Origin of the sequence: Capnocytophaga sp. oral taxon 338 str. F0234, assembly GCF_000192225.1 — a bacterium.
Lineage (GTDB): Bacteria > Bacteroidota > Bacteroidia > Flavobacteriales > Flavobacteriaceae > Capnocytophaga.
This window is the reverse complement of the sequence record NZ_GL872413.1, coordinates 919,485-1,027,401: the sequence shown is the minus strand read 5'-3', so window position 1 is coordinate 1,027,401 and position 107,917 is coordinate 919,485. Positions and strand designations below refer to the sequence as shown.

Genomic DNA, 107,917 nt, shown 5'->3' with positions numbered 1-107,917 from the left:
GAGAAAGTTAGTATGGGAATACGAACTTATCACTCAAGAAGAACGAAATACCTCTCGCAATCAGTTAGTACCTTCTCAACCCTTATATATAAGTGGTAATAAATTGTATATCAAAGATGTAAAAGATAATTTGTACATTTTTGAAAGAGAGGAATAGAAATGAATACCTATGTACAGAAAACATCTAAAACTATTGTCTATTTAAAGAAAAAACACTATCTCTATTCCTAAAATCATTACACAAACAATATACTAAAAATAAGTTCTTTAACATATTGAACAAGTACAAGCTACGATCAAACAAGGCAAAAAGTACCAAATCGCAGGCGTGTTCAACTTGATACACCTCTCCCCTAAAACAGCTAAGGTAACCCTTATCCCTACTGCCGAGAACCTTACTATAGATGTAGAGAAAGTCAAAGCAATTTACAGCAAGGTAGGAGTAACCTTGGATATCACTTTGGCAGTACCTTTTGACATCGTTCATTATACAGTTTTTATAAAATCTTCTTCTATTCTGAGTCAAGATAGGCCTTGTGATAAAAATCTATCAATGATTCAGAGATAATGTTTATTTTTTGCTGAGAAGAAATTTTTTCAGCAAGGACTTTATAAATATTTTCTTTATGCTGTTTGGCAAATTCACTTAGAAGTCCTTCTTCGTTTATAAGTTTCTCCATGGTCATATCTTTTAATTCGTTAAGTATCCAAAGATGAGCCAAATAAGCATTTTTTGATTTTTCTAAAAGTTCTTTATTTTTATCAGTAGGGTTAGTATCGTAAGTTTCTTTATAGAAAAAGACATTTTCTTTCATTCTCGTATCACTTTCCATGGCTTGATGATACATATTCTTCAGGCAGCGGAATACAAAAGTTCGATAATCTTGTTGACGCTTTTTAGCTTTTTCTATAAGTAGTTTCTGTTCTTCTTGTAGTCGCTTTATTTCTTTCTTAGTTCCGCTGACCTGTAGCTGATGTTGTATATCTGTAATCTGAGTATTTAGTTCTCCCATAAAATGCAAATCTTGAATATTTGACAATTCAGGGCTGTTTTCTATTGGCTTTTCTGTTGTTGACGTAGTTTTTTCAATAGTTGTAGAAACTTCAGGCTTTATCTTTTCTTCCGAAGGATTGGAGACCTTCGTTTTTTCAATCTTTTGTTTTTCCTCCTTATGGGGTCTTTTCTCTTTAGGAGTTTTGCTCTTCTTCTTGAATTTAAATGAAGGGAATGGCAATTCTATTTTTTCAAAATTATAAGTATAACCTAAACTCACATTAGTACTTTGTCCAGCAATACTTTGCGTATTGCTCTCAGTATAGCGAAAAGATTGTATAGCGCTTAAGGAAAACTGATGGTTTTTCCAAGGGAGGAAGTTTACATTTAATTGTATATTAGCAGTATTGCCTTTGGAGGTAGGTGATTGTGAAATGCTATAGTTTCCTAAGAGGGTTGTGTTGAGTTTGTCCTCAAAAAACACTTTACCTATGGTAAATGAAGGTCCTATCATCTGCGTTTTCTCTCTTGAAACAATGCTATATGTGTAATTGAACGAAGGAGATAGGCTGAGTTTACTCTCGGGAAATTGCAATACATAAGCAGCTCCGGCATTATGAAAGCGCGAAATTCCTCCTCTGCGCACTATATTATTTTGTTTGTTCACCACATCATTGAAGGAATAGGAGAGGGTAAGGTTTTGATTTTCATTTATAGCATAGCTTATATTAGCAGTAGTATTCTGTGATACTTGTCGGTAGTTAATAGAATCTTGTGGTTGTTCATAGAGTTGAGGGTTGTTGATCCTATCAAAAGGATTAATTAGTTTGTTAGTGAACATTGTAAAATTACTATAACTTCCAGAAAGAGATAGTTTGGGAGTTATTTTAGCATTTAGGTTTGCAGATCCTACCCATTGATTGGATTGTTTAGGTTTCTGTTGGTTTAAATTGTCGTGTTGTCGTCCTATACTTGCAGCTACAGACACATTGTCATTAAATAAATTTAGAGAACCATTAAGAGTAATATTCTCCATATCATTTACAAAGTAGTATGCTCCCAAGGTTTTGTAATCAGGGTCTACCTTTTCATAGCGTACCCCTACACTTGCTTTAGTAAAAATAAAGTTAATACCAGCATTGTAAGCTGTAAAATCTTGCTTTTGGCTTTGAACATTCCCCAGAAGACTTATAGCATATTCTCCAAATACTTCCACAAAATGTAAAGGTTTATATTTGGCAAATCCAGAATATACTTGGTTTGATAGTGGATATATTTTCTTTTCATCAGGGATCAATACCGATAGAGAATTGGGCTTATCATTAGCAAAAAAGAGAATCCCTCCTATTTCTAAATCATCTTTTTTATAGGTTAGTTTTGTCCCATAGCCCCAACGTTCGTAAGTAGGAGTAGTTTGAGGACGACCATCATACTCTGTTGCTTTAGCAAGTTGTCCACCCATAAAGGAAGCTTTCAGAGGGTATTTTTCGGGAGTAAGTTCTAATCCTCCACCTGTAAATTGGAGTCCATTAAAAGTATAAGGAGAGAAACTCATACTTACATCGCCTATATGAGCTAATATCCATTTGTATTTAGGGTGTAGACTTAGGCGATTGAACTTAAAAGGAATTTGGTAATCTAAGGCATCTCCTTGATTAGTATATCGATAATTAATAGGCATTGTCCAATCATAAAAACCCAAAGTGATATTACCATTGAAGAAATATAAGAAAGGTTCTTTAGCAGGATTATCGGAAGCTTTGTTATACACACCACTTACAGAGGCATTCCCTGAGATAGAGAAGGGTTTCTTCTTAAGTTTTTCTTTCAGCTGGGTATCTATATTTTCCAAATCTACCTGTTGTGCCAAAAGAGGTAGAGAAAATAATGCAAAGAAAACAAGTAAGTAAATCCTTATCATTGGTTAATGATTTTTTGCATTTTGATATCAACCACTATATAAGATTCTGTACCATTGGTTACATAATCTTTTATTTTAATAGCTCCTTTTCTTCCATTAGTGGTTTCAAAAAGGACGATTCTATTTGTTTTTTCTTTGTTAAAAGGAGCCTTGTTTGAGTTAGTTTTTATAGATAAAGAAGAGAGAGTAGCTCCTGAAGAAAGTGCCTCAAAAGCTACTGATGTGAACACTGGTTGACTTATATTTTCTTGTTTGTTAATAAAATAACTTTTGGTAGCCTGAGGAATTGGATCAAAAACAGCAGTTTGAGCTTCATCAGGTGAAAGAAATACATTGTAAGCAAAAGAAGGACTTTGTCCAAAATATACAAAATCTATAAGCTTTCCATTCTCTGTTGTCACTTCATTGGGTTTTAGCACTTTTCCTAAAAAAGAAGAGAAGTAGCAACCTTTTTCTTTACTAGTATTGATACCTAACTTTATATCTGTAAAAGTAATAAGATTATTGCCTCCTGTTACAGTAAAATTCTTTTTTTCGGATAAGGTTTGTTTGTCATTATTAGCTGTTAGCTTTATTTCATAAACTCCCTCAGTAGGAAGTATAAAAGAAGGATTTTCATCTGTACTCTCTTGTTGAAAAATACCATTACTCACTTGCCAGTGATAAGAGAAGGCATTTATTGACTGGTTCTTCAAGAATAGGCGTACAGGAGCTTGTATGTTATGAGGGTATTCATTATGTATATCAAAAGCAGCAACTAAAGGAGAACGTACTATCACTGTTTTTTCCATTACTTGGCGTTGAGAGTGGTTGCTTGCTTCCAATCGTAACTTAAAAGTCCCCCCTTTTTTAAATGTTACCGTAGGATTTTTCTCAGAACTATAGGAAGGCGAACCTTCTTCAAATGACCATTGATAAGTAATTGCTCCTTCGCTTTGATTATTAAAAGAGAGTGTAAGAGGGGCTATATTACTTCCCTCTTGGGTAAAGCTGAACAAAGCTGATAACTCAGAATAAATTGTAAATGATTTTTCAAAAGTACGAGCCTCACCATCCAAATTAGTGGTATGTGCTCTAATAGTATAAGTTCCTGGTTCAGTATAACGAATATCTTCGGGATAAAAAGCAGTGGAAGAGGAGTAACTCCCATTGGGGAACTCCCATTGGAAGGCATCAGCTCCTGTGATTTTGTTTATAATACGTGCTTGTACAGGGACATTGTAATTATCATCTACCATTGTAATACTAAAATCCCCCTCAATAGGCATATTCTGCTCTTTTTCACAAGCAAAGCAAAACCATAATACAGAATAAATTGCTATCTTCAAAACTATACGCATTGTATTATATTTTAAGCGGTACAAAAGTAGTATTTTTCATTGAATAAGCCTAAAAAATATTTACTTTTTGGTAAGAAATTGTGTAATTCAAATTATTGATGTATTTTTGCAGAAATACTATAGTAATGAAAGGACTTCAATTATTTTGGCTCTTGTGTGTTTCTATATTTGTAAAGGAACCTATTTTTAGTCAAGAAGAAAAACCTATTTCCACTGCCTTCTCATTCTTACTACTCAATTCTGATGCTATTTCAGCAGGGAAAGGTGAAGTTGGGGTGGCCTCTGCTCCAGATGTTTTTTCTCAGAGAGTGAACGCCTCTAAATATATTTTTCTACCCACTTCTTCTGCTGTAGCTATTAATTATATGCCTTTTACCCATAGAGCCGTACGAGATGTGTTCTTAGGGGGGATTACTTTTTACAAAAAGAGAGAACGTGATGCTTTTGGTGTAAATCTTTCATATTTTAGTATTGGTGAGGTAAATTTAACCCAAGATATAGGACAACAATCCTATATGTTAGGCTCTTTCAAACCTACTGAATTTTCATTGGAAGGTTCTTATAGTTTACAATTAAGTCAATCCTTTGCAATGTCGGTTAGTCCTCGTTTTCTTAGCTCACAACTCTCCCTTCCTTCTCAGGGTCAAAGTACTGCTCGAGCATTAGGCTTTGATATAGCGGGGTATTTCTATTCACAAGAACATTTCTTCAATAACTTGTTATACCGATATACTTGGGGATTTCAACTTTCTAATCTGGGAACAAAAGTGAAATATGATGATTTAGGAAGGACTTTTTATCTTCCTACACAACTGAAATTAGGTGCAGGGGTTCTATTACAAACAGATAGCTATAATGAATGGGAACTCTCGATAGAGGCTCAGAAATACCTCGTACCTACTCCTAATGAACAAGGTATGCCTAATAAAGATGTTATAGATGCTTTAGTGAGCTCCTTCTATGACGCTCCTAATGGTTTCTATGAGGAATTTCATGAGATAAATTGGGCATTAGGCTTAGAATATAAGTTTAACCAATCATTTTTTCTACGTTCAGGCTTTTTTTATCAACACAGAAATAAAGGGGATCGAAAGTTTCTCTCTCTGGGGACTGGCTTTGCTTTTAGTAATTGGCAAATAGATGTAGCCTATCCTTTTTCATTCTCCACCTATAACAATCCTTTTCATACCTTTAAAATTGATTTAATTTATCATTTAAGATAATTCTATGTAAGCTATTTTAGATTTTTTTCTCTAATAAAACGTATTAAAAATTTTTTGAATAATTATGATTATAAAAAAATATGATATTTATTGTATATCTCACAAAAACATCATATCTTTGCCTCATGAATAATAAAAATTGTAAAATGAAAAAAATTTTAACTTTGGCTTTTGCAGCCTTAACTCTATTAGCCACTGCTTGTGGAAAAAGCAATGATGAAAATCCTAAGCCCCAAAATGATGCTAAAAAAGCATTAATTGGTACGTGGTACCTTGTATCTACTTCTGAAGTAGGTGATCAACTTACTGAATGTGACAAAAAGGAACATTTTGTTATTACAGAAAGCACTATAACTCATTTTACAACTTCAGAAACAAAAGAAAAAGGTTGTCTTACAGAAGAAGCTAAAAGTAGCTACACTATAAAAAATGATACTCTTATAGTGGGGAAGACTACTTTTTTATTTTCTGTCTTAGGGGATAAATTAACGCTTACCTTCTTTGTTAAGGATGGGAAAGGGAATGACCAAAAAATAGATTTTATATATCAGAAGCACTAATTTGAACATATAAAAAAGCTCAGAGGTTATAAAAACTTTTGAGCTTTTAAAAAGTTAGTTATATTGTTTAAAGTAATGTTTTACTATGGTATCCCTATTTTCAATAGCTGTGATAGTCATAGAATCTCGAAAAACCCTAAAGCCAAAACTAAATTTATTCCCTAAAATAGAAAAGTTTAGTTTTTTATTAGAAATTTCGTAAGGGATATTTTCAATAAACTCTTTTTCACAAGTACCCAATTTATAAGCATAGGAAGAAAATGTTTTCTCTATAAAAACAATCTTTTCTTCTTTCTCACATTCTGACAATATGTGTTGAGCACGATTTATCATTATAGAGTTGAGTTTCCAAGTACCAATAGGTGAATCATCATTGTCTTTTTTTAAACAAGCAATTAAAGACAAAAAGCAAAAAAATAAAGTTATTTTTCTCATATTAGGAAATAAAAATAATGTTATTAAGTTTATAAATGCAAAAGTAAATATATTTTTCTAATTTCTCAAAAAAACATATACAATGTATAAAAAAATACCTATTATATTTTTCTTTATCTTGATTGTTAATCCTACTTTTGGACAAGATTATCCTTTAGGAATAAGAAATATTGATAAACAAAACAATAACTATTATTTGACTACCAATTTAGATTGGAAAGTCAAATATGCTACTGGACATTGTGAAGCTTTTTTTCAAACTTTTATAAATGGAAATTCTATAATAAGTAAAGATTTAGGAGAATATAGAAATAACACTTATAGCTTAGGGGCTTTTCTTTCTAACAAACCATCAACAATTTATTTTAGAGCTATGGCAAAAGATGCTGGGTGGATTATAAAGTGGTTTGAAAAATTTCGTTCTTGTAATAGGAATACTTCTACAGCTGATAAAAATTCTCCTACTCAAAATATTGTTTTATGTTGGGAAAGAGAAGAAAAACTTCACGACACAAAAGACAAAATGAACACTCATTCAGGATATGAAGTTGAATATTGGCTTACAATAAAGTATAAAATAGTTCCCCTTCACACTTTAAAAACCTCTGATAACAATAGTGCTAGATTTCTTCCTATTGATGTCAAAGTACCTCTTATAGCTAAAGAGGGGTTTGATAATAATTTGTACCATTATGAATATGCCACAGAAAAGAATCCTTACAATTGGCGCCCTCTTTCTGCAAGATTTCAACAAAAGCAAAAAATAGAGGTCTCTGCAGAAGATGTCTTAGGAGATAGAGCAAAAGCAGAAGAGATGATAGGTAAGCCTATTTACTTTAGGGTAGTCTCTTATGACAAGGATAATGGTTCTGTATGTTCTTCTTCTGAGGTATTACCTCTTACCGTTACACAAGCAGCTCCTTCTGTTAGTATTAGGATAAATCCTCCTTTGTGTAATGATCAAAGAACTATTACTGCAACCATTACATTAGGACGAAAACTACGTGGTGATCTGAACCAATTTCGCAATAATAGGGCAAATTATATAGGGGAAGTTTTAAATGGCTTTAGTATAGTAAAAAACGAGGATGTCCGCCAAACACGCTCTATAATATCTGATGGTTTCATGCGAGATGAAGAGCTAACAGAGTATTTTCTACAACACGAAAGCATTGAAAATGTAGTGCTTTCTAGCCCCTCTGCAACAACTACTTATAGGGTAGAGATGATGGGGAAATTTTATTATATAAATAGTAATAGTCAATTATCTGATATTCAATTATATACAGATGACGCGCAACACAAAAGTGTTTTTACCATAACTGTTCCTAAGCCTCTTGAAGCTACCGCTACTCTCACGCATAATAAATGTTTTGGAGAAAATAAAGGAGCAATAAAAGTCAGAGTATCTGGAGGGACTCCTCCTTACAAATATGTAATGAATGGAGGAAATCCTACAATCGTTTCTGGTAATATTTTCACCATTCCTAATTTGGCTTCAGGTACTTATACTCTTTCCATTACGGATAAAAATAATTGTCAGATCATAAAAAATGGAGAAGTTGCTCCGTTAGTGGCAACTATTACACAACCTCAAAAACCTATTACTATTGTCAATGAAGGAGATTACATCTCACAGATAAAAGGGTATGGACGAAGAGATGGACGTATATCGCCCATTATAGAAGGAGGCACCCCACGAAATGTAGATGGTGGGTATACTATTTTGTTGCAAACTCCAACCCAAACAATTGTACCTGATAATTCCTATAGAGAACATTCTGGAAGGTTTCATGCTACTTTTGATAACTTAGACAAAGGTACTTATACTCTTATTATTCAAGATTATAATGGTTGTATTCTTAAGAAGGATATAACCATGATTGAACCTCCTCTACTCACCTCTACTATTACAGCCACTCCTATCAGTTGTAATCAGAATAATAATGATCCTAATAATCATTATGAACTTTATAACAATGGGGAGTTAAGAGCTACTGTAGAGGGTGGAGTCCCTCCTTATACAAAATATGAATGGAAAAAAATAGGTAGTTCTCAGCCTCTTCAAGGAAACAATACACCTATTATCAGGGGGCTTGGTAAAGGTACTTATCAATTAGTTGTTACCGATGTCAATGAGAATCAGGCAACAGCTACTTATACACTTACTGAACCACCTGTACTTAGGTTAAGTGTTTCCAAGTCAGAGATGACTTGTAGTGCCCCTAATGATGGAAAAGCAACTGCTATAGCCTCTGGAGGGACACCTCCTTATACATACCTTTGGAATACAGGTCATACAGGTGCCCATATCACAGGACTGACTGCTGGAAAGTATTTTGTAACCGTAAGTGATAGTCGTGGTTGTTCTATACAAGAAAAAGTAGTACTCTCTTATCCTGAAGAAGTGGTAGTAGATAATGCAACAATCACTCCCATAACTTGTCATGGGGGAAATGATGGTAAGATAGTCCTTACACTCTCAGGCGGGAAAGGAGCTGTAACTGTTTCGTGGTATGATGCTGAAGGAAATTCTATTTCAGAACATATCACTAATAATGGTAAAACTATCTATGGGTTAAAGGCTGGACGATACAAAGCTATATTCCATGATCAGAGCGATTGTCCCGCTGTCGAACAACTCTATGAAGTATCACAACCTGAGAAAACTGTTATTAATATTCCTTCTCAGATTACTATTTGTCAAGGAGATACTCGTTCTTTTGACCTAAGTACTGACTTCCCTTCAGCTACTTTCCGATGGACAGATGGTACAGGTAGCCTTCTTAGTACGGAACCTTCCTTTACTATATCTGCACAAGGTGAGTATAAAATAGAAATTACCAATGAGAAAGGTTGTAAAGATACGGCTACTTTTAGGGTACTACAAAGTGATAAGATTTTAAAAGTAGACTTTTTGGCAGCCACCAATACATATTACAACTATACAGTAAAATTGGTGAATTTATCTCACAATATTACCTCTCAATGGATATTGCCTGCGGAAGTAACCCTTATTAAAGAAGAAAAAGGGGATGCTGAAGTGCGTTTTCCTAAGGAAGGCACCTATACCATAGGACTAAAAGGGTTCTTAGATGGTTGTGAAAAAATCTTATACAAGACACTTTGGGTCGAAAAAGACAGGTTAGGCATTGGTCGTGAAAATGCTCCTAAAGAGGTACTTATTGATGATTTTAGAATTGTAGATAATCCGAATAATGGAACTTTCCGTATAGAGGTACAACTTAAGAAGCCTTCTGCTATAAAGATATATGGAATGGATATTTTAGGTAGAGAGGTTATCTCTCCTATTGAACAGCCCGAAGGTACTATCTTCAACATTCCTGTTACAAATGGTAGAATTTCTGCAGGACAATACCTGATTATCTTAGAAGCAGGAAGGGATATAATGGTGCAGAAGATGATTGTTAATCATTAATCATTAAAAATAATGTCCCTCCGTCGTTACATACTCTTTTTCTTAACCTTGCTGAGCTTCACCCTACAAGCCCAGCAGTACCCTGTGGATGTGCAAGTATTCGCCACACCTCCCTATCCACAGAGCTTAAGAGGGTATGCCGACACCTTTGAAGAGAAGCTACAAGTACACTTTCTGCTCAAAGACCTCTCTACCGGCGGACGCCCTTTTGTGCTCCGGTTCTCCCTTGAGAACTTCCAAGGACAAGTCATTGCCCAAACCCCCGATTATATTACTCCCTATTTGGTAAACCTATCCCCTGGCGTACGCCGTACCCTTACCAATATAGATTTTAAAAGCCTATTGCGCTACGAGAATCTCTACGGTATTAATGAGGCGACTTATAACGGACTACTTCCTGAGGGTACTTACTTCCTCTGTTTATCCCTCTATGATTCAGCTACGGGTCGCCCTGTCTCCAACAAAGGAAGGGCAATGATACAAGTGCGTCGCTACTCACCCCCTGTGCTTACGATGCCTCAAAAAGGAGAAGTGCTTACCAAAAAGAACGCTTTTCAGCATATCGTCTTCCAATGGATGCCTCGCGATGTAGCTCCCTTTATGCAGTACGAGTTCACCCTCAAAGAAGTATGGGACTTGGCATTGGTGCCCGAAGAGGCGTTTATGACGGGCCGATTGGTGTACCAAACTAAAACCTTTTCACCAGCCTTGGCATACACTAATATGCTGCCAATCCTATTGGAAAACAAGCGCTACGTATGGCAGGTACGAGCTTTTACCAATAACCCTAACGAACAGTCGTACTTTAAAAACAACGGCAACTCCGAAACTTTTTACTTTGATTTAGTCTCTCATTGTGAAGCGCCGAAGTTTCTCACAGCGATAACCGAGAGTACCTCGGCACAACTGCGCTGGAGTGCTCAGGCGATGATGCCTAACCAAGAGTACCCTTACAAGGTGATGTACCGCGAGAAAGGTAAGACATGGAAATCGCAAAAGGTGAGTATGCCTTATACCAAGCTCACCAGACTCAAGCGAGGACGCACCTACATTTACAAAGTGGGCGTAGCTTGTGGACTAAATACCGCTCATAGTAGTTCGGTATTTGGAGAGGAGAGCTATATGTATAGCACAGAACAGGAGTTTACCACCACCGAGCAGATAGATCAGAAGAGCCAAGTACAGTGTGGAGTAAAACCAGAAGTACGCATCAAGAATACTTCCCCACTACAGGACAACCTGTATCCTAACACCACCTTTACAGCAGGCGATTTCCCCGTAACGGTGCTCAATGCTACAGGTAACAATGGCGTATACTCAGGGGAAGGCTATGTGAAAGTACCTTATTTGCAGGACACTAAGATAAAGGTAGTGTTCAACGGCATCAAGCTCAACACCGAACGGCAACTCATAGAGGGGAAGTTAGTAACGACTTATGATGGGACGGAGGGGAATGTGGTAGAATTCTCTAAGGAAATAGAGAATCTCACCAAGGCACTAAACCCTTATTTGGATAAGGTTATTACAGCCATCAAGGACAGAGCCGATGCTAAAACAATCTCTAACATGCTCAAAGAGGAGATAAAGAAGATAGAAGCAGACATGACTACGGGAGAACTTTCTCTTACCGAAGAAGAAAAAGCTTCTATAGAGAACTTTAAAAAACTTGCTGAAAATAAGAAATTAATAAGACAGGCCATAAAGGCAATCCGAGAACAATTAAAAGAAGGTCTCCCTGAGGAGGAAGCTAAGAAATACTTAGTCTCTAATTTTGCCGCTCCTAACTCCTCTAATAGAGATGTGGCTACTCGTAACAAGAGTGAAAGTGAAGGGGAAAAGGAATTCAAAGAAACTCCAGATTTTGAAAGACTCCAAGAAGCATTACAGAAACTAGAAGGTAGCGCCTTTCTCAAATGCAAAGCTTGCGAAGAAGAAAAAGAGACTTCCCTCACCATTTCTCAAAGCAAGAGCCATCATCACATAGGGCTTGAAGGGAATATCTATGAATTTAGTTTGCCTATAGGTAATACAAAAGGAAATGATACAGATAGCAAAGGCACACTATATAAAAAGTACAAATGCTATTTGACTACTATAGAGGCTCTTGTAGGCTCTTCAGAACGCTTATCTGTTATAAAGGGCGGAAAGACCAAAGATAAAGAAGTAGCGACCTTCCTAAAGGAGTTCAAGGAAGCGCTTAGTCAATCCCCTAAAGAATTTCTCTTTGTAAGATCCGAATTGTTACAGACCCTTTGCAATGTACCTTTGTTCTTTCCTACAGACTTCTGTACGACTACCACTATCAGTGAAGCACTTCGAGAACATACGATAAGGGAGTTAGAGGATTGCACCCAGAATAGAAAAACCACTCAGAACCTTTCTGCAAAGCAGGTACAAATAAAAAATACCCTCGAAAATATCCGTCTGCAACTCAGAGATGGACAGGGCTTTGATTGGCAGGAGGAAGGAAAGGTATACACACTCTCTCAAGAAGGTTTCCTTATAGAGGAACAAACACCCCTATCAGCAGAGGCCATCCGCAAAGGAGATTGGCGAGGAGTAGAAACTCAATATGCCCGTTTTTATCGAACTGATAAAGGCTATATTCAGCTCATAGCCTTTGGATTCCGCAAGGATTTGCCTGTACTCAAAGGTAAAAAAGCCGATCTGGTCGCCCTCTCCGAGCATATCCAACAGCAAACAAATACCTTCTTTAAACCTCTTAAAGAAGTTACTGATAAGCCACAGCTTTCTCCTGACCCAGATACCTTTGCTGATGGTCGAAGGTTTGTCATTAGTGAGCAGGCAAGCTACTTACGACTTTTCTCAGAGGGTACAGGAATTGTAACTACTCTGCTAAAGACGGGAGAAGTAGAAGAAAATGTATATTTAGAGCAGCCTACAAAAGAAACATATATCCAAGCCCCAGGAGTAATTACAGGAAGCACAGAAGTGATTGCTCAGAAGGTAACCGATATTACTTCCTTAGCCACAACGGTATATGGTATAGTGGTAGATACACAAGTTCGTCGTGAGCTTAAAGAACAATTCATAGCCCTTAAAGAACAAATAGGAGAAGACCCTCAAGTTCTTTACCCCCTATTCAAAGAAATTGTTCTTACCACTCTCAGTGGCAATACTTCAGAGGAATGGGCATCCGTCACCAATACAGATACCGATACAGGTAAGCGCTCCCACCTTGCCACACGAGGTACCGGCAATGTGATTGTCAATGCCATAGTAGGGACTCAATTGGTAAAAGAGCTCCCCCAAATGGGAAAAAAACTTGCTCAAAAAGCGAAGGAGATTAAAGTTAGAGAACTGATAAATTCATTAAGAAGATTTGATGTTGCAGGAGAGTTTGCCAAGGGGAAAAAATTAGTAGAGCAAACAATAGAATGGGGTGAGAAGAAGATTAAATTGGTTTGGAAGAGGATAGGAGACAAGATAGATTTTGGAGATAGAAATATCCTTGCTAAGATATTGGGAACTACAGATAATATAGAAACACATCATGTTATTCCTTGGAATATATGTGAAAATAATGAAATTGTGAAATTGGCAGCCTTAGATGGTTTTCATCCAAATATGTTACAGAATGGTATAGGACTGGAAAAGTATACTAAACTTATTGGAGAAGGGTTACATGGAAATCATCCTGCTTATGATAAATATGTAAGATCTAAGTTAGAAAATTTTGTGTTAGAAAATCCAAATATAACACCAGAACAAGCAAATAAATTCTTACAAGAAGAATTAATTCCTGATTTAAAAAGAAAAATCATAGATGCGAAAAACTCAGGAATGAACCTAAACGAATATTTTAAAAAAATTAATAAATGAAATACTTTACTATAGATGAGTCTATTGATTTAGATATTATTGGAGAATATCCGCAAGTATCTCCAACAGAAAATTGTGTATTGGGCTCTCCTTTCTCCGATAAAAGACTTTCTTTTGGAGAGATTCCTAATAAAATACCTTATTTAGAATTAGAGTTTAATAAAAGGGCTAAAAAAACAGATCTATTGAGTTCTTATAATTCACACTGGGGAATTTTGATTAATGAGAAAATAAAAAGGATTATTGTAAACTTTAATATCCCCACTTCTAAATTTTACTCCTTTATCTTATTGGAAAATAGAATAATTATAAAAAATTATTATCTATTCCGTTTTTACGATGATATTTTCCAATATATAGATATGGAGAAATCAAAATTCATACTAAAGTGGAGAGATGTCTCTCAAGAATTCTATTTTACATCAAAGGATTTCTTTAAATCAAAAAAGAAAAAAACTTTTGAAGATTTTGAAACAGAACTCATAATTAAGGAAGTTTACTTATTAAATTCTTTTCCAAAATATGATATATTTCATTTTGAGGGAAGAAATATTATATCCGAAAAACTATTAAACGCCTTTATAGAAAATGATATAACAGGCTATGAAGTATCAGAATATGATATTCTGAAGACGGAATGAAAGATTTAGGAGATATTCAGTGGATATTTGCAAAAAAAGGTAATATAAGTGATCTCCAGACCTTAAAGGCAAAAGTCATAGAAGCTCTTAAAACAGCAGATGGAAAGCCTATTGAGGAGTTAGAAAAGTTGTTTGAAGAAAATAAAGCATTCAAAGAAAAAATAGGCAAATGGATAGACATAAATCATAAACGCAAAAATATTAAAAGTAGTTCCTTTTTAGAATGGTTGGATAAATTAGAAAATTTTAAAAAGTTCTTTGAAATAGTGGATTAGTTATGTATAAAAAAATATCTTCTTTGCAAAAAACAAATGGTCTATATTTATTAGACAATAAGTTATATACTTTCTTAAACAATAAAGAATTATTAGGAGAGTTTTCCCTCCAAGGAGAGATGTTATGGAGTGTAGAGTCATTTCCTATTTATTATAGATACCATATTGACTCTAATAGAATAATATTCTATGAAGATCGTGAGGAAGAGAACTTAGTTATTCTTGATAGAAAAACTAAAGAGGTAATCTATAAAAATAAGATAAAACTAAACATTACAGATGATAAATGTTATATAGATAATATTCTTTATTCTTTTATAGATGATAGATTAATAGTGTATGACTTAGAAAAATTCTCTATAATAGAAAATAGAGAAGATACTGTGGAAGGAATTATTTTTATTCCAATAAATAAATTTATTGTGAGTCGTTATAGTACATCTATATACATCTATATAAAAAATGATCTTTCTCTATTATGGCAACAAGATATTCAAGACTTTTTTCCAGGGGAAGAAGATTTATCTATACTTGAGATCTATTCTTATAAAGATACTTTTATCATCATAGCAAGAGTAGGGATTGTTTGTCTTTCTCAAAAGGATGGTTCTTTGATTTGGAAGTGTGATCATTATGCACGGACTATGGAAATTGTAGGACATTATGGCTATGTATGTACCAGCTTGTCCTTTTATCGTGTTGATTTAGATACGGGAGAGTTCTATAATTATAATAGAAAATATTCTCGTCTACCTGATTTTGAGTATAATGGAGAGAATCATTGGCCATCTGGTCATAGGGTAGTATATCACAAAGGACTATTATGGTATGATGTTCATACTTCTAAACATCCTTTTATCATTGCTATAGACCCTGAAACAGCTAATTATCGGTGGATACATGAGATAACAGATAGTAATGGATATATAGAAAATATAAAATTTTATGACGATAAGATGTTTGTTACAGATACAGATGATAACCTTTTTATCTATGAAGAGGAATAGAGAGCCAATAGGAGTAGCAGGGAGGATAAAGAGTTTGTACTGACCCACAAGTTACAAGAGCGCATGAACTTCATGGCTGCTTTCCAACTCTTAGGAGCTTATGATAGATATTACTATAGTATTAAAGACTTAGAAAAACGGTCATTCTTAGCAGATAATAACTGGTTAGGTGAGATTTCTCGAAGAGAAAAAGCGGGACAGGCTTCTGCTATAGATATACAAGGAGGACACAGCCAATATGTAGCCTATTATGGTACCACCTCAGCTTTCTTTTTAGGTTTCCAATACTTTAAGATGTATGGGGATTTGTTGGACTTAGCAATAACTAATAAAGCAATCAATGAATCACAACGCATTCTAAGCAAGAATTTTAAGAAAGTATGGGGAAAAGGGATTGGAAATGTAGGAAAAACCCTCACAGAAGCTTCTTCTATAGGTAAATATACTAAGGAAGCGATAGCTAAAGAAAAAGGATTTACGGATATACTTCCTAATTTACTGAAGAAAGAAGGACTCACAATGGATGATTTTCATTATATGATGCAAAAACACGCCAATGCCTTGACTCCTAATGAAATTAAGAAACTTACCAGAATAAGAAAAGCTATTCCTAAACCTGATAAAAATACTTTAATGCAGAAAGTTGTAACTAAAGAAACAATGAATAGATATATAGAAGGCAAGTATGCAGGTGAAGTTGGAGGTTCTGTGGCTATAGCTTCTGATACAAAGCATCTTAAAACTTTTGAAGACTATTATTATGGTTTGCGCTTGGACTATAAACTATCTAATGGTAAATATGAGTTTTATTTAGAAGAGGGTAGCTGTGGGGTCATACGTTTTAAATCAACAGAAGTACCAGATAAAATTATTATTCCAAAAGGAGGAACATTTGACGAGTGGAATTATCCTTTTACCTCTACAGGATTTACTTCTGGGAATAATGGTAGATTAGGTGTTCCTGAATGGAATCTTCCTGAAAGAATTAAATTTACAGATGGAGATGAAATTTGGGAAGTTTTTAATGATGGGACTCAAAGATTAAGAGGAGTTTATAATGAAGATTTGGGAAAATTTATATCTAAATAAATATGCTAAAAATTAAAAATGATTTCTATGCAAAGTACTTGGACACTGATGGTCGATTTTGGGAAGTTAAAAAAGGAATATACCGTATTCAAGTAGAGAAAAGAAAAAACTTATTAGGTTTTAAAAACTATGATGAAGTAGAACTCAAAGATAAAATGTTTATAGATGTATCTAAAAATAAAATAAGTTCAGCCTATAGAGTGAGAACATACTGTAATTATAAAGATGGGAAATATGATTTATCTAATATTGCAGATAACACAGTTATTCTATTTCCAGATTTAGAAACAAAACGTAAAATAGGTTTTCATATTTATAACGACAATAGTGTTGATGTTCCCTATGATAAGTTTGTAACTGAAGTTACCGATGTATGGGAAGAAAGAACTCCCATAAAAGGGTTTAAATTTGAGGAAGAACCTATTGTTTATCTTAAGAAAAATGGTGTCTGGTTAGTTGAACATTAGAAAGAGGAGATGCACTACGAGTCTACCTTATCTGTGGAATTATCCTTTTACTTCTGGGAATAATGGTAGATTAGGTGTTCCTGAATATGTTTTAGATAAGCGTGTTTCCCCAAAAATAGGAGCAGAAATTTGGAGGATTAAACCTGATGGAACTGAGGAACTAATAGGAGTGTTTAAAGAAGAAAACAATATTGAAAGATTTTACAAAATAAAATAATTATGGCAACTATAGGAAGAAAAGGAGATTTTGGTTATTTGAATGATAATTTACTAGAACTTCAGAAAGAGAAAGATTGGTTATTTATAACAGAAGATACTTCTTTGATAAATAAATATCATTTTAAGAAATATGACTATTATTATGGATTAGTTATCAAAAATACAAAAATAACAAGTGCTTATAGTATTTACTATTATGCTCTTTATAAAGGATTAAAGTTTTTTGTAGAGAATGTAATAAAAAATGATATTTTTATATTATGTCCTTTAGAGGAAGCTATGATTTTCTTTAATGATTTTCCAAAGCAAGGTTATGACCCTATATACGAAATAAAAGAAAGTGAAGTTACAGATGTATGGGAAGAAAGAACTCCCATAAAAGGGTTTAAATTTGAGGAAGAACCTATTGTTTATCTTAAGAAAAATGGTGTCTGGTTAGTTGAACATTAGAGCAGAAAAAGCGAATAATACAATAGAGAGAACCTTATCTAAAAATCTTAGAATAATATGATTACTAATGTATTATACAAAAAAAGAGAAAATAATAAAGATTATTTTTTCAACTATGAAAATCCTAATGAAAAAGATCAAGCATTACGATTTGGCAATAGAATGGCAATTGATGCTATTGAATGGAATTATAAGAATAAGAAATATGAGATATGTTTTCTAAAAAAAGAATTTGGAGATGTTCTTATAGAAAAAGATAAGATTTTTATTCAATATCAAACGGCAGAAGCATCTTTCCCTGCTCCAAATAACATTGTAATATACACTCCTACAGCAGAAATAGAGAAGGTACTAACAACGCCTATATTACCTAATGGTAAAAAAGGAGGAGGTTTTTTACAAATAAATAAGATAATTTCAAATAAGAATAATTTTATTAGAGAATTTGAGAATCATTTAGAGGTGTGGGTTTGGGAAGATGAACGAAGTCCGTGGATTTATCATTATCTTTTTAATATTAATACATATGAATTCATTTTTAGATTAAGAAGTAGATACTAAAACATTTTATATAAAATGCAAATTTAACTCATTTCAAAAATCACTATAATATAAATGGCTATATGTCAATAAATTATATCAATTTCAGTATAAAATATAAATTCAAATCGCTAAAAGAAAAAACCTTTATAAAAAATTAAATATCAATTACTTACAATAGTTTTAAAAAAATCAACGCACCACTAGTAATCTTATATTATCAATTCTTGGTATAAGCCACTTATTGAACAAGAACTTCCTGGTCTGATGTATCTCCCAGTAGTAATGTCTATAGATGTGCTAATGTTATATTCCCATATTTTCAAGGTACAAGGTTTTCATAATGTTTTTGATAAATACTTCAGAAATGTAGTTCACTATTCTGACAATGATGTTACGTAGACTTTTAATCCACTTGCTGATTTTAATGTGTTTATGTAAGAAAAATATAAATTATCCCCGCAAAAGAAGAAACTGTTATTTGAGAAATCTAGAAAAATTTTAGGTATATAAAGAATACAAAGATAATAACACCCAAGAATATTTCTAATTAAAATCACCTATATTTAGTAATCAAATTTGTACCATAAAATTATAAATTATTGATTTTCAGAATCAGTTATTTTTGAAGAAGTTAAGTAAAAAAGTACTAACAAGCATACTTTAGAATAAATAAGAGGCTGTCTGAAAAAGATCATCTCTTATTTATTTTATCATTTTTCTATTCATAATACTTAATCTCACGATGTTCTTTGAGATAGACGTTTTCAAGATTATTTCTTTTCTCCTGCATTTTAGAGATTTTCTTATTTATATAGTTATGATAAGAATCATATTCATATTGGTAATTGTTCTCTGAAGTATAATTTTCTCCAACGAATCTGTCCTTAGTGATATTATTATATTCATTATATTCCATTTTTTGAGAATATTCTTTACCCTTAGCGCTGTAAGTATCACTCTCATAAAGGTTCCCTGCTGAGTCATAGCAATTCTTGAGAATAGATTCTAATACATTTTTACTATCAAATCTCTTAACTTCAACTAATTGGTTATTATCATTATAAGTAAATTCAAAATGATGTAATTCTTTTTCATTTACATAAAGAGTAGAAAGAATGATGTGGTTGTCATTATCATATTTGTTTTGTGTATATTGCTGAAGCTTATCATCTTCATAATATTCCTCCTGAATACTATTCCCTCTTTTATCATATATGTAAACCAATCTTCCTTCTTTAGGGTGATCTCCATAATAATATATATCTGAGGAAGAAACTCTTCCTTGCTTATCAAAATAATAGATAAACTCACTGATCAGTTTATCTTTTTCATAGACATTATTTCTTTCAATATTTCCTTGACGATTAAAGAAATACTCCTTCACTAATTCCAAAATTCCATCATTATATTCGTATATTTTGAGATATTTTACCTTTCCATTGAGTTTCATTTCTTGCAAATGGTTTTTCTTTTGAGACCATCCTAATAAAGAGCAAAATAATAGTAATAATAAAAGATGTCTTTTCATATTATATTAGTTATTAGTCTTTATACTTGATAATTCTTTCAGTTATTAAGAAAATATCACTATCAATAGTACTTATTTTTTTTATCCAGTTATCATGTGCATCATATATATAAGAGTAATAAAAGAACTCCTTACGCTTGACTTTGGGATGTTCTAAAAAATCGCCTTCTTCTTTGAGTTCAATAGTAAGGTCGCCTTTTTCGTTGTACTCATAGGTATATTTGATAAAAAGCGTATTGTCCCACCAGTATTCCTTTCTTATTATTTTTCCTTGGGCATCATATCTGTAAATATCATTGTATAGCACATCACCAGAGGAGGTCGCCTCCCAACGGACTTTGGTTAGTTGCCGCTGTGGGTTATAGGTATAAGTCAGGCAGGTACCATAGGAAGAAACCTTATCCTTATCATGCTGTACATGTGTGATATTCACCTCGGTGAGCATCCCCGTGTTATCATAAGTATAAGTACGATGTTCGTCTAACAAATCTCCATGATAGATAAGCGAGGAGATGATATTCGCCTTGGGGTCAGGAACATCTTTGGGATAGATATAAACAGCCGACCAATAGTTGTCTCGCTCCTTATAAGAGGGTTCGGCTGTGTCATAAAGCTTGTCATAACCTATGGGACGGGAAAGGCTGTCGTATAGGAATACTTTTTTCATCAGGCAATGCTTGGGTGTATCATATTCCTGATAGATCCACTTGCGACCCTGATCGTCAAAGGTCAGGCTACGCTTCACAACCTCCAAGGTCTTATATTCCTTTTCATAGGTACGATTACGGTAATGCTCCAAGGAGGTATAGTAGTTTTCTTCTACAGAGAGCACTTTCCCTTTAAGGTTCTTAAAATCCTCATAGGAATCTGTTTGTTGTGCTACTACAGAGCAACAAAACAGCCATAACGACCAATGACAAATTATTAATGATAAATTCCAAGACATATCTAAATCTAAATAATGATGAATAACGAAAACTCCATAACAAGTTCCATATCATTAATCATTGACAATTAACCATTAACCATTAACCTTTATATCGTTCTATTCATAAGGTTTTTCCCAAACTCCTTTAGAATTTCTTTTTTCTCATTGGGGACATCAAGTGCATCTAAGATAGTGAATGCTTTTAGGGTGTAGATCTCCACTTGTTCTCTAAGATAAGTATGGCTTTGAGTGATAACAAAAAGTTCAGTTACACGAGTGATTTTTTCAGCTTCATCTTTAGGCTGGGTGGTATAGAGTGTATATAACTCCTGCTTTTGCACTGGCGTACCTTTCTCTAAAGCCTTGAGGTATAGGAGTGTTTTCTTGTTCTGGAGAATATCTCCTCCAATTTTTTTACCAAAGGAAACATCCCCAAAGGTATCTAAGTAATCGTCCTGCAATTGATAAGCAATACCCAAGGCAAGACCAAAGTCATATATTTGCTGCTTATTCTCCTCAGTGGTTTGAGCAATAATAGCTCCCATCTTGAGCGCTGCTCCTATCAACACAGCTGTTTTGTATGCAATCATTTTGAGGTATTGATCAGTGGATACTTGCACCTCTTTTTCAAAATCCACATCATACTGCTGCCCCTCACACACCTCAATAGCAGTCTTACTAAAAATTTTAGCTAACTCTTGAAAAATATTTGGCTCATACTGCTCAAAATACTGGTAAGCAAGGATAAGCATAGTATCTCCAGAAAGAATACCTGTATTGAGGTTCCATTTAGTATGCACTGTGGGCTGACCTCGCCTTAAGGAAGCCTCATCCATAATATCGTCATGTACCAAAGAGAAGTTATGGAAAATCTCCACTGCAAGAGCAGCATAAAGTGCCTTGTGGTAATCCTCTCCGAAGATGTTAGCACTGAGCATCGTAAGAGTGGGGCGCAAACGCTTGCCTCCTACATTAAGAATATAATGAATAGGATCATATAAACTTTTAGGCTCTCGCTCAACAAAATGTTCTTTCATAAAGGCAAGAAACTCGTTTTGGTAATAAGTGATCAGTTGCATATTCTCTTGTTATTTATTATTAGTTTCTTCTCCGTAAAATTTTACACCAATTTGAATACGTTCTTGTCCTTTTGTTAAACGATGCTGATTAGCATCACGCAACGAATAAGCACAACCACAATATTCCTGTTTATAAAAACGTTCGTACTTACAAATTTCCAAATTACAAGCACTTCCTCCCTTCTTGCGCCAATTATAATCCCAATAAGTAATTCCTTCATACTTCTCAGCAGCACGCCTTCCGGAATCATTCACCTGGTCAAGGTTTTTCCATCGTGAGATGCCAAGTGAAGTGGCAATCACATCAAAGCCATGTTCGTATGCATAGAGAGCCGTGCGCTCCAAACGCATATCAAAACACATCGTACAGCGAATACCCCGTTCAGGTTCAAACTCTAAACCTTTAGCACGTGCATACCAATTATCGGTATCATACTCGGCATCAATGATAGGTACATGACATTTTTCAGCAAAGCGAATATTCTCCTCCTTGCGTATCTCGTATTCCTTCTTGGGATGTATATTCGGATTATAGTAAAAGATAGCAAAATCTATATTAGAATCCTGAATGAATTTTATAATACCACCAGAACAAGGAGCACAACAAGAATGCAAAAGGAGTTTCTTACCTCCATTGGGGAGTACTAATTTTTCTCGGTTGGGGTCCATAAATATTTCTTATTCAAAAAAGACTTCCATTTTGTGTGAAAGCCTCTCTAATTTCTATATTCTTGACAAAACTTAGCAAAGATAATTATTCTGAATGTATACATAATTCTCTTTTAAGCAGAGAAAACAGCCACATCCTTATTAATTTTCTTGACCAATCCTTGGAGCACCTTCCCTGGAGCAAGTTCATAGAACTCGGTAGCACCATCGGCAATCATTTGCTGGACACTCTGTGTCCATTTGACAGGAGCGGTAAGCTGAGCGATGAGGTTTTGCTTGATCGCATCAGGATCTGTTACAGCAGTGGTGGTCACATTTTGATAAATAGGACATAGCGGTTTTTGGAAAGTGATTTCCCCGATAGCAGCAGCAAGTTCCTCCTCGGCAGGCTTCATCAGAGAAGAGTGGAAAGCGCCTCCGACGGGCAGGATTAGGGCACGTTTTGCCCCTACTGCTTTAAGTGTTTCGCAGGCCTTCTCTACCGCCTCATAAGCGCCAGAGATAACTAACTGTCCAGGACAGTTATAGTTGGCTGGGGTTACTATCCCCTCGGTATCTTTGCAGGCTTGCTCTACCACGGCATCGTCCAGACCTAAGATGGCGGCCATAGTACCACGCTGGAGTTCACAGGCTTTTTGCATAGCCTCGGCACGCTTGGCCACCAAGTGCAAGCCCTGCTCAAAGGTAAGTACCCCACTGGATACCAAGGCGGAGAACTCGCCCAAAGAGTGTCCTGCTACCATATCGGGAGTAAAGGCATCGCCCAATACTTGGCGCTGAATGACAGAGTGTAGGAAGATAGCAGGCTGGGTAACACACGTTTGCTTGAGTGCTTCTTCGTCACCAGCAAACATGACTTCGGTAATGGCGAAGCCTAAGATATGGTTAGCTTCTTCAAAGAGAGATTTGGCAAGAGGATGGCTCTCATACAAGTCCTTCCCCATTCCCACAAACTGGGAACCCTGCCCAGGAAAAATATAGGCTTTTTTCATGGCGTATCTTAAGTTGGTATATCAGAGGGCAAAGATAGTTCTTTTTCAGAAGATGAGCAAGAAGTATCTTCAGGAGGTAATAAACAAAATAGAAATAAGGGGATACAAATAGGTGAACCCATAATTCCTTCTGTGGTGTTGAATAGGAAAAAAGTAATTAATACATAAACACCTAAAAGAAACTTATGCTTTAATCCAAAGTAGATGACAAAAAGATGAAATAGGAGAATAAAAACAAATCCTACCAACCCTTGTTCTACTAAAGTACTTAAATAATCATTGTGTAAGGTATGAAAATCATATCCTGCCTTTATAATAACATTTTCTTCTGATCCTGCCCCTTTTCCAAAAACAGGAGACTCTTTAAAACTATTCCAAGCAGCAATATTCATTCTATTTCTGATCTCATCATTAAAATAATTATTCTTTTTTATAATGAGAAAAGGAAGGAGAAATAAAATAATTAGAGCAGCAAAACTTGTGTAAATAATCTTCTTTTTTAATTTTATCCTTTTCATCAGTTCAACCCATAAAAACACAAGCATAATAATCCCGATTCCTAAAATAACTACACGTGCTTGTATAATCAAAGATACCATTATCAGGAGTGTAAAATAGAAAATGATATGCCAAGTGGTAATCCATTTTTGTTTGTTCTCTCTCCATAACCAATAACCCATAACAAAAACTAATAAGAATCCCCAACCAATCATACTCTGATGTAGAGTAACACTCCACTTCATAGTCTCAATATAGGAAATATCCCCTAAATATCCCTTCGATAGAGAGAGAAAAGAAAAAAGAGGTTTTTGATATTGTTTTACTAAGAAAATATAGGAGGCTATATTGAGCGTCATTAAGTTGATAAAGACTATAAATGAAATATAGATAAAGGGGTAAAGTTCTTTTTTCTGTACCTTGTAAAAACAACTTACTATAGGTAACATAATAAAGAGACAATAATAATCTATATGATGGAAGGATTTTGAAAAATTGTCAGACCATAAAATGCTTAAGAATTTCACAAAACTCAAGAGAAAGAAAGCAATCATTATAGGATGAGGTCTGTAAAAAGTTCTTTTATAAATTCCATAGAATAGACACAGCAAAAGTAAGACAATTCCTAATCCTAATATCATCTTGTATTTGTAAGGATACAAACAGATTAGAAAGGAAGCAAGAATAGTGATAAAGGTTCTAAAAGGACTAATGTTTTGGACTAATGTTTTCCATCGGAAGAATATATCTATACAAGAGACTATTATAACAATTCCGATAATGATTCTAAAGAATAACTTCAGAGGGAAATCTGTATAATAAATATTAAAGTCTAAAGGAAGAAAATAGAATATTCCTATAGTACTTATAACAAAGATATTTAGAATAAGTATAAAATATTTTTGTAGAAAAGTTATCATCTAATTGTTTTTGTTTTGTTGTTGTTTGAGTGATCTGAAATTTTCATAAACAGAGAGAGCACTTACTTTACTGAGTAAAAATCCCTCCTTACCATCTAAAATACCTAACTTGAGTATATAGGTTTTGAAAAAATGAAAAGCCATTTTGACATACATCTTTAGCGGATTGTAACGCTTCCCCTTAAGGAACATCTCCTCTCCTCTTAACTTACCATAGAGGATAGCTTTCTCTCGGTAGGACTTATAATCGGATACCGAATAATGTAATAGCTTGTGCTTGAGCGTCCCAATGGTCCCCTCTACAGAGAGTGTTTCATGCACTTTTCTTTCAGGCACATAGTGACATTTTGACTTGCGGAACAAACGAAAATTTCGATCTCCTTGGGTGCCTGAAAAGTGAATAGGCTTTCCAGCAAAGAAAAACAATCGGTAGAAATAGTAAGCATCTTTTTTCTCAGGGCTATTGAGCGTAAGGATAATTTCCTCTTTTAGTTCAGGAGTAATACGTTCGTCTCCATCTAAGAAAAGAACCCAATCATTGGAGACGTTTTCAAGTGCTAAATTGCGCTGCTGGGCAAAATCCTCGAACTTATTTTGGATCACCTTCACTTTAGGGAAAGATTCTGCTATAGCCACAGTATGGTCGGTACTAAAGGAATCTACTACAATAATTTCATTACAGAAATCAAGGCATTGTAACACTTCCTTGATATTCTTTTCCTCATTATAAGTAATGATAAGGCCACTTACTTTTTCTGTTAAAGGTTGCATTCATTTTTTAAGGGCAAAGATAATATTTTTTTATGTGTTTTGAAATTTAATTTTTATTTTTTTGTACCTTTGCACCTAATAATAATTTTGTCTTTATGAAAATACCATTTTCACCTCCTTATATTGATGAGGGGGTAATAAATGAAGTAGTAGATACTTTACGTTCAGGCTGGCTTACTACTGGAGCTAAAGTAAAAGCATTGGAAGGAGAGATTAGAAAATTCTCAGGAGCATCACAAGTACTCTGTGTAAATTCATGGACATCAGGAGCTATTTTAATGCTTAGATGGTTAGGAGTGAAGACGGGAGATGAGGTGATTGTGCCAGCATATACCTACAGCGCTACAGCATTGGCAGTACTTCATGCAGGTGCTACGCCTGTAATGGTAGATGTAAATGATGATTTTGATATCAATGTAGCTGCTGTTAGAAAGGCGATCACTTCTAAAACAAAAGCTATTATCCCTGTAGATATAGCAGGGTTTCCTTGTGATTATGATGCTCTAATGGATTTGGTAAAATCTCCAGATATACAAGCTCTTTTCACCCCCACAAGTACTGTACAAAAGCAATTAGGTCGCATACTTGTACTAAATGATGCAGCACATTCCTTAGGAGGTAAATACAGACAAGGAATACGTACAGGAAGCGAGACAGATGTGGCTATTTTTTCATTACATGCTGTAAAAAATATTACTACAGCCGAAGGAGGAGCTATTTGTTTGAACTTACCAACTCCTTTTGATAATGAAGTACTCTACAAGGAATTACGACAAATGAGTCTGAATTGTCAAACAAAAGATGCCTTTACTAAAAGCCAAGCAGGGGTATGGAGATATGATATTACAGGACTGGGAATGAAGATAAATATGGCAGATGTAAATGCTGCTATTGGACTTGCTCAGATACGACAATATGAAAAAATGCTGGAACGACGTAAGCATGTCTTTCAGTTATATGATAGGGCATTTCGTAAGTATGATTGGGCAATTCTTCCTCCGTCTATAAAAAATGGAAAAGAGACCTCCTATCATATCTATGCACTGCGTATTAAGGACTTTACAGAAGAACAACGCGATACTCTTATTAGTGAAATTGCTAAAAAAGAGGTGGTAGTAACGGTACATTTTATTCCAATGCCTATGCTTACGCTCTTTAAGAATTTGGGGTATGATATAAAAGACTATCCGCAAGCCTATGATAATTTCAAATCTGAAGTATCTTTGCCTATTTATCCTCAACTTACCGATGAGGAGGTCCAATTTGTTATTGATACTGTGATAGAAGAAGTTGAAAAAATAAAGAAAAAGTAAACTATAGAAAGGGAGTTCTATGCCTAATATTGGTTTTGTACATGGGAGTTATCCATATGGAGGAGGAGAGAAAGTAACCTCAAATATAGCGCCTTACCTCACTGACTTGGGGTATAAGGTGTTTGTATTCTCTTCACGAATTAATCATCAGAAGATTAGTGAAGAAGATAAGCAGTATATTACTTTTGTAGATATAGGTAAAACACGATTGTTTTCACATCCTAAAGTATCCTTAGCGGACAAAGTAAATGAACTTCATATAGATGCCTTAGTCTTTGTAGGTAAGAGTTTTAGTGCTTTGCGAGAAGGTATCTTTAAGAAAACTCAGTGTAAGTGTGTATTTGCACATTATGGTATCACGTTTTGGCAGGCAGAAAACAAATGGAATGAGCTAAAGGCTAAGGCCTCCAAGAATTTTCTAAATACCTTGTGGTATAAGGGATTTAAAATACCTCTTTTTCATCTTAGTAAATGGATAAAAATAGCTAAGTATAGAGTCATCTATAGGCATTATCATGCTTTTATGGTCTTATGTGAGGCTTACAAGCAAGAACTTGTAGAGGCCTTAAAGCTAAAAAAAGATAATAAAATTATAGCCATTCCTATTGGTATTCAACCTCCACCAAGCACATATTCGTTGGATAAGAAGAAACAAATACTCTATGTGGGACGTATGACTTATATAGATAAACGTATAGAGCGCTTGGTAGAAGTATGGCGAAAAATATATAAAAACTATCCTGATTGGGAATTTCTATTGGTAGGAGAAGGAAAGGAATTACCTAAGCTTAAACAACTTGCCAGTGATTATAACTTAGAACGTATCACTTTCTTAGGAAGACAAGAAAGTACTTTTCCTTATTATAATGAGGCCTCTATCAGTTGTCTGTCTTCCCAAATAGAAGGATTTCCCTTAGTCCTTATTGAGGCACAACAGGCAGGAGTTATACCTGTGGCTTTTGGAAGTTCAGCAGGGATACGAGAAATACTTTCACCCAATGGTGAAAATGGAATGTTGGTTACTCCATTTGATTTAGATGCTTATGCTGAAACACTCTCTCTGTTAATGAGAGATACGGCACTGCGTAGACAAATGCAACAAAAGGTACTGAAAAAAGCACAACTTTATGATATAGTAGCTATTGTGAAGCAATGGGATCGTTTGTTTAAAAAGATATTATGAATGCCACAAGCAAGAAAATACTCATAGACTTAGAACGCCTACATTATCCTAACACAGGTTTGGCAAATGTATTTAGGAATCTTACAAAAGGACTTTTAGATACACCATCTTGTATAGATTTCTCATATTTTGGCACTTTAAAATCAATCAGAGAGATAGGTACAGATCTTAAAGTAATACCTTATAAGCATTATCATCGCTTCTATGAGTCTTTTAGTGAAAGGTTTGATATTATTCATAGTAGCAATCAAAGATCTCTTTATTTTAGAAAAGACTATACTCATACCCAAAAGATACTTACCTTACATGATCTAAATTTTTTGTATGAAGATATCAGCAAACACAAGTTTAAAAAAATGCTTGCACTGGTTAATTCTAATTTGAAAAACACTGATTATCTTGTGTGTATCTCAAATTTTGTAAAGGAAAATGTGCTAAAAAGTACTTCTCTTCTACAATTGGATAAAGTGAAAGAAATAGTAGTGATACACAATGGTATTACTCTCCCAGAAGATAGTGACTATCCACTGAATGGGAAGTTTTCATTCTTAAAAGAGAGAAAATATCTGCTAAATATAGGTGTTTTGTTTTCTAAGAAGAACCAAAAGAGCCTTATAGAGACTTTACCCTATTTAGAAGAAGATTTGGTTTTAGTATGTTCTGAAAAAAAAGAACCTTATGCTACGGAACTGATGGAACATATTTCAAAATTGGGTTTGGAGCAACGAGTGCACATATTCAGCCATATCAGCGAGGAAGAAAAAAATGCTCTTTTGCAACATTGTCAAGCTCTTTGCCAGCCTTCGTTAGCTGAGGGGGTTGGTATTCCTCCCATTGAGGCTATGGCCTTTGGCAGACCAGTTTTTTTGAGTAAATGTACAAGCCTACCTGAGATCGGAGCAGAAGAGGCTTTTTATTTTGATAACTTTCAACCTGAATCTATGGCTTATACTATTAAGGAGGGATTGACAGCTTATAACCAACAGCCAATACTCTATTTCAATAGATTAAAAAATAGAGCTACAGCGTTTGACTACCGTATAATGGCACAGAATTATTTAGATTTATATAACCGTATTTGAACAATGAAACGCATTACAGAATACAAAGCTCTTGCTTATCGTTTGACTTTAGCTTATATATTTTATTTTTTATCACGCCTTTCTTTTTACTGTTTTAATCAAGCACATCTCCGTGTGGAGGGTATAGGTGATTTCTTTCGTCTTGCTTTTTATGGTTTGTTGTTTGATACTACAGCTATTATCTATGTGAATCTGCTGTTTATTTTCCTAAGTGTGCTACCGCTACTTATCAACACTAAGAAAAGTTTTCAAAAAGTACTTTTTTGGGTATATTTTGCTTGTAATATACCTGCATATCTACTTAATTTTATAGATATTGTATATTTTTCGTATAACAAAACACGCCTTACGACCAATGATTGGGCTTTGGTAGAAAACGAACACAATCCACTGACACTCATGGTTGGATTTTTGGTACAATATTGGGCTATTTTTGCTGTTTTCTTAGTGTTAATTGTGTTATGGATATTCCTTTATAGGAAAGTACAAGTCAGAGAAGAAGAGGTAACACATAGAAGGCCTTACTTTATAATCTCAGCAATAGTCTTGGTTCTGTTGGCTCCTACACTTATCTTTGGGATACGAGGGTTTTCATTCAAAGCGGGAGTAATTCCTCTGACAGTAATGGATGCCAGTAAGTATGCACGCGATATTTCTCAGGTAAATATACTACTAAATACACCTTTTACCATCTTTCGTACCATGGGTAAGAACAAGGGCTTTAAGGAATTCAAATTTACTACAGATGCTTATATAGCGGAAAATATTAAGCCTATCAAACGATATGGACGACAGGTTAAAGATCAACCCAATATAGTGGTTATTATTCTTGAAGGTATGGGAGCGGAGTACTTTGGGGTGATGAACCAACATACTCATATTCCTAATTATCGTAGCCATACGCCTTTTTTAGATTCATTGGCTAGGCAAGGATACTATTTTACCAATATATTCTCCAATAGTATTCACTCTATTGAGGGAATTTCAGCAGTAACGGCAGGAATGCCTACTTTTCAAACGGCATGGGTACGTTCGGGCTATGCCCAGCGTAAGGTGTCTTCATTACCTGAAATAGCACGTTCCCTGGGTTATCAAACCCTTTTTGCTCATGGGGCAACTAATGGTTCTATGAACTTTGATGGTTATACTCACCAAATTGGTTATCAGACCTATTTAGGACGTACCGAATTTAATGATGACCGTTATTACAATGGTAGTTGGGGTATAGATGACGAACCTTTCTTACAATATTTTGCCAAGAATATTAATCAAATGAAGCGTCCTTTTTTGGCTACAGTCTTTACCCTATCCTCTCATGGACCTTATACAGTTCCTGATAAGTATAAAAACCAATTCAATACAGGGGATATTCCTATGCACAATGTTACAGAATATACAGACCTATCTCTTTTAAAATTCTTCGATACTATTAAGAAAGAGGATTGGTATGCTAATACTATCTTTGCTATTATTTCTGACCATACTACCGATGATTATTATGATTATTACAAACAGAAAATAGCGCACCATCGCTTACCTATTATCTTGTTTAGCCCGAATAAAGCACTTATTCCTCAAGGGAGTTCAGATACATTAGGCCAACAGATAGATATTTTTCCTACTTTGGTAGATCTTATGGGCTATCAAAAACCTTTTCGCTCTTGGGGACGTAGTCTTCTGAGTGATAAGGCAGATGAGATACCTCGTGCCTTTGTTACACATACTCAGTTTTATCAGCTTATACAAGGTAATTACATCTATGTACTTGATTTGCAAGGAAAAGTGGTAGGGGTGTATGCTAAGGAAGATTTAGACCTTATCCATAACCTCAAAGACCAAATCACTCATAACGAAGAAATGAAAAAGGGCATCGCAGACATGCGAGCCTTTATGCAGGATTATATGGATAGGATTATCCATGATAAGCTGGAGTAAGTCACAGATTAGTATTCTAGATGTCTTATAAATTCCTGTGCATGCTGGTAATCAACAGGTTTTCCAATATCAATCCAATATCCTATAATTGGATCATAGACAAGTTTTCCTCCTTCACAGATTAATTGTTCCATAACATCTGTAATATCACAATATTTTCCTTTAGGAATTTTCTGAACTAAGGACTTTTTCAGTATATAAACTCCTGCATTAGAATAATATATAAAGCTAGGTTTTTCCTTAAAGTTAACCACTCTTCCTTGATTGGTTTCAAAAATGGCATAAGGTACATCTACTTTGTATTCAGTAGAGGCCACTGACATATCTGCTTGCTCATTGATTAACTTTAGGTAGAGAGACTCAAGATTGATGTTAGTGAATAAATCACTATTCATCAATAAGACATGTTCTGTCGCTATAGAGTCAATTAAGGCTAATGCACCGGCTGTACCCAAAGGTTCTTCTTCTTGTATATATTCAATGTGAATACCCTTTTGCTTTCCATCTCCAAAATAATCTATGATTTGTTTTCCGAGGTATTTTATAGAGATGTAGAGCTTTCGGATTCCAAAACTGATCAGTCTATCAATATTATATTCAATGATAGGCTTACCACCCAAAGGAAGCATAGGCTTTGGAACTGTATCAGTCAAAGGGCTTAGGCGCTTTCCTCGCCCTCCTGCCATAATAACAGCTTCTAAGGGGAGTTTTGCTTTTGTTTTTTCTAAGTCTATAAGCTCCACCATCTGTCCTTTTTGATCAAGAACAGGTAGGATCCTGATGTCCGCTTTTCTAAAACTTTCAAAACTCTGATAAGCACTACTCTGTAAAAGATGTTTAAATGATCGGTTACAAATATCGCCTAACTTCTTTTGTAGATTTTGTTCATTTACAATAGAACGCCTAATATCTCCATCGGTTACAGAACCAATTACTCTATTATTATCATCTATTACAAAGAGGATAAGCCTACTGATGTCCTGTAACTCACTTAGTTTCTTCAGTCCTTCTATTAGATTTTTATCTTTATGTATTAAAACATTCGTTTCCATGTATTGTTCTATCCAAAAAATATACTATTTACCTTACTACATTTTACTATCTAAATATTTCCCAGTCTCTTGATGATCAAAATTCACTAAGAACCTTCTCATCAGTTGGGTTATATCATTCTTTTGGGTGTCAGGGTTGTCAAATAGTTTTGTTAGCTCTTTGATAAAATTTTCTATTTCAGTCAGTTCTTTGAAACTTTGAAGGTTGATCACACCCAAAGATTCATATTTGTCTAAAAGAACTTGTTCTCCTTCGGTATAAAACTCTTCGTAGGGCTTTTCTCCAGTGGTATCACTCTTTGAGAAATAAACAGGATACCATTTGTCATTTTCTTTCCTACTTTCTGCTTTGGCAATAGCCTCTGTCTCACTGTGACATTCTAAGGGTTCATATCCTAAGCCTTTAAGTAATTCTGTAGCTATAGTGGAGAAAGTAAGTGCTTGTTCTTTTTTTAGTTTTGGAAAGTATATTTGCCCTGTAGTTCCTAATATACAAGCCATTAGGCATATTTGTCCACTTTCTTCAGGGGATACAAAATAGCGTGTTACATCTGAGGGGGCGGATAAGGGGTGGTTCTTGGCAATACGCTCTAAAAATCCGGCAGGTAGGGAACCGTTGGAGAAAGCCACATTGGCAAAACGAGCAGTAGTTACAGGGAAAATTTTTGCGTAGGCCATGATCATATCTTCCATAATCTTCTTGCTTCCTCCCATGATATTTACGGGGTTAGCAGCTTTGTCTGTGGAGACACAGAAGAAATGTTCAGGGGGATAATCACATAACAAGTCTAAGAAGCCTTTGGCATTGATTACATTGTTTTTCAGTAAGGCTTCTACAGAATATTTATCTTTTTCTGAGCGTACATGCTTGTGAGCAGAAAAATTAGCTACTATATCAAATCCGCCACGAGCTTTGAACATCTTTACAAAAGTATCATCAGCATAGCTCATGGGGTAGGTTACATAGTCATCGGGTACTGAGAAAGCGGAAGTACTACGTAGCTCACGGGTGAGTTCAGTTAGTCCATTTTCATTAATATCCACCACTACCAAGGTTTTAGGTTTAAAAGGTAATAGTACTTTAATATAAGAACTCCCTATAGAGCCTGCACCTCCTATGACTAATACACGCTTCCCTTCTATGGCTGCGGTAAGCTCTTTTTGGTGAGCATGTAAATCCTTAAGAAACATACTCTCAGGACGTTTGGTAACGTATTTGGATATAAAGCGTTCTATGTTCAACATAAAAAAATCTATTTGTTGTAGTTCCTTTTTAATGTATATCTTTATTTCTCTTAAAGAACAGCAGAAATACCCCAGCGAGGATAAAGGGGATACTCAGCCACTGTCCTGTGGAGAAGATACCTAAGGTATTCTCAATACCGCCTTGACTGTCCTTGACATACTCTACAAGGAAACGAATAGTCCAAAGGGCGATAAGGAACACACCAAAGATAAAATAAGGCTGGTTTTTCTTGTTGGTTTTCCAATAGAGGTAATAGAGCAGCCAGAAAAGAAAAAAGTAACAAATAGCCTCGTAGAGTTGTACTGGATGTCGGTAAGGAATTTGGTTATAGATTTCTACAAATTGTGGGTTGTGGGCAATCACTTCAAAGGCTTTTTGTGGGGTGTTTTGCCCCGTAAGTTCCATAGCCTGATAGGGGCTAAAATCACCTGATTGCAAAAACTTTACTGCAAAAGGGAATGATTTATCCACCACTTTCCCTACAATCTCAGAGTTCATAAAGTTACCAAAGCGAACAAACATCCCTCCTATAGTAATGGGAATCACAATACGGTCAAGTATCCAAGAAAGTTTGAATTCAGGATACCTATGTATGTATAGAATCATTGCTATAATAATACCCACTGCTGCTCCATGACTTGCTAAACCTGCAAATCCTGTAAGCTCAAATTTAGGAGAAAAACGAAAAGGTAGAATAATTTCCAATAAATGATGCTTAAAATATGCCCAATCATAGAAGAAAACATGTCCTAAGCGTGCACCCAAAAGCGTTGCTATGGCTACATAGATGACCAAGGTATCGAGTTTCTCTAAAGGTTTGTTTTCTGCTAAAAAGATTTTTTTGGTGATGTAAAAGCCTAAAGAAAAGGCAATAACAAACATAAGGCTATAGTAGCGTATTTGTATAAAATGCAGGTCAAGTAATACCTGATTGGGATTCCAGTCCATATAAAGAGTTTTATAAGGGACAAAAGTACGAAATCAATGATTAATTTCCTAATGATTAATAATTAATTATTTATTACAAGTTATATGTTACTGATCATTAGTTACTTTCTCTTTATAAAGGTTGCCTTTAGGGGATAATGGTCTGAATAATTGATTCCTGTATATACTTTATGAGAAGTAATCTTAAAATATGGATCAGCAAAAATATAGTCAATGCGAAAAGGAAAATAAGGAAAATAATAAGTCTTTCCAAACCCTGAACCTTCTTCTTGGAAACTATCTATGAGTCCTCTATTCTGAATTTTTTGGTACAAATAAGAAAAGGCAGTATTATTAAAATCCCCACAAACAATAATGGGATATGGAGAAGTATCGGCATGCGCATCAAAAAGTTCTACTTGAGATTGTTGAATAGCAAAACGCTTAGGAAGGCTCAGGAGTATTTTTTTTGAGTTTTCTTGAGTAATTTGAGTATCATCAATATGAAAAGATTCAAAATGCAAACTATACAGGCGAAGAGTATCTTTTCCAAGGACAATATCAGCATATACTCCATTATTCCCTGTATGAGGAAAGTTAAGAGATCCACTTCCTATAATTGGATAATCACTGAGTATAGCCTGCCCTATTTTATCATTTTCATTCTTATAAATAAATCGTTTATATTTATAGAAAGGGAAACTTTCATTTTCCTTTTTATAAAATTCCTGTAAAGCAACGATATTTGGATGCTCTTCTCTAAGAAAAGAAATTATTTTTTCTCGCAAAGTGAGATCCTTACTCCATTTGTAATGGTTCAGTAAACGGACATTAAAACTCATGATACTCGGTTGTCCCTTAGGAGGTAATGTGTTTTGGGAGAATTGCACAAAACGATGCATAAAGGGTAAGCCTAAGAAAAAGAGTACTGCTGAAAATAAGAAGTTCCATTTACGTAATATTAACCATAAAATAATAAAGCCTATATTAAGTATCATTAACAAGGGAGTAAAAACACTTAAGGTCGCATATTCAAAGTATCGTGGAGGAATGAAGGGAAGTACATAAGCGAAAAGTAAAATGGCACCTATGATTCCATTTATCAAAAAAAGAATTTTTTCTCTCAAAGAAAGAGTTTTCCACATTGTTTTCATCAAAAATTAGAATTACTCTCGAATAACAAGTATCTGTCCCAAATTCAGATTAGAATTATTCATGTTATTAAGATTCATCAATTGTTCTACGGTTACCCCTGCTCTACGAGCAATACCATACAAAGTATCTCCCTTTTTTACAATATACATTTTTATTATATCCATAGCAGGTTCTTCTGTAATATTATTTGTTGATTGAGGTTTTACCACACGAGTACTATCAACAGTCATACTATCCTTTTTAACAATAGCATTCACTTTTTTATCAGCTATTTGAGTATTACTTATCTTTTGAGCTATTTGCGTACTATCTTTTCTAATAGGAGTATTCTTTTTAGCAGTATTAATACTTGCTGTCCCAGTAGCTGAAATGCTACTCATTTTCCCTACAAGGGCATCATTTCCTTTGGTAATATTTTCTTTTTTATTGCCAACAGGAATAGGAGGAGTATTAGGAATAGGAGAAATAGATTTTTCTTCTTTGTAGGCAAATCCTAATACCTGAGTATCATATTGATGAAGCTCATACTTACTAATAAGAGTAAGAAGTTTTTGAGAATACCCAGGGTCGGTGGCATATCCTGCTTTTTTAAGTCCATAAGCCCATCCTTTATAATCTCCTGCTTTTAGTTCAAAAAGAGAAGCATAACGAGTACGATTTAGAAGAAACTGAGAATGATCCTCAAAGGAAGCCTCTGCATGCTCATACTTACGGAAGCACTCTCCTTTAGCATCATCATCATGGGTAATTGTATCTCCTTCCCAACCATAATGACATTTGATTCCAAAATGGTTACGTGCATGGCGCGCCAATCGTCCTTGTCCAGAACCACTCTCTAATATTGCTTGAGCTAAAGTGATACTTGCTGGAATACCATAGCGTTGCATTTCCACCATAGCAATATCTTTGTAGGTATTAATATATTCACGAATAAGAGCAGGAGTTACTTTCACTGCTGAAGTAGCTCGGAGTTCTTCAGGAGTTTCAGGGATATCCTTATTAATATAGGTTTGAGTACGTTTGCTTTCTGTCAATACCTTTTCAGGAATACGAGTAATAGGTTTTCGAGATGAAAGGCTTCTCTGTGTAGTGTTACATGAACTTACTATCAATAACAAACACAAAAGACTAATTAATTTCTTGTTCATAATTAATTATCTGTTTTTTTGTTTTACTAAGTTTTTGATTCATTCCATATATTCCTTGCAATCCACCAGTGTGAATAGCCATTATTTTACTATTGGGAGGAAAATAGCCCTTTTTTATCAAATCTGTAAGTCCATAAACCATCTTTCCTGTGTAAATAGGATCAAGTGGAATATGAGTCTGCCTGAAGAAATCATTAAGAAAAGAAATAAGGTCTTCATTTATTTTGGCATATCCTCCTAAATTATAATCATGTATAAGTGTCCAATTATCAAAGTTATGTACCCATTTTTTGAGTTCTTCTTCTAGAAACTCTCCTTTAAGAGCAGGAAAACCCAATACTTTTTGATGTACAAAAGCACTATTAATCAGTCCTGCAATAGTACCTCCAGTTCCCACAGCTGTAGCAATATAGTCATATATCTCATCCTCTGGAGTAAGTATCTCCTCTGTACCCTTGATAGCCAAAGCATTAGTACCTCCTTCAGGAACATAGTAATAATCTCCAAAAAGTTGAGCAAGTTCTTCCTTAAAAGCATCCGTTTGTTTTTGACGAAAATGCTCACGACTAACAAAATAAAATTGCATACCACAATCATGAGCAAAACAAAGTGTAGGGTTCTCTGCTACTTTTGTGGCTAATTCATCACCACGAATAACTCCTATAGTTCTTATCCCTGCAAGTTTCCCAGCATAAGCTGTAGCAGCAATATGATTGGAATAAGCTCCTCCAAAAGTTATCAACCGCTTATAACCTCTTTGAATAGCCTCTATAATATTATATTTCAATTTTCTATATTTATTTCCTGAAATATAAATATGAGTTCTATCTTCTCGTTTTATATAAAGTTCTATTCCCTTAGGATAAATAATAGGTACTTTTTGGGTTTCTATGTAAGGGACATCTATCATTCACAGCTATGTCAAATTCTGTTACAAAATTACAAGCAAATATCTATATCAACTAATTTGTACAGAATGGGCATTAGAAAATATTTCTGTTTTTAAGAAATAAATTAGAATAAGATATATATCATAAATGGTTATATATCAAATATTTACAACTATATTTAATATATATTAAAGAAGAGAAATTAACAAGAATAAAATAATTTTCAACAAAAATAGAATTGTTGTTAATTAAGAGTTATCAACAATATTTGTTCATATAAAAAAGTTAATTGTTTATAATAAAAGCTTATAGAATAATACACATACTATTCTATAAGTTTTTTAACAAAGTAGACTATATATTATTTTATTCTCTTGTAAAACAATTTTTTAAATGGTCATTTATACGACCCGTTGCTTGTAAAAAAGAATAGATAATTGTAGCGCCAACAAATTTGAATCCTCTTTTTTTCAAATCTTTGCTCAATAGGTCTGACAAGGGAGATTGTGAGGGAACATCTTCAAGTGTATCAGGATAATTATCAATAGGATTAGGGACAAATCTTTTAAGATAATCACCAAAAGAAGTATATTCTTCCTGTATTTCTATGAATCTTTTCGCATTATTAATTGCAGCTTGGACTTTAAGTTTATTACGTATAATTCTTTCATTGGAAAGAAGTTCTTCTACTTTCCTTTCATCATAAGAAGCAACTTTCATAGGATCAAAGTCATCAAAAGCTTTGCGAAAGTCATCTCTTTTTTTCAATATAGTCAACCAACTTAATCCTGCTTGGAATCCCTCTAAAATGAGAAACTCAAAGAGTGTATTTTCTTCATAAGTGAATTTTCCCCATTCAGTATCATGATAATCTATATAGAGAGAATTACCTTCACACCAAGTACAACGTATTTTTTGCTCCATTCTTGTTATAATTACTTTCCAAACTCAAAGATAATTATTTTTTTCATATAAACATTACAACTATAATTATTTTTATTCATTCTAAGTAATAATTTTAAAAAAAGTTGTACCTTTGCGGAATTCAAATTATATAAAATAAATCTAATTATTAATTAAGAAAAATATATTAATCTCCTTATTATGAGAAAAAAGATCCTACTTATTACCTCCCTATTATTTATTGGGATATTGGGTTACTTTGTATGGCGCAAGTACATAGCGCCTACGCGTATTGCACTGGTAAATTTTCTGAGCTATCAGTCCTCTAATGTGGCATTATCCAATAAGGATAGGTTTATCAAATTTGAGGAAGTCCCTCTAGAAGAACTTGATAGACTCAAAAATTATGACTTTGTACTTATTTGGGGAATGGGTATGAAAATAAGTGAAGAACAACGCAATCTCCTTATAGAAACTTCACAAAGGGTACCTTTCCATAGTTTTGCTGTTACTAATCCGGATAATGATATTAATAGCCTCAATGAAAAAGATCAAAAGCGAATATCAGAATACTTAGAGAGTGCTAATAAAAATAATTATCAAAACTTAGCTCGATATGTACGCAAATATATTGATAAAAAATGGTTTGCTACCGAACCAGCTCCAGCAATTGAACGTAAAGAAAACGTATACTTCCATCTGGATGACGAACTTTCTTTCAATAATTTACAGGCGTATGAAGAATATCTAAAGAAGAATAATTATTACAAAGAAAATGCGCCTCGTATTGCTGTCGTATCAGGATTACATGAACCTTTTGGTGGGAACAAAGAGCATCTCAATGGGGTTATTTCAGCCCTACAAAATGAAGGAATGAATGTATATCCTTTTACTGCACAAGCCAAAAGAATAGAATTTCTAGAAGATATCAATCCTGATGCCATTGTGTATTTCCCTCATGGACAAATGATGATGGGGGCTCCTGAAACATTCATTAACTGGATCAAACAAAAAAATATTCCTATCTTTACAGGACTTTCCGTACTCTCTCTTAAAGAGAATTGGGAAAAAGATCCCATGGGTATGTCTGGTGGCTTTTTAGGGCAAACCGTTGTTATGCCAGAATTAGACGGGGCACTTTATCCTTATGTAGTTATAGCCCAAGAAAAAAATAAAGATGGTTATTACTTTCTTAATGCTATTGGAAATCGCACAGCAAAGTTTGCTAAAATCATACATAACTTCATTGAACTTAAGAAGAAACAAAATCAGGATAAAAAATTAGCCATTGTTTATTTCAAAGGAGTGGGGAAAAATCCGCCTGTAGGACAAGGGTTAGAAGTAGTTGAATCTCTTTATCATTTCTTACAACAGCTTAAAAAAGAAGGATATAAAGTAGATAACCTCCCTCCTACTGCGGAACAATTCAATACGATACTTAACAATCAAGCAAATACTTATAGAGCAAGTTCTAAAGGAGAAATAGAAAGATTCTTTAATGGAAATCCTGCTTTGGTTGAGGCAGCAGAATTGGACAATTGGCTCCAAAAAGCACTTCCAAAGTCTCTATATAAAGAAGTAATTGCTCATAACGGGGCTATACCAGGAACTTATCTTAATACCGTCAAAAATGGGAAGGATTATTTAGCTGTGGCTCAAGTTTCTTTTGGAAACATAACCATTTTACCACAACCTCCTGCTGCTATTAGTACAGAAGATGATTTCAAAGTACAACATGGAGTAAAAGAAATTCCTCCTTATGCCTATATAGGATCATATTTATGGATACAAAATGGACTTAAGGCTGATGCTCTAATCCATTTTGGCACTCATGGATCTTTGGAGTTTACTCCTAATAAGCAAGTAACCCTTTCTGATTATGACTGGGGAGATATTCTCGTAGGTACTGTACCTCATTTTTATTATTATACTATTGGTAATATTGGAGAGGCGATGACTGCTAAACGCCGTTCCTATGGTTCTTTAGTGTCCTATCTTACTCCTGCTTTTACTGAAAGTGATATGCGTAACACTTTCAATGAACTAGAAAATGCTATTCTCTCTTACCAAAAAGCAAAAAATTCCACTGATAAAAATACCATTTCTTTGCATATCAAAAAATTAGCAGTCAACATGGGACTACATCGTGACTTGCGCTTAGATAGTATTCTTAGTAATCCCTATACAGAAACCGAAATAGACCGACTATCCAATTTCGCAGAGGAAATAGCCACTGAAAAAATCAATGGAGAACTCTATACGATGGGGATACCTTATTCTCCTGACAAAATCAATTCAACTGCCATGGCCATGTCTGTTGATCCTATTGCTTATAGTTTAGCATCTTTAGATAAACTTAATGGAAAGGTTACAGAAAATGATCTAAAGAGAAAAGTATTTTTTTCAGAAAAATATCTGAATCCAGCAAAAGCACTTGTACAACAGATTTTATCAGGAAAGCCTGTAACAAATGAACTTATCTGTGAGTATGCTAAAATAACTTCAGAAGAATTGCAAAAATCAAAGGAAATAATGGCTCAAGAAGAAGAGGGTAGCATGCCTTATTTCCTAAAAAAACAGATGACAAAGGCTTCTAATTCTCAGCAAAAACCTGATACAGAAAAGAGTAAGAAACCTGATGCTATAGGAAAGGCTACTAAAACAAAAAAAGCTCCTGTAAAGAAAATAGAGAATAAACCTCTTAGTGAAAAGGAATTAGCTGAGATAGCTATTAAAAAGGCAAAAATAGATCGCGCTCGTGCCATCACAGATATAGAAAAAGCAATTACAAGTGTAAGTGTCTATAAAGAAGGTTTAGAAAGTAGCCCAAAATTAGAAGAGAAAGCTTTTTTTAATGCACTCAATGGAGGATATACATCTCCCTCTTCAGGGGGAGATGCTGTAGCAAATCCTAAAGGAGTCCCTACAGGGCACAATCTCTATTCCGTAAACGCAGAAGCTACCCCTTCTAAATTAGCATGGGAAAGAGGAGTCGTTTTAGCTCAAAATATCATTAATGAATATAAGGAAAAACATGGAACTTTTCCTAAAAAAATAGCCTATACTTTTTGGAGTTCTGAATTTGTGGAAACTGAGGGAGTTTCCATAGCTCAAGCATTATATATGTTAGGGGTGGAACCTATATGGGATACTTTTGGAAGAGTAGGAGACATTCGCCTAATTCCTTCTGAAGAACTTAAAAGACCTCGTATAGATGTGGTAATACAGACCTCTGGACAATTTCGTGACTTAGCCGCCTCTCGCCTATTTTTAATTACTAAAGCTATTGAAATGGTAAGTGCCTTACCTCAAGAAACCTATCCTAATGAAGTAAGCGCTGGTACAGTGAATATAGAGAAAGAATTAGTAGAAGCAGGAGTACCTCCTAAAGATGCCCGTGAAATGTCCACTCAGCGTATCTTTGGAGGATTACAAGGAAGATATGATACTGGCATTAAAGAACTTATTAATGCTGGAGATAAGTGGGAAACCCAGAAAGATATTGCGGAAGTATACATGCACAATATGGGTGCTTTCTATGGAAGTAGAGAAAATTGGAGTAAATTTCAAAACGGCATGTTCCGTGCAGCTATTAAAAATGCCGATGTACTTATCCAACCTAGACAAAATAATACCTGGGGAGCTCTTAGTTTAGATCATGTATACGAATTCATGGGAGGTATGAATGCCGCAATCAAAGAAGTTACAGGCAAGGATCCTGATGCTTATCTCGCCGATTATCGTAATCATAAGAATATGCATATTCAAGAACTTAAAGAAGCTATAGGAGTTGAAGCACGAGCTACGGTACTCAACCCTAAGTATATCAAGGAAATGATGAAAGGGGAAGCTTCCAGTGCTGGACAAATACAAGAGATTGTTACCAATATGCATGGATGGGAAGCTACTCGACCTGAATTAATTGATGATGCTCTTTGGAATGAGGTATATGAAATTTATATAGAGGATAAGCTCAAATTAGGAGTAACTGATTTTATCAAACGAAAGAATGTTGCTTCCTTGGAAGAAGTAACAGCAGTAATGTTGGAAGCCACTCGTAAAGGAATGTGGAAGGCATCACAAGCACAAGTAACTAAGCTTGTAGAGTTACATACCAATCTTGTTAAAGAATTTGGTGTAGAATCCTCTCAATTTTCATCTGAAAACAAAAAGTTACAGCAATATATCATGCAAAAAGCCTCCCCTACTAATGCTCAAACTTATCAGTCTCAACTCACTAAAGCACAACAAGCCAATAGTGAGGAGTTTGACACTAAGAACAGTAGGATTCTAAAAAAAGAAGAAAACTCCATCACAGGAGAACAAAAGAAAGTATCTTTCAATACCCTATGGGTTTCTATAGCAGTGTTGCTTGCTTTTGTAGGATTAATAGTTTTCATAAGAAGAAGAAGAAAAAAATAGTCATCAAAAAAGAGCTTCGAAATTCTCTGAAGCTCTTTTTGTATAAACTTTTATCTAATAAAAGTTTATACTCTTTTTATGAAAGTTCTTATTCTAATAAAATAGATATATCAAAAAAAGGATATTTTTAAAGCAAAGAAGGTTGGGGACTCTGTCATAACGGTAGTGATAAACTTTACAAAAGTGATGGTTCAGAAAAGATTTGGATACTCAATCCTAACACTTTTGAAGAAGTAGACAGTTTACAACTATGTACTAATAAGTCTATTTTTACCAATGCTAACGAATTAGAATTTGTAGACGGGAAAATATATGCTAATACTTATCTAAAAAATGGTATTATGATTATCAACCCCAATAATGGTGCTATAGAAGGCGTTGTAGATGTACGAGGATTAAAAGAAAAAGTAGAACAAACTCCTGATTTAGATGTTCTTAATGGCATTGCTTATCACGCTAGGCGTAGTACGTTCTTCATCACGGGTAAGAATTGGAGTAAGATATTTGAGGTGGTTTTTATAGAAGCAAATAATAAGTAACATAAATTATTCATACATTCAACTATAAGGAGAGACCATTTTATGAGTAAGAAACCGAGGGAAATATTTTTAAAGGGATGCAACGAGATAGCAGAAGTATTAATCTTGCACGGATTTAAGGTAGCACAAAAAGGGCAAACCGTTTCAAAAAGACCGAATAAGGATATTACGTTGCAGGTTTATTTTCAGTCTTCACATTATAATGATGAAAATTCCGTTACGATTATTCCGCATATCACTGTATATTCAAAAGCCGTAAAAACGTTTGATATTAAAGCCTATAAAAACGAATATTGCACCGGAATAGTTTGGGGGAAACAGCTTTGCTATATCCTTGGGGCTGAATATAAAATATGGAATCTTGCAAAAACCAGTTATGCACGGACAGTTTCTGAAATACAAAAAGCCCTTACCGATACGGTACTTCCGTTGTTTGATGTATTTTGCAAATCATCGGACGAAATTATCGAATACGGCATTACCCAGAAGCTAGACATTTCGTTATCATATTTTCTTGTATTCGGCGGAAAAGAAACGGCAGAGCAAGTATTTCAAACGAAGATAAACCAATGTCGGTACAAAGGACAATATATGAAACTATATAATACCTTATTAAATATGAAAGAAGATAACATAGATCCTAAATACAATGAGTTTGTCGGAGCGGGAGAAATGAAGATGGCATATTTGCAGGGACTGAGATTGAGGTAATACTGATTTATCAAACTATCATAATAATCGTAACAATCATCTGATTATTTATTATTTAAATCCTTCTGTTGGTATATCGGGTATCATTATAACTGATGATAAAACATTATAAAAACAGAGAAAATGAAAGATATAATAACAATAAATACTTACAAAGATGTTTTAATCATATCCATAAATGAAGAAGATATAGAGGCTTTTTACAAATTATTTACATCAAAAAATAGTAGCTTTATCTCTCGTAATGGAACAAGTTTGCAAATTGTACAGTCCGAAGAATCAAAAATAGTTATAAAAGATAGTACTATTATTGTTTTTATGTCTCTAACTCAATTTGATATTATAGTAAGTTTATTGCAGAATTATATTAAAAGCAATAGAAAATTTCCTTTAGATATTTCTTTAGAACAATTAGATTTTCTTATTGAATCAAATGAAATTAAAGATGTTGTTCTTGAATGTGGGCGGTTTAATGATGATTAATTTTAAACGTATAAATAAATGAAGAAGGTACTCCAACTTTAATTATAAACAATAGAACTAAGCGTTTAGAAATTGATAAAGGAAGAAATCCCCCGAAATATTTAATATATGAATTTAGAAGAGATAGGTAAGTATATAGAATGGAAAAACAGATGGTCTCAGAAAGATAATATTGACATATATCAATATATAAGTTTTAATATTCATCCTGATGACATTTTGATTATAGGTAAATTGCTATTTCCTGAGATTATAGAAATTGAGAACTGTATTTTATTAAAGGATAATTATGATTATTTTCTCTATGAGAATCTCAAAAAGAAATATAACAATAGTAGTGAAATAGAATTTGAGATAAATAAATTATATTTATATGATTTATTTGCTCATTGTACTGATATTACAGATGATAAATTATTTAAAAACATAGCTGAGTTCTTACAATTTTCTTGGAGTATTTATTTTAAACATAAATTCCCTAATAAAAATATAGTTATAGAATGCATCAGTAACACCCATAACTATGGTGATATATTATCCTTTTACACAAAAAGTTAGTAACAGCATAATATATCATATCTTTTGTTCCAACACAAATTATAAAAATATGAAAGATACAGTATTATTAAATGTTAGCAGTATGATTAATGCTTATCCAATGAAAGATGATAAGATAGCAATGTTTACTATATGTTTTCATTTACTCCGTTTTTCTTGTGAAAAAGAGCTCTTACAGAAAAATCCCTTCGATGAACAAGGTGATTTGAATATTGATACAATCATCAAGGAAAGCGATTTAACAGACTTAGGAAAACAACTATTTGATGATTTAGCAGAAAAATGGTTTGTTTATACGGATAAAACGGATGGTAAAATTGATAGAAAAAACAATGTAAAAATGTTGGAAAAGTATTTTAATAAATTAAAAAATAGTATATAATTAAAGTGAAATAACGACGTAGGTTTTCCAAAATTTGTTTCTGTCGCTAAAACACAAGGCAATAAACATTATTCGATAATCTCCGACCACTACCGCAGTTTTAGAAAGGCTAAACATAGGGGGATACAATGCTAAGCTAATGCACAATAACGACAATTATCAGGCAACCCCACCGATTATTCGTACGTAAAGTATGTATTTTCTTTCTTACTCTCCATCGGAACCGCTATAAAACAACTCTGATGGAGTTTTTTAGTAGTACAAACCTCTTTTTTAGTCCTCCGTAGGTGTTTTTTAGTCCTCCATAGGATAATTTTACACCAAATTACCACTTCAGAAGCCCTCCGTTGCAGTCCTGTAATGCTCCGTTGCGGTCTTGTAATGCTCCGTTGCGGTGCATTTGAGGTCTGGAGGAGTAAAATTGAAGTCCGGAGGAGTAAAATTGAGGTTTGGAGGGGTAGAATTGAAGTCCAGAGGGTATCAAGAAGAACTTATAATAGAAAAATTATATTATAATAGGTACAGATGGTATAATTCAGAGACAGGCTGTTACATAAGCCAAGACCCGATAGGGTTGGCAGGGAATAATCCTACGTTGTACGCTTATGTTCACGATACAAATAGTTGGGTTGATGTATTTGGGCTAAATGAATTACAAGATTTAGCAAAAGAAGCTCACAGTAATTTGGATAAATTTGCTCAAAAAAGAAGAGTTACAGCTGTTGGTGTAAATGAATATGGTACATTATTTGTTTCTTCAAGCACCCCAAAAGTTGATAGTAAAATTGTGAAATGGGCTGAGGATAATAATATTACAGTTGTGCATAGTAGATTAGAAAATGTTCACGCAGAAGAAGCATTAGCGAGGTCTAACAATGGAATAATAGCAATTGAAGCCAGTTCTAAAATATGTATAGATTGCCAAACTTTAATGGAAGAAAAGAATATAAAATTTGAGACAGAAACAACAGGCAAAAAAAGTAAAAAAGGAAAATAGATTGCAAAGATGGATAATGTAATAATATATCAAAGAATAGAATCTTTAAATGATAAAGAGAGAGAGCTTTTTGCTTTCTCAATGGCTGAACGAATGATGCCTTTATATTATGACTTATGTAATAATCATACAGACATATATGATTTTGGCCATTATAAAGAATTAGAAAATATTTTGTCCAGAGGATTTAATTATGTTAGTACTGGAGCAAAAATAGACCCTTTAATTATTCAACAAATAATAGATAATTGTGTTTTCAGACTAACTCCCGATATGGAAGAAATAGCTACTACTATATCTGACTTGGCTCAAAAGCCCTCTTTATGTGTCGCCTATGGTTTTGATTATATGATAAATAAAGATATTAATAGTATCAACTATTGTAGCGATATGCCTTTCCAATGTTTTTATATTTGCTATGAAGTGGAAGAAAATTATAATTCAATTATTGCTAAAGAAATTGAAATGCAAAAAACATTATTGGAAAAGATATGTTCAAGTGAAAGATTGGAAACTATAAGAGCTTTCAATAAAAATAATCATATAGTTAATTTCATAAATAGGTAACGTACCTTTGCACGAAATAAAAAGGGAGGGAAAACGAGGAAATGAAATAACGACGTGGATATTTGAAGGATTTACCCCGACGGCGAAGCTTGCAAACGGTAAATCGTACAGCATAATAACCGACCATATAGGTAGACCTATACGTTCGATAGATGATAACGGCGAACTTGTTTGGATTGCCGACTTATGACATTTACGACAAAAGAAAAAAGAGTTTGTGGAGGATAATTATATGATTGACAATATAAAAGAATATATAAAATTAGCAGACAGTGATGATTTGGAAGATAATAATAGAACCAAAATAGAGCAATTATCTTCCGAAGTAATCTCTGAGATAATACATAACTATCCTGAAAGGAAAGCGTGGCTCGTTCATAATAAATATATACCCATTGATGTATTAAAATTGCTTTGTAAAGATAAAAATTCGGATGTTCGATTTACTGTTGCAATGAAAAATAAAAATGATAGATATATTTTTGAGATTTTGATGAATGACCCTGACTTTTCAATCCGAATGGCTGTTGTTAGAAATAAGAGAATCCCAATTGATTTATTAAAAAAAATGGTAAATGATAAGGATGATGAAATATCTAAAGAGGCAATGAGGATTTTAAAATTAAGAGATAGTGCATTGTAATATTATATAATGATGTTTTAAAAAGATATTTAAGATTTCCTAACTATTTTTGCTACCGACGAGCAATGCAATAAAGTTTGGGAGCGGACGTTAGATATTTACGGAAGAGTCCGTAAAGAAGAAGGCGAAAAAGATTTTGCGGGATGGAAGACATATTAAAATTTCCTACTCTAAAAAACGAGGAAGTTGCTATTCTTAGAGTAGATGCAATGACAGGGCATATATTAGATGAAAAGTATACATCATATATGAAAAATAATAATCAGATTGTCTTTTCTATTTTTAGTAATAGAAAAGAAGCTATAGATTTTATAATAAATAATCGACAGCCAAATATAGAATTTGTTGTTTTTGATAGGAATGAACATATTGTTTATCCTTCTGAATATATAGAAAAGTGATTGAATTAAATATTTATTAAAAGTTATTTAACACAACTATATTATTACAAATTATGTTGGAGAAATAGTTTAATGTATCAGAGAAAGATTAAGGAAAATTTTTATGAAATTTAAAGAGGCGGTACAAATACTTGGCTATAAACTGGAAGAAAAATATAGGGATTTAGGTTTTAAATATAAAAAGTCTGACAGAACATTGACAATGCACAGCAAAAATTTCACTTATATGATTGCCTTTTTTTCATTTAGTGGGAATACAAATGAAAAAATTGATGTAGATGTATGTTACATTATCAATCGTCGTCCCTATGATCCAAGCCCCGATGCCGATAGCCAAGTTTTATATCATTCATTATGGAACAAGGGAGTGTATCTTGATATAGCGAATGAAGAAAAAATAGATACTGCTTATACCATTATCTGTAAATGGATGGATAAAATATTGATCGCAAAGCTGGATGAGCTTTGCGCTGCCGAATAAATCTTTATGACTGAAAAACCAAGAGAACTTTGCGAAAAAGCATGGCAAGAAATAGCACGCAATTTCCCTGACTTTAAAGTGTTAGGTAAAGGAAAGACTTTACGAAAAATTGCAAATAACAAAGACATTATCTTTGAAATATATTTTCAAGCCAATAGATATAACTGTGAATCTAATGTTGAGTTTATCCCGCATATCAACATTTATTCAAAGGCTATGAAAAAAGTGGGCATAACCAGTGAGGGAATTATTTACGGCGGAGAGCTTAGTTCTTTAGCCGGAAGAAAAGCAGGTGCTTGGTGGCAGTTGGCTGGAGCAAACTATAAAGATACCGTAACGCAAATTACGGGATTATTACATAAACACATTATACCTTTATTTGCAGACTTTGAAGATACAAATAAAAATATCGAAAGAATTTTAAACGGCTCATTAAAAGGATATGCTTTGCTCTACTATATCTACTATTTTGGCGGTAAAGAGCCGGCTGAAAGATATTTTAATAAAGTTATCAAAGAAGATAAGTTAAAGAAAAAATATATTTCGTTTTATAACTCATTAAAAGAAATTCCAAAAGAAAGCATCGATTTACATTTTGAGGACTTTTACGGTGCAAGTTTAATCAAATTTGCATATTTACATGGTTTAGAAATTATTCAATAATCTTTAGAAAAATGGGACAGGAGGATTAAAAAAAACAAATAGATGGACATTAAAACATTTCGTAAGGTATTTGTAAAAAAGTGTTAGGAGTTAATAAACCAATACGAGCATATAGTATTTGAAAGAAAATCGGAAACAGCTTATACACTTGAATATCATAATACTTTTTATGAGTTAAAAGAAAGATTATTTGATATCCACCTATGAGCAAGAAAATTAAATTTTAAATGAAGGAAATAAACTATGGACGAGCGTATTGAACAATGGATAAAAAAATAATCCTAATTTAATCTTTGAAAATGATACAACTTATATTTGTGGTAAATGACAGAACAAATGAAGTTGTACAAATTAGTGATAAAAATAATACAAATTGGATTGCTGACAGCAGAATAAATTGGTTTTAGAAATCTTAGATATGAATACAAAAGTTGATAGAAATAAGCGATATGAGAGTTTTATACTGTTTTTTGAGTTAGATGGAAATAGTATTATGAAACTGTCATCTTTAGCTGCTATTGATGTTTGTAAAGAATGTACTCGTAGAGAAATGTATGTTTGGAGAATAGAAGGAGGCATTTGGCATAGCCCTGGTTTTGAAGCTCGAATTGATTGTATTTGGGACAGCTGCTTTGATCCTAAAAGTAATTCCAACTCTTCCATAAAAGATAATAATAGATTAGCAGAGGAGTTTGTAAAAGAGGAAATGAACAGTTGCGATGTTTTTATAGCGACTATTTATAAAGAAAACAAATAATGTCTTAGATAACTAAAGAAGTATATATTATATTATAAAACAATAACTTACATATAATCAAGAAATTTAAACTTAAAGAAATAGTCTTTAGAAATCCCTTTTTCAAAATTTATAATTAGGATTAATATTAGTCCAATGAATTAACGCTTTTTTATTATTGAGATACCGTTTAAAATTTGTAATTTTGAGCCGAATTTTTGAGGGTGCCCAATGAAGTGCAATTTCATTATAAAAATACTGTTGTTATTAATCTTTGTATCTCTTTCAGGATGTAATTCTACAAAAAAAGTTCCTGAGGGTTCTTTTCTTTTGCGTAAAAATGATATCAGTATAAATAATAAGAAACCAAAAATACATCATGTATATAGTTATCTTCGACAGGAACCTAATTCCCGTATTTTGGGAATTCCATTAGGATTACTTATCTATAACTTAGCAGATGACCATGCTGAGGAAAATTATCAAAAATGGTTAAAAAAACATCCTCGCTGGCATCGTTTTTTAGATAGTTTTCTTTCTAAAAAACAAACACAACGCTTAGGTAAGTCCTTTCTCGTCTCAGGAAAAGATAGGATGCTCCAGCGAATGGGACAAGCCCCTGTAATATTGGACACTGCTCTTACAAGAAAATCATCACAAACTCTTAAAGCTTACTATAATAGTATAGGTTATTACAACAGCCAAAGCCATTATGATATTCTTCCTTTAGAAAAAGAAAAACAGACCTCTGTAATATATACGATTGACAAAGGAATGCGATTTTATATTGATTCCCTAAGTGAACATATTCTTTCTCCAGAGGTAGATTCTCTTTACAGAAAGTATCTCGGAGAACGATTAATAAAGAAAGGAGAACATTATTCATTAGAGAAATTCACTAATGAACGCACTCGCATTACCAATATATTACGAAATAATGGCTTTTATAATTTCCAACAAAGTGCTATAGATTTTACCATTGCTAGAGATACCGTTACTTATAACAGAGACTCTCTTATTAATGTAACCACCACTATAGCCAATTATACAGATCGCTCTACTGACCCCCCTACTGAAAAACCTTACAAAGCACATCATATTAAGAAAGTATATATTTATACTGATTATGATTCTTCTTTGCAAACCACCACTTATGACTCAGTAGAATACAAAGGTATTACTTATTATTATCGCAATAAATTACGTTATCGCAAACAGACTCTCTATGATGCAATAGCTTTACGCTCCAACAGTCTCTATAGAGATATTGATAGAAATAATGCATATCGACAAATCAATAACTTACGTTCTTTTAAATATCCAAATATACAATACCATTACGTAGCCAAAGATTCTTTAGAAAGAACTTTGATAGCGGATATCTTTTTAGAACCTCTTTCTCGTTTCTCTATTGAGGCTAGTACAGAACTTTCTCGATCCTCTATTCAAGAATTTGGAATAGGATTTAGCACCTCTTTTATTGCAAGGAATGTTTTCAGAGGTGCAGAAACACTAGAAATTACTCCACGCATTACGATGGGAGCACAAGAGTTTTTAGATGGCTCTTCAGCCTTCTTTAATGTATTTGAATACGGAGGAGGATTGCGACTGACCATTCCTCGTATATGGTTCTTCGGAAAAGTGGAATCTCTTATTCCTTATTCAAAAACACCACAAACAATTTTACAATTTTCCACCAGTACTCAACAGAATATTGGACTAGATAAGCAAAAGACTACTGGAGTATTACGTTATACATGGAGTCCTAATACCGTAAATCGTAATATATTAGAGCTCTTAGATGTAGAGTTTGTGCGAAATAAGAACCCTCATAATTACTTTCGTATTTACCGAACTTCTTATGAAACTTTAAACAAACTTGCTAAAAAAAATAATGCCCCAGCACAATTTCTAGATAATAATGGAAATCTAGATGATCAAGTAGGAGCTTATAATTATATTGATTATGTAGTTCAACAGGGAAATTGGTATGGTAATCCTCAAGATAATTTAGATTTTGCCAATATATACCAACGATATAATCGTTTAACAAAGAATGATCTCATTTTAGCTTCAAGTTTTACTTATATGTCCAATAGTACAATGAATTATTATGAGTCTGACTATGAACAATTTCGTGTAAAAGTGGAAACTGCAGGAAATATTCCTCAATTATTCAATATTATACGTAAGTTGCCAACAGATGAACAAGGACAACGTAAATTTCTTGATGTTACCTATGCACAATATGCAAAAGCTGAATTAGAATATATCAAGCACATACCACTATCTATTCGAAAGAATGGTGGAGAGGTATTTGCATTTCGTACTTTTATTGGCTTTGCTAAGCCTTATGGAAATGCAAATAGCATTCCTTTCTCAAGGAGTTATTTTGCAGGAGGATCTAATGATAACAGAGGCTGGCGAGCTTATGCTTTAGGTCCTGGCTCTTCTGGTTCTCCTTTGGAATTTAATGAAGCTAACTTCAAATTTACAACAAACGCTGAATATCGTTTCACAATTGCAAATTCCTTAAAAGGAGCCTTATTTCTTGATGTAGGAAACGTATGGCACTTTCTTGATAATGAGGAGGATACAGATTATAAATTAGATAGATTTTCTGACATATCTGATCTTGGGCTCGCTACAGGTTTTGGGCTTCGTTATGATATGAGTTATTTTGTTATTCGTGGGGATTTTGGAATGAAGCTCTATAATCCTTCCAAATATGTGGATTCACATTGGACAACCAAGCTAAGATTATCTAACTTTGTTTTTAATATAGGAATAAATTATCCTTTCTGATTTTACAATGATCTGAACTTTATATAAATACTTAAAAGATGAATAAAGGACCTATTTCTCAATTTATTGAGAAGAATTTTTTACACTTCAATGCAGCTACATTAGTAGATGCTGCCAAAGGCTATGAATTGCACTTGCAAAAAGGAGGAAAAATGCTTGTTGCCCTTGCAGGAGCTATGAGTACAGCTGAATTAGGTATTTCCTTAGCTGAAATGATTCGTCAAGGAAAGATAGATATCATTTCCTGTACAGGAGCTAACCTTGAGGAAGATGTAATGAACCTTGTAGCTCATTCACATTACAAGCGAGTACCGCATTATAGAGACCTTACTCCTGAACAAGAAAGAGAACTTTTAGACAACCATTACAATCGTGTAACGGATACTTGTATTCCAGAAGAGGAAGCCTTTCGGCGCTTACAAAAACACTTAGAAGAAGTTTGGCATAGGGCTGAGAAAGAAGGAAAACGCTATTTTCCTCACGAATTTCTCTATCAGGTAGTACGATCAGGGGTCTTGGAACAATATTATGAAATAGACCCTAAGAATTCTTGGATACTTGCTGCTGCCGAGAAAAATTTGCCTATTGTATGCCCAGGATGGGAGGATTCCACTACTGGAAATATCTTTACTGCTAACGTCATAAAAGGGAATTTAAAAGCCTCTACAGTTAAGACAGGCGTTGAATATATGATATATCTCACTGAGTGGTACAAAAAGAATGCCACAGGAGAGGGAGTAGGTTTCTTCCAAATAGGAGGAGGTATTGCGGGTGATTTTCCTATCTGTGTAGTACCTATGATGTATCAAGATTTAGAATGGGAGGATGTACCTTTTTGGTCATATTTCTGTCAAATATCCGATTCTACCACAAGTTATGGTTCTTATTCAGGTGCAGTACCTAATGAAAAAATAACTTGGGGCAAATTAGATATAGATACTCCGAGATTCATTGTTGAATCCGATGCTACTATTGTTGCTCCTCTCATATTTGCTTATCTTCTTGGACAATAAGAATGATATTATTGGAAACTTTGCCAAAAATATTTTTGGCAAAGTTTTTTATAAAAATTTGGATAGTAAAGAAAAATGATGTACTTTTGGCATAGAATTTAATCTAACAAAAATGAAAAAACAAATCACCGATACTGTTTTAATGATACGTCCTATCCGTTTCCGAACGAATGAAGAAACCATTGTAAATAATTATTTTCAAAAAGGAATTAATATTACTAATGAAAAAATCAACTATAGGGCACAAGAAGAATTTGACACTCTTGTTAAGAAACTAAAAGCTGTGGGGGTAAATGTAATTCAAGTAGATGATATCTATGATCAAGATACGCCAGACTCTATTTTTCCTAATAATTGGATAAGTTTTCATAATACTGCAGATGTAGCTATTTATCCAATGTTCGCAGAGAACAGACGCAGAGAACGTAGAGAGGATATTTTAGATATTGTAGAAGATGCTGGTTTCCATATAGAGAACATCTTTGATTACACTTCTGCTGAGAAGGAAGGACTTTTTTTAGAAGGTACAGGAGCTATGGTCTTGGATAGAATTCATCGTAAAGCTTATTGTGCACTTTCTCCAAGAGCTAATGAAGAGTTGTTCATTGAGTTCTGTGAGGATTTCGAATACACTCCAGTCATCTTTAAAGCATTCCAAAAAACTGAAGGAAAACTCAAACCTATCTATCACACGAATGTGATGATGGCTTTGGGAAATACTTTTGCTATTATCTGTCCCGATGTTATTGAGGATAAAAATGAGCGAAAAAACGTACTAAATCATCTCAAAGAGGATAAAAAAGAAATTATTACTATTAGTAATGAACAAGTAGACTATTTTGTAGGGAATATGCTGCAAGTAAAAGGAAAAGATAGCACCTATCTGGTAATGAGCAAAACTGCTTACAATGCACTCACTCCTCAGCAAATAACCACTATAGAAAAACATACAAAAATCCTCTATAGTGATTTATCAACTATAGAGATATGTGGTGGTGGAAGTGCCCGTTGTATGCTTGCTGAAATATTCTTACCTAAAATAGATATTCCTTAGACATTTCTTGATTTTATCTTTTGTAAGTAATAAACAATGAATTTATTATAGATAAGTTAACTATAAAATGACCTTCTACCAAAATGAACTACGTATATACAACTATTGAAGAAAGTGTTGCCACTATAGAATTCTCCAGTGAGCAAGCTAATGCTCTCTCTATAGATTTACTCCACCGTTTGGTTAAGGAGCTTAATAATTTGTCAGTTGATAAGTCTGTAAAAATTATCTTGCTTAAAAGTGCAGGCGAGAAAACCTTCTGCGCAGGTGCCTCTTTTTATGAATTAGTAAAGGTAGATTCTTTAGAAAGTGGTAAAATTTTCTTTAGTGGATTTGCAAGCGTACTTAATGCCATCCGTAATTGTTCAAAACCTATCATTGGAAGAGCTCAGGGAAAAGCCGTTGGCGGAGGGATAGGTATCCTTGCTACATGTGATTATGTGTTTGCTACAGAGCAAGCTAGTATTCGCCTACCAGAATTAAGTATTGGAATAGGTCCCTTTGTTATTGCTCCTGCTATTGAGAGAAAAATGGGGGTAAATGCACTCTCTGAACTTTCTTTTACTCCTAATCAATGGAAAAATGCTTATTGGGCAAAAGAAAAAGGACTTTATGCACGTGTATTTGAGAATATCCCTGAAATGGATAAAGAAATTGGGTACTTTGTACAGGATCTCACTTCTTATCCTTTAGACGCTCTTATGGAAATCAAGAAGATTCTTTGGAAAGATACTCCCTCATGGGGATCTCTACTTTTTGATAATGCTCAAATATCCGGAAAATTAGCTCTGTCTGAATATACTAAAGATAAATTAAAATCAAAAAATAAATGATTTCTCTTTCTTTACAACAAAATATAAGTGAGATACAAGAAAAAATAGCTAATGCTCCTGATAATATGTATGCCATTGGAGTACTCATAGGGAGCCTTTTGCCTTTTGTCGTATTGGTCATTTTAGGGTATCTCTTATATTCATATATAAAAAATAAAAAACAATCTTAATAAAAAAATGTCAGTACAAGAAACTACTTTGGAGATTCGATTAGATAACCTCCAACACAATGTACTTCAACTTAAAAAATATTTAAAAGCTGATACACAATTTTTGGCTGTAGTTAAAGCCAATTCCTATGGAAATAGTTCTATTGCCATTGCTAAATATTTAGAAAAGAAAAACTTAGCCGACTATTTCGCAGTTGCCTTTACCAGTGAAGGTATAGAATTGCGCAAGGCAGGAGTTACTAAACCTATTCTTATTTTTCATCCTCAACTAATAGATTTTGAGGATATTATTCATTATAACTTAGAACCTACTTTGTATTCTAAAAGACTCATTATCCATTTTATTGATTTTGCTAAGAAAAAAAATCTATATGAATATCCTTTTCATATAAAATGTAATTCAGGAATGAATCGTTTAGGTTTTTCTGTGGAAGAAATAGATGACATTTGTGAAATTATCAAAAAGCAAAATAATATAAAAGTAAAGACAGCTTTCTCTCATTTATTAGCTTCTGAAGACCTTGAGGCACGGTCTTTCATGGAGAAGCAGATCTCTATCTTCAAGGATTTTCAGAAGAAATTAGAAACGCATTTTTCCCATAAGATTATTTATCACAATTGTAATACTTCAGGCATACTGAACTATCCTGAAGCACATTTTGATATGGTAAGAAGTGGAATAGGTATGTATGGATTTGCTAATGATACCCGTCTACAGAAGGATTTTAAACCTATAACTATCCTAAAAAGTATTATCTCTCAGATACATCATATTCAAGCAGGAGACTATGTAGGATATAATTTTGGTTTCCAAGCCCCTAAAGCGATGAAAATAGCCACCATTTCGGTAGGTCATGCTGATGGGTTGAACCGTATTTATGGTAAAGGAGTAGGTTTTGTCTTTATCAAGGACAAGAAATGCCCTATTGTGGGAAATGTATGTATGGACATGATTATGACTGATATCACAGGACTGGACTGTGATGAAGGTGATGAAGTTATTATCTTTGATGAACGACATACTAGTGAAACTTTAGCCGAAACAGCACAGACCATTTCCTACGAACTTGTTACTTCTCTTTCTCGTAGGATAAAGAGAATATTCATAGAGTAAAAATCTATACATGATTATATGATATATAAATTCGGTGTAAGCAGTTGCCATTGCTTATACCGAATTCTTTTTCATTATTACAAAAAGCAGTAAGAATTATATTCTCTCATAAATTTTTGAGCCATATAAGTTGACACAAGAACAATCCATTATCAACCAAACACATTGATAATCAATATTTTTTAATAGAACTCAAAAAATAAAATATAAAATAATTATATAAAAAATTATTTATTATAAGAATTTTAAAAGAAATATAGAATATTTACCAATTATTTCTTAACTTTGTATCCTCTAAGAGAATTTACTTTATTATTAAAACATACTTTATCTAAATCTAATTATCACAGCTATGAAAAATTTAGTTTTTGCAGCAGTTTGTATTTTAGTGGCTATCAGTTGCCAGAAAGAAACCGTTATTGAACGAGTAGAGGTACAGAAAGGAAGTATTATTCACTCAGGGAAAGGAAGTCCAAGTAATACTATAGGTAATATAGGAGATTACTATTTAGATCTCGTTTCTTCTCAACTATATGGAGCCAAAACAGCCCAAGGTTGGGGATCTCCTATCAATTTAAAAGGTTCACAGGGAGACAAAGGAGAACCTGGCACTAAAGGGGAGAAAGGAGAACCTGGTGCTAAAGGTGAGAAAGGAGAAAAAGGTACCAAAGGAGAAAAGGGAGAACCTGGTGCTAAAGGTGAGAAAGGAGAAAAAGGTGCCAAAGGAGAAAAGGGAGAGCCTGGTGCTAAAGGTGAGAAAGGAGAAAAAGGTACCAAAGGAGAAAAGGGAGAGCCTGGTGCTAAAGGTGAGAAAGGAGAAAAAGGTACCAAAGGAGAAAAGGGAGAGCCTGGTGCTAAAGGAGAAAAAGGGAAAGATGGAGAACAAAAAGAACAACAAGGTGGCGCCAGACTATATTCCGGAAAAGACGCTCCCAATAATAAAATAGGTCAAGAAGGAGATTTTTATATTGATATTCTCAATAAAAGGCTTTATGGACCTAAAACTAACAAAGGTTGGAATGCCGATTTTTTGAATCTAAATTCCGAAGAAAGAGATACTGATTACACACTAAGTGATGATAAGAAAAGCCTACTTAAATGGGATAATACTAAGGCAAAAAAAATAAACATGAATACAATTCCTGAACTAAGAGCTGTAGAAAAAATAGCTGCTGACTGTTTCGGAGAATGTAAAAGTTTAGAATCAATAATTATAGGAGAAAACATACGAGAGATTGAAGCACAGGCTTTTAAAGAAAATTCTAAATTAAAAAGAATTCTTTTGAACGAAAGGCTTGAAAAAGTTAATGCTGAAGCTTTTTATAATTGCGCTATTGAAACCATCACACTTCCAAAATCTGTCAATATTATTTTCAGAGATGCTTTTTCTTATTGCTCTAACCTGAAAACAATCACTATCCTTGCTCAAGAACCTCCCTCAATAGAAGGAATTAGTTTGGATGAAGAAGGAATTTTTAAAGATTGTCCTTCTTTAGAGACTATTTATGTTCCTGCTAATAAGATAATAAATTATAAAGATGCACCCATTTGGGAGAAATATAAGGAAAAAATAAAAGCTATTGAATAACCTCTATTCATAAAATAATTCTAAGAGGTACTTCCTATTCTAAAGAATTACCTCTTTATTATCAAAAAACTAAGTATTGCCAGTAAGGCTCCTGAGAATATATCTATCAAATGATGTTGATACACCAATAATGTAGAAAGTATGAGCATAAGCAGCCATAAAAATAAGAAATATTTTTTTATTCCTGTAAAATATTTTTTTCCTTCTTGCCAAAAAATCAATGCAAAAGCTACATGTAAAGAGGGTGCTTGATTAAAGGGGGTATCTATTTTTTTGAGTTCCTCAAAAAAAATACGAAAGAGAGGAACATTCACTGATGGTTTTTCAAAAGAAAAGTGTAAAGGGAAGAGCAAATAACATCCTCCTGCCACTAAAATAATAAAAAGTATTCTGTAAGTAAGTATTCTTAATTGTTCCTCATTTCTTACCCAAAAAAACACCCAAATAAAGAAGATTCCACTACTCATATAAGGAAATATAAAGAGAGGGACAAAAGGAATTTCTTTTTCAAAAAAGAAAGTAATAGAGGGTACATACGAGAGTCTTCCTGTATAAGTCCCACAAAAACTATATACTATAAGAAAGACAACACTACAGAGAATTAATGCTATAATCCTATGACGAAAAGTTAGTTGTTTTGCATCCATTTGGCTTTTCTATACATAAATAGTGATAACAAAGGTTTGGGCAAAGAGGAAAGCAGTCGCATAAGCCACTTCATACGAGTAGGAAATAAGTGTAACGCTTTCTTTTGGGCAATAGCCTCACTAATTTCAACCACAGCTCTAGCCTCACTAACCAAAAAAGGCTTTTTAGAAAGGTTGTTTTGGTTTAGCTCGTATAGCTTTTGAGTAGCTACATATCCTGGAGCAATAGCAGTGATATGAATGTCTAATGGACGTAGAGCACGGCTATAGGCATCGGCTATTTGCAATACACTGCGCTTGGTTTTGGTATATAGGCTAGACTGAGGATAGTCCAAAATCCCTGAGATAGAAGCTAGTAGAGCAATCTGTCCACCGCTACAGGCCATAAGTTCACGTCCTATCTCTAAGGTATTGATAGCACCTATGATATTGGTTTGTAGCATCATTACCGCATCATTGTAGGAAATCTCCTCTACCACATCTTCAGCATAGCTACCAGCGCAATTGATAAGCAGGGATAAGGTACCAGTACCCACAAACTGACGTATAGTACTAGCTAACAGTTCTTTATCTATGACATTGACCTTATATTTCTCAAAAGGTGATTCGCAGGTGAGTTTCCTGAGGTCTCTGCCACAGATCCCTACACGATGACCGTTTTGTTGATAGAAGTAGGCCAAGGCAAGACCTATTCCTGAGGTGCCGCCTATAATAAATACATTCATGCGCTAAAAGTGTTAAGAATAGTTTGATAACCATAGTCCCATTGCTGGTCTATCTGTTGTTGGTATGTTGGGTAGTTTTTGGGAAAGCGAATATTTATACTAAAGCGTTTCCAATCCATATATTTTTCAGAATAAAAACCTTTTAGAGAGGTAATTGCCCCACGTGTATCTACCCATTGAGCAGAATAAGATGCCACAGAAGCTAACCGCTCATTGCCACTAAAGCCTAAGACGGCACGTACCAAAGCCTCTTCGGTAGGGGAATAGATCTGTTTTTGCTCGGCAATCACCTGTGTTGAAAGAGTATCAGCCAATTCCATGGGTATCAGATCAATAGCTCCACCTGCGTAATATGCTCCTTGATAAGCAACAGGCGGCACATAAAACATATCTGAGATGGAAATACGGGCAGCCTTGAGCATAGACATTTCGGTATTGAGTAGCATGTCAGGGGCTACTGCTGAATGAATATAGTTTGATTCGGTATGCTGTATGCCAGAAAGCGGTATCTTTTGAGCGGTACTGAAGTCGGTAAAGAGCACTTCCTGGTAGAGCTTTCGCTCACTCCTGGGTTTGCCACACTCATGAGGTGCAAATAGCATCTTTGCTCCTATGATAATAGTAGGCAAAGTAGCTGAAAAAGATATCTCAGCCAAAGAAGGGAGTAGTGCAGAAAGGTCTTGAGACATTTCTACCAAATAACGCTGGTATACGTCTTCTACAAAAGGTGCTCGACGCCTATCATATCGCTTTTGCAGTGCTAAAAGTCCTAAGTGATGTAGCTTACAATAAGGAGTAAGAGACAGACTTTGGATAAAGCAGTAAAACTCCTTTGACTGCAGATAGGCTTTGCGTTCTCTGTCAGTAGGAAAAGCATTGATTATCAAAGCAGCAAAGGCACCTCCGCAGGAGGCAATCAGTAGCTCTGGAGTTTTGCCAATAGCACACAACGCGGCATACATACCGTTATAGAGAGCAAAGCGGGTACCCCCTCCTGAGAAGAGCAGACTGCGGAAAAAAGGCTTCATCGTATCCATAGGTAAAACCAAATACAATTGAACAATAGGCTATCTATACGGTCTAAGAGCCCACCATGACCGGGAATAAGGGTACTTGTGTCTTTTACCCCTACCCGTCGCTTGAAGTAGGAAAAACATACATCTCCCCAGAAGCCGAGGAAGCTAAGGGTTAGTCCTAACAATGCTAAAGTGTGCAGTGCAATAGGAAGATCTAATAAGCGACCTAAGCCCATACTTAGTAGCGGCGTGAGTAGTAGTCCTCCTACAAAACCTTCTATGGTCTTATTAGGGCTTGTCTTGGGTAAGATCTTTCGATTGCCTAAACTCTTGCCTGTGAGGTATTGGAAGATATCATTAAGTTCGGTTACCACCACCAAGAAAATCACCCACTGTACCCCTTGTGGCTCCATACGTAAGAAAGTCAAATGAGGATAGGCTACTAAAACGATTAGCAAGGAAAGAGGCAAACCTAAGGGTATTTTCCGTAGACAAAGGCTCAGGATAAGGGTTACCCCTACTAAGGTACAAACACCTATCATGTAGGCGGAGTAGTTGGGACAGCCCCATAGTAAGAGTCCTTGTAGCAAGGGAATGGCAATACGCCAATAGGTAGAATTGAAGCCAAAAAGTCTGCCCAGTTCCGTAAGGGCTTGGAAGCTCACCCATAAGGTAAAGAGGCACATGGCATAAGGGTGGAAAATAGCCACTGCAAAAACGCAGATAATCACTCCCCAACTTCTGATGCGAAGAGGCACATCGGCATATTTGTTATGGAGTGCCATAAAAACCTTTTTTTAAGCGAATAAAAGTACTTACAAGAAGTAAGACGATTACTATGGCAAAAATTACCTGGGAATAAGCATGTATCTCCACTCCTAAGTAGGCTAATAGTCCATAGATACCCATCAGCAGCGCACGATCGCTCTTGCCCATAGGACCCTCGTAGCGTCTTTGTCCCCCTAATACCTTGCCCATAATACCAGCATACTCATTGAGCACACTAAGTACGATAAAAGTCACCACTAAGTAAAGGCTCTTGGGGTGGTATTTTAACAAAGGGAAGGAGATAAACACATCAGAGAGCACATCACCCACCTCGTTAAGAATTTCCCCCAGACGGGTAGTTTGTCCAAACTCTCGCGCCATCATTCCGTCAAGAGCATTGAGCACCATCCTAATCAATAGCCCTATTGGCAGCACCAAATAGAAAAGAGGTATCACCGATGCCTCCCAAAAGAGGATACCAATCCCCAAGGAAAACATAATTGCTACTATGGTAATCTGGTTAGCCGTAACTTTCCTTTTGTATAACCATACCAACAGAGGGTGTAATAGCTGCTGAAATTTAGGTTTTAGCTTATAAACAGAAATCATATATAATACATTATTAGGTTATTCAAATTTCATAGCTTTAATAGGAGAGATCTTACTCACTATATAAGAAGGGATCAAAAGCATCAAAAGACAAATAACAAGGATTCCTATATTGAGCACTACAACATAACTTACGTGCAAATATATAGGTACTTCTGAAACATAATAAATAGAAGGATCAAGTTTCAGTGGAGAAAAATAGTATTGAATAAGAAGCAAAACCATACCTATTATATTTCCCCAGAATAATCCTAAACCAATAAGATAAGCAGCATTATATAGAAATATCTTACGGATATTCCAATTAGTTGCCCCAAGAGCCTTGAGGATACCAATCATAGGAGTACGCTCTAATATTAGGACTAAAATAGCAGTAATCATATTTACCCCACCTACAATTACCATAATACTAATAATAATAATAATATTAAGATCAAAAGTATGAAACCAATCAAAAATAGTAGGATACTTCTGTGCAATAGTTTGTGAATCATACTCTGCTGGAATATGATTATAAACATACTCTCCCACAGAGGACATTTGATCAAAATCTTTAATAAAGACTTCAAAAAGTCCCGTCTGATTAGAAGTCCATTTATTTATTTTTTGTAATTGACGAATATCCACTAAAATATAAGTTTCATCAAATTGTTGAAAGCCAGAAGAATATATCCCTACTATTCTAAAATTTCGTTGATTAGGGATACTTATATTATCCTCACGAAGAAAAAAAGTATTACAGATATCCCCCACTGAAAGTTCTAATCGATTCGCTAAGTATTCAGATATAAGCACCTCATTACTAATGGTATCTAATGAAAAATTAGGGAGTTTTCCTTTCTTTAGATATTCTTTCATATATTGCCAATCAAAATCCTTCCCTACCCCCTTGGCTATAATACCCTCAAATGTTTTCTCTGTACGAATAATTCCCCCTTTTGTAATTACCGATTGGATATGAAGTACTTTTTTCTCTTCCTGATTAAAAAAATGAGGATCCCTATAGAAATCTTCCTCCGTAGAAATGGGAATTATTGAAACTTCCGATCGATTAGTGTCATAATTAAAAATCTGGATATGCCCATTAAGTGATGCTATCTTCTGCCGAATACGCTCCTGTAAGCCTCGTCCTGTAGCTATAGCAATAAGTATCATCACCACCCCTAGAGCGATGGCACTAATAGCAATTTTGATAATTGGAGAAGAAATATTACTTTTGTTCCCCGAATCTCTCACAAGACGATTAGCAATAAAAAATTCAAGATTCAAAATAAAAAACGCAATTTAGAATGAGCAAAATTACACTTTTTTTATTATTTATAAGCATTTTTGGACGACTTTCTTCACAAAATATTTCTATTAAGAAATATGAGTATGTAGGTACAGGGGCAAGCCAATATTACCAATATCTGCCTATGCTTACAGGGAAACGTGTAGGAGTTGTTACCAACCACACAAGTATCATCCAGAAAATAATTTATCAAAAAGATAGTATTATAACTACTCAAAATGAGCACTTAGTAGATTTTCTCTTGTCTAAAAAAATACATATTACTAAGGTTTTCGCCCCTGAACATGGGTTTCGTGGCACTGCTGATGCTGGAGAAGTAATTAAAGATGATATTGACCCTAAAACAAAACTCCCTATCATTTCCCTATATGGGAAAAACAAAAAGCCTTCCAAAGAACAACTCAAAGGAATTGAAGTTATGCTCTTTGACCTACAAGATGTAGGAGCACGCTTTTATACTTATATCTCTACTCTACATTACATTATGGAGGCTTGTGCAGAAAACTATATTCCTCTGGTAATCCTTGATCGTCCTAATCCTAATGGCTATTATATTGATGGAGCTGTGTTAGAAAATTCCTATAAAAGTTTTGTAGGTATGCATCCTGTTCCTGTGGTTTATGGTATGACTATTGCCGAATATGCCCAAATGATTAATGGAGAAAAATGGCTAAAGAATGGGATCCATTGCAATATAAAAATTATTCCATTAAGAAGTTATGATAGAAACGCTATCTACCCATTACCAGTTCCTCCCTCACCTAATCTCCCCAATATAACAGCTGTAAATCTTTACCCCAGTTTATGCTTTTTTGAAGGTACAAATGTTAGTATGGGGAGAGGTACTCAGTGGCAATTTCAAATATATGGTTCTCCTTACTTAGAGAAAACTGCTTTTACTTTTGTTCCTCATCCAAACACAGGAGATAGAAATCCAAAATATAATGGGAAAACCTGTTATGGGGAAGACCTCAGTCATACCCCTACCCTGTCCTCCCTGAATCTTTCTTGGCTTATCAAGGCATTCCATCAAACTTCAGAAGTAAAGATAAATTTTTTTAACCCCTTGTTTGATAAATTAGCAGGTAATAAAAATTTGCGAGAACAACTTCTACAACATAAAAGCGAAAAAGAAATAAAAGCAAACTGGCAAAAGGAACTAGAAACTTTTAAAAAAATAAGGAGGAAATATCTCCTATATCCGTCTGATTTTTAAATATATAAAATATTTTTCTATTTTAGCATTTTTTTAAAATCAAAAAATGTGAAGAAATTTATATAAAAAATACATGTTATATAAATTATATTTTTTATTTTTGTGCCATAAAAAGAGCCTCTTTTCAGTGAGGAAATATTTTCTCTATGAGTAGGAGTCTCTTTTATAAGAACTTAAGTTTTTATGTTACATAAAATTAAAGCAAGCCAAATTGCCCAAATACTTAATGGAACTCTCGTTGGTAATCCTGAGGTAGAAGTGTATAAGCTTTCCAAAATAGAGGAAGGATGCCAAGGAGCTATTACTTTTCTATCTAATCCAAAATATCGGCACTTCATATATACTACAGAGGCTTCCGTGGTGATTGTAAAAGATGACTTTCATCCTGAACATAAGATCAAATCAACCCTCATTAGAGTTCCTGATCCTTATTCTGCTTTTACTCAGTTACTTGAATATTATAATCAGATACGGATTGCTACAAAAATAGGTATAGAAAATCCTGTATTTATTGATCCTTCTACCTCCTTAGGAGAAAATTTGTACATAGGGGCTTTTACCCATATTGGAGCACATTGCAAAATAGGGAACAATGTAAAAATATATTCTAATGTCAACATTGGCGATAATGTGACCATCGCTGATAACACTATTATCTTCAGTGCAGTAACTATTTGTGCAGATTCTCTTATAGGAAAGGACTGTATTCTTCATTCAGGTGCGGTAATTGGTGCAGATGGTTTTGGTTTTGCTCCTCAGGAAGATGGTACCTATAAAAAGATTCCTCAAATAGGGAATGTGGTGTTGGAGGACAATGTAGAAATAGGTGCTAATGCCACTATAGACCGTGCTACCATGGGTTCTACTCTTATCCGCAAAGGTGTAAAAATAGACAATCTAGTACAAATTGCTCACAATGTAGAGATAGGAGAAAATACAGTCATAGCTTCACAGACTGGAGTAGCGGGTTCTAGTAAGATTGGTTCCCATTGTGTAATAGGTGGTCAGGTAGGTATTGCTGGGCATTTTACTATTGGTAATAATGTTAGGATTCAGGCTCAATCAGGTATTGGGCGCAATGTAAAGGATAATGAAGCCATACAAGGATCTCCCGCATTTACTTATATGAATTACAATAAATCTTATGTAGTATTTAGGAAACTACCTGAATTACTCAAAAGAATTGATGAATTGGAAAAGAAACTTGACGAAAAATAGTATACATTAAAATTACGTAATTTAAAATATATATCTTGTGAAACAACATACATTAGCCAGCCCTATTACTTTACAAGGAAAAGGGCTACACACTGGAAAAGATGTAACACTAACTCTTAAACCTGCCCCTGTAGATACAGGATATGTATTTGTGCGGGTAGATTTGGAGGGAAATCCTGTTATAGAAGCCGATGCAAATTATGTAATCAGTACTGAACGAGGTACTGTTCTGGAAAAAAAAGGTGTAAAAATACAAACATGTGAGCATATTCTTGCTTCATTAGTAGGAATGAACTTAGATAATGTTATCATTGAATTAAATGCTCCTGAACCTCCTATTATGGATGGCTCTGCTAAATATTTTGTGGAGGCTATTGAAAAAGTAGGTATCATAGCACAAGAGGCAGAACGTAATGAATACATTGTTCGTGAGGTCATTTCTTACAGAAACGAAGAAACAGGCTCTGAAATTACTATTATCCCTGCTGAAGAATACCAGGTTACCACCATGGTGGATTTTGGTACTAAAATATTAGGTACTCAAAATGCCTATATGAACAATATTTCTGAATTCAAAAATGAAATAGCTAGTGCTCGCACCTTCAGCTTTTTACATGAATTAGAGATTCTTCTAGACAAAGGACTCATAAAAGGAGGAGATCTTAACAATGCTATCATCTATGTAGATAAAGAGCCCTCCTTTGAAACAATGGAAAAGCTTAAGAAAGTATTTAACCGAGATAATGTTACTGTAAAACCTAATGGTGTACTGGATAACATCACTCTCCACTACTCCAATGAAGCAGCACGTCATAAACTTTTGGACGTAGTAGGAGACCTAGCTCTTGTAGGAGTTCATATCCGTGGAAAAGTAATAGCTAACAAACCAGGACATTTTACTAATACACAGTTCGCTAAGAAACTCTCAAAAATCATCGCCAATGAACGCAAAAATGATATTCCTAAAGTGGATATTAACCAAGTTCCTCTGATTGATACCGTGGGTATTATGAAGCTCCTTCCCCACCGTCCCCCTATGCTTTTGGTGGATAAAGTATTTGAACTTTCTGACAAGCATGTAATTGCTACCAAGAACATAACTATGAATGAGCCTTTCTTTGTTGGTCATTTTCCTGGAGCTCCTGTAATGCCTGGTGTTCTACAAATAGAAGCCATGGCACAGGCTGGGGGTGTACTAATTCTCAGTACTGTACCCGACCCTGAAAACTACTTGACTTACTTTATGAAGATTGACAATGTCAAATTCAAAAATCCTGTACTTCCTGGCGATACTCTTATCTTCAAGTTAGAACTGCTCACTCCTATCCGTAGAGGTATTTGTCACATGCAAGGCTATGCTTATGCAAATGGCAAATTAGTAACCGAAGGAGAACTTATGGCTAAAATAGTAAAAAGAGACGATAATCAACAATAACTTATGATGTATCCCTTAGTCAATATACACCCCGAAGCCAAAATTGCTCAAAATGTAGTAGTGGAGCCTTTTACTACTATATGTAAGAATGTAGAAATAGGAGAAGGCACTTGGATAGGACCTAATGTAACTATCATGGAAGGGGCTCGTATAGGAAAAAATTGTAAAATTTTTCCTGGTGCAGTCATCTCAGCAATTCCCCAAGACCTCAAGTACAAAGGGGAAGAAACCACTACCCTTATTGGGAACAACACCACTATTCGAGAGTGTGTTACGATTAACAAAGGAACAGTGGATCGTATGCGTACTGTTGTGGGTAATAATTGTCTTATTATGGCCTACTCCCACATCGCACATGATTGTATTGTTGGGGACAATTGCATTTTCTCCAATGGTACCACCCTCGCGGGGCATGTTACTGTGGGTGATTGTGCCGTGATGGCAGGTATGACGGCTGTATATCAGTTCTGCTCTATCGGAAGCTATGCTTTTGTTACTGGGGGCTCCTTAGTAGGTAAAGATGTTCCTCCGTATGTCAAAGCCGCCCGTAACCCACTCTCTTATGTAGGAGTCAACTCTATTGGGCTACACCGTCGAGGCTTCTCCACCGAAAAAATTCGTGAAATTCAGAATATCTATCGTGTTCTCTTCCAAAAGAAACTCAGCACTTCTCACGCCTTAGATTATATAGAAGCTGAAATGGAAGCTACTTTAGAAAGAGATGAAATCTTACAATTTGTTCGTAAATCCCAGCACGGTATTATGAAGGGTTATGCAGGTATTACTCCTGATGATAATGAGGAGAATTTTTAGTCCTAAGATTTAAAGTTTTTTACTTTTCATTGCTGACAACCAACAACTATTAAATAACTATTTTTTACTTAAGAGATGTAAATTATTGCATCTCTATTTTCTTATCTCTGCATAATTTCTTTATTCTTAAAGTTCTCTTGCCAAAAAGAATTTATAGCTTAACACAAGAAACTCAAAACTAAAAAGTCACTGTTATGTTTGATACTATTTATGAATCTGCGCCCTTTTCGCGCTTTGCTCCTACCGACTATCTACCAGCCATCCAAAAAACTATTGCCAAAAACCTCAAAGAAATCGATACTATTGCTCATAATCCAGAAGTGCCTACCTATATGAATACAATACAGCCTTTGGCTTATGTGGGATTAGAACTCGACCGACTTACGGCGATGTTCTTCAACTTGAACAGTGCCGAAACTAACGAAACCCTGCAAGCAGAAGCTCAACGCATCTCGCCTCTGCTCACCGATTACAGCAACGATATCCGTTTGAACGAAGCACTTTTTAAACGTGTTGAAGCAGTTTACAAAACCCGCAATTACCTTTCCGCTTCACCAGAACAACATACTCTACTTGAAAAGACTTACAAGAGTTTTACTCGCAATGGTGCAAATTTATCATCGAATGATAAAGAGCATTTGCGCAGAATTGACAAGGAATTAGCGCGCCTCAAACTGAAGTTTTCAGAAAATGTATTGGCTGAAACACAGCATTACCAATGGGTGATTACCCATAAAGAAGAGCTCAGCGGTCTGCCCGACTTTGTATTAGAGATGCTCGCTACCGAAGCAAAAAAACGTCATAAAGAAGGCTGGGTGATTACCCTCGACCTGCCTGTCTATACCGCCGTGATGAAATATGCTAATAACCGTGAGTTGCGCCGTAAACTTTTTATTGACTATCATAGCCGTTGTGCAGGTGATAGTGCTTATAATAACGAAGCCAATGTGTTGCGTATCGCTGAGTTACGTGCCCAACGCGCCTCACTATTGGGTTATCCCGATTATGCCTCTTTGGTATTAGAAGAGCGTATGGCAGAAACATCAGAAAAGGTAATGGATTTCTTGAATAAACTTTTAGCTAAAGCCAAACCGCAAGCAATCAAAGAATTAGAAGAGCTAAAAGCCTTTTCAGGACTTGATGACTTTCAGCAATGGGATTTTGCTTATTATGCCGAAAAATTGAAACAACAGCGCTATCAAATAGATGATTCTCTATTAAAACCCTACTTATCTTTGGATAAAGCAGTGGAAGGAATGTTTGCAGTAGCACATAAGCTCTACGGTTTGCACTTCACCCTTACCGATGAGGTAGAAAAGTATCACCCCGAAGTACAAACCTACAAAGTAACCGATGATAAAGGAGATTATCTCGCCCTTTTCTACACCGATTTCTTTCCACGTACAGGCAAACGCAATGGTGCGTGGATGACCTCTTACAAAGAGCAATACACTGATACTGAGGGGAAGGATTCGCGTCCACATATTTCCATAGTGTGTAACTTCACGCGCCCTACTGCTTCGGCTCCTTCCTTGCTCACCTTCAACGAACTGACAACTCTCTTTCACGAGTTTGGGCACGCTCTTCACGGTATGCTTTCTAAGGTTACGTATCCTTCTCTAAGCGGTACTAATGTAGCCCGCGACTTTGTAGAACTTCCCAGTCAGCTGATGGAAAATTGGTGTTATGAAGAAGAAACCTTGCGCCTTTTTGCAACACATTATCAAACAGGTGAGCCTTTACCCATAGAATGGGTACAGAAAATAAAAGAAGCCGGTGTTTTTATGGAAGGACTTTTAAGTGTGCGTCAGTTAAATTTCGGATTCTTAGATATGACGTGGCATACCTACCCTCATTTGGAACGCCTTGAAGATGTTCGTACTTTCGAACAAACAGTTACCAAAGAAACCCAACTCTATCCAACTGTGGAAGCGATGTGTATTTCGCCCGCCTTTTCACATATTTTTAGTGGAGGCTATAGCGCAGGATATTATAGTTACAAATGGTCGGAAGTGCTAGATGCTGATGCTTTTGAAGTCTTTAAAGAAGCAGGTATTTTTAATACTGAGGTAGCTACTCGTTTCCGCAGAGAAGTACTCAGCAAAGGTAGTAGTGAGAAGGAAATGACCCTTTACAAACGCTTTCGTGGAAAAGAGCCTACCCCCGATGCCCTTATCCGAAGAGCCTTTGGAGAGTGAAAAGAGGTTCCCTTTTCGGACAGCCTCAACTAATGCATTAATACTTGGTAAGACAACACCTTCTCACGGATACCTTATTTTTATATACTATGTTAAGACAAGAAACCAACCCCGCTGTGGTGAATCACAGTAGCTCCAGCACTTACTGCTTTGACGTGGAATCCTTTGCCCACTCTATGCGTGCCTACAACAATGAAATCTCCCTTACCTTTATGGTGTTATCGGACAGCAAAAGCGAAGAGCCGATCCCCAGCGAGGTAGTCAAGGGAGCTACTACCTAAACAAGTTTTTGGAGACACTTAATCCCTATTTCACTAACAAAAAATTGTAAAACTATGGAATTCAGAACAAAATTTGAACTTAACGAAAGTATTTTCTTCATTCACAAAGGAAAAATCATTAACGAAACCATTCAAGGCGTAAAAATCACTAAAGAATACAAACGAGATGGGCTTCTTAGGCGAGATCCTGAAGATGATCAGGCTAAGGAGCTTATCATTTATGCCGTTGAAGTAAAAAAGATTGACTTTTCAGGCACTGGCTTGAGGACTACTTTTATCAACTTAGAAGAACAAGAACTCTTTTCCAGCAAAAAAGCGATTGTTAAATATTTTGCCCTGCTGCTATGAGAACAAAGATATTTTACCACTTAGGCACTGCTGGAGAGCTCCAGTATACCGAAACTCGTTATTACCTCTTTGGTTGGTTATACCTTCTGGCATAGAAACGCATAAATTCAGATATTTTTTATCTTTTTTACCTCCTCTAAGAACGTCCGTTCTGAGGAGGTTTCTTTCTTATACACCCTCACACCCGTACCCAAAAAGAAAAAATTTATGTGCAAAAAGGTAAGTTTATGTACAAAATTATTTTTTGTGTGCAGTTTATGTGTAGCAATCTACACTGATATTCAATTAATTATCCTTTAAAAAAGGACTTGCACAGAAAACACACAAAAAAACACATTCCAAACACTCTGAAATAACTAAAAAAAGAGACGTTTTTAACCATTTCATCGGCAAACTTGTTTCCGGCTATGTAGCTTTCGGTCATCTTTAAATCATAGTGTCGGGCTTGATCCCTGACCTTGATAGCAGGCATACTGCTATTGAGTAGGTCCGTAATCCCTGTATCCTTGAGAGAATAAAACTGAAACTTACTATCAAATTTTCCTTCCTTACGAAACTTTGCCCACTCATCGGAAATCTTCTTAGGAGTGAAGGCTTTCTTTCCTGGTTTATAATTGTTTTGGCTAAAGAGGTAATCACTATTATGGGCAGTTATCAAGTGTTGCGCTAAGTCAGGCAGAAGGTTGCTCGGTATGGTAACGCTTTCCGTCTTGCGGTTTTTGGAGTTCTCTCCACTAATAATGATATATCCACCGCTAAGATTTACATCGCTCACTTTTAGCTTGGTTAGCTCCGTGCGGCGGATAAAGCAGTAATAAGTCAGCATACACAATACATAGAAATGAAAATGAGTATTGTGCAGTTTTTTCACCTTGTCTTTCACTTGTGGAGTAAGTAACTTCACGCTTTTTCTGTGTTTTTGTCTTTGCTTTGATATGCTCAGCGGATTGGCAGGAATAAAGTTCTTGCTTTTGCACCATAGCAGAAAGGTATTAAGAAAGCGCAAATGATTATTATAAGTGCTGGAGCTATTCTTTCTCTCGTAGTACAAGTAATCTAAATAGTTTTGTATCATAAAGACATCTATTTTCACTACAAACTTAATAGGAATCTTTTTGTTCTCAATATACTTTTTGAATAGTTCTAAGAAAGATTTATAAGCTCTAATGGTATCCGCACGCTTCACCCCGTCCGAAACTCCCTTCTACTGCATAGATAGGAATAAGTCAGCACAATAGTCTAATGATTTGTAACGGACATTTGGATCGTCATAGAAGGGCGACCATCCACTTTCTAACTTTTGATTGATAGTGGCTATCATTCGTTTAGCGTACTTCTCACGATCACGGTTAGGTGTCATTGGAGACATACGCTTACGAAAACGTTTCTTTTCGTTTTTAGCAGGAACTTTAGCGTAAAAGACGATACGCCATTCTTGATTTTCGCCCTTTTGTAGTTCTGCGGGCTTGTAATCCACATATATCTTATGTGTAGAAGTAAATTGCTTGTTCTCAGGCATTTTTTTATTTAGGACGCTTCTTCCTTGAGTACAGGAAAAAAGTCCCAAAACTGACCCAGCTATTAAAGGAAAATCGGTGTAATTAATTTGTTTATAATTAGTTACACCGAAAGAGTAGCGAAGACGGGATTTGAACCCGTGACCTTTGGGTTATGAATCCAACGCTCTAACCAACTGAGCTACCTCGCCGTTTTAGTTTGCGGGTGCAAATTTACAACCTTTTTTATTATTTACAAAATAATAATGGAGAAAATTTAGTATTACCAATTCAACCTACAAGTGCAATTGCAATTTTTTAGCTTACAAATTTATAAAATAAATCCTTTGGTTTTTCAAATCCTAAAACTTCTCTTGATTATTAATTTTATATTATATTTGCTTTATATAATTATCTGTAATTCATTTAAAATCAGTATTCTTAGGTATATATTGATGTATATTTCTATTGCTATGTTCACTGAGCCCCCTCTCCGAAAAACTATATGAATGAGTAAAATAGAATCTTAAATCTAATTTCTTCTCTATGATGCTAAATTCAGGAAATTTCTTCCCATTATCTCTGGTAATAGTCTTGACAAAAGCCTTATAAAGTAACAGTATTTCTATTACCGCATTAGCAAAGGGTTAGCTTTTTTCCTTAAAGCAATCTACTTATAAACAACATTTTAGTTTTTATTTCTACTAAAGTCGAAATAGCCCTTTTATTACCTGCCTTCTACCATTAAATCTATCTTCCAATGATCAAATTCAGTATTTTGATTCAAAATGGCAAGACATTTTTCTATAGATCTTTTTTCACTATTTTACTTCTTTTCTTATGTAGACCTCTCTTCCTATGTTTTAAATGATGCTGTGTATATTTATATAAATCTCTCCCTTTACTCTTGTCTTCACGTATATGCAGATAGATTCGCTCTATATTAACCATAGTAATCCTCTCTTTTTTACAATAACCTACAAAATCTGCTGAGCAGACCATTTCTTATATCATTTTCTCTTCTATAAAAGTCCCTACAATGGCTGTAAAGCACTCATTTTTACAGAAACGTTCTTTCCGTTCATTGGTTAATTCTTGTGCTCTTTGCGCATTATAAGTTCCTTTTGGGAAACTATTTTGCTTTTTCTCTCTGCTGTACTGGAAGAAATATTGAGCTCTTCTGCTTTAAATTTCTGTTTCATTCCGTTTACAAGATATGCTCCTGTTTCATACCTTTACTCCCGAATTAAATGTTCATATTTCATTATCTATTTGGTTTTATTCAACAAAAAAAGCATTTTTTTTCAAAGGAAAAAGACTTTTTTGTTTCTTTCCTTTTTTGTTTGATAAATTGTATTTATCTTATAAATACCTATAAAATTGCAGTTACCAATTGAATATACATTAGGTAGCCTCTATCTTCCTAGAGAAAGGCTATCCAAAAACTTTTCGGACAGCCTCTCCTTTTCAGAATTATATTAGAACTTATAAGTAAATCCTGCTCCGAAAGCCTCCCTTACCTGGAATGCTTTAGCAGCATCATCATCATAGATAGTTTGGAATATTAAGTTAGTAGAAATATAGTCATTAACTTTCATCATTAGATTGAAAGTATAATCTATGTCAATATTTCCTGGCTTGTCAAGGTAGTTACTATAGAGGTTAAGTGTATTTTCAAGAGTGATATTCTCAAAAACATCAAATTTAGCATATCCATTTAGGGCAGCACCAAATTCATAACGAGAAGTCTTCCCTTGTTCTACTCCGAAATGAGCTCCTGTCTCTGTAAATTTTTTCGCAGTAAAGATAAGCCTTGAGGTAGCGGGAGCAATATTTACCTTAAGATTATCATTTTTCTTCCAAAGCATACCAGGACCAAAAGAAAGGTATCCAGGAGCCATAAACCGAGTAGTTTCTGTTCGGGTTTGATTCCCTTGAGAGTCAGTTCCATATTTATAACCTTTGTCCAATTGAGTCTGGAAATTAACAAAGAAAGAGTAGTACCATTGAGAATCTTCCTTAATTTGAGCTCCTAATAAGGAAGTAATTGCAAATCGGTCACTGGTTTTCTTAGAAAAGGCGTCCCCATCTACTTTAGTAAGACCATAATCAACAAGGAGCTTATTATCCCAAGCCCAGAGTCCTTTTTTATAATTAGCATCATAAGAAAGGTTTAGGTTTCCCCCATAATTATTGGTACCTCCTCCTGTCCAATCATGGTTGAAAGCGGTTTGATTGAAAAGTAGGGAAACAATTCCTGCACGAGTCCAATTGCTCTCAGTTGTAGTTTCATTCCCATTTCCAGTAGCTGAGGCATTTCCTTCTTGTTCTTGAGCAAAAGTAGCAATACACCATAGGGTGCATGCTGAAAACATAATCTTTTTCATTGTTCGATAATTTTAAAATATTAGTATTTAAATTTTGCGGCAAAGATACTTATATTTTTTTAATAAACAAGAGAAATGTCATTATATATAAAAAATCTTTACAAATAGAAATATAATTTAAATAAAAAGGACTGAAATCCTTAGAAATCAGCCTTTAAGTAAAGTTATAACTATCTATATTTATAAAGTTTCTTTGTGAATATGGTGTTTCTTTTTTTCCTGCTCTATTTCGTAGGCAGTCTTAAAAGGACGGATAATTAATCTTACCCCCTTATTGTACTGAAAATATTGGACAATCCAGTTTGAAAGGGTAACCATTTTATTACGAAATCCCACAAGAAAAGCCAGATGGACGGTAATCCATAATATCCAGGCGAACCATCCAGAAAAGCGCATTCCCCTGAGCTCTACTACAGCTTTATTGCGTCCTACGGTTGCCATAGAACCTTTGTCAAAATAGTTAAAAGGTATCATAGCTTTATTGCAGAAAATCCTTTTTAGGTTTTTAGCTAATAATTTCCCTTGTTGAATAGCGGGTTGGGCTACCATAGGATGTCCTTTGGGTTGTTTTTCATTAGCCATGCAGGCTATATCTCCTATAGCAAATATATTGTCATAACCTTTTACTTGATTGAATTCATTGACAGCATAACGTCCACCTATAATACTTTCTTGAGAAAGTCCCTCTATAAGATTGCCTTTTACTCCTGCTGTCCAGATAAGGGTGTAGGCTTGGAAATTATGAGTATTGGTAACTACATTCTCTCCATCATAATCCTTTACAAAAGTATTGAACCAAATGGAAACACCCATCTTTTCAAGATATTCTTTAGCCTTTTCACTTGATTTCTCCCCCATGCCAATTAGTAAACGAGAATCTGCTTGAATCAAATTTACATTCATTTTACGAATATCCAAGTCCGGATAGTCTGTGGGAAGGATGTGCTTTTTAAGTTCAGCAAAAGCACCTGCAAGTTCCACTCCTGTAGGACCTCCTCCTACAATTACAAAGTTCATGAGACTATTACGTTCCTCTAAGTTATTAGTAAGGATAGCCGCTTCTAAGTTTTGAATAACTAAGCTACGCATATCTACTGCTTCAGGAACAGTCTTCATAGGCATTGCATACTTCTGGATGTTAGCATTACCGTAGAAGTTTGTTTGAGAACCGGTAGCAATAACTAAGTAATCATAAGAGAGTTCTCCTAAATCCGTTAAAATACTTTTTTTATCAGGATAAATATGCTTTACCTCAGTAATACGAAAGTGAAAATTAGGCTCCTTTTTGAAAATAGATCGTACAGAATAGGCAATAGAATCAGGTTCCAAACCTGCAGTGGCTACTTGGTAGAGTAGAGGTTGAAAAGTGTGATAATTAGTTTTATTGATAAGCACTACCTGCATTTTGGAAAAATTCAGTTTCTTGACAATATTAATTCCTCCAAATCCTGCACCAATGACAACAATACGTGGCAAATTAGTGGTAGGGATATTCAATTGAGTAATATCATTCATTTTTATTTTTGTTTTACTAATAAATAAGTGAGGAAATTTATAAATGTTTACGGGTCTCCTTTATAATTTTAGTTGCATTTCCTAAGAATACTCTATCTTCTATCAATACAATAGGACGCTTTAAGAAGGTATAATGTTCTAGAATAAGATTTTTGTAGTCCTCCTCTGAAAGAATTTTTTCATTTAGTAGTCGTTCTTTATATAGTTTAGACCTTTTATTGAAAAGAAGTTCATATTTTCCAGTTATATTTTTTAGAATTTCTAGGTCTGCTTCACTGATAGGGTCTTCCTTTATATCTTGAAAAATGAAGCTATCTAAGGGACGTATTTCATGGAGGATACGTTTGCAAGTGTCGCAGCTACTCAGGTAATAAATTTTTCGAATTGGGGTCATTTTCTTTTAGCATCATTTAATTTGAAGGATAGCCAAGGACTGACTTCAGACAAAGGAATTTTAACCTCTAAGATTCCTGTACTATAAGGAGCTATTTCATATGGGTTGTATAAAAGAATAAGATTATCCTTATCAAACCCAATATTCTTTGGGAGAGAAAAGATATCATTTTCAAAGATGAATCCTCCATCACTAAATTCTTGGTTCTTAGATAAGTTAAAAGTTTCTCTAAAGTGTTTTTCAGCTAAAGCTAATACCTTTTCTTTATCTGTAAAAAGTTCCTCTTGAGAGTAAAAAGCTCCTGTGGGCTTAAAGTTCATAAAAGTAGTCCATCCTACAGGATGAGCACCCCCAAGATACTCATAACCAAATCTTTGTAAAGATATTAAGACATCACTTTGGTAAATGATAGTATCCACCACTTCAATTTGATAAGGAGATATTCCTTCGAATTGTTGTTTATCAGATCTATACTGTGTTAGAAAAAGTTTTCCTGCTTCTTCTATATCCATAAGGGTATCTTTTGCAGTAAGCATCTTAACTAATTGCCTTTGAATGGAATCATTGAATATTTTGGCAAATGCTTTAGGACTTTCACAGAACATGTAATTGATAGAAACTTCTGCACAATCCTCTCCATCACAGTCATTTAATATAATTTCTTGATTTTTAAAATGATACTCTTTGTTATAAGCGAACCAAAAGTAACCACCTACAAGAATAGCCATTAAGCTAAAAGCAATAATAAAATAAATTTTTTTTCGAGACATTTTGCTTATAAAATAAGGGCAAAAGTAGTTTTTTTTCAGAAACAAAAAAATAAAATCGGACTTATTTGTTTTTTTTAACATAGATGTTTTCGGCTATAATGGAAGAAATATTGAATATTTTTCCATCTAATTGGATTTCAAGAGAATTATCAAAGGGTTGAATGTCTAAAACATTTATTTCTTTTCCTATGGAAATTTCTATTTTATTAAGGTATTGTAAGAATTCCCTGGAAGTATTTTTTACTCCCACACAATGACCACTTTCTCCTTTTTTGAGTAGGCTGAGGAGCTCACTCTTAAATTGAGGAACATTACCGAATTTATCTGGGATGGGATCTCCATGAGGATCTTTTTCGGGGTAAAGAAGAAATTTATCTAATTTTTCTATAAGTTTATCGGATTGGATATGTTCTAATTGTTCTGCTATTTCATGAATTTCTTCCCAAGAAAAATGAAGTTTTTCAGCTAAGAATACTTCCCAAAGACGATGTTTCCGTATGACAAAAAGAGCATTTTTTTTCCCTTTTTCAGTGAGGGATACACCTTGATATCGCTTGTGTTCTACCCAGCCTTTTTCGTGGAGTTTTTTTAGCATATCAGTAACAGAAGAAGCTTTGGTTTGCATGGCTTCTGCAATAGCGTTAGTAGTTACCTCCATATTCTCTTCATGACTAAGGTGATAGATGATTTTTAGGTAATTTTCTTCAGAAAAAGTCATATCTATTGAAATTTTAATTGAATGATAGAGTTCATTTCTTTCTGTATTTTTTGAGCTTCTTCATGAGCTTTCTCAGCAAAGTTCTCCCCTTGTGAAGCATAGATGATAGCTCTTGAAGAATTGATGATAAGCCCCACAGACTCATTCATACCATACTTGCATACCTCTCTGAGGTTTCCTCCTTGTGCACCTATTCCTGGAACAAGCAGAAAAGAATTAGGGATAATTTTTCGAATTTCAGATAAATATTCTATCTTGGTAGCTCCTACTACATACATAAGGTTTTGAGCATTCTCCCATTGTTGCGAGATAGTAAGTACTTTCTTGTATAGTGGTATACCCTCGCAGGAAAGTGTTTGAAAATCAAAGGCTCCTTTGTTAGATGTTAATACTAAGAGAATAGTTATTTTATTCTTAAAAGCAAGGAAGGGCTCTACTGAATCCTGTCCCATATAAGGGGCTACAGTTATACTATCGAACTGTAAGTCATCGAAAAATGCTTTGGCATACATTGTAGCTGTATTGCCTATGTCTCCTCGTTTGGCATCGGCAATGGTAAAGATATTGGGATAGTATTCATTCAAATAATTGATAGTCTTCCTTAAGGATTGCCATCCTTTCTCTCCATAAGCTTCATAGAAAGCAATATTAGGTTTGTAAGCGATTGCGTATAAGTGAGTAGCATCAATAATGGCTTTATTGAAAGCAAAAATAGGATCCATTTCTCTTAATAGAAAAGGAGGAATTTTATTTAAATCCACATCTAAACCTATACAAAGAAAGGATTTTTTAGTAAATATTTCTTGTTTGAGTCTTTCTAAGTAGAAATCTTTCATATAGTAAAGTGTATTTTAATAGGATTTGTTTTTTGCTAATTGGTCTATATATTTTTCTATAGACATACCGTCAACCAAGATGCCCTTGAGCACCATTTGTCCCTTGTAAACAACGATCTGTGCATAAGCATTTTTAAGTAATGTATCAGCAATAGGAGCTTTATTCTCATTCATATAATAACGATTATCTGGCATTTCAATTCGTACTTTACCTCCATCAGTGAGGATTCCATCTGTTTTTACTTTTATATAGATATCTGTATTTGTAGGCTTTGTATCAATTACTTTATCGTAAATGACTACTCCTACACTATCTTTTTTAAGAGTTATATAGAGGTCATTAATTTTGTAATATTCATTTTGCATATAAGAAGGTAAATCTACATTGAGGTTTTTATAGTTTATCCATACGTATCGCCCACGAAAGGCATCATAAGGATCAATAGGTTCAATCTTGAAAAGGAAAGTCTCTCCTTTATGTAAGATGATTTCTCTTTCTATAATCATTTTCAAGGGGAATGATAATTGTGCTAATATCATGAGAGCAAAGGCTATAATAAGATATTTTTTACGCATTTTTTTTCTGTTTTAGAATGAGGTAATTTACAACAAAAAAGCTTAATCCTAAGATGATAAAGACGATTCCTTTGATTACAAAGGAAAGAGAAGAATCAAAAAAACGATAGGTAACTTGAACTGAAATAGTTAAAAGCCCAAAATTAACTAAGAGAGTACGTTCGCTCTTAAATCCTTTCCATAAATAGTAACTTCCGATGACAAGGATTGCTAAGTCATATAGGTAAGGAAGTCTTATGAAAGCAAGAATCATATACACTATTGGATAAAAAATGATAAGATCAAGAATTTTTTCCCTTTTATCTAAGAGATAATACTTTATAAGTAAAGGGATATAAATGAAAGCAAAAAGGAGCAAAGAAGGGAGTAAAGATTGAGGTGGATGATGCACATATAGTGCTTCTTTGACAAAGAAGCAGATAACTAAGCAAAGGATAGCTAATACTTTGTAAGCATTGTAGTAAATATGTGATTGTAAGTACTTTCCTATGATAAGAAAGGCTCCTGAGAGGAACACCAAGCAGGTAGCATAATCATCTTTAAATTTAATATTATCTAAAAAGGAGCAAAGAGCTATACCTATGAAGAGAGCAGTAAGTCCGTGTAATATTCCTGTAATATAGTTGGATGCCTTATGCTTTAAATGCCAAAGATAAAAAGGAAGTACTAAAACAAAGGCAATGAGGGAGGAGAAAAAGGTAAACCATTCTCTGTCCATTCCAAGTAGGCAAAGTGTTCCTATACCTATATAACATAAAATAGCTGTAGCTCGTGAGCGCATCAGATAAAGGGTGGGAAGAGCTAAAAATATCCAAAGCGATAGAAAGTCAGCAAAAGAGCTTTCAGGCAGATTATATACCTGATGTATCATGGCAATAGCTGCTCCTATAGCAAGACTTGTAAAAACGGCAACAGCTTCAGCGTACCAAGAATTAATACCTTTCTTAAATAGCAAGTAACCGCAACCTATTTGTCCTACCAATAAGGGGAGAAAAGAAAAAAGAGTTTTAATCCATCGAGGAAGTTCATCCCAATTATGAGCTAAAAGCACGATGATTCCTAAACCAATCAAACTAGCTCCCAACACGCCAAAAATTATTAAAAGTTTGTGAGAGGTAGAAGTTCTTTTCCGTTCTTGTATATATAATCGAATATGATCAGCTACTTCTTGGGTAATTACTTGTTGGGCTACAAGTTCTTCGAGTTCTTTTAAAAGTTTCATATTTTGATTGTTTATAATGAATCATCAAATAAGTTCTCATCATAATAACATATCTTGTCTCCTACCAAACGAGCAGGAGTTGTGTAAGGATGTATTTCATATTTTCCTATTCCCATAATATGACGTACCTCCCAACCCTTTACTTTAAGAGCGTCAGAGACCATGGAACGATGACAACGCCACCAGAGAGCCTCTGCACACATATAAGCAGTAGTCTCTTTCTGGGCAATAGCTATGAGTGTATTTAACCCTTTTCGGAAGTCCTCAGTTTCCATATAATCTGCATAACCACGAAAAGAAGTATTATGCCAACGATCATTTCTAGAATTTTTCATTACTTTTCGCTTGCCTCCTAAAGCAGATAAATGACTATAAGTAATCCCTTCTTTTCCTAAAAAAAGAGCCAAAGACTCTTTATTATATTGAGGATACTTAGTAGAGGAAGGGAAAGAACGTATATCTACCAAATGGGTAATATTAAAGGATTTTAACCATAAAATAAATTCCTCTATAGGATGGGTGGAATGACCGATAGTATAAATAATCATACTTTATCAAATTGAATAGATTTAGCTGCTAAAACTTTTACAAATTTATCTACATATAGTTGTTTTTCTTTGGATTTATATTGTTCTATATAGCGAGGATGTTCTAAGACGATCATTTTCTTAAATAAGGATGCTTCTTTATTAAGCTTTTCAAGAAAAATAGCATTCTTCTTTCCCAAAATATAGACTTCTGAAGTATCTAACCCTAGAGCAATATGTTTTTTCAAAGAAGCTATCATATAATCCTTAGTCATTGCAAAAAGATTGATATCATCATAATAATTGGCATTAAGCCATGTACCTTGAGGTGTTTTACGTACTATAGCCAGAGGAAAAGGAGAATTAATATAGAAATTTTTATAAAAAGTTGCTACTCCTCCATATTGAGTAATCATATCATACACGAACACAGAGGAAACCTCATGAGTACGAGCTGAAAGCATAGGAATTCCACAATCATTCTCTAAATGTTTAGTATCAGTAAAAGGAACTCCCGTAACACCTGCTCCATGTCTACTGGGATTGATACCTATAATAAATCTACGAGAATCATTATCATTGTAATACTTATGATAGAAGGCGGCCATTACTTCTATAGTTTCAGGATTATCCAGATAAGGATTTAGTACAGCAAATCCCTCAGGAAGTGTACCATTATATTGTAACTCCTTGTTAAACTGTATAATACGATCTCCTATGGTAGTAGATAAGGAGGACTTTCTTTTCTCTCTCATAGGTTTTATAAAAGTTTCTTAGTTGTTAGATATTCTATACTGTCCTCGATAATTTGATACACAGTATCCAATTGCTTATTAGTCATGATATAAGGAGGTAATACATATATAGTGTGGTATACAGGTCGTAAAATAACTCCATGATTAATATAATATCTATAAAGTTCATTGCGAATAGAACCATAATATTCTCCTGTGTCAGGTACTTTTAAATCCATAGCAAAGATAACACCGAGAGTACGTGTACGAGCTACTTTAGGGTGCTTATCCATTTTAGCAGCAAAAGCTATATGTTTGGCATGAATACGTTTCAGATTGGCTTGCATTTCTTCTTCTTGTAACATTTTGAGGCTCTCTAAAGCAATAGCACATCCAGTAGGGTTTGCCATAAAGGTATGCCCATGAAAGAGCGCTTTACTGATGTCATCACTATAAAAAGCATCATAGATTTCCTCTGTAGTAGTAGTGGCTGAAAGGGGGATAGTACCTCCTGTAAGTGCTTTGGAAAGACAAATTATATCGGGCATTTGAGTGAGGTAATCACAAGCGAATTTTTTTCCCGTTTTCCCAAACCCGGTCATTACTTCATCAGCAATGGTTAGTACTTTATTCTTTCGGCATATTTCTATAAGTTCATCCAATATTTCTGGAGCATACATGCGCATTCCAGCAGCTCCTAATACTAAGGGTTCGAAGATAAAACCTGCACACTTATATTCTGAAAGAACTTCCAAAAGTCGTTTTTTACAGGCTTCTTCTTTACCTTTTTCAGGAATAGGAATACGCACTACATCTAAAAGCTGTCCTTGAAAGGCAGTGGTATAAAGAGAAATGCCAGAGACTGCCATAGCAGCAAAAGTATCTCCATGAAAAGCCTCTTCAAAAGCAATGAAAGTAGTGCGCTTATCTCCACGATTATAATGGTATTGTAGGGCAATCTTGATGGCTACTTCTACAGCTGTAGAACCATTGTCAGAGAAGAAAACTTTACTTTGGTTTTTTGGGAGTATTTTTATAAGATTTTCCGCTAAATCACAAGCAGGCTGATGTGTAAATCCTCCAAAAAGAACATGTTCTAAAGAGGTAAGCTGTTCATAAGCTCTCTTAGCTAAGCGCTCATTACTATGTCCGTATGGGTTTACCCACCAAGAAGCAATAGCATCTATGTAAACATTACCTTTTTCATCCCATAGTAGTGCATCTTTCCCTTTTGTTATAGCAATAGGGGTGTCGCTGGTTTTGTGTTGAGTATAAGCGTGCCAAAGGTATTTTTGGTCTTTTTCTGTAAGTGTCATTGTTTTTTAGGCAAAGGTAAGAATTTATTAGGAATAAAAAATGGATTAATCTATTTATTTTTTGACAAGACTAATCTTTTTGAAAAATATTTATATAAAAATAGCTATGAAATCGTGGAAAATCATTATTTTTGCAGAAAAAATTTTCTTATGAAATACAAGAGAATTCTTCTTAAGTTAAGTGGAGAAGCCCTTATGGGGGGAAGACAGCATGGTATTGACCCGGCAAGGCTTAAAGAATATGCTATTGAGATAAAACAAGCAGTTAACCGAGGAGCTGAGGTAGCTGTGGTTATCGGTGGAGGAAATATTTTCCGAGGAGTAGCAGGGGCTAGTAATGGTATGGATAGAGTGCAGGGAGATTATATGGGGATGTTAGCCACTGTTATCAATTCTTTAGCTTTACAAAGTGCTTTAGAGGACGAAGGAGTACTTACCCGATTGCAGACAGCTATCACAATGGAAGCTATTGCAGAACCTTTTATTCGTAGGCGAGCCATTCGTCATTTAGAAAAAGGTCGTGTAGTTATCTTTGGGGCGGGAACAGGAAATCCCTATTTTACTACTGATTCGGCTGCAGTACTTCGTGCTATAGAGATTAATGCAGATGTGATTCTCAAAGGTACTCGTGTGGATGGTATTTATACTGCCGATCCAGAGAAGGATCCTCAAGCAACCAAATATGGACATATTACTTTTTCTGAAGCTATAGATAAAGGATTGAAGATAATGGATATGACAGCCTTTACTCTAAGTCAGGAAAATCACCTTCCTATTATAGTCTTTGATATGAATAGAAGAGGAAATTTAGCTAAAGTAATAGCAGGAGAATCTGTAGGAACTATTGTGTATGATTAAGATTTGGTCTCTCAAATGATTATTAACGGTTCATCATGAAATGATTATATAGTCTAACTTATTTTAAATAATTTTCCTATGGGACATGAACATCACCATCATCATATACCAGATCTGAGACGAATTAATCAAGCCTTTTATGTGGGAATAGGTGCTAATGCACTTTATACTCTTATTGAATTTGTAGTTGGTATTCATATTAATTCTTTAGCTCTTATTTCTGATGCTAGCCATAACTTAAGCGATGTGGCGACTTTGATTATTTCCTTGTTAGGGATGAAATTAGCCCAAAAAGGTGCTACGGAACTTTATACGTATGGGTATAAGAAAGCTTCTATCTTAGCTTCATTTATTAATGCAGTCATTCTCTGCTTGATTGTTATTAAAATAGGGGTAGAGAGTATTGAACGTTTTTCAAATCCTCCTCAAATGCAAGGAGGAATGATCATTATTACGGCTTTGATAGGAATCTTTATCAATGGACTTTCTGCTTTTCTCTTTTATAAGGGGCAAAAAGAAGATATCAATATCAAAGGCGCTTTCTTGCATCTTTTAGTGGATGCTTTAGTGTCTCTTGGAGTAATTGTTTCAGGGGCTATTATTTCCTTTACAGGATGGAATATTATAGATCCTATTATCAGTTTTATTATTGCTTTTGTAATATTATTTTCTACATGGTCTCTTCTTAAAGAGAGCGTTAAACTTATATTAGATGGAGTACCACAGCAGGTATCTAATGAAGAAATACAGCAAGTATTGCTTAATCATCCTAAGATTTCTTCAGTTCACCATTTACATATATGGGCATTAAGTAGCTCTGAGAATGCCTTAACGGCACACTTAGTGTTAAAAGAAGGGGTCTCTTTAGAGGATTTTATGGAAGTGAAGAAAGAACTTAAGCATCAACTTTTTCATGAAGGAATTCAACATACAACTTTTGAAATAGATACTTATTCATTTACCTGTGGAGAAACTACTTGTCAGTAAGAAATTGAGAAAAATGGGAAAAAAGAGGCTACCCTTTTCGGACAGCCTCTTTTTATTAAACTATTTTAAAACATTCAAAACAGCTTCATAATCAGGCTCATTAGTAATTTCATCTACTTGCTCTGTATAAATAACTGTCTCATTTTCATCTATGACAATAATAGCTCGTGATAACAAGCCCTTTAGAGGAGTATCTAAAAGTTCTACATGATATTTACTAGAGAAGTCTCCACGGAAGTCAGAAAGTACTTCTACATTTTTAAGTCCTTCAGCTCCACAGAAGCGTGCCATAGCAAAAGGTAAATCCTTAGAAATACAAAGAATTTTAGTATTCTTAAGGTTGTTAGCTTCTTGGTTAAATCGTCTTACAGAAGCTGCACAAACTCCTGTATCTACACTAGGAAATATACTAAGCACTATACGGTGCCCCTTATAGTCAGAGAGAGATTTCTCTTTTAAATCACTGCTTACAGCCATGAAATTAGCAGCTATGCTACCTACTTTAGGTAATTCTCCTGCGGTGGTTGCAGGTTCATTATGAAATGTAATTTTTGCCATAAAAAAAATATTTTATCTGATGCAAAATTAAGAATTATTTGTTAAAAAAATACTTTTTAGTCTTTAAAATATTTGTTAAATGAAAAACTTAGTCTAATCGTCCTTGTAAGAATTTTTTAACTTTAGTTTTATTGTAGCCTTTTCCTTCTTCCATATCTTCTGTTTTACGAATGGAGAGTATATTTCCTCGTTTGTCAAGAATAAGAAAAGCAGGGTAACCGTATTTTTCACCAGGATTACCATACTTAGCAAAGGCTCTTTCATTTTTATTCTCAGGAGAATAATTCAGATGATAGTATACATATTTCTTATTTAAAATTGCTTTAAGTTCGGGATCCGTAGTTACTAGATGATTAAAGCGTAAACACCATATACACCAATTACCACCTATTTGTATTAGGAGTTTTTTGTTTTCCTTTTTGGCTTGAACGAGTAGCTCTGTTATGCGAGTGTCCCCATCCTCCATTGGATCATAGGGTTTAGGTAAGGACATTTTTTCTTGAATAACCTCTGTAGTGTTATTTTGAGAAAACACTACAGAATGTCCTAATATTATTAGGAATAATAGAATATATTTTTTCATGATAATTAATTAAAAAATAGGAAGTGAAAGTTACAAAGCAAAACGCAGTTAATGCCAACGATTAAGATAAAGTCCTCTGTATTCGCAAAGGCGAAGTTAAGGATAAAGCCCTATTATGAAGGCATAAAATATACCACTGAAGCAATAACACTGATACTTCATCAATAGGATAAACGTTTTGAACACAGAGCGAAAATCAATGGGAGTGTTAGATATAAGATAATTTGCTTTATAACTTCCCAAATCAAACTTCTATAAATCTGTTATAGGTCAACTATTTTATAGAGATTGAACCTTCTTTTTGTAATAATTCCTTGATCTCAGTTTCATATTTATGAGGTATAATAATTCTGAAATTGGCAACTTCTTCCTTAATTTTTGCAAGTTTTGTAGTCTTTTCAACCACTAGCTGATTAACTTTCGTTTGTCGTTCCTGTTCTAAGCGTTGTTTTTCCTGTTCGTATTCTATTTTGTGTTTGTTTTCTGCTTCACGAAACTTAGCTTTATAGAAATTTACTTCACTTTCAAACTGTCGATGTTCTGCTAAAAGTTGTTCCTGTAATTGTTGTAGCTCCTCTAAGTTATACAAAGGAGTATTTTTTATTTTAAAAACTTGCTCTCCTACTTCTCTGAAAGAAATAAGTTCTTTCTTAGTAAGGGCGGTACGTACTTCATCAAAGTTATGAATATACTTACCTATATGAGCGGCTTTAGCTTCAGCTTCTTTATAGTGGACGACTTCTTCTAATGGAAGAGTTTTAAGATAATCTTCAATCGTAATCTCTTTAATCTTACTAAGTTCCTTGTAATCAATAGGAGAAACCTCCCTCTCTACTTCAGTTATTACATTTTTTAGTTTTGTATTTAAGATTTCAAGGCGGTCATCTTTTTCCTTAATAGCTGTGCGCAAATAGGCAGAAATGGCATATAAGGTACCTATCTGAGAGAGTTTTTCTTTAATATTCTCTACCTTAGTGAAGTTGTCCAAAGGTTCTCCATCAAGGCTTGCTGTATGGGTTTCTATATTGTTGACACGATCCTGGATAGGTTTGAGATATTCTTTGATACGCTCACACACATAATTTGCCTGAGAGGAAGTGAGTCCAGAGGTATTGAAATAAGGATTTTTAGTTTGTAGGTTATCCATAATAAGTCTCAATAATGGAATTAAATAATAAGCATAGCATCCCCATAAGAGAAAAATTTATATTTTTCTTTTACGGCTTCTTCATAAGCATTCATAATAAGTTCATGTCCTGCAAAGGCAGAAACCATCATGAGTAAGGTGGATTTTGGAGTATGAAAGTTAGTGATCATGGCATTGGCGACACCAAAATCATAAGGAGGAAAGATAAATTTGTTAGTCCACCCGATAAAGGGATTTAATGTATTATGAGAAGATACTGAACTTTCCATAGCACGCATGACAGTAGTTCCTACAGCACATACACGTTTGCCAGCTTCTTTCGCTTTATTAACAATATCACAAGCTTCTTGAGGAATAATGATTTCTTCACTATCCATTTTATGCTTAGAAAGATCCTCTACTTCTACAGGATTGAAAGTGCCTAACCCAATATGAAGAGTAAGTTCAGCAAAATTAATTCCTTTTATCTCAAGACGTTTCATTAATTGTTTGGAGAAATGCAAGCCTGCGGTAGGAGCAGCTACAGCTCCCTCATATTTTGCATAGATAGTTTGATAACGCTCCTCATCCTCAGGTTCTACAGGGCGAGAAATATATTTTGGAAGAGGCGTATGTCCTAATTCTAATAGTTTATTTCGAAAGCCTTCGTATGACCCGTCAAAGAGGAAACGTAAGGTACGACCACGAGAGGTGGTATTATCAATTACTTCAGCTACTAATTCTTCTTCAGGGTCAAAAAAGAGTTTGTTCCCAATGCGTATTTTTCGTGCAGGATCTACCAAAACGTCCCATAAACGTTGTTCTTTATTAAGCTCACGCAAGAGGAAGACCTCAATTTTGGCATTTGTTTTTTCCTTATGTCCATAAAGACGTGCAGGAAATACTTTTGTATTATTTAGGACAAAAACGTCACCATCATCAAAATAATCAATAACATCCTTAAATAAGCGATGTTCTATTTTTTCTGTTTTACGATGAACCACCATAAGACGTGCTTCATCGCGATTTTCACTAGGATATTCTGCAAGGAGTTCCTTAGGAAGGTTGAAGTTAAAGCTAGATAATTTCATCTGGTATTATCAAATAGTATTTAAGAGTACAAAGATACAACATTTTACAGGATCTTGTCAAGAAATTTATTAATTATTTTATTCTCTCAAGTATTTTGTCTGCGATTCCTGTAATAGAAAGTCCCTCACAAGGAATTATAAAGGAAGCTTGAGTATAGAAAGAATAACGTTCGAAAAGATGTTTATTAATAAATTCTTCTAATTTTCCCTTTGAAAGATGAGCAATAAGAGGTCTTTCTTTTTGATATACAGATAATCGTTGCATGAGTACTTTAGCCGGTAATTGTAAATAAAAAACATAGGGGGTCGCTTTATTGATAAGTTTCATGGCGTTTCCATAACAAGGAGTTCCTCCCCCTAAAGAAAGTACTATTTGAGAGGGAGAAAGGAGAAGTTCCTGTAGATACTCTTGTTCTTTATGACGAAAATATATTTCTCCTTTTTCAGAGAATATTTCCGAGATTTTTTTCTCTTCTTTTTGTTCTATGAAGGTATCTAAATCATAAAAGGGAAGTGACAGGATAGAAGCTATATGCTTTCCAATGGCTGATTTTCCACTTCCCATATAACCTAAAAGAATAATTTTTTCAGTCATAAGTAACTGTTTTGTAATAAATTAAAAACTGAATAAAAATAAAGTGCAAAATTAATTATTTTTCTGCTTGTTTATATAAAAAAAAACCGTAAATTTGCACCCGCATAAAAATCTTTTTGAGATTAGTTTTTAGGACTTGGTAGCTCAGTTGGTAGAGCACAACACTTTTAATGTTGGGGTCCTGGGTTCGAGCCCCAGCCAGGTCACTCTTATTTTTAAGATTTATAAATTTACGTGGCGACTTGGTAGCTCAGTTGGTAGAGCACAACACTTTTAATGTTGGGGTCCTGGGTTCGAGTCCCAGCCAGGTCACAGTTAATAAATTTATTTGAAGACTCGGTAGCTCAGTTGGCAGAGCACGACACTCTTAATGTTGGGGTCGTGGGTTCGAGGCCCACCCGGGTCACAAGTTTTAGTTTCATAACTGAATTTGTTGAGTTTTTCTTAGCCTATGTGGAGAAATTGGTAGACTCGCCATCTTGAGGGGGTGGTGCTCGTTAGGGCGTGCTGGTTCGAATCCAGTCGTAGGCACAAAAGTCCTTAGTAAGATATACTAAGGATTTTTTGTTTTTTAAAAGTTGATTTTTATGCTGAAAGACCTTTTACAAAAAGATTATCAATTACTTGTAGCAATTAATCAGACAGGAACTATCTCATGGGATACTTTTTGGATTGCTATTACTAATGCTTGGAATTGGATTCCCTTTTTTATTCTGATTCTATGGATAAATTTCTATTTTTTCTCTAAGAGAGAAGCATGGAGAATCTTCTTTTATACATTAGGTATATTGTTATTGACAATAGTAATTACCAATACTACTAAAGAAATTGTGGCTAGGTTACGTCCCTTGCATACAGCATCACTTATTCCTCATTTGCGTATTATTTTGCAGGAAAAAGGATATAGCTTTTTCTCAGGGCATACAAGCAATAGCTTTGCTATTTGTACTTTCTTATATCTTGTTTTTAGAAAAAGAATAAAAGTAGCTTTTTGGGTTTTTCTTTGGCCCATTCCTTATGCATATAGTCGTATGTATTTAGGAGTACATTTTCCCACAGATATATTTATTGGTATTTTAGTAGGAATAGCTACAGGGACTATAGGTTATTGGGTTTATAAAAAGAGACAAAATACAACCCTCTCTCCATAGAGAAAGAAAATCAAAGAGACACATTTTCTTATATATTCATTGCTTTGTGATAGGTTAACATTCTCTTATGGTTTCTCGGTAGCTTATCCTGCTTTTTGACTTCCTCCAAATAGAGATCTACCACTTCCTTACCAAAGGCTTTTACAACAGGTGGATTGGGACGGTCTAAGAACTCTATAAAACGAGGAATAGGCAAGTAATCCCAAGCCAGTACGTGAGCCAAATAGGTCTTCAGGTAGCTGAGATCCTCCCCTCGGGCGATTGCCTGACAGAGGTACTCATAGCCCAAATCACGGGATGGACGCTTCTCAAAGAGCAAGCATGCCCCTATATAGAGCCATCCGCTATGGTGCACCCTGAGGCCGTGGCGTAATATGGCTTCCAAAGGGAGTGACATATTGCGCACCTCATTGGCTTCGTTCATTGTTGCCGATGTACTGATATAAGCACAGAGTAAGGCATCGGAGTAATGGGGGTTGAGGCTTAGTTTGTACTCAATGTCTTGAGCAGGAACCAATTCTCCTTCATTGGCATTGTAGTAATAATAAAGTGCATTATTCCGATTCACATTTCTGTATCTGGCAAACTGATTACAATGGTATTTAAACTCATCGCCGACTTTTCCATTTTGATAGGTTACTTTTTCCCAACCATAACAAATATAGAAAGGTCTCACTACGCTGGGGATATCCTTTGCTGCTGTTGTTTCAAATATTTCGAACTCTGCGCCGGGGTGCTTGATACGGGTGATTTGTGTCCAAAGTGGCAAGAATTCCTCCGCTAATTGTATCTCATCAGTTAAGTCTAAGTAATACCTAATAGCAGGAGCATAGGCACCTTTGAGTTGTTCCGCTTTTGCTTTGGCTACTGCCGATGCATCCTTGAATAGCAGGCGGTTGCAAGCTACAATCAGGTCGTCAAGATCAGGGGTTTTGCCTTTTGCTTCGTATTGTAGGAGCTTATCTACCAATACCTCCGCTTCTATATAGAAAGGTTCGTGTGTAGGAGTAGAGAGGAATGGTAGGGTGTCTTTTTCTTTGAGCTTTTGGAGGGTATACTCTATCTTGTGTAGGAGATAAGGAAATGCCTTCTTACTATTGTTAATACCTTTGTGCATCATTACTTCTTTCCTGAGTCTGTTTCCCTGTATATCTTTTCCTTGTTCATAGAGCATATTCACCTCTTTCCATTCTTTGTCAGTGTTATATACAGGAATTTTGGCACTTTGAGTACTCCACGATTCCAAGAACTGATATAATAAAGGTAATGTACTCACGTCCCACTCGCGAGAGTTGAGTTGTTTGAGATAAGGTTTTATTCGCTCAGTATAATCCGTAGGAATTTGGTCTTGCAAGCGTACCAGAGCATCAAAGAAGACATCAATGGTAGCCGCTGATTTCTCACGGATACAATCGCCGAGAAGGAAAAGCAGGGTATCTCCAGAGGAGGGGATAGGAATCGGAGTATAGGTGTTAGGGGTTATGGAGACAGAAGTTTCAGACACTTCTGAGGAGAGCTTCTCAAGAAGCTCTTGGGCTTTGCCTTTTAGGTAATCCTTGTAGGGTGCCACCACTTCCGTTAAGCCCTCATCGGCAAAATAAGTAGTGAGCAGGTCGGCTACTTTCTCTTGTAGCTTCACATCGGGTTGGGTAAAGAGCACAGCCAACTGTTCGCGGTAACTAAGGTCAGTAGGGGTTTGTTTTTTGAAGCCTTTAGCTAAGATTTCTACTCCTTGTAGGAGTGCTTTGGGTTGCTTCTCTACCGTGAAGGCGAGTGGAAACTGTTGCATAAAGCTTGCAAAGTCAAACAGAGGATCAGGGGCAATGACAGTAATGTATTCCATAGCAGTCTTTACCACACTACCTACTCCAGTTCCCAAAACAGCAAAGAGGGTTTGTTGGTACGCCAAAAGCTCGGTGTGAGTAGGGACAAGCCATTTGAGCAAACGACAATGCCAATCAAGGTGGGGTTTCTTCCATTGGTTGAGCAGAGACTCCAAAAGATACCCTACAAAGCTACGAGGGATTTGGTAGCCATGATGCATCAATAATTCAAATACCTCATCCCAATAGGTAGTTACCTTAGCAGAACCCAAGTCATTGGTCTTGCGTAGGGTGTTGTCACTCTTCCACTTAGAAAGGTCAAGCACTTTGGTCTCAATACGATAGAGCTGGAGGAGCACTTTTTCAATGGCTTCGGGGTTTTGCAAGAGAAAATGGACATCAGCAGTTACATAGCGGTTGAACATGGAGACCTCAAGTAGATTCTTTACAAAACGCTCCTCTTCAAAAGGAATCCAGCCTTTTTTATAGAAATACCACTGAAATCCAAAAGAGAGTCCATTAATCTCTTTATTGTAGCGTTCTTTGAGTATTTTTTTGATATAGTTATCTGGAGGAAACTGTGTAAAGTAGTTGATTACAGGTTCAAAATAGTAAGAACCCAAAATAGCATAGGGAGTTACTTGGTAAATTTCACCATAATAATTCTCTTTATTAATCATCACCTTTGCTAAATCACTTTCTTTGCGCACCATAGTGATCAGGGCATAGTTAAGAGCTTGAAAAACTTTATCTTTATAGCGATAAGTATCCTTTTTATCAACGTTCTTTCTTGGGAAATCTGTTTCTGAATAGGGGTCTAAATCCTTGATAGCTGCGATGACGTCGTAACGTTCCCTATCCGATAGCTGTGTAGTGATGTTGAGAATAGCCGAGAAATCTCCTTCGGCAATGGCGGTGATGAGTTTTAGTTTCATTTGTCACAAAAATTATCAAGATCTGAGTATTGTTGGTCTAAAAATACAATAGGTAGGCATTGGAAGTACCTATAATTCAATCCGCAGATGGTTATGGGTCTGTCCTTGAAAAGTCGGCCTATGGATATGGCAAAAGAAAGATCATCCCTGTCATAAGGAGAATCAAATACAAGTATTTGACTTTCCTCCCAAAAAGCGGTTTTGATAATCTTTTTGTTTTTAGCATCAAGGACTACCAAATAGCGTTTGTCGTGGATTTTTTCATATCCTTCGTTAGGACGGAAATCTCTTAGATAGCAGATGACTTCTTGGTCTTCGTATCGGTAAGTATTGCCCCAATAATATTCTTCATGAACGAAGGTATAAGGAAGTGGGAATTTCTCTTTGTCGACTTTGACCCAAGTCATGGGCTTCATTTGGTTCTCTACAAAAGGATTCTCTTTACCTATATAAGCATAAGCCTCCCAGTATATGCGATCTTCCTCTTGTGATATATCATCATTGGGATCATAGACTAATTCGAAGCCTATGTTGCATTCTTTCATGTCAATTTTGTTTTCATCACTATTGATATGTATATAAGCTACAGTTCTTACATTGGTAAGGGGATACTTCTTTAGTATATTTTTTTCGTAGTTGTATACAAATATGGTGTCACTTGGAGAATAATTAGTCTTTTCAAAGATTCTTTTCTTGTATTTATCGTCTAGGATGATGTATTGTTGTATCTTTTTGCCCTGAGAAAGCCTCTTTTGCATTTCTCTAATAGGTAGATCTAAGCTATCTAACTCATAGAAATCGGAGGGAGAAACATAAACCTCTCCTTTGCTATCTATATAAGATACATTTATTTGATATAATAGAATATTGTCGTGTATGGTTGGCTCAGGAAGCAACTGAAATGAGATGGTTTCTTCGCTATCGGTTACCGTACGCATACCTTTGCTTTGCGAAGAGCCATGGGTTGTTTCTTTTTCTTCTCCTTCCTGTGGATCAGGTGTGCCAGCTATCCAACGGCAAGCGGAAAGGAGCAGCAAGAGAGGTAGGAGTCTGATGTACATAGTGAATAATGAATAGTGAGGACAAAGATAGGGATTTTATTTTAGATTTGAAAATGGGAAGGAATTTTCTGAACTTAACATCATAGAGAAGAAATTAGATTTGGGATTCTATTTTGCTCATCCATATAGTTTTTGGGAGAGGGAGCTAAGTGAACATAGCAATAGAAATGTGTGTAATATATACCTAAGAATACTAATTTTAAAGGAATTACAGATAATTATTAAAACAAATACAATATAAAATTAATAATCAAGAAAAGTTTTAAGATTTGAAAAAACAAAAGATTTATTTTATAAATTTGTAAGCTAAAAAATTGCACTTGCAGGTTGAATCGGCAGTTTCTCAATGCAGATGCAGGATTTAATAGTAAATCACTAAGAGAATTTTTAGAAAGTAGAGAAATTATAGCTAACCTAATCCCCGAAATGGAGAGCAACCAGATGTTTATTTTGATGAGGAATTAGACAAAAACAGATTCAAGATTGAACAATCAAACGATTGACTTGATAGATATAAGAATCTGATAATGAGATATGAATATTTAGATATAACTTGAATAGGAATACTTCTATTAGAATTTATATCCAAGTTTCTCAAAAAAGTTTAAACACATTTCATATTGATTACTATGACCTAAAAAAGAGATTACTGAATAACATTCAATAATCTCTCTTTTAAAATTATTATATATATATTTTTTTAGAACTGATAAGTAACCCCCATTTTAAGTCCTCCTGAGGTAATAGTATTTCCCGTATTATGTTCTACAAATATTTCAGCATTTACCCCAAAATTATCTGTAAAGAAGTAACGAGCCCCTGTTTGTAAGCGAACTCCTAAACCTGAATCATATTCATAATCCCAATAGCGATTACCTTTATAGTCATTATCCCAATTATAATACCCTAAACTCATACCTCCATATACATCTAAAGGAGAAGGAAAGCGTAATAATTCACCTAAGTGATAGTTAGCGTTGGCAAGTACTCCAAAATTATTATAACGTACTCCTGCCACTTTATCAGTACGGTAGAATAATTCTCCTCCTACACTTATTTGATCAGTAACCCCAAAGTCGGCACCTACATACACGGGTATTCCCCATCCTGTAAAACCAAAGCCTCCATTGAGCTGCACGCCTCCTCTGTCCAAAGCCGCTTGTGCTGAAGCACTACTAATTGCTAGAAATATACTAGCTAAAACTAATAATTTTTTCATCTTTTTTTCTTTAAAAGTTATCTGCTGCAAAGGTAGAACATTTTTTTTATACAAAATACTTTTTACTTGTTTTTTAACAAATAAGCAATAAATATGAAAAAAGCTAACAAAAAGTGTTAGCTTTTTAAGAATAAAATTTAATAATTATTTTTTTCCTCATGAGGTCGCTTACCAAATATTGCTTCCAAATCCTCCTTAAAGATCACTTCCCTTTCTAAAAGTAATTCAGCTAGGGTGGAGAGCTTATCCTGATGAGTACGGAGGATATCAAGAGCTCTTTGATATTGTGTCTCAATAATTTTGTTGATTTCCTCATCAATCACTTGAGCTGTCTTTTCACTATAAGGCTTGGTAAATCCATATTCTTCTCCTGTAGCATCGTAATAAGTAAGGTTTCCTATTTTCTCATTAAGTCCATAAATAGTTACCATAGCTCGAGCTTGCTTAGTTACTTTTTCAAGATCACTGAGTGCTCCTGTAGAAATCTTACCAAAAATAATCTGCTCTGCCGCACGTCCACCTAAGGCTGCACACATCTCATCTTCTATTTGATCCGTACGCACAATTTGTCGTTCTTCTGGCAGATACCAAGCTGCTCCTAAGGAACGTCCTCTTGGGACAATGGTTACCTTTACCAAGGGTGCTGCATGTTCCAAAAGCCAACTTACAGTAGCATGTCCTGCTTCATGATAGGCAATAGCTCTCTTTTCCTCTGGAGTGATAATCTTATTCTTCTTCTCAAGTCCTCCAATAATTCTATCCACTGCATCCAGAAAATCTTGTTTATCTACAGAAGTCTTTCCTCTACGAGCAGCAATTAGGGCAGCTTCATTACATACATTAGCAATATCAGCCCCTGAGAATCCTGGAGTCTGCTTAGCTAAAAAATCAATATCCAAGTTCTCTGTAATCTTAATAGGTCGTAAGTGTACTTTAAATATTTCCCTACGTTCATTAAGATCAGGCAAATCTATAAAGATTTGTCGGTCAAAGCGCCCTGCTCTAAGAAGGGCTTTATCCAAAATATCAGCACGGTTAGTGGCTGCCAATACTATCACATTAGTAGTAGTACCAAAGCCATCCATTTCTGTAAGTAACTGATTAAGAGTATTTTCCCTCTCGTCATTAGCATTAGTGAGATTGTTCTTTCCGCGTGCACGTCCAATAGCATCTATCTCATCTATAAATATAATAGCTGGTGATTTTTCTTTAGCTTGTCGGAACAAATCACGCACACGAGAAGCCCCTACCCCTACAAACATTTCCACAAAGTCAGAGCCGGAAAGGGAGAAGAAAGGCACCTTTGCTTCTCCTGCTACTGCCTTGGCAAGAAGGGTTTTCCCTGTACCCGGAGGTCCTACTAAGAGAGCTCCTTTAGGAATTTTACCTCCTAAAGAAGTATATTTTTCAGGATTTTTAAGAAACTCCACTATCTCTTGCACTTCTTCCTTAGCACCTTCTAAACCTGCCACATCCTGAAAAGTAATTTTCTTATCTTTCTCTCCATCAAAAAGCTTAGCACGTGATCTTCCTATACTAAATATTTGTCCGCCTCCCATTCCTCCGCCTGCTCGACGCATAAGGAATATCCATAGACCTACAAAAAGTACTACGGGAAGTACTACTGTAATAAGAACATCTCCAAAGAAATTTTGCTCTGTTTTATATATAAGTTGCGTACTGGATAGATTGTTTTCTGTAACTATTTTATTATACCTGTTCTCAAAATTCTCTAATACACCTATCTCCATTTTATACTGAGGTACATCAGAATCAGCTCCTGTTTTAAACAAAGGATTTTCTGCTCGAACTTCCTTATGATCGGGCTTATTCATTGCCTCTGGGAACAAATATATTCGTGCCTGGTGCTTATTAACTACCACCACTTTGGAAATATCTCCATCTTGTAAAAATTTTTCGAATTCTGTTTGTGAGATTTCCTGTGGTTGCTTCCATAAACCTGAACTTGAAAGTGGATTGAGAATAAAAAATAGAATTATTGCCAGTCCTGCATAGAACCAAAAGGCAGAAAAACGTGAAGGTTTGTTTTCGTTCATAATTTAATTATCTGTTTTTATATGGGTTATCTGGGCATCTCCCCATAAGCCTTCTATATCATAATATTCACGTATAGGTTTTTGAAAAATATGTACTACTACGTCTACATAATCCAAGAGTACCCACTCGGCATTCTGCTCACCTTCTACATGCCAAGGCTTTTGTGGGGTTTGTCTCTGTACCGCTCCAGAAATGGCAACCACTTGAGTATTAGAACCACCTGAACAAATTACAAAATAGTTACATACAGCATTTTCTATTCCCCTGAGGTCTAAGATAGTGATGTCCTGCCCTTTAACTTTTTGTATTCCTTCCAAAACGGAAGAAAGTATCTCCTCTGTATTATTTTTTTTGTCTGACATTCAATTTTTTTAATTACTTTTGCAAAGCGACAAAGGTATAACTTTTTATGGAAATTATCAAACTTAATGCCACAAATTCTACCAATACATATCTAAAAAATCTTGTCAAAGAAAAAGAAGTAAAAGACCTTACTTGTATATGGTCTCTTTCACAAGATCAAGGACGAGGACAGCAAGGGGCTAAATGGATATCTGATCCTTATAAAAACCTCACTTTCAGCGTTCTGAAAGTTTTTAATCAGTTTCCTTCTGAATATCACTTTCTGTTGAATATGGAAGTCTCGCTGGCTATTTTCCGTGCCTTAAAAAAATTATATATACCCGACTTGGCTGTTAAGTGGGCTAATGACATTTTGTCAGATAAAAAGAAAATCTGCGGAATTCTCATAGAAAATACACTGAATAAAGAGCAAATTACCGCTTCAGTAATTGGTATAGGGTTAAATGTAAATCAGCTATTCTTCAAGGATCTACCCAACGTTTCCTCCCTACAGAAAATTATGGGACACCCCTTTGACTTAGAGGAGGTCTTGCTCCTTATATGCCACGAATTAGAAGTAGCGCTCATCAGCCTCTCCCCTACTCGATTTGATACTGTATTAGACCAGTATCATGCTCACCTTTTTCGAAAGGACAAGCCCTCCACTTTTGAATATCCTAATGGGAAGCGCTTTATGGGCTACATCAAAGGAGTAAGCCATAACGGACAACTCCAAGTAGAACAAGAAGATGCTGTGGTAAGCTCCTTTTCTCTCAAAGAAGTCAAATTACTTTACTAATTCCTTGCTATATGAAATATTTTTTAGCATTTTTGTCATCCTTACCCTTAATTATAATCCTAGCAGCTATGGAAGTGCTCTCAGGAAATACCTATTATGTTCATTCATAAAGAGGAAATACCTTCTCTCATCTGCCAAAAGATGCACAAAACAAGCCTCACAAATATCTCCATTTCTAACTGTAATCCAAAGGAAGACACCTGCATACAGCCTACAACAAACACAACGACGTCATAAGAGTCAAAGGACAATTCTATAAGTCCAATCTACAAACTAAACAATCTATTCCAGTAGTTAGGAGTTAATGACTTAAGGGAGGATTAATCATTTGTCATTTGCCATTAATTTCGTATTTTTGCACAATCAAATTAATATTCATGAAAGAAACCGATATTATCATCATTGGGGCAGGACCTACAGGTCTATTTGCTGTATTCGAAGCAGGACTCCTACGCCTAAAATGCCATCTTATAGATGCTCTTCCTCAACCAGGAGGACAACTTACCGAACTTTATCCTAAAAAACCTATCTTTGACATCCCTGGTTACCCCAGTGTAGGAGCGTCTGAACTTGTAGATAACCTTATGGAACAGATTAAACAGTTTCAACCTGAGTTTACCCTTTCTGAGACAGCCATGACTTTAGACAAACAAGCAGATGGCTCTTTTATAGTTACTACTGATAAAGGTACACAAATCAAAGGAAAAGCAGTTGCCATTGCTGGTGGTCTTGGTACCTTTGAGCCTCGAAAGCCTGAAATTGCTAACCTTACACAATATGAGGATAAAGGTGTAGAATACTTTATAAAAGCTCCTGACCGCTTTGTTGGCAAACGTGTAGTTATCGCTGGAGGAGGGGACTCTGCCCTTGACTGGAGTATATTTCTTGCTGATATCGCTAAATCCGTTACTTTAGTACATCGCCGTAATGAATTTCGTGCCGCCTTGGATTCAGTAGAAAAAGTAAAAGCTCTCAAGATTAAAGGTAAAATAAATCTTATTACTCCCTGTGAAGTAGTGAATTTGAAAGGAGAGAAAGAGCTTTCCTCTGTAATAATCGAAAAAGAGGGACATCAGAAGGAGCTCCCTACCGATTACTTTATTCCTCTCTTCGGACTAACCCCTAAACTGGGACCTATTGCCGATTGGGGATTGGAAATAGAACGAAATGCCATCAAGGTAAACAATGCGCTTGACTACCAAACTAATATAGAAGGAGTATATGCCATAGGGGATGTAAATACCTATCCTGGGAAACTCAAACTTATTCTTTGTGGGTTTCATGAAGCAACACTAATGTGTCAAGGAGTATATAACAGACTTTACCCTACTAGAAAATATGTACTCAAGTATACTACTGTTGCCGGAGTAGATGGTTTTGACGGTACACGTAAGGAAGCTGAGAAAGCGGTAATACAATCCATTTAATATGGAACAAGCTATATCATACACAAAAAGAGGCTACCCATTTTTGGATAGCCTTTTTTATGCAATTATTTTATATGATTCACTATATCTACTATGGGATAGGTAATTTGCTCTCCTGTAAGCATATTTTTCAGAACAGCAGTATTTTGACTAAGTTCTTCTTCTCCTATAAGAATTACATATTTTGCTTTTCGGCTATCGGCATAGGCCAATTGCTTTTTAAGTTTGATAATCTCTGGATAAAGTTCTGCTTTATAGCCCTTTTGACGCAGTTGCTGAACCAAACCAAAGGAAATCAATGCTTCAGATTTTCCAAAATTAACACACAGAACATCCAAACTATGGGTTAATGTTTCGGGAAACAAAGCTAATTGTTCCATTACAAGGAAAATACGATCTAATCCAAAGGAAATTCCTATACCACTCATTCCTTTGAGTCCAAATATAGCAGTAAGTTCATCATAACGTCCTCCTCCTCCTATAGATCCCAAAACTACCTCTTTGGGAGGAGCCACTTCGAAAATAGCTCCTGTATAATAATTCAGCCCACGCGCTAAAGTTACTTCTAACTCTAAATTGGACACCTGTAAGCCAATCTGTTGTACAGTTTCATAAATAAACTCTAAGTCAGCTATTCCTTCTCTCCCCACCTGTGAGGTCGCAAGTAATTCCTTGAGTTGACTTATTTTCTCCGAAAAACTTCCTTGTAAAGAAAAAACAGGTTGTATCTTAGCTATCGCTTCTGGAGAAATTCCTCTCTGAAGCATTTCTTCTTCCACTTTCTCCTTACCTATTTTATCAAGTTTATCCAAAGCTACTGTAAAGTCAATTAGTTTCTCAGGAGTACCAATAACTTCAGCAAAACCAGAGAGAATCTTTCGATGATTAATTTTGATAGTTATTCCTTTAAGTTGTAAAGCAGCAAATACACTATCATATAACTGGACAAATTCTACTTCCTGCCAAAGACTATTGGCTCCCACTACATCAGCATCGCACTGGTAGAATTCGCGATAACGACCCTTTTGAGGGCGGTCAGCTCGCCAAACAGGTTGTATTTGATAACGTTTAAAAGGGAAAGTTATCTCACTCTGATGCTGCACCACATAACGAGCAAAAGGTACCGTTAGATCATAACGAAGTGCCTTTTCACTTATTTGAGTAGTCATCTTTTGACTATTATGTTCCCTATAAATATCTTCAGGAATATCTCTTAGAAAATCCCCTGAATTAAGTATTTTAAAAATAAGTCTATCTCCTTCTTCTCCATACTTTCCCATAAGAGTTTCCATATTTTCAAAACTGGGTGTTTCAATAGGTTGGAAACCAAACTTCTCAAAATTTTTTCTGATAATCTGAATAATATAATTACGCTTACTTACCTCCTCAGGAGAAAAATCACGTGTACCTTTAGGTATACTAGGTTTTTGCATTTGACTATACTTTTTTTACTGAAAAAAAACAGCTAATTTCCATTAACTGTCCTTTTATCAATTATAAAATAAATTAACTATGTCTTTTTCTAACTAATCTACATTATCATGTAAGTATCCGTTATTTTCTCGTATTTGGGGTACATTATTGGAATCCAAACTAATAGAGCTACGAGAAGCTGTTGCTTTAGGAGTATTGTTAGTAATATCTATCCCTTGTCTGAGATATGCTGGAGTATTCTCCAAATCCTCAATCTTAGAAAGACTTTGAGAGGAAAACTGATAACTCATATTCTTAAAAGTATTTCTTCGATTACTTGCATTTGCTTTTAGAGCTGTAAGAAAAGCATTTTGATTCTCTTCTTTTGGCTGTTGAGGTGAATTTGTAGGTTCCTTTACACGTATCTCTGCTCTAAACTCTTCTTCCTCTTTTTCTATTTGTGGAGAATGAGCCTTGGTGAGCCTTTCTTCTACTTGTAAATAATCCTCAAAACGATGAACTATCTTATTATCACTTCCCTCCTGTTCTGGAGAAGCTACTGCAGCCATCGTTTTTCGTGGAGAAGTGGCTGCCATTTTCCTCTCCTCTACTTCAAATAATATTACTGGTTCCTCTACCTGTTGTGATTGTTGCCTAACCTCTTGTACAGGAGATGTCTTTTTCTCTTGATAAATAACAAATTCTTCTGCTTGTACAGCATGTTCCTCCTTAGTAGGATAGGAAATACGTTCTACCACCTCAAATTGAATAGGAATATTATAAAGTTCTTTGTCCAGAATACCTATTTTATTGGTAGGAGTTGTTTTTTTTTCAACGGGAGTAGCAGTATGTAGAGTAATTCCTATATTACTTTTAGTAGGTTCTCCTGCCAAAGAAGTAGAAACTTTATCCTCTAAAGAAGAATTAGTTTCTGTTTGAGGAGTGTCATCCAAGTAATGAGTTATCTTTTCTTTTCTTTTCAAAGAATTTTCAAAAGAAATATCCGTAAAAGAAGAGGTAGTTTCTAATTCTTTCACAAAATGTGCATTATCATCTAAAGAATGTACAATTTTCTTAGGTTCCAAATCAATAATTTCATGCTGTTGTTCGGTGGAAAAACCCGTAGCTACAACAGTTACCATTACCTTATCCTCAAGCGATTCATCCTCTCCCATCCCCATAATAATATTTGTCTTGTAACCAGCAGCCATCTCTTGTCCATTACCTGCCTCTTTTTGGATATATTCACTAATTTCAGCTACTTCATCCATAGTAATTTCCTCTTTACCATAGAGTATAAGTAGAAGAACATTTTGAGCCCCTGTAATTTTATTATCATTAAGTAGCGGAGAATCCAAAGCTCCTTTCACTGCATCTATAGCTCTCATTTCTCCTGTACCAAAACCTGTTCCCATAATAGCAGTTCCACTATCAGAAAGTACTGTGCGAGCATCACGTAAATCAATATTTACCTCAAAATCCTTAGTAATTACCTCAGCAATTCCTTTAGCAGCAATTGTAAGGATTTCATCCGCTTTGGCAAAACCAGATTTCACCCCTAAATTACCATATACTTCACGAAGTTTATTGTTATTAATGACAATAAGAGAATCCAAATGTTTACGAAGGTTTTCTATTCCTTTCTGTGCTTGATTTAAGCGGATTTCACCTTCAAACTTAAAAGGACTAGTTACAATCCCTACAGTGAGAATTCCCATATCCCGACATATCTTAGCTATAATAGGTGCGGCTCCTGTTCCTGTTCCTCCTCCCATACCTGCAGTAATAAATACCATTTCAGTATGCTCACCCAGCATGGCTTTAATTTCATCAATACTCTCCATGGCCGATTGCTCTCCTACTTCTGGATTAGAACCCGCACCTAAACCAGCGGTAAGTGCAAATCCTAAATGGATCTTATTAACAATGGGACTTTTGTCCAAGGCTTGACGGTCTGTATTACAAATAATATAGTCTACACCCTTAATATTTTGCTTATACATGTAATTCACGGCATTACCTCCACCTCCACCAACACCTATTACTTTAATTAAATTACCCTGATTCTTAGGCAAATCAAACGTTTCATTGTCAAAATCTATCGCCATAACTAATGATTTTTTTGCTATTATTTTTTGTAAAGTCTTTTGGTGCAAATTTATTATTTTTTTTTCAGTTTTCCACAGAAAAACAAATATTGTTGATAACTTTTTCTAGAAATAAACAACTGAGTACTTTTTATTAACATACTTGTTGATTTCTACTTTTTTGAAACATTTCTTTAAGATCAACTACTTATAGATTGTTAAGAAAAAACTGTTCTAAGAGATAATTTCTTTTCCTATTTCATTATCTATTTGGATTTATTGATATAATTATAGACTATCAATGTATAATATCCAAAGAAAATCCCAAGAATATCTGCAAATAAATCTCCTATTTCTCCACTTCTTCCAAAAGGCATCATCTCTTGAGCTACTTCAGTAAAAATCGCATATAATATCATTAGAAAAAAAGAAATTTTTCTTTTCTGTTTTGGAAAAACTCTTTCATATAAAAAAGCTAACAGGGCAAAAATAAGGAAATGAACTAATTTATCAGCTCCTGTAAAAAAAAAGATATTACTGGTAAGACTACTGCTAGGACGAAGCAACATATAAGATAAGAGCCCCCAATAAAGAAATAAAAATATTTTATTTATATTATATAACTTCTTCATTATTTAAATAAAACATTTCTTTAATAAATGAGGTAGAAGTGAAACATACTTCTACCTCATAAAATTTATTTAGTACAAAATTTATTTAGCAATATCCACAATTTCTATATCAAAAACAAGGTCAGAATCAGCAGGAATAAGATCCTTAATCTCTTGTTTTCCATAGGCTAAAGCAGAAGGAATGAATACTCGTACTTTTTCTCCCACTTGCATACCTAACAAAGCTTCTTTAAATCCAGCGATAAGTCCCACTTTAGGACTATATTCCCAAGGATAAGGGGCATATCCTCCTCCCATATCTCGTTGCTGGTCATAAGCTCCATTAGCTTGAGCCACTTCTTTTATATTGGAATCAAACAACTTTCCGTTAGCACGCAAATAACCTGCATAATTTACTAATACAGTTTGTCCTTGCTTGGGTTGCACTCCATTTCCTTGTTTTAGCTTCAAAATCTTTATTCCAGAAGGAGAAGCTATTGCTTGACTTTCTTGTTCAGCAAGTTCAGAAAGAATTTTTTCACTTTTAGCCTTTTCCTCAGCTTCCTTTTGTTTTGCAATTTCTATTTGTTCCTTCATAAAAGAATCAAATACTTTAGGAGCATCAAATTTTTCAGCTTCTTTTCCTACACGTATAATTTCTATTTTATTGATCTTTACATCAGAAAGAGGTTTATCTGCTTCATTTGTCTTCTCAGAAGTAATAAGACTAATGACTTCCTCTCCTTTGATTACTTGACCAAAAATAGTATGGTGATTTGTAAGCCATGGAGTATCTTTCTCAGTGATAAAGAATTGACTACCATTAGTAGCTGGTCCTGCATTTGCCATAGCTAACTGTCCTTTCTTTGTAAACTTAAGTGTATCCACAAACTCATCAGCAAACTGATACCCAGGACTACCTTCTCCTGTTGCTGTAGGATCTCCTCCTTGTATCATAAAATCTTTAATCACACGATGAAAAGTGGTACCATCATAGTAGTGCTTGCCCTTATAAGTATTTTCTACATAAGTATTATTTCCCTCTGCTAAGGAAACAAAGTTAGCCACTGTTCCAGGAGTTGCCTTATAGAAAAGTTCTACTAACATATCTCCTTTATTAGTTTGAATATCTGCATACAATCCATCCTTTAGATTAGGATATTTAGCAGACTTGCACGCTACAAATAACAAAGGCAATAATAATGCCCAAAATTTAACTTTTTTCATAAAAATTCTATATTTAATGAGATTACAATTATTCGTTTTCTAAGAATTCATTTGTTACTTCTTCCCAATCACTATATGATAAAGGAGTTCTATGATAAAATCCTGTAAAAAAAGGAACTACTTCTTTTGCTGTTGGAAGGACAGTACGATAATGAATAAAAGTACCATTCGGTTGATATACTCGTGCCTCTACCAAGTAAGGACTTTGCTCACCTTTAGATTCATCTTCTAAGGTGGTTTGTATATAGTTCTCCTGCTCACCTGAATTCTCCTCAAACAATACAACAAAATAATGATCATTATAAGGAATCTCTTCTATAATAGAAAGTATCTTTTCTATAGGTAATATCTTTCCTGTATATTCTTGTGTATCAATTTTCATTATAATTTCTGTTTTTTAGATTTATCTTCCATCCTCTTGATCAGATGGTTGTTCACTGGCTGGTTCTATTTTAAGAATATGTACTTGAGCACGAATAGGCTTATTAACGCCTATCTTCCCATCATCACCATGATAACCAAAAGCAATCTCTGATGGAAAGAAAAAAACCGCTTCTTCTTTTTCTTTCAATAGTTTTATAGCCTGACGTAGTCCTTGAAAAAACTCTTGCTTATCCACCTGATAGGTAACTATCTTAGTATCCTCTTTAGAATAAATTTCATTTCCATAAATATCTGATAAGCTATAAGTAAAATCCACTCGATCACCAAAAGCAGGTAGGTAAGTAGCTTCCTTATTTTCAGTAATATAATAGTACTTAAATCCATCTTTAGAACTAAGATAAGTATGAAGTGTATCTTTTGCTATAATGGAATCCATTACAATTTCCTGATCTACCAACAATTCTCTATTCTTCTTAGCAGATTCCTTTAGAAAAGTATCTGTCTTAACCATTACAGGGCGACGTGCTTCCTTCTTGCTACAAGCTCCTAAAATAAATATAAACAATAATGCAATTATTACTCTCATATATTAACATTCAAATTATAAGCAGTAGGTAATGCAAAAAACTCAGGAAGTATTCTCAAAAAGTGAGTTACTGTATCCTGTAAAGAAATATGAGTTGAACCTCCTGCTGCATTAATATGCCCTCCTCCATTGAAGTAAGTACGTGCTAAAAGATTCACATCTAAATTTGTTTTAGAACGAAAAGATATTTTTACCAAATTCTCTTCCTCATTTTCAATAAATATAGCTGCCAATTCCACTTCTTTTATACGTAACCCATAATTAACAAAACCCTCAGTATCTCCTTTGCGAAAGTTAAACTGCTTAAGAGTTTTACTACTTACAGACATATAGGCTGTCTTATACTTAGGTAAATAAGTTAGATTATCTAATACATTTCCTAACAATTGTAATCTATCAATAGAATAGCTATCAAAAACATCTGAACTAACCTGAGCACAGTTTACTCCTTTTTCTAATAAAGTAGCCGCAATCCTATGAGTAGTAGGCGAGGTTAAAGAATAACGAAATCCCCCTGTATCAGTCATAATCCCTGTATATAGGCAAGTGGCTATATTCTTATCAATTTCTTTCTCAGATGAGAGAGCCACCACAGTATTATATATCAACTCACAAGTGGAACTTACCTTATCATCAGAATAGATAATGGTGGCGTAAGTATCAGGCTGTTGATGATGATCTATCATTACAAAAGTTGCTTTTGTATTTTCCAAGAAAGATGTTAAAGGCTTAGCACGAGAGAGATTATTAAAATCCAAAGTAAAAATAAGTGTGGAGTCCTCTATACGCTTTTTAACTTTCTGTTCCTCATTAGGATAAATAATTATTTGTGATGTTCCTGGCATCCATTTTAAAAACTCAGGAAAATCAGTAGGAACAATCACTTGAACATCATGTTCTTGATTTTTTAAAAAATGAAAAAGCCCTAAAGAACTCCCTATGGCATCCCCATCTGGAGAAGTATGGGGAATAATTGTAATAATTGGCTTTTTATTAAGAAACTCTTTTAGCCTACTAACATCTTGTACTTTCATACTGCAAATATACAAATTCTTTTTAGAAATAGAGAATAATACATATAAAAATTTTATAGAATCCTCAAAAAAGAGATAAAC

101 protein-coding genes, 5 tRNA genes and 1 pseudogene are annotated in these 107,917 nt (G+C 34.8%); 53 read left to right on the top strand and 54 right to left on the bottom strand.

Annotation, left to right across the window (positions count from 1 at the left end; translation table 11 throughout):
- The first annotated feature begins 328 nt into the window (after window positions 1–328).
- Window positions 329–568, top strand: coding sequence for a hypothetical protein (locus HMPREF9071_RS12230; protein WP_009745441.1), 240 nt, complete (start codon window positions 329–331; stop codon window positions 566–568).
- Here HMPREF9071_RS12230 and HMPREF9071_RS04735 read toward each other — a convergent pair.
- Window positions 513–2,915: a hypothetical protein gene (locus HMPREF9071_RS04735; protein ID WP_009745440.1), complete on the bottom strand. Its 2,403-nt coding sequence runs from the start codon at window positions 2,913–2,915 to the stop codon at window positions 513–515. The genes HMPREF9071_RS12230 and HMPREF9071_RS04735 overlap by 56 nt on opposite strands.
- On the bottom strand, window positions 2,912–4,255 hold the full coding sequence (locus HMPREF9071_RS04730) for a PKD domain-containing protein (RefSeq protein ID WP_009745439.1): 1,344 nt from the start codon (window positions 4,253–4,255) through the stop codon (window positions 2,912–2,914). The genes HMPREF9071_RS04735 and HMPREF9071_RS04730 overlap by 4 nt, the downstream gene beginning before the upstream one ends.
- A 125-nt stretch (window positions 4,256–4,380) precedes the next feature.
- Between HMPREF9071_RS04730 and porV the strand changes: the two genes are divergently transcribed.
- Window positions 4,381–5,478, top strand: a complete 1,098-nt coding sequence (porV, locus tag HMPREF9071_RS04725; RefSeq protein ID WP_009745438.1) for a type IX secretion system outer membrane channel protein PorV — start codon at window positions 4,381–4,383, stop codon at window positions 5,476–5,478.
- A 146-nt stretch (window positions 5,479–5,624) separates the two neighbouring features.
- On the top strand, window positions 5,625–6,038 hold the full coding sequence (locus tag HMPREF9071_RS04720; RefSeq protein WP_040358027.1) for a lipocalin family protein: 414 nt from the start codon (window positions 5,625–5,627) through the stop codon (window positions 6,036–6,038).
- 54 nt (window positions 6,039–6,092) lie between these two features.
- Here the strand turns inward: HMPREF9071_RS04720 and HMPREF9071_RS04715 are convergent, their stop codons facing one another.
- The gene (locus HMPREF9071_RS04715; RefSeq protein ID WP_009745436.1) at window positions 6,093–6,473 is read right to left on the bottom strand and encodes a lipocalin family protein; all 381 of its coding nucleotides are present in this window, start codon (window positions 6,471–6,473) and stop codon (window positions 6,093–6,095) included.
- An 82-nt stretch (window positions 6,474–6,555) separates the two neighbouring features.
- Between HMPREF9071_RS04715 and HMPREF9071_RS04710 the strand changes: the two genes are divergently transcribed.
- The 9 genes from HMPREF9071_RS04710 (at window position 6,556) to HMPREF9071_RS04665 (ending at window position 18,464) form a co-directional block, all read left to right on the top strand.
- Window positions 6,556–9,912 carry a SprB repeat-containing protein gene (locus HMPREF9071_RS04710; RefSeq protein ID WP_009745435.1) on the top strand — a complete coding sequence of 1,119 codons (3,357 nt, stop codon included), beginning with the start codon at window positions 6,556–6,558 and terminating at the stop codon, window positions 9,910–9,912.
- 12 nt (window positions 9,913–9,924) lie between these two features.
- Window positions 9,925–13,755, top strand: coding sequence for an AHH domain-containing protein (locus HMPREF9071_RS12365; RefSeq protein WP_050784929.1), 3,831 nt, complete (start codon window positions 9,925–9,927; stop codon window positions 13,753–13,755).
- Window positions 13,752–14,396, top strand: coding sequence for a hypothetical protein (locus HMPREF9071_RS04700; RefSeq protein WP_009745433.1), 645 nt, complete (start codon window positions 13,752–13,754; stop codon window positions 14,394–14,396). Before HMPREF9071_RS12365 ends, HMPREF9071_RS04700 begins: the two co-directional genes overlap by 4 nt.
- Complete coding sequence (locus tag HMPREF9071_RS04695) at window positions 14,393–14,671, top strand: hypothetical protein (RefSeq protein WP_009745432.1); 279 nt, start codon at window positions 14,393–14,395, stop codon at window positions 14,669–14,671. The genes HMPREF9071_RS04700 and HMPREF9071_RS04695 overlap by 4 nt, the downstream gene beginning before the upstream one ends.
- Window positions 14,672–14,694: 23 nt before the next feature.
- Complete coding sequence (locus HMPREF9071_RS04690) at window positions 14,695–15,678, top strand: hypothetical protein (RefSeq protein ID WP_216698039.1); 984 nt, start codon at window positions 14,695–14,697, stop codon at window positions 15,676–15,678.
- 63 nt (window positions 15,679–15,741) lie between these two features.
- Window positions 15,742–16,767 (top strand): hypothetical protein, encoded by a 1,026-nt coding sequence (locus HMPREF9071_RS12470; protein ID WP_009745430.1) that lies wholly within the window; start codon window positions 15,742–15,744, stop codon window positions 16,765–16,767.
- A gap of 2 nt (window positions 16,768–16,769) precedes the next feature.
- A complete protein-coding gene (locus HMPREF9071_RS04680; protein ID WP_009745429.1) occupies window positions 16,770–17,234 on the top strand; it encodes a hypothetical protein in 465 nt (154 codons plus the stop codon).
- 219 nt (window positions 17,235–17,453) lie between these two features.
- Window positions 17,454–17,903 carry a hypothetical protein gene (locus tag HMPREF9071_RS04670; protein ID WP_009745427.1) on the top strand — a complete coding sequence of 150 codons (450 nt, stop codon included), beginning with the start codon at window positions 17,454–17,456 and terminating at the stop codon, window positions 17,901–17,903.
- Between the two features lie 57 nt (window positions 17,904–17,960).
- Window positions 17,961–18,464 (top strand): hypothetical protein, encoded by a 504-nt coding sequence (locus HMPREF9071_RS04665; RefSeq protein ID WP_009745426.1) that lies wholly within the window; start codon window positions 17,961–17,963, stop codon window positions 18,462–18,464.
- Between the two features lie 700 nt (window positions 18,465–19,164).
- On the opposite strand, the gene HMPREF9071_RS04660 is transcribed toward HMPREF9071_RS04665, so the two are convergent.
- The 7 genes from HMPREF9071_RS04660 to HMPREF9071_RS04630 all read right to left on the bottom strand — a co-directional run bounded on the left by HMPREF9071_RS04660 (window position 19,165) and on the right by HMPREF9071_RS04630 (window position 25,831).
- The gene (locus tag HMPREF9071_RS04660) at window positions 19,165–19,974 is read right to left on the bottom strand and encodes a hypothetical protein (RefSeq protein ID WP_009745425.1); all 810 of its coding nucleotides are present in this window, start codon (window positions 19,972–19,974) and stop codon (window positions 19,165–19,167) included.
- Window positions 19,975–19,987: 13 nt separating this feature from the next.
- Window positions 19,988–20,920: a hypothetical protein gene (locus HMPREF9071_RS04655; RefSeq protein ID WP_009745424.1), complete on the bottom strand. Its 933-nt coding sequence runs from the start codon at window positions 20,918–20,920 to the stop codon at window positions 19,988–19,990.
- Window positions 20,921–21,009: 89 nt separating this feature from the next.
- Window positions 21,010–21,981, bottom strand: a complete 972-nt coding sequence (locus tag HMPREF9071_RS04650) for a polyprenyl synthetase family protein (protein ID WP_009745423.1) — start codon at window positions 21,979–21,981, stop codon at window positions 21,010–21,012.
- A gap of 9 nt (window positions 21,982–21,990) precedes the next feature.
- On the bottom strand, window positions 21,991–22,650 hold the full coding sequence (locus tag HMPREF9071_RS04645) for an epoxyqueuosine reductase QueH (RefSeq protein ID WP_009745422.1): 660 nt from the start codon (window positions 22,648–22,650) through the stop codon (window positions 21,991–21,993).
- A 113-nt stretch (window positions 22,651–22,763) separates the two neighbouring features.
- Window positions 22,764–23,642, bottom strand: a complete 879-nt coding sequence (gene fabD, locus HMPREF9071_RS04640; protein ID WP_009745421.1) for an ACP S-malonyltransferase — start codon at window positions 23,640–23,642, stop codon at window positions 22,764–22,766.
- 8 nt (window positions 23,643–23,650) lie between these two features.
- Window positions 23,651–24,589: an O-antigen ligase gene (locus tag HMPREF9071_RS04635; RefSeq protein ID WP_253908258.1), complete on the bottom strand. Its 939-nt coding sequence runs from the start codon at window positions 24,587–24,589 to the stop codon at window positions 23,651–23,653.
- Window positions 24,590–25,060: 471 nt separating this feature from the next.
- Window positions 25,061–25,831, bottom strand: a complete 771-nt coding sequence (locus tag HMPREF9071_RS04630) for a glycosyltransferase family 2 protein (protein ID WP_009745419.1) — start codon at window positions 25,829–25,831, stop codon at window positions 25,061–25,063.
- Window positions 25,832–25,926: 95 nt separating this feature from the next.
- Here HMPREF9071_RS04630 and HMPREF9071_RS04625 point away from each other — a divergent pair, with 95 nt between their 5' ends.
- The 4 genes from HMPREF9071_RS04625 to HMPREF9071_RS04610 are packed head-to-tail and all read left to right on the top strand — an operon-like array spanning window position 25,927 to window position 31,344.
- On the top strand, window positions 25,927–27,144 hold the full coding sequence (locus HMPREF9071_RS04625; protein ID WP_009745418.1) for a DegT/DnrJ/EryC1/StrS aminotransferase family protein: 1,218 nt from the start codon (window positions 25,927–25,929) through the stop codon (window positions 27,142–27,144).
- Between the two features lie 19 nt (window positions 27,145–27,163).
- Window positions 27,164–28,327, top strand: coding sequence for a glycosyltransferase (locus tag HMPREF9071_RS04620; protein ID WP_009745417.1), 1,164 nt, complete (start codon window positions 27,164–27,166; stop codon window positions 28,325–28,327).
- Window positions 28,324–29,409 (top strand): glycosyltransferase family 1 protein, encoded by a 1,086-nt coding sequence (locus HMPREF9071_RS04615; protein ID WP_009745416.1) that lies wholly within the window; start codon window positions 28,324–28,326, stop codon window positions 29,407–29,409. The genes HMPREF9071_RS04620 and HMPREF9071_RS04615 overlap by 4 nt, the downstream gene beginning before the upstream one ends.
- 3 nt (window positions 29,410–29,412) lie before the next feature.
- Complete coding sequence (locus HMPREF9071_RS04610; protein ID WP_009745415.1) at window positions 29,413–31,344, top strand: LTA synthase family protein; 1,932 nt, start codon at window positions 29,413–29,415, stop codon at window positions 31,342–31,344.
- 8 nt (window positions 31,345–31,352) lie between these two features.
- Here the strand turns inward: HMPREF9071_RS04610 and HMPREF9071_RS04605 are convergent, their stop codons facing one another.
- The 7 genes from HMPREF9071_RS04605 to HMPREF9071_RS04575 form a co-directional block, all read right to left on the bottom strand.
- Window positions 31,353–32,396 carry a nucleotidyltransferase family protein gene (locus HMPREF9071_RS04605; RefSeq protein ID WP_009745414.1) on the bottom strand — a complete coding sequence of 348 codons (1,044 nt, stop codon included), beginning with the start codon at window positions 32,394–32,396 and terminating at the stop codon, window positions 31,353–31,355.
- A gap of 36 nt (window positions 32,397–32,432) precedes the next feature.
- A complete protein-coding gene (locus HMPREF9071_RS04600; protein WP_009745413.1) occupies window positions 32,433–33,641 on the bottom strand; it encodes a UDP-N-acetylglucosamine 4,6-dehydratase in 1,209 nt (402 codons plus the stop codon).
- Window positions 33,642–33,669: 28 nt separating this feature from the next.
- Window positions 33,670–34,590 (bottom strand): prolipoprotein diacylglyceryl transferase, encoded by a 921-nt coding sequence (lgt, locus tag HMPREF9071_RS04595; RefSeq protein WP_009745412.1) that lies wholly within the window; start codon window positions 34,588–34,590, stop codon window positions 33,670–33,672.
- A gap of 101 nt (window positions 34,591–34,691) precedes the next feature.
- Window positions 34,692–35,675: an endonuclease/exonuclease/phosphatase family protein gene (locus HMPREF9071_RS04590; protein WP_253908257.1), complete on the bottom strand. Its 984-nt coding sequence runs from the start codon at window positions 35,673–35,675 to the stop codon at window positions 34,692–34,694.
- Between the two features lie 60 nt (window positions 35,676–35,735).
- Window positions 35,736–36,872: a glucosaminidase domain-containing protein gene (locus HMPREF9071_RS04585; protein ID WP_009745410.1), complete on the bottom strand. Its 1,137-nt coding sequence runs from the start codon at window positions 36,870–36,872 to the stop codon at window positions 35,736–35,738.
- A complete protein-coding gene (locus HMPREF9071_RS04580; RefSeq protein WP_009745409.1) occupies window positions 36,853–37,782 on the bottom strand; it encodes a 1-aminocyclopropane-1-carboxylate deaminase/D-cysteine desulfhydrase in 930 nt (309 codons plus the stop codon). The genes HMPREF9071_RS04585 and HMPREF9071_RS04580 overlap by 20 nt, the downstream gene beginning before the upstream one ends.
- A gap of 346 nt (window positions 37,783–38,128) precedes the next feature.
- Window positions 38,129–38,686: a DNA-3-methyladenine glycosylase I gene (locus HMPREF9071_RS04575; RefSeq protein ID WP_009745408.1), complete on the bottom strand. Its 558-nt coding sequence runs from the start codon at window positions 38,684–38,686 to the stop codon at window positions 38,129–38,131.
- A gap of 180 nt (window positions 38,687–38,866) precedes the next feature.
- Between HMPREF9071_RS04575 and HMPREF9071_RS04570 the strand changes: the two genes are divergently transcribed.
- The 21 genes and pseudogenes from HMPREF9071_RS04570 (at window position 38,867) to HMPREF9071_RS04480 (ending at window position 58,825) form a co-directional block, all read left to right on the top strand.
- The gene (locus tag HMPREF9071_RS04570) at window positions 38,867–43,087 is read left to right on the top strand and encodes a cobaltochelatase subunit CobN (RefSeq protein WP_009745407.1); all 4,221 of its coding nucleotides are present in this window, start codon (window positions 38,867–38,869) and stop codon (window positions 43,085–43,087) included.
- A 131-nt stretch (window positions 43,088–43,218) separates the two neighbouring features.
- Window positions 43,219–43,626 (top strand): annotated as a pseudogene (locus tag HMPREF9071_RS04565) (glutaminyl-peptide cyclotransferase); the annotation flags it as partial.
- Between the two features lie 42 nt (window positions 43,627–43,668).
- The gene (locus tag HMPREF9071_RS04560; RefSeq protein ID WP_009745405.1) at window positions 43,669–44,337 is read left to right on the top strand and encodes a DUF4304 domain-containing protein; all 669 of its coding nucleotides are present in this window, start codon (window positions 43,669–43,671) and stop codon (window positions 44,335–44,337) included.
- A gap of 123 nt (window positions 44,338–44,460) precedes the next feature.
- Entirely contained in the window at window positions 44,461–44,820 is a 360-nt protein-coding gene (locus HMPREF9071_RS04555) for a hypothetical protein (RefSeq protein WP_002672079.1), read from the top strand.
- Window positions 44,821–44,928: 108 nt separating this feature from the next.
- Window positions 44,929–45,378, top strand: coding sequence for a hypothetical protein (locus HMPREF9071_RS04550; RefSeq protein WP_002672080.1), 450 nt, complete (start codon window positions 44,929–44,931; stop codon window positions 45,376–45,378).
- Window positions 45,379–45,427: 49 nt separating this feature from the next.
- On the top strand, window positions 45,428–45,760 hold the full coding sequence (locus HMPREF9071_RS04545; protein ID WP_009745404.1) for a hypothetical protein: 333 nt from the start codon (window positions 45,428–45,430) through the stop codon (window positions 45,758–45,760).
- A gap of 421 nt (window positions 45,761–46,181) precedes the next feature.
- Entirely contained in the window at window positions 46,182–46,757 is a 576-nt protein-coding gene (locus tag HMPREF9071_RS04540) for an RHS repeat-associated core domain-containing protein (protein WP_253908256.1), read from the top strand.
- Window positions 46,758–46,766: 9 nt separating this feature from the next.
- Window positions 46,767–47,324 carry a hypothetical protein gene (locus tag HMPREF9071_RS04535; RefSeq protein WP_009745402.1) on the top strand — a complete coding sequence of 186 codons (558 nt, stop codon included), beginning with the start codon at window positions 46,767–46,769 and terminating at the stop codon, window positions 47,322–47,324.
- A gap of 217 nt (window positions 47,325–47,541) precedes the next feature.
- Complete coding sequence (locus tag HMPREF9071_RS04530) at window positions 47,542–47,967, top strand: HEAT repeat domain-containing protein (RefSeq protein ID WP_253908255.1); 426 nt, start codon at window positions 47,542–47,544, stop codon at window positions 47,965–47,967.
- A gap of 143 nt (window positions 47,968–48,110) precedes the next feature.
- On the top strand, window positions 48,111–48,368 hold the full coding sequence (locus HMPREF9071_RS04525; protein ID WP_009745399.1) for a hypothetical protein: 258 nt from the start codon (window positions 48,111–48,113) through the stop codon (window positions 48,366–48,368).
- 103 nt (window positions 48,369–48,471) lie between these two features.
- Entirely contained in the window at window positions 48,472–48,849 is a 378-nt protein-coding gene (locus HMPREF9071_RS04520) for a hypothetical protein (RefSeq protein ID WP_009745398.1), read from the top strand.
- Between the two features lie 6 nt (window positions 48,850–48,855).
- A complete protein-coding gene (locus HMPREF9071_RS04515) occupies window positions 48,856–49,512 on the top strand; it encodes a DUF4304 domain-containing protein (RefSeq protein WP_009745397.1) in 657 nt (218 codons plus the stop codon).
- Between the two features lie 299 nt (window positions 49,513–49,811).
- Entirely contained in the window at window positions 49,812–49,919 is a 108-nt protein-coding gene (locus HMPREF9071_RS12660; protein WP_117601729.1) for a colicin E5-related ribonuclease, read from the top strand.
- Between the two features lie 11 nt (window positions 49,920–49,930).
- Complete coding sequence (locus HMPREF9071_RS04510; protein ID WP_009745396.1) at window positions 49,931–50,269, top strand: colicin transporter; 339 nt, start codon at window positions 49,931–49,933, stop codon at window positions 50,267–50,269.
- Between the two features lie 240 nt (window positions 50,270–50,509).
- Window positions 50,510–53,053 carry a BamA/TamA family outer membrane protein gene (locus HMPREF9071_RS04505; protein WP_253908254.1) on the top strand — a complete coding sequence of 848 codons (2,544 nt, stop codon included), beginning with the start codon at window positions 50,510–50,512 and terminating at the stop codon, window positions 53,051–53,053.
- Between the two features lie 38 nt (window positions 53,054–53,091).
- Window positions 53,092–54,066: a deoxyhypusine synthase family protein gene (locus tag HMPREF9071_RS04500; RefSeq protein ID WP_009745394.1), complete on the top strand. Its 975-nt coding sequence runs from the start codon at window positions 53,092–53,094 to the stop codon at window positions 54,064–54,066.
- Between the two features lie 112 nt (window positions 54,067–54,178).
- Entirely contained in the window at window positions 54,179–55,120 is a 942-nt protein-coding gene (gene ctlX / locus HMPREF9071_RS04495; RefSeq protein ID WP_009745393.1) for a citrulline utilization hydrolase CtlX, read from the top strand.
- Window positions 55,121–55,203: 83 nt separating this feature from the next.
- Window positions 55,204–55,953, top strand: a complete 750-nt coding sequence (locus tag HMPREF9071_RS04490; RefSeq protein ID WP_009745392.1) for an enoyl-CoA hydratase/isomerase family protein — start codon at window positions 55,204–55,206, stop codon at window positions 55,951–55,953.
- A complete protein-coding gene (locus HMPREF9071_RS12220) occupies window positions 55,950–56,123 on the top strand; it encodes a hypothetical protein (protein WP_009745391.1) in 174 nt (57 codons plus the stop codon). Before HMPREF9071_RS04490 ends, HMPREF9071_RS12220 begins: the two co-directional genes overlap by 4 nt.
- Before the next feature lie 7 nt (window positions 56,124–56,130).
- Entirely contained in the window at window positions 56,131–57,237 is a 1,107-nt protein-coding gene (alr, locus tag HMPREF9071_RS04485; protein WP_009745390.1) for an alanine racemase, read from the top strand.
- Window positions 57,238–57,589: 352 nt separating this feature from the next.
- Window positions 57,590–58,825, top strand: a complete 1,236-nt coding sequence (locus HMPREF9071_RS04480) for a leucine-rich repeat protein (RefSeq protein WP_009745389.1) — start codon at window positions 57,590–57,592, stop codon at window positions 58,823–58,825.
- 47 nt (window positions 58,826–58,872) lie between these two features.
- Here HMPREF9071_RS04480 and HMPREF9071_RS04475 read toward each other — a convergent pair whose 3' ends face one another.
- The 6 genes from HMPREF9071_RS04475 to HMPREF9071_RS04450 are packed head-to-tail and all read right to left on the bottom strand — an operon-like array spanning window position 58,873 to window position 63,859.
- The gene (locus HMPREF9071_RS04475) at window positions 58,873–59,472 is read right to left on the bottom strand and encodes a phosphatase PAP2 family protein (RefSeq protein WP_009745388.1); all 600 of its coding nucleotides are present in this window, start codon (window positions 59,470–59,472) and stop codon (window positions 58,873–58,875) included.
- On the bottom strand, window positions 59,454–60,197 hold the full coding sequence (locus tag HMPREF9071_RS04470; protein WP_009745387.1) for an SDR family oxidoreductase: 744 nt from the start codon (window positions 60,195–60,197) through the stop codon (window positions 59,454–59,456). The genes HMPREF9071_RS04475 and HMPREF9071_RS04470 overlap by 19 nt, the downstream gene beginning before the upstream one ends.
- Window positions 60,194–61,234 carry a patatin-like phospholipase family protein gene (locus HMPREF9071_RS04465; RefSeq protein WP_009745386.1) on the bottom strand — a complete coding sequence of 347 codons (1,041 nt, stop codon included), beginning with the start codon at window positions 61,232–61,234 and terminating at the stop codon, window positions 60,194–60,196. Before HMPREF9071_RS04465 ends, HMPREF9071_RS04470 begins: the two co-directional genes overlap by 4 nt.
- Window positions 61,222–61,998 (bottom strand): phosphatidate cytidylyltransferase, encoded by a 777-nt coding sequence (locus HMPREF9071_RS04460; protein WP_009745385.1) that lies wholly within the window; start codon window positions 61,996–61,998, stop codon window positions 61,222–61,224. Before HMPREF9071_RS04460 ends, HMPREF9071_RS04465 begins: the two co-directional genes overlap by 13 nt.
- A complete protein-coding gene (locus HMPREF9071_RS04455) occupies window positions 61,985–62,590 on the bottom strand; it encodes a CDP-alcohol phosphatidyltransferase family protein (RefSeq protein ID WP_009745384.1) in 606 nt (201 codons plus the stop codon). Before HMPREF9071_RS04455 ends, HMPREF9071_RS04460 begins: the two co-directional genes overlap by 14 nt.
- Before the next feature lie 18 nt (window positions 62,591–62,608).
- Entirely contained in the window at window positions 62,609–63,859 is a 1,251-nt protein-coding gene (locus HMPREF9071_RS04450) for an FtsX-like permease family protein (RefSeq protein ID WP_009745383.1), read from the bottom strand.
- A 20-nt stretch (window positions 63,860–63,879) separates the two neighbouring features.
- Here HMPREF9071_RS04450 and HMPREF9071_RS04445 point away from each other — a divergent pair, with 20 nt between their 5' ends.
- The 7 genes from HMPREF9071_RS04445 (at window position 63,880) to HMPREF9071_RS04415 (ending at window position 71,390) form a co-directional block, all read left to right on the top strand.
- Window positions 63,880–65,097, top strand: coding sequence for an exo-beta-N-acetylmuramidase NamZ domain-containing protein (locus HMPREF9071_RS04445; protein WP_009745382.1), 1,218 nt, complete (start codon window positions 63,880–63,882; stop codon window positions 65,095–65,097).
- Window positions 65,098–65,280: 183 nt separating this feature from the next.
- Window positions 65,281–66,315 (top strand): UDP-3-O-(3-hydroxymyristoyl)glucosamine N-acyltransferase, encoded by a 1,035-nt coding sequence (gene lpxD, locus HMPREF9071_RS04440; protein ID WP_009745381.1) that lies wholly within the window; start codon window positions 65,281–65,283, stop codon window positions 66,313–66,315.
- Window positions 66,316–66,352: 37 nt separating this feature from the next.
- Window positions 66,353–67,750 carry a bifunctional UDP-3-O-[3-hydroxymyristoyl] N-acetylglucosamine deacetylase/3-hydroxyacyl-ACP dehydratase gene (locus HMPREF9071_RS04435; protein WP_009745380.1) on the top strand — a complete coding sequence of 466 codons (1,398 nt, stop codon included), beginning with the start codon at window positions 66,353–66,355 and terminating at the stop codon, window positions 67,748–67,750.
- A 3-nt stretch (window positions 67,751–67,753) separates the two neighbouring features.
- The gene (lpxA, locus tag HMPREF9071_RS04430; RefSeq protein WP_009745379.1) at window positions 67,754–68,563 is read left to right on the top strand and encodes an acyl-ACP--UDP-N-acetylglucosamine O-acyltransferase; all 810 of its coding nucleotides are present in this window, start codon (window positions 67,754–67,756) and stop codon (window positions 68,561–68,563) included.
- A 194-nt stretch (window positions 68,564–68,757) separates the two neighbouring features.
- Window positions 68,758–70,761, top strand: a complete 2,004-nt coding sequence (locus HMPREF9071_RS04425; protein ID WP_009745378.1) for a M3 family metallopeptidase — start codon at window positions 68,758–68,760, stop codon at window positions 70,759–70,761.
- Window positions 70,762–70,850: 89 nt separating this feature from the next.
- Complete coding sequence (locus tag HMPREF9071_RS04420; protein WP_162859669.1) at window positions 70,851–71,042, top strand: hypothetical protein; 192 nt, start codon at window positions 70,851–70,853, stop codon at window positions 71,040–71,042.
- Window positions 71,043–71,096: 54 nt separating this feature from the next.
- Window positions 71,097–71,390, top strand: coding sequence for a hypothetical protein (locus HMPREF9071_RS04415; RefSeq protein ID WP_009745376.1), 294 nt, complete (start codon window positions 71,097–71,099; stop codon window positions 71,388–71,390).
- Window positions 71,391–71,679: 289 nt separating this feature from the next.
- Here HMPREF9071_RS04415 and HMPREF9071_RS04410 read toward each other — a convergent pair whose 3' ends face one another.
- The 14 genes from HMPREF9071_RS04410 to bioA form a co-directional block, all read right to left on the bottom strand.
- Window positions 71,680–72,576, bottom strand: coding sequence for a site-specific integrase (locus HMPREF9071_RS04410; RefSeq protein ID WP_009745375.1), 897 nt, complete (start codon window positions 72,574–72,576; stop codon window positions 71,680–71,682).
- 18 nt (window positions 72,577–72,594) lie between these two features.
- Entirely contained in the window at window positions 72,595–72,909 is a 315-nt protein-coding gene (locus HMPREF9071_RS11950; protein WP_009745374.1) for a hypothetical protein, read from the bottom strand.
- A 115-nt stretch (window positions 72,910–73,024) separates the two neighbouring features.
- A tRNA-Met gene (locus HMPREF9071_RS04400) sits at window positions 73,025–73,098 on the bottom strand.
- Window positions 73,099–74,364: 1,266 nt separating this feature from the next.
- The gene (locus HMPREF9071_RS04395) at window positions 74,365–75,273 is read right to left on the bottom strand and encodes a DUF3078 domain-containing protein (protein ID WP_009745371.1); all 909 of its coding nucleotides are present in this window, start codon (window positions 75,271–75,273) and stop codon (window positions 74,365–74,367) included.
- A gap of 180 nt (window positions 75,274–75,453) precedes the next feature.
- A complete protein-coding gene (locus HMPREF9071_RS04390; protein WP_009745370.1) occupies window positions 75,454–76,788 on the bottom strand; it encodes an NAD(P)/FAD-dependent oxidoreductase in 1,335 nt (444 codons plus the stop codon).
- Window positions 76,789–76,825: 37 nt separating this feature from the next.
- Entirely contained in the window at window positions 76,826–77,182 is a 357-nt protein-coding gene (locus HMPREF9071_RS04385; RefSeq protein ID WP_009745369.1) for an arsenate reductase family protein, read from the bottom strand.
- On the bottom strand, window positions 77,179–77,952 hold the full coding sequence (locus tag HMPREF9071_RS04380) for a DUF3298 and DUF4163 domain-containing protein (RefSeq protein ID WP_040358015.1): 774 nt from the start codon (window positions 77,950–77,952) through the stop codon (window positions 77,179–77,181). Before HMPREF9071_RS04380 ends, HMPREF9071_RS04385 begins: the two co-directional genes overlap by 4 nt.
- 61 nt (window positions 77,953–78,013) lie before the next feature.
- Window positions 78,014–78,670, bottom strand: a complete 657-nt coding sequence (locus HMPREF9071_RS04375; RefSeq protein ID WP_009745367.1) for a metal-dependent transcriptional regulator — start codon at window positions 78,668–78,670, stop codon at window positions 78,014–78,016.
- A 2-nt stretch (window positions 78,671–78,672) separates the two neighbouring features.
- Window positions 78,673–79,506, bottom strand: a complete 834-nt coding sequence (gene pyrF, locus HMPREF9071_RS04370) for an orotidine-5'-phosphate decarboxylase (protein WP_009745366.1) — start codon at window positions 79,504–79,506, stop codon at window positions 78,673–78,675.
- 15 nt (window positions 79,507–79,521) lie between these two features.
- Window positions 79,522–80,082, bottom strand: coding sequence for a GDYXXLXY domain-containing protein (locus tag HMPREF9071_RS04365; protein WP_009745365.1), 561 nt, complete (start codon window positions 80,080–80,082; stop codon window positions 79,522–79,524).
- A complete protein-coding gene (locus HMPREF9071_RS04360; RefSeq protein WP_009745364.1) occupies window positions 80,075–81,304 on the bottom strand; it encodes a DUF2157 domain-containing protein in 1,230 nt (409 codons plus the stop codon). The genes HMPREF9071_RS04365 and HMPREF9071_RS04360 overlap by 8 nt, the downstream gene beginning before the upstream one ends.
- 11 nt (window positions 81,305–81,315) lie before the next feature.
- Window positions 81,316–81,852, bottom strand: coding sequence for a DUF488 family protein (locus tag HMPREF9071_RS04355; RefSeq protein ID WP_009745363.1), 537 nt, complete (start codon window positions 81,850–81,852; stop codon window positions 81,316–81,318).
- On the bottom strand, window positions 81,849–82,586 hold the full coding sequence (locus HMPREF9071_RS04350; protein ID WP_009745362.1) for an SMUG2 DNA glycosylase family protein: 738 nt from the start codon (window positions 82,584–82,586) through the stop codon (window positions 81,849–81,851). Before HMPREF9071_RS04350 ends, HMPREF9071_RS04355 begins: the two co-directional genes overlap by 4 nt.
- Window positions 82,587–82,591: 5 nt before the next feature.
- Window positions 82,592–83,881: an adenosylmethionine--8-amino-7-oxononanoate transaminase gene (gene bioA, locus HMPREF9071_RS04345; protein WP_009745361.1), complete on the bottom strand. Its 1,290-nt coding sequence runs from the start codon at window positions 83,879–83,881 to the stop codon at window positions 82,592–82,594.
- A 150-nt stretch (window positions 83,882–84,031) separates the two neighbouring features.
- Between bioA and pyrH the strand changes: the two genes are divergently transcribed.
- Window positions 84,032–84,739: a UMP kinase gene (gene pyrH / locus HMPREF9071_RS04340; RefSeq protein WP_040358282.1), complete on the top strand. Its 708-nt coding sequence runs from the start codon at window positions 84,032–84,034 to the stop codon at window positions 84,737–84,739.
- Between the two features lie 78 nt (window positions 84,740–84,817).
- The gene (locus tag HMPREF9071_RS04335; RefSeq protein WP_009745359.1) at window positions 84,818–85,726 is read left to right on the top strand and encodes a cation diffusion facilitator family transporter; all 909 of its coding nucleotides are present in this window, start codon (window positions 84,818–84,820) and stop codon (window positions 85,724–85,726) included.
- Window positions 85,727–85,786: 60 nt separating this feature from the next.
- Here the strand turns inward: HMPREF9071_RS04335 and tpx are convergent, their stop codons facing one another.
- The 5 genes from tpx to HMPREF9071_RS04310 all read right to left on the bottom strand — a co-directional run bounded on the left by tpx (window position 85,787) and on the right by HMPREF9071_RS04310 (window position 89,679).
- Window positions 85,787–86,284 (bottom strand): thiol peroxidase, encoded by a 498-nt coding sequence (gene tpx, locus HMPREF9071_RS04330; RefSeq protein WP_009745358.1) that lies wholly within the window; start codon window positions 86,282–86,284, stop codon window positions 85,787–85,789.
- An 88-nt stretch (window positions 86,285–86,372) separates the two neighbouring features.
- On the bottom strand, window positions 86,373–86,867 hold the full coding sequence (locus tag HMPREF9071_RS04325) for a thioredoxin family protein (RefSeq protein ID WP_009745357.1): 495 nt from the start codon (window positions 86,865–86,867) through the stop codon (window positions 86,373–86,375).
- A gap of 274 nt (window positions 86,868–87,141) precedes the next feature.
- Window positions 87,142–88,014, bottom strand: a complete 873-nt coding sequence (locus tag HMPREF9071_RS04320) for a hypothetical protein (RefSeq protein ID WP_009745355.1) — start codon at window positions 88,012–88,014, stop codon at window positions 87,142–87,144.
- A 20-nt stretch (window positions 88,015–88,034) separates the two neighbouring features.
- Complete coding sequence (queA, locus tag HMPREF9071_RS04315; RefSeq protein ID WP_009745354.1) at window positions 88,035–89,084, bottom strand: tRNA preQ1(34) S-adenosylmethionine ribosyltransferase-isomerase QueA; 1,050 nt, start codon at window positions 89,082–89,084, stop codon at window positions 88,035–88,037.
- 73 nt (window positions 89,085–89,157) lie between these two features.
- Entirely contained in the window at window positions 89,158–89,679 is a 522-nt protein-coding gene (locus tag HMPREF9071_RS04310; RefSeq protein ID WP_009745353.1) for a shikimate kinase, read from the bottom strand.
- 133 nt (window positions 89,680–89,812) lie between these two features.
- On the opposite strand from HMPREF9071_RS04310, the gene HMPREF9071_RS04305 reads away from it, so the two are divergent.
- From HMPREF9071_RS04305 to HMPREF9071_RS04285, 5 genes are all read left to right on the top strand, one after another.
- Window positions 89,813–89,885: transfer RNA gene (locus HMPREF9071_RS04305), tRNA-Lys, on the top strand.
- A gap of 33 nt (window positions 89,886–89,918) precedes the next feature.
- Window positions 89,919–89,991, top strand: a tRNA-Lys gene (locus HMPREF9071_RS04300).
- Window positions 89,992–90,012: 21 nt separating this feature from the next.
- A tRNA-Lys gene (locus tag HMPREF9071_RS04295) sits at window positions 90,013–90,085 on the top strand.
- A 41-nt stretch (window positions 90,086–90,126) separates the two neighbouring features.
- Window positions 90,127–90,210 (top strand) — tRNA-Leu (locus tag HMPREF9071_RS04290).
- A gap of 56 nt (window positions 90,211–90,266) precedes the next feature.
- Window positions 90,267–90,830 (top strand): phosphatase PAP2 family protein, encoded by a 564-nt coding sequence (locus HMPREF9071_RS04285; RefSeq protein ID WP_009745352.1) that lies wholly within the window; start codon window positions 90,267–90,269, stop codon window positions 90,828–90,830.
- A gap of 28 nt (window positions 90,831–90,858) precedes the next feature.
- On the opposite strand, the gene HMPREF9071_RS04280 is transcribed toward HMPREF9071_RS04285, so the two are convergent.
- The 5 genes from HMPREF9071_RS04280 to rsfS all read right to left on the bottom strand — a co-directional run bounded on the left by HMPREF9071_RS04280 (window position 90,859) and on the right by rsfS (window position 98,288).
- Window positions 90,859–93,588 carry a DUF6493 family protein gene (locus HMPREF9071_RS04280; protein ID WP_009745351.1) on the bottom strand — a complete coding sequence of 910 codons (2,730 nt, stop codon included), beginning with the start codon at window positions 93,586–93,588 and terminating at the stop codon, window positions 90,859–90,861.
- Window positions 93,585–94,649 carry a hypothetical protein gene (locus HMPREF9071_RS04275; protein WP_009745350.1) on the bottom strand — a complete coding sequence of 355 codons (1,065 nt, stop codon included), beginning with the start codon at window positions 94,647–94,649 and terminating at the stop codon, window positions 93,585–93,587. The genes HMPREF9071_RS04280 and HMPREF9071_RS04275 overlap by 4 nt, the downstream gene beginning before the upstream one ends.
- Window positions 94,650–95,349: 700 nt before the next feature.
- Window positions 95,350–95,868 (bottom strand): outer membrane beta-barrel protein, encoded by a 519-nt coding sequence (locus HMPREF9071_RS04270; RefSeq protein WP_040358013.1) that lies wholly within the window; start codon window positions 95,866–95,868, stop codon window positions 95,350–95,352.
- Between the two features lie 137 nt (window positions 95,869–96,005).
- Window positions 96,006–97,925, bottom strand: a complete 1,920-nt coding sequence (gene ftsH / locus HMPREF9071_RS04265; protein WP_009745347.1) for an ATP-dependent zinc metalloprotease FtsH — start codon at window positions 97,923–97,925, stop codon at window positions 96,006–96,008.
- A 3-nt stretch (window positions 97,926–97,928) separates the two neighbouring features.
- The gene (gene rsfS, locus HMPREF9071_RS04260; protein ID WP_009745346.1) at window positions 97,929–98,288 is read right to left on the bottom strand and encodes a ribosome silencing factor; all 360 of its coding nucleotides are present in this window, start codon (window positions 98,286–98,288) and stop codon (window positions 97,929–97,931) included.
- 47 nt (window positions 98,289–98,335) lie between these two features.
- Between rsfS and HMPREF9071_RS04255 the strand changes: the two genes are divergently transcribed.
- Together HMPREF9071_RS04255 and HMPREF9071_RS04250 are read left to right on the top strand one after the other, a co-directional pair.
- Window positions 98,336–99,067 (top strand): biotin--[acetyl-CoA-carboxylase] ligase, encoded by a 732-nt coding sequence (locus HMPREF9071_RS04255; protein WP_009745345.1) that lies wholly within the window; start codon window positions 98,336–98,338, stop codon window positions 99,065–99,067.
- A 377-nt stretch (window positions 99,068–99,444) separates the two neighbouring features.
- The gene (locus HMPREF9071_RS04250) at window positions 99,445–100,494 is read left to right on the top strand and encodes an NAD(P)/FAD-dependent oxidoreductase (protein ID WP_009745344.1); all 1,050 of its coding nucleotides are present in this window, start codon (window positions 99,445–99,447) and stop codon (window positions 100,492–100,494) included.
- A 65-nt stretch (window positions 100,495–100,559) separates the two neighbouring features.
- Here HMPREF9071_RS04250 and hisS read toward each other — a convergent pair whose 3' ends face one another.
- The 7 genes from hisS to HMPREF9071_RS04215 all read right to left on the bottom strand — a co-directional run bounded on the left by hisS (window position 100,560) and on the right by HMPREF9071_RS04215 (window position 107,836).
- Complete coding sequence (hisS, locus tag HMPREF9071_RS04245; protein WP_009745343.1) at window positions 100,560–101,927, bottom strand: histidine--tRNA ligase; 1,368 nt, start codon at window positions 101,925–101,927, stop codon at window positions 100,560–100,562.
- 93 nt (window positions 101,928–102,020) lie between these two features.
- Window positions 102,021–104,015 (bottom strand): cell division protein FtsZ, encoded by a 1,995-nt coding sequence (ftsZ, locus tag HMPREF9071_RS04240; protein WP_040358010.1) that lies wholly within the window; start codon window positions 104,013–104,015, stop codon window positions 102,021–102,023.
- Between the two features lie 245 nt (window positions 104,016–104,260).
- Window positions 104,261–104,563, bottom strand: coding sequence for a VanZ family protein (locus tag HMPREF9071_RS04235; RefSeq protein ID WP_253908284.1), 303 nt, complete (start codon window positions 104,561–104,563; stop codon window positions 104,261–104,263).
- Window positions 104,564–104,707: 144 nt separating this feature from the next.
- A complete protein-coding gene (locus HMPREF9071_RS04230) occupies window positions 104,708–105,832 on the bottom strand; it encodes a peptidylprolyl isomerase (protein WP_009745340.1) in 1,125 nt (374 codons plus the stop codon).
- 28 nt (window positions 105,833–105,860) lie between these two features.
- The gene (locus tag HMPREF9071_RS04225) at window positions 105,861–106,214 is read right to left on the bottom strand and encodes a hypothetical protein (RefSeq protein WP_009745339.1); all 354 of its coding nucleotides are present in this window, start codon (window positions 106,212–106,214) and stop codon (window positions 105,861–105,863) included.
- Between the two features lie 21 nt (window positions 106,215–106,235).
- Window positions 106,236–106,802 carry a gliding motility-associated peptidyl-prolyl isomerase GldI gene (gene gldI, locus HMPREF9071_RS04220; RefSeq protein ID WP_009745338.1) on the bottom strand — a complete coding sequence of 189 codons (567 nt, stop codon included), beginning with the start codon at window positions 106,800–106,802 and terminating at the stop codon, window positions 106,236–106,238.
- On the bottom strand, window positions 106,799–107,836 hold the full coding sequence (locus tag HMPREF9071_RS04215) for a bifunctional oligoribonuclease/PAP phosphatase NrnA (protein WP_040358277.1): 1,038 nt from the start codon (window positions 107,834–107,836) through the stop codon (window positions 106,799–106,801). Before HMPREF9071_RS04215 ends, gldI begins: the two co-directional genes overlap by 4 nt.
- Window positions 107,837–107,917: the final 81 nt, after the last annotated feature.

Coding starts and splice junctions, on each gene's coding strand:
- gldI (WP_009745338.1), bottom strand. CDS start 106,802: ATGAGAGTAATAATTGCATTATTGTTTATATTTATTTTAGGAGCTTGT.
- HMPREF9071_RS04715 (WP_009745436.1), bottom strand. CDS start 6,473: ATGAGAAAAATAACTTTATTTTTTTGCTTTTTGTCTTTAATTGCTTGT.
- HMPREF9071_RS04660 (WP_009745425.1), bottom strand. CDS start 19,974: ATGAAAAGACATCTTTTATTATTACTATTATTTTGCTCTTTATTAGGA.
- HMPREF9071_RS04455 (WP_009745384.1), bottom strand. CDS start 62,590: ATGATTTCTGTTTATAAGCTAAAACCTAAATTTCAGCAGCTATTACAC.
- HMPREF9071_RS04615 (WP_009745416.1), top strand. CDS start 28,324: ATGAATGCCACAAGCAAGAAAATACTCATAGACTTAGAACGCCTACAT.
- HMPREF9071_RS04365 (WP_009745365.1), bottom strand. CDS start 80,082: ATGCGTAAAAAATATCTTATTATAGCCTTTGCTCTCATGATATTAGCA.
- HMPREF9071_RS04480 (WP_009745389.1), top strand. CDS start 57,590: ATGAAAAATTTAGTTTTTGCAGCAGTTTGTATTTTAGTGGCTATCAGT.
- HMPREF9071_RS04385 (WP_009745369.1), bottom strand. CDS start 77,182: ATGACCCCAATTCGAAAAATTTATTACCTGAGTAGCTGCGACACTTGC.
- HMPREF9071_RS04570 (WP_009745407.1), top strand. CDS start 38,867: ATGAGAAAAAAGATCCTACTTATTACCTCCCTATTATTTATTGGGATA.
- hisS (WP_009745343.1), bottom strand. CDS start 101,927: ATGCAAAAACCTAGTATACCTAAAGGTACACGTGATTTTTCTCCTGAG.
- HMPREF9071_RS04650 (WP_009745423.1), bottom strand. CDS start 21,981: ATGCAACTGATCACTTATTACCAAAACGAGTTTCTTGCCTTTATGAAA.
- HMPREF9071_RS04235 (WP_253908284.1), bottom strand. CDS start 104,563: ATGTTGCTTCGTCCTAGCAGTAGTCTTACCAGTAATATCTTTTTTTTT.
- HMPREF9071_RS04585 (WP_009745410.1), bottom strand. CDS start 36,872: ATGAACAAGAAATTAATTAGTCTTTTGTGTTTGTTATTGATAGTAAGT.
- HMPREF9071_RS04310 (WP_009745353.1), bottom strand. CDS start 89,679: ATGACTGAAAAAATTATTCTTTTAGGTTATATGGGAAGTGGAAAATCA.
- HMPREF9071_RS04555 (WP_002672079.1), top strand. CDS start 44,461: ATGAAAGATATAATAACAATAAATACTTACAAAGATGTTTTAATCATA.
- HMPREF9071_RS04710 (WP_009745435.1), top strand. CDS start 6,556: ATGTATAAAAAAATACCTATTATATTTTTCTTTATCTTGATTGTTAAT.
- porV (WP_009745438.1), top strand. CDS start 4,381: ATGAAAGGACTTCAATTATTTTGGCTCTTGTGTGTTTCTATATTTGTA.
- HMPREF9071_RS04420 (WP_162859669.1), top strand. CDS start 70,851: ATGTTAAGACAAGAAACCAACCCCGCTGTGGTGAATCACAGTAGCTCC.
- lpxA (WP_009745379.1), top strand. CDS start 67,754: ATGATGTATCCCTTAGTCAATATACACCCCGAAGCCAAAATTGCTCAA.
- HMPREF9071_RS04680 (WP_009745429.1), top strand. CDS start 16,770: ATGCTAAAAATTAAAAATGATTTCTATGCAAAGTACTTGGACACTGAT.
- HMPREF9071_RS04355 (WP_009745363.1), bottom strand. CDS start 81,852: ATGATTATTTATACTATCGGTCATTCCACCCATCCTATAGAGGAATTT.
- HMPREF9071_RS04605 (WP_009745414.1), bottom strand. CDS start 32,396: ATGGAAACGAATGTTTTAATACATAAAGATAAAAATCTAATAGAAGGA.
- HMPREF9071_RS04380 (WP_040358015.1), bottom strand. CDS start 77,952: ATGTCTCGAAAAAAAATTTATTTTATTATTGCTTTTAGCTTAATGGCT.
- alr (WP_009745390.1), top strand. CDS start 56,131: ATGTCAGTACAAGAAACTACTTTGGAGATTCGATTAGATAACCTCCAA.
- HMPREF9071_RS04620 (WP_009745417.1), top strand. CDS start 27,164: ATGCCTAATATTGGTTTTGTACATGGGAGTTATCCATATGGAGGAGGA.
- tpx (WP_009745358.1), bottom strand. CDS start 86,284: ATGGCAAAAATTACATTTCATAATGAACCTGCAACCACCGCAGGAGAA.
- HMPREF9071_RS04335 (WP_009745359.1), top strand. CDS start 84,818: ATGGGACATGAACATCACCATCATCATATACCAGATCTGAGACGAATT.
- HMPREF9071_RS04560 (WP_009745405.1), top strand. CDS start 43,669: ATGAGTAAGAAACCGAGGGAAATATTTTTAAAGGGATGCAACGAGATA.
- HMPREF9071_RS04275 (WP_009745350.1), bottom strand. CDS start 94,649: ATGTACATCAGACTCCTACCTCTCTTGCTGCTCCTTTCCGCTTGCCGT.
- HMPREF9071_RS04730 (WP_009745439.1), bottom strand. CDS start 4,255: ATGCGTATAGTTTTGAAGATAGCAATTTATTCTGTATTATGGTTTTGC.
- HMPREF9071_RS04325 (WP_009745357.1), bottom strand. CDS start 86,867: ATGAAAAAATATATTCTATTATTCCTAATAATATTAGGACATTCTGTA.
- HMPREF9071_RS04225 (WP_009745339.1), bottom strand. CDS start 106,214: ATGAAAATTGATACACAAGAATATACAGGAAAGATATTACCTATAGAA.
- bioA (WP_009745361.1), bottom strand. CDS start 83,881: ATGACACTTACAGAAAAAGACCAAAAATACCTTTGGCACGCTTATACT.
- lpxD (WP_009745381.1), top strand. CDS start 65,281: ATGTTACATAAAATTAAAGCAAGCCAAATTGCCCAAATACTTAATGGA.
- lgt (WP_009745412.1), bottom strand. CDS start 34,590: ATGGACTGGAATCCCAATCAGGTATTACTTGACCTGCATTTTATACAA.
- HMPREF9071_RS04720 (WP_040358027.1), top strand. CDS start 5,625: ATGAAAAAAATTTTAACTTTGGCTTTTGCAGCCTTAACTCTATTAGCC.
- HMPREF9071_RS04470 (WP_009745387.1), bottom strand. CDS start 60,197: ATGAATGTATTTATTATAGGCGGCACCTCAGGAATAGGTCTTGCCTTG.
- HMPREF9071_RS04350 (WP_009745362.1), bottom strand. CDS start 82,586: ATGAGAGAGAAAAGAAAGTCCTCCTTATCTACTACCATAGGAGATCGT.
- HMPREF9071_RS04735 (WP_009745440.1), bottom strand. CDS start 2,915: ATGATAAGGATTTACTTACTTGTTTTCTTTGCATTATTTTCTCTACCT.
- HMPREF9071_RS04390 (WP_009745370.1), bottom strand. CDS start 76,788: ATGAATGATATTACTCAATTGAATATCCCTACCACTAATTTGCCACGT.
- HMPREF9071_RS04625 (WP_009745418.1), top strand. CDS start 25,927: ATGAAAATACCATTTTCACCTCCTTATATTGATGAGGGGGTAATAAAT.
- HMPREF9071_RS12660 (WP_117601729.1), top strand. CDS start 49,812: ATGATACAACTTATATTTGTGGTAAATGACAGAACAAATGAAGTTGTA.
- HMPREF9071_RS04255 (WP_009745345.1), top strand. CDS start 98,336: ATGGAAATTATCAAACTTAATGCCACAAATTCTACCAATACATATCTA.
- HMPREF9071_RS04395 (WP_009745371.1), bottom strand. CDS start 75,273: ATGAAAAAGATTATGTTTTCAGCATGCACCCTATGGTGTATTGCTACT.
- HMPREF9071_RS04460 (WP_009745385.1), bottom strand. CDS start 61,998: ATGGCACTCCATAACAAATATGCCGATGTGCCTCTTCGCATCAGAAGT.
- HMPREF9071_RS04670 (WP_009745427.1), top strand. CDS start 17,454: ATGGCAACTATAGGAAGAAAAGGAGATTTTGGTTATTTGAATGATAAT.
- pyrH (WP_040358282.1), top strand. CDS start 84,032: ATGAAATACAAGAGAATTCTTCTTAAGTTAAGTGGAGAAGCCCTTATG.
- HMPREF9071_RS04250 (WP_009745344.1), top strand. CDS start 99,445: ATGAAAGAAACCGATATTATCATCATTGGGGCAGGACCTACAGGTCTA.
- HMPREF9071_RS04285 (WP_009745352.1), top strand. CDS start 90,267: ATGCTGAAAGACCTTTTACAAAAAGATTATCAATTACTTGTAGCAATT.
- HMPREF9071_RS04535 (WP_009745402.1), top strand. CDS start 46,767: ATGGATAATGTAATAATATATCAAAGAATAGAATCTTTAAATGATAAA.
- HMPREF9071_RS04665 (WP_009745426.1), top strand. CDS start 17,961: ATGATTACTAATGTATTATACAAAAAAAGAGAAAATAATAAAGATTAT.
- queA (WP_009745354.1), bottom strand. CDS start 89,084: ATGAAATTATCTAGCTTTAACTTCAACCTTCCTAAGGAACTCCTTGCA.
- HMPREF9071_RS12365 (WP_050784929.1), top strand. CDS start 9,925: ATGTCCCTCCGTCGTTACATACTCTTTTTCTTAACCTTGCTGAGCTTC.
- HMPREF9071_RS04320 (WP_009745355.1), bottom strand. CDS start 88,014: ATGGATAACCTACAAACTAAAAATCCTTATTTCAATACCTCTGGACTC.
- HMPREF9071_RS04550 (WP_002672080.1), top strand. CDS start 44,929: ATGAATTTAGAAGAGATAGGTAAGTATATAGAATGGAAAAACAGATGG.
- HMPREF9071_RS04600 (WP_009745413.1), bottom strand. CDS start 33,641: ATGTTGAACATAGAACGCTTTATATCCAAATACGTTACCAAACGTCCT.
- HMPREF9071_RS04525 (WP_009745399.1), top strand. CDS start 48,111: ATGGAAGACATATTAAAATTTCCTACTCTAAAAAACGAGGAAGTTGCT.
- HMPREF9071_RS04375 (WP_009745367.1), bottom strand. CDS start 78,670: ATGACTTTTTCTGAAGAAAATTACCTAAAAATCATCTATCACCTTAGT.
- ftsH (WP_009745347.1), bottom strand. CDS start 97,925: ATGAACGAAAACAAACCTTCACGTTTTTCTGCCTTTTGGTTCTATGCA.
- rsfS (WP_009745346.1), bottom strand. CDS start 98,288: ATGTCAGACAAAAAAAATAATACAGAGGAGATACTTTCTTCCGTTTTG.
- HMPREF9071_RS04445 (WP_009745382.1), top strand. CDS start 63,880: ATGAGCAAAATTACACTTTTTTTATTATTTATAAGCATTTTTGGACGA.
- HMPREF9071_RS04270 (WP_040358013.1), bottom strand. CDS start 95,868: ATGAAAAAATTATTAGTTTTAGCTAGTATATTTCTAGCAATTAGTAGT.
- HMPREF9071_RS04575 (WP_009745408.1), bottom strand. CDS start 38,686: ATGGAGCAAAAAATACGTTGTACTTGGTGTGAAGGTAATTCTCTCTAT.
- HMPREF9071_RS04500 (WP_009745394.1), top strand. CDS start 53,092: ATGAATAAAGGACCTATTTCTCAATTTATTGAGAAGAATTTTTTACAC.
- HMPREF9071_RS04475 (WP_009745388.1), bottom strand. CDS start 59,472: ATGGATGCAAAACAACTAACTTTTCGTCATAGGATTATAGCATTAATT.
- HMPREF9071_RS04415 (WP_009745376.1), top strand. CDS start 71,097: ATGGAATTCAGAACAAAATTTGAACTTAACGAAAGTATTTTCTTCATT.
- HMPREF9071_RS04515 (WP_009745397.1), top strand. CDS start 48,856: ATGACTGAAAAACCAAGAGAACTTTGCGAAAAAGCATGGCAAGAAATA.
- HMPREF9071_RS04280 (WP_009745351.1), bottom strand. CDS start 93,588: ATGAAACTAAAACTCATCACCGCCATTGCCGAAGGAGATTTCTCGGCT.
- HMPREF9071_RS04465 (WP_009745386.1), bottom strand. CDS start 61,234: ATGGATACGATGAAGCCTTTTTTCCGCAGTCTGCTCTTCTCAGGAGGG.
- HMPREF9071_RS04230 (WP_009745340.1), bottom strand. CDS start 105,832: ATGAAAAAAGTTAAATTTTGGGCATTATTATTGCCTTTGTTATTTGTA.
- HMPREF9071_RS11950 (WP_009745374.1), bottom strand. CDS start 72,909: ATGCCTGAGAACAAGCAATTTACTTCTACACATAAGATATATGTGGAT.
- HMPREF9071_RS04645 (WP_009745422.1), bottom strand. CDS start 22,650: ATGGACCCCAACCGAGAAAAATTAGTACTCCCCAATGGAGGTAAGAAA.
- HMPREF9071_RS04630 (WP_009745419.1), bottom strand. CDS start 25,831: ATGCAACCTTTAACAGAAAAAGTAAGTGGCCTTATCATTACTTATAAT.
- HMPREF9071_RS04700 (WP_009745433.1), top strand. CDS start 13,752: ATGAAATACTTTACTATAGATGAGTCTATTGATTTAGATATTATTGGA.
- HMPREF9071_RS04580 (WP_009745409.1), bottom strand. CDS start 37,782: ATGATAGATGTCCCTTACATAGAAACCCAAAAAGTACCTATTATTTAT.
- ftsZ (WP_040358010.1), bottom strand. CDS start 104,015: ATGGCGATAGATTTTGACAATGAAACGTTTGATTTGCCTAAGAATCAG.
- HMPREF9071_RS04545 (WP_009745404.1), top strand. CDS start 45,428: ATGAAAGATACAGTATTATTAAATGTTAGCAGTATGATTAATGCTTAT.
- HMPREF9071_RS04655 (WP_009745424.1), bottom strand. CDS start 20,920: ATGTCTTGGAATTTATCATTAATAATTTGTCATTGGTCGTTATGGCTG.
- pyrF (WP_009745366.1), bottom strand. CDS start 79,506: ATGAAAGATTTCTACTTAGAAAGACTCAAACAAGAAATATTTACTAAA.
- HMPREF9071_RS12470 (WP_009745430.1), top strand. CDS start 15,742: ATGAACTTCATGGCTGCTTTCCAACTCTTAGGAGCTTATGATAGATAT.
- HMPREF9071_RS04215 (WP_040358277.1), bottom strand. CDS start 107,836: ATGAAAGTACAAGATGTTAGTAGGCTAAAAGAGTTTCTTAATAAAAAG.
- HMPREF9071_RS04510 (WP_009745396.1), top strand. CDS start 49,931: ATGAATACAAAAGTTGATAGAAATAAGCGATATGAGAGTTTTATACTG.
- HMPREF9071_RS04695 (WP_009745432.1), top strand. CDS start 14,393: ATGAAAGATTTAGGAGATATTCAGTGGATATTTGCAAAAAAAGGTAAT.
- HMPREF9071_RS04490 (WP_009745392.1), top strand. CDS start 55,204: ATGAACTACGTATATACAACTATTGAAGAAAGTGTTGCCACTATAGAA.
- ctlX (WP_009745393.1), top strand. CDS start 54,179: ATGAAAAAACAAATCACCGATACTGTTTTAATGATACGTCCTATCCGT.
- fabD (WP_009745421.1), bottom strand. CDS start 23,642: ATGAAAAAAGCCTATATTTTTCCTGGGCAGGGTTCCCAGTTTGTGGGA.
- HMPREF9071_RS12220 (WP_009745391.1), top strand. CDS start 55,950: ATGATTTCTCTTTCTTTACAACAAAATATAAGTGAGATACAAGAAAAA.
- HMPREF9071_RS04520 (WP_009745398.1), top strand. CDS start 48,472: ATGAAATTTAAAGAGGCGGTACAAATACTTGGCTATAAACTGGAAGAA.
- HMPREF9071_RS04425 (WP_009745378.1), top strand. CDS start 68,758: ATGTTTGATACTATTTATGAATCTGCGCCCTTTTCGCGCTTTGCTCCT.
- HMPREF9071_RS04360 (WP_009745364.1), bottom strand. CDS start 81,304: ATGAAACTTTTAAAAGAACTCGAAGAACTTGTAGCCCAACAAGTAATT.
- HMPREF9071_RS04635 (WP_253908258.1), bottom strand. CDS start 24,589: ATGTTACCTATAGTAAGTTGTTTTTACAAGGTACAGAAAAAAGAACTT.
- HMPREF9071_RS04610 (WP_009745415.1), top strand. CDS start 29,413: ATGAAACGCATTACAGAATACAAAGCTCTTGCTTATCGTTTGACTTTA.